Source organism: Natrinema gelatinilyticum (assembly GCF_024266705.1).
Lineage (GTDB): Archaea > Halobacteriota > Halobacteria > Halobacteriales > Natrialbaceae > Natrinema > Natrinema gelatinilyticum.
Map to the genome: position 1 here is coordinate 57,672 of NZ_CP100758.1, position 107,248 is coordinate 164,919.

General features: G+C 56.9%; 91 protein-coding genes and 18 pseudogenes (1 of these 109 running past the window's edge). 53 read left to right on the forward strand and 56 right to left on the reverse strand.

Translation table 11 applies throughout. The annotated features are described in order from the left end of the window. Together NJU76_RS25945 and NJU76_RS25950 are read right to left on the reverse strand one after the other, a co-directional pair. Positions 1-36, reverse strand: partial view of a HalOD1 output domain-containing protein gene (locus NJU76_RS25945; protein WP_254534054.1) — the 5' portion only. 183 nt of this gene lie to the left of the window's left edge; the window shows 36 of its 219 coding nt (coding positions 1-36); its start codon is at positions 34-36; its stop codon lies off the left edge, out of view. Beyond that, positions 29-970, reverse strand: a complete 942-nt coding sequence (locus tag NJU76_RS25950) for an ImmA/IrrE family metallo-endopeptidase (RefSeq protein WP_254534055.1) — start codon at positions 968-970, stop codon at positions 29-31. The genes NJU76_RS25945 and NJU76_RS25950 overlap by 8 nt, the downstream gene beginning before the upstream one ends. Before the next feature lie 99 nt (positions 971-1,069). Between NJU76_RS25950 and NJU76_RS25955 the strand changes: the two genes are divergently transcribed. The 3 genes from NJU76_RS25955 (at position 1,070) to NJU76_RS25965 (ending at position 4,412) form a co-directional block, all read left to right on the forward strand. Beyond that, positions 1,070-1,276 (forward strand): hypothetical protein, encoded by a 207-nt coding sequence (locus NJU76_RS25955; protein WP_254534056.1) that lies wholly within the window; start codon positions 1,070-1,072, stop codon positions 1,274-1,276. Between the two features lie 492 nt (positions 1,277-1,768). Then, positions 1,769-2,464, forward strand: coding sequence for a hypothetical protein (locus tag NJU76_RS25960; protein WP_254534057.1), 696 nt, complete (start codon positions 1,769-1,771; stop codon positions 2,462-2,464). A gap of 964 nt (positions 2,465-3,428) precedes the next feature. After that, the gene (locus NJU76_RS25965) at positions 3,429-4,412 is read left to right on the forward strand and encodes a DUF7983 family protein (protein ID WP_254534058.1); all 984 of its coding nucleotides are present in this window, start codon (positions 3,429-3,431) and stop codon (positions 4,410-4,412) included. Between the two features lie 123 nt (positions 4,413-4,535). Here the strand turns inward: NJU76_RS25965 and NJU76_RS25970 are convergent, their stop codons facing one another. The 3 genes from NJU76_RS25970 to NJU76_RS25975 form a co-directional block, all read right to left on the reverse strand. Continuing rightward, positions 4,536-4,778: a HalOD1 output domain-containing protein gene (locus NJU76_RS25970; RefSeq protein ID WP_254534059.1), complete on the reverse strand. Its 243-nt coding sequence runs from the start codon at positions 4,776-4,778 to the stop codon at positions 4,536-4,538. A 53-nt stretch (positions 4,779-4,831) separates the two neighbouring features. Further along, on the reverse strand, positions 4,832-4,990 hold the full coding sequence (locus tag NJU76_RS27295) for a hypothetical protein (protein ID WP_425604348.1): 159 nt from the start codon (positions 4,988-4,990) through the stop codon (positions 4,832-4,834). A gap of 477 nt (positions 4,991-5,467) precedes the next feature. Then, on the reverse strand, positions 5,468-5,860 hold the full coding sequence (locus NJU76_RS25975) for a DoxX family protein (protein ID WP_254534060.1): 393 nt from the start codon (positions 5,858-5,860) through the stop codon (positions 5,468-5,470). Between the two features lie 70 nt (positions 5,861-5,930). Here NJU76_RS25975 and NJU76_RS25980 point away from each other — a divergent pair. The 4 genes and pseudogenes from NJU76_RS25980 to NJU76_RS25990 form a co-directional block, all read left to right on the forward strand. After that, positions 5,931-6,164, forward strand: a pseudogene (locus NJU76_RS25980) (DUF5518 domain-containing protein); the annotation flags it as partial. A 166-nt stretch (positions 6,165-6,330) separates the two neighbouring features. Continuing rightward, on the forward strand, positions 6,331-6,483 hold the full coding sequence (locus NJU76_RS27385) for a DUF7837 family putative zinc-binding protein (RefSeq protein WP_486642030.1): 153 nt from the start codon (positions 6,331-6,333) through the stop codon (positions 6,481-6,483). Between the two features lie 120 nt (positions 6,484-6,603). After that, on the forward strand, positions 6,604-6,864 hold the full coding sequence (locus tag NJU76_RS25985; protein ID WP_254534084.1) for a hypothetical protein: 261 nt from the start codon (positions 6,604-6,606) through the stop codon (positions 6,862-6,864). A 274-nt stretch (positions 6,865-7,138) separates the two neighbouring features. Further along, positions 7,139-7,591, forward strand: a complete 453-nt coding sequence (locus NJU76_RS25990) for a hypothetical protein (RefSeq protein WP_254534062.1) — start codon at positions 7,139-7,141, stop codon at positions 7,589-7,591. A gap of 21 nt (positions 7,592-7,612) precedes the next feature. Here NJU76_RS25990 and NJU76_RS25995 read toward each other — a convergent pair whose 3' ends face one another. The 10 genes and pseudogenes from NJU76_RS25995 to NJU76_RS26040 all read right to left on the reverse strand — a co-directional run bounded on the left by NJU76_RS25995 (position 7,613) and on the right by NJU76_RS26040 (position 14,110). After that, positions 7,613-8,029, reverse strand: coding sequence for a hypothetical protein (locus NJU76_RS25995; protein WP_254534063.1), 417 nt, complete (start codon positions 8,027-8,029; stop codon positions 7,613-7,615). Positions 8,030-8,040: 11 nt separating this feature from the next. Then, positions 8,041-8,982, reverse strand: coding sequence for a hypothetical protein (locus NJU76_RS26000; RefSeq protein WP_254534064.1), 942 nt, complete (start codon positions 8,980-8,982; stop codon positions 8,041-8,043). Positions 8,983-9,246: 264 nt separating this feature from the next. Next, complete coding sequence (locus tag NJU76_RS26005) at positions 9,247-10,146, reverse strand: DNA-binding protein (protein WP_254534065.1); 900 nt, start codon at positions 10,144-10,146, stop codon at positions 9,247-9,249. An 835-nt stretch (positions 10,147-10,981) separates the two neighbouring features. Next, positions 10,982-11,203, reverse strand: a complete 222-nt coding sequence (locus NJU76_RS26010; RefSeq protein ID WP_254534066.1) for a hypothetical protein — start codon at positions 11,201-11,203, stop codon at positions 10,982-10,984. 114 nt (positions 11,204-11,317) lie between these two features. Continuing rightward, positions 11,318-11,590 (reverse strand): PadR family transcriptional regulator, encoded by a 273-nt coding sequence (locus NJU76_RS26015; protein WP_254534067.1) that lies wholly within the window; start codon positions 11,588-11,590, stop codon positions 11,318-11,320. Between the two features lie 101 nt (positions 11,591-11,691). Then, a pseudogene (locus NJU76_RS26020) lies at positions 11,692-12,035 on the reverse strand (helix-turn-helix transcriptional regulator). 63 nt (positions 12,036-12,098) lie between these two features. Continuing rightward, entirely contained in the window at positions 12,099-12,533 is a 435-nt protein-coding gene (locus NJU76_RS26025) for a toxin-antitoxin system TumE family protein (RefSeq protein ID WP_254534068.1), read from the reverse strand. Between the two features lie 8 nt (positions 12,534-12,541). Next, on the reverse strand, positions 12,542-13,075 hold the full coding sequence (locus NJU76_RS26030; protein ID WP_254534069.1) for a DUF7342 family protein: 534 nt from the start codon (positions 13,073-13,075) through the stop codon (positions 12,542-12,544). 177 nt (positions 13,076-13,252) lie between these two features. Continuing rightward, the gene (locus NJU76_RS27390; protein WP_254534070.1) at positions 13,253-13,717 is read right to left on the reverse strand and encodes a DUF8030 family protein; all 465 of its coding nucleotides are present in this window, start codon (positions 13,715-13,717) and stop codon (positions 13,253-13,255) included. A gap of 210 nt (positions 13,718-13,927) precedes the next feature. Beyond that, positions 13,928-14,110, reverse strand: coding sequence for a phage Gp19/Gp15/Gp42 family protein (locus tag NJU76_RS26040; RefSeq protein WP_254534071.1), 183 nt, complete (start codon positions 14,108-14,110; stop codon positions 13,928-13,930). 199 nt (positions 14,111-14,309) lie between these two features. Between NJU76_RS26040 and NJU76_RS26050 the strand changes: the two genes are divergently transcribed. The 3 genes from NJU76_RS26050 (at position 14,310) to NJU76_RS26060 (ending at position 18,280) form a co-directional block, all read left to right on the forward strand. Then, the gene (locus tag NJU76_RS26050; protein WP_425604350.1) at positions 14,310-15,764 is read left to right on the forward strand and encodes a lamin tail domain-containing protein; all 1,455 of its coding nucleotides are present in this window, start codon (positions 14,310-14,312) and stop codon (positions 15,762-15,764) included. A 5-nt stretch (positions 15,765-15,769) separates the two neighbouring features. Further along, a complete protein-coding gene (locus NJU76_RS26055; protein WP_254534072.1) occupies positions 15,770-16,048 on the forward strand; it encodes a DUF3006 domain-containing protein in 279 nt (92 codons plus the stop codon). Positions 16,049-17,281: 1,233 nt separating this feature from the next. Continuing rightward, on the forward strand, positions 17,282-18,280 hold the full coding sequence (locus NJU76_RS26060) for an IS110 family RNA-guided transposase (protein WP_254529463.1): 999 nt from the start codon (positions 17,282-17,284) through the stop codon (positions 18,278-18,280). A 227-nt stretch (positions 18,281-18,507) separates the two neighbouring features. On the opposite strand, the gene NJU76_RS26065 is transcribed toward NJU76_RS26060, so the two are convergent. The 11 genes from NJU76_RS26065 to NJU76_RS26115 form a co-directional block, all read right to left on the reverse strand. Further along, positions 18,508-19,332, reverse strand: a complete 825-nt coding sequence (locus NJU76_RS26065) for an IS5 family transposase (RefSeq protein ID WP_254534073.1) — start codon at positions 19,330-19,332, stop codon at positions 18,508-18,510. A 157-nt stretch (positions 19,333-19,489) separates the two neighbouring features. Further along, positions 19,490-20,758 (reverse strand): phage NrS-1 polymerase family protein, encoded by a 1,269-nt coding sequence (locus NJU76_RS26070; RefSeq protein WP_254534074.1) that lies wholly within the window; start codon positions 20,756-20,758, stop codon positions 19,490-19,492. A gap of 367 nt (positions 20,759-21,125) precedes the next feature. Further along, positions 21,126-24,191: a type IV secretory system conjugative DNA transfer family protein gene (locus tag NJU76_RS26075; protein ID WP_254534075.1), complete on the reverse strand. Its 3,066-nt coding sequence runs from the start codon at positions 24,189-24,191 to the stop codon at positions 21,126-21,128. Continuing rightward, positions 24,181-25,329: a DUF8128 domain-containing protein gene (locus tag NJU76_RS26080; RefSeq protein WP_254534076.1), complete on the reverse strand. Its 1,149-nt coding sequence runs from the start codon at positions 25,327-25,329 to the stop codon at positions 24,181-24,183. The genes NJU76_RS26075 and NJU76_RS26080 overlap by 11 nt, the downstream gene beginning before the upstream one ends. Positions 25,330-25,333: 4 nt before the next feature. Further along, complete coding sequence (locus tag NJU76_RS26085; RefSeq protein WP_254533959.1) at positions 25,334-28,651, reverse strand: VirB4 family type IV secretion system protein; 3,318 nt, start codon at positions 28,649-28,651, stop codon at positions 25,334-25,336. A 5-nt stretch (positions 28,652-28,656) separates the two neighbouring features. After that, positions 28,657-29,868 carry a TrbL/VirB6 family protein gene (locus tag NJU76_RS26090; protein ID WP_254533960.1) on the reverse strand — a complete coding sequence of 404 codons (1,212 nt, stop codon included), beginning with the start codon at positions 29,866-29,868 and terminating at the stop codon, positions 28,657-28,659. Beyond that, positions 29,869-30,633, reverse strand: coding sequence for a hypothetical protein (locus NJU76_RS26095; RefSeq protein WP_254533961.1), 765 nt, complete (start codon positions 30,631-30,633; stop codon positions 29,869-29,871). A gap of 89 nt (positions 30,634-30,722) precedes the next feature. Further along, positions 30,723-32,339 (reverse strand): DUF8186 domain-containing protein, encoded by a 1,617-nt coding sequence (locus NJU76_RS26100; RefSeq protein WP_254533962.1) that lies wholly within the window; start codon positions 32,337-32,339, stop codon positions 30,723-30,725. Positions 32,340-32,513: 174 nt separating this feature from the next. Then, positions 32,514-32,855, reverse strand: a complete 342-nt coding sequence (locus tag NJU76_RS26105) for a pilin (protein WP_254534079.1) — start codon at positions 32,853-32,855, stop codon at positions 32,514-32,516. Between the two features lie 812 nt (positions 32,856-33,667). Next, complete coding sequence (locus NJU76_RS26110; RefSeq protein ID WP_254533963.1) at positions 33,668-34,300, reverse strand: dihydrofolate reductase family protein; 633 nt, start codon at positions 34,298-34,300, stop codon at positions 33,668-33,670. A gap of 91 nt (positions 34,301-34,391) precedes the next feature. Then, positions 34,392-35,327, reverse strand: coding sequence for a WD40/YVTN/BNR-like repeat-containing protein (locus tag NJU76_RS26115; RefSeq protein ID WP_254533964.1), 936 nt, complete (start codon positions 35,325-35,327; stop codon positions 34,392-34,394). 203 nt (positions 35,328-35,530) lie between these two features. Here NJU76_RS26115 and NJU76_RS26120 point away from each other — a divergent pair. Together NJU76_RS26120 and NJU76_RS26125 are read left to right on the forward strand one after the other, a co-directional pair. Next, positions 35,531-36,504 (forward strand): annotated as a pseudogene (locus NJU76_RS26120) (IS1595 family transposase). Between the two features lie 99 nt (positions 36,505-36,603). Then, positions 36,604-36,801 (forward strand): hypothetical protein, encoded by a 198-nt coding sequence (locus NJU76_RS26125; protein ID WP_254533965.1) that lies wholly within the window; start codon positions 36,604-36,606, stop codon positions 36,799-36,801. A gap of 141 nt (positions 36,802-36,942) precedes the next feature. On the opposite strand, the pseudogene NJU76_RS26130 reads toward NJU76_RS26125, so the two are convergent. Then, a pseudogene (locus NJU76_RS26130) lies at positions 36,943-37,699 on the reverse strand (transposase). A gap of 589 nt (positions 37,700-38,288) precedes the next feature. Here NJU76_RS26130 and NJU76_RS26135 point away from each other — a divergent pair. Next, positions 38,289-39,542: an orc1/cdc6 family replication initiation protein gene (locus tag NJU76_RS26135; protein WP_254533966.1), complete on the forward strand. Its 1,254-nt coding sequence runs from the start codon at positions 38,289-38,291 to the stop codon at positions 39,540-39,542. Positions 39,543-39,911: 369 nt separating this feature from the next. Here the strand turns inward: NJU76_RS26135 and NJU76_RS26140 are convergent. Next, a pseudogene (locus tag NJU76_RS26140) lies at positions 39,912-40,130 on the reverse strand (transposase); the annotation flags it as partial. Positions 40,131-40,234: 104 nt separating this feature from the next. Between NJU76_RS26140 and NJU76_RS26145 the strand changes: the two are divergent. Together NJU76_RS26145 and NJU76_RS26150 are read left to right on the forward strand one after the other, a co-directional pair. After that, positions 40,235-40,657, forward strand: coding sequence for a helix-turn-helix domain-containing protein (locus NJU76_RS26145; protein WP_254533967.1), 423 nt, complete (start codon positions 40,235-40,237; stop codon positions 40,655-40,657). Further along, the gene (locus tag NJU76_RS26150) at positions 40,567-41,364 is read left to right on the forward strand and encodes an IS630 family transposase (RefSeq protein WP_254533968.1); all 798 of its coding nucleotides are present in this window, start codon (positions 40,567-40,569) and stop codon (positions 41,362-41,364) included. The genes NJU76_RS26145 and NJU76_RS26150 overlap by 91 nt, the downstream gene beginning before the upstream one ends. 289 nt (positions 41,365-41,653) lie before the next feature. On the opposite strand, the gene cuyB is transcribed toward NJU76_RS26150, so the two are convergent. The 5 genes and pseudogenes from cuyB to NJU76_RS26170 all read right to left on the reverse strand — a co-directional run bounded on the left by cuyB (position 41,654) and on the right by NJU76_RS26170 (position 44,969). Then, entirely contained in the window at positions 41,654-42,463 is an 810-nt protein-coding gene (gene cuyB / locus NJU76_RS26155) for a cysteate racemase (protein ID WP_254533969.1), read from the reverse strand. A gap of 455 nt (positions 42,464-42,918) precedes the next feature. Further along, entirely contained in the window at positions 42,919-43,119 is a 201-nt protein-coding gene (locus NJU76_RS26160; protein WP_254533970.1) for a rhodanese-like domain-containing protein, read from the reverse strand. 57 nt (positions 43,120-43,176) lie between these two features. Beyond that, on the reverse strand, positions 43,177-43,434 hold the full coding sequence (locus NJU76_RS26820; protein WP_425604352.1) for a helix-turn-helix domain-containing protein: 258 nt from the start codon (positions 43,432-43,434) through the stop codon (positions 43,177-43,179). Beyond that, positions 43,417-43,914: pseudogene (locus tag NJU76_RS26825) on the reverse strand (helix-turn-helix domain-containing protein); the annotation flags it as partial. The pseudogene NJU76_RS26825 and the gene NJU76_RS26820, both read right to left, overlap by 18 nt. A 56-nt stretch (positions 43,915-43,970) precedes the next feature. Beyond that, the gene (locus NJU76_RS26170) at positions 43,971-44,969 is read right to left on the reverse strand and encodes a YeiH family protein (RefSeq protein WP_254533971.1); all 999 of its coding nucleotides are present in this window, start codon (positions 44,967-44,969) and stop codon (positions 43,971-43,973) included. Positions 44,970-45,371: 402 nt separating this feature from the next. Here NJU76_RS26170 and NJU76_RS26175 point away from each other — a divergent pair, with 402 nt between their 5' ends. Both NJU76_RS26175 and NJU76_RS26180 read left to right on the forward strand, forming a co-directional pair. Beyond that, positions 45,372-45,851 (forward strand): glycosyltransferase family protein, encoded by a 480-nt coding sequence (locus NJU76_RS26175; protein ID WP_254534080.1) that lies wholly within the window; start codon positions 45,372-45,374, stop codon positions 45,849-45,851. Positions 45,852-45,905: 54 nt separating this feature from the next. Further along, a complete protein-coding gene (locus NJU76_RS26180) occupies positions 45,906-46,286 on the forward strand; it encodes a Rid family detoxifying hydrolase (protein WP_254533972.1) in 381 nt (126 codons plus the stop codon). Between the two features lie 62 nt (positions 46,287-46,348). Here the strand turns inward: NJU76_RS26180 and NJU76_RS26185 are convergent. The 3 genes and pseudogenes from NJU76_RS26185 to NJU76_RS26195 form a co-directional block, all read right to left on the reverse strand. Next, positions 46,349-47,187, reverse strand: a pseudogene (locus NJU76_RS26185) (transposase). Between the two features lie 206 nt (positions 47,188-47,393). Continuing rightward, positions 47,394-48,329, reverse strand: coding sequence for a pyridoxal 5'-phosphate synthase lyase subunit PdxS (gene pdxS, locus NJU76_RS26190; protein WP_256567230.1), 936 nt, complete (start codon positions 48,327-48,329; stop codon positions 47,394-47,396). A 769-nt stretch (positions 48,330-49,098) separates the two neighbouring features. Then, complete coding sequence (locus NJU76_RS26195) at positions 49,099-49,860, reverse strand: IclR family transcriptional regulator (protein ID WP_254533973.1); 762 nt, start codon at positions 49,858-49,860, stop codon at positions 49,099-49,101. A 524-nt stretch (positions 49,861-50,384) separates the two neighbouring features. Here NJU76_RS26195 and NJU76_RS26200 point away from each other — a divergent pair. Next, positions 50,385-51,572: a threonine synthase gene (locus tag NJU76_RS26200; protein WP_254533974.1), complete on the forward strand. Its 1,188-nt coding sequence runs from the start codon at positions 50,385-50,387 to the stop codon at positions 51,570-51,572. A gap of 92 nt (positions 51,573-51,664) precedes the next feature. Here NJU76_RS26200 and NJU76_RS26205 read toward each other — a convergent pair whose 3' ends face one another. The 6 genes and pseudogenes from NJU76_RS26205 to NJU76_RS26230 form a co-directional block, all read right to left on the reverse strand. After that, positions 51,665-52,201, reverse strand: a complete 537-nt coding sequence (locus tag NJU76_RS26205) for an IS630 family transposase (protein ID WP_340681236.1) — start codon at positions 52,199-52,201, stop codon at positions 51,665-51,667. After that, positions 52,165-52,683, reverse strand: a complete 519-nt coding sequence (locus NJU76_RS26210; RefSeq protein ID WP_254530780.1) for an IS630 family transposase — start codon at positions 52,681-52,683, stop codon at positions 52,165-52,167. The genes NJU76_RS26205 and NJU76_RS26210 overlap by 37 nt, the downstream gene beginning before the upstream one ends. An 8-nt stretch (positions 52,684-52,691) precedes the next feature. After that, a pseudogene (locus NJU76_RS26215) lies at positions 52,692-52,916 on the reverse strand (hypothetical protein); the annotation flags it as partial. A gap of 320 nt (positions 52,917-53,236) precedes the next feature. Next, positions 53,237-53,452 carry a hypothetical protein gene (locus tag NJU76_RS26220; protein WP_254533975.1) on the reverse strand — a complete coding sequence of 72 codons (216 nt, stop codon included), beginning with the start codon at positions 53,450-53,452 and terminating at the stop codon, positions 53,237-53,239. A gap of 128 nt (positions 53,453-53,580) precedes the next feature. After that, positions 53,581-53,825: pseudogene (locus NJU76_RS26225) on the reverse strand (IS66 family transposase); the annotation flags it as partial. A 131-nt stretch (positions 53,826-53,956) separates the two neighbouring features. Then, positions 53,957-54,779: pseudogene (locus tag NJU76_RS26230) on the reverse strand (IS5 family transposase). 233 nt (positions 54,780-55,012) lie between these two features. Here NJU76_RS26230 and NJU76_RS26235 point away from each other — a divergent pair. The 5 genes and pseudogenes from NJU76_RS26235 to NJU76_RS26255 all read left to right on the forward strand — a co-directional run bounded on the left by NJU76_RS26235 (position 55,013) and on the right by NJU76_RS26255 (position 60,811). After that, positions 55,013-56,317 (forward strand): annotated as a pseudogene (locus NJU76_RS26235) (IS4 family transposase). Between the two features lie 55 nt (positions 56,318-56,372). Beyond that, positions 56,373-57,569, forward strand: coding sequence for a TRAP transporter substrate-binding protein (locus NJU76_RS26240; RefSeq protein ID WP_254533976.1), 1,197 nt, complete (start codon positions 56,373-56,375; stop codon positions 57,567-57,569). Between the two features lie 92 nt (positions 57,570-57,661). Continuing rightward, positions 57,662-58,222, forward strand: coding sequence for a TRAP transporter small permease (locus NJU76_RS26245; RefSeq protein WP_254533977.1), 561 nt, complete (start codon positions 57,662-57,664; stop codon positions 58,220-58,222). Next, the gene (locus NJU76_RS26250) at positions 58,219-59,556 is read left to right on the forward strand and encodes a TRAP transporter large permease (RefSeq protein WP_254533978.1); all 1,338 of its coding nucleotides are present in this window, start codon (positions 58,219-58,221) and stop codon (positions 59,554-59,556) included. The genes NJU76_RS26245 and NJU76_RS26250 overlap by 4 nt, the downstream gene beginning before the upstream one ends. Before the next feature lie 370 nt (positions 59,557-59,926). Beyond that, positions 59,927-60,811 carry an IS1595 family transposase gene (locus NJU76_RS26255; RefSeq protein WP_254533979.1) on the forward strand — a complete coding sequence of 295 codons (885 nt, stop codon included), beginning with the start codon at positions 59,927-59,929 and terminating at the stop codon, positions 60,809-60,811. Positions 60,812-61,152: 341 nt separating this feature from the next. Here the strand turns inward: NJU76_RS26255 and NJU76_RS26260 are convergent, their stop codons facing one another. Further along, on the reverse strand, positions 61,153-62,625 hold the full coding sequence (locus NJU76_RS26260; RefSeq protein WP_254533980.1) for an amidase: 1,473 nt from the start codon (positions 62,623-62,625) through the stop codon (positions 61,153-61,155). A 637-nt stretch (positions 62,626-63,262) separates the two neighbouring features. Here NJU76_RS26260 and NJU76_RS26265 point away from each other — a divergent pair. After that, positions 63,263-63,424 (forward strand): annotated as a pseudogene (locus NJU76_RS26265) (IS630 family transposase); the annotation flags it as partial. Between the two features lie 221 nt (positions 63,425-63,645). Here NJU76_RS26265 and NJU76_RS26270 read toward each other — a convergent pair. Continuing rightward, positions 63,646-64,965 (reverse strand): annotated as a pseudogene (locus NJU76_RS26270) (IS4 family transposase). A 740-nt stretch (positions 64,966-65,705) separates the two neighbouring features. Here NJU76_RS26270 and NJU76_RS26280 point away from each other — a divergent pair. The 4 genes from NJU76_RS26280 to NJU76_RS26295 all read left to right on the forward strand — a co-directional run bounded on the left by NJU76_RS26280 (position 65,706) and on the right by NJU76_RS26295 (position 69,169). Then, positions 65,706-66,896: an MFS transporter gene (locus NJU76_RS26280; protein ID WP_254533981.1), complete on the forward strand. Its 1,191-nt coding sequence runs from the start codon at positions 65,706-65,708 to the stop codon at positions 66,894-66,896. Positions 66,897-67,120: 224 nt separating this feature from the next. Beyond that, the gene (locus NJU76_RS26285) at positions 67,121-67,453 is read left to right on the forward strand and encodes a helix-turn-helix domain-containing protein (protein WP_254533982.1); all 333 of its coding nucleotides are present in this window, start codon (positions 67,121-67,123) and stop codon (positions 67,451-67,453) included. Beyond that, a complete protein-coding gene (locus NJU76_RS26290; RefSeq protein ID WP_254533983.1) occupies positions 67,425-67,862 on the forward strand; it encodes a hypothetical protein in 438 nt (145 codons plus the stop codon). The genes NJU76_RS26285 and NJU76_RS26290 overlap by 29 nt, the downstream gene beginning before the upstream one ends. 167 nt (positions 67,863-68,029) lie before the next feature. Next, entirely contained in the window at positions 68,030-69,169 is a 1,140-nt protein-coding gene (locus NJU76_RS26295; RefSeq protein WP_254533984.1) for a tyrosine-type recombinase/integrase, read from the forward strand. Between the two features lie 345 nt (positions 69,170-69,514). On the opposite strand, the pseudogene NJU76_RS27305 reads toward NJU76_RS26295, so the two are convergent. Beyond that, a pseudogene (locus NJU76_RS27305) lies at positions 69,515-69,846 on the reverse strand (transposase); the annotation flags it as partial. 931 nt (positions 69,847-70,777) lie between these two features. Between NJU76_RS27305 and NJU76_RS26305 the strand changes: the two are divergent. From NJU76_RS26305 to NJU76_RS26335, 7 genes are all read left to right on the forward strand, one after another. Continuing rightward, positions 70,778-71,266, forward strand: coding sequence for a thiamine pyrophosphate-binding protein (locus NJU76_RS26305; RefSeq protein ID WP_254533985.1), 489 nt, complete (start codon positions 70,778-70,780; stop codon positions 71,264-71,266). A gap of 202 nt (positions 71,267-71,468) precedes the next feature. Continuing rightward, positions 71,469-72,230 (forward strand): IclR family transcriptional regulator, encoded by a 762-nt coding sequence (locus NJU76_RS26310; protein ID WP_254533986.1) that lies wholly within the window; start codon positions 71,469-71,471, stop codon positions 72,228-72,230. Between the two features lie 230 nt (positions 72,231-72,460). After that, complete coding sequence (locus NJU76_RS26315) at positions 72,461-73,672, forward strand: aminotransferase class V-fold PLP-dependent enzyme (RefSeq protein ID WP_254533987.1); 1,212 nt, start codon at positions 72,461-72,463, stop codon at positions 73,670-73,672. A gap of 92 nt (positions 73,673-73,764) precedes the next feature. Then, positions 73,765-74,913 carry a mandelate racemase/muconate lactonizing enzyme family protein gene (locus NJU76_RS26320; protein ID WP_254533988.1) on the forward strand — a complete coding sequence of 383 codons (1,149 nt, stop codon included), beginning with the start codon at positions 73,765-73,767 and terminating at the stop codon, positions 74,911-74,913. 126 nt (positions 74,914-75,039) lie between these two features. Beyond that, on the forward strand, positions 75,040-76,215 hold the full coding sequence (locus tag NJU76_RS26325; RefSeq protein ID WP_254533989.1) for a mandelate racemase/muconate lactonizing enzyme family protein: 1,176 nt from the start codon (positions 75,040-75,042) through the stop codon (positions 76,213-76,215). A gap of 125 nt (positions 76,216-76,340) precedes the next feature. After that, positions 76,341-77,282, forward strand: a complete 942-nt coding sequence (locus NJU76_RS26330; RefSeq protein ID WP_254533990.1) for a dihydrodipicolinate synthase family protein — start codon at positions 76,341-76,343, stop codon at positions 77,280-77,282. Between the two features lie 115 nt (positions 77,283-77,397). After that, the gene (locus tag NJU76_RS26335) at positions 77,398-77,781 is read left to right on the forward strand and encodes a Rid family detoxifying hydrolase (protein ID WP_254533991.1); all 384 of its coding nucleotides are present in this window, start codon (positions 77,398-77,400) and stop codon (positions 77,779-77,781) included. Positions 77,782-77,805: 24 nt separating this feature from the next. On the opposite strand, the gene NJU76_RS26340 is transcribed toward NJU76_RS26335, so the two are convergent. Further along, on the reverse strand, positions 77,806-78,609 hold the full coding sequence (locus tag NJU76_RS26340) for a creatininase family protein (RefSeq protein WP_254533992.1): 804 nt from the start codon (positions 78,607-78,609) through the stop codon (positions 77,806-77,808). Between the two features lie 93 nt (positions 78,610-78,702). On the opposite strand from NJU76_RS26340, the gene NJU76_RS26345 reads away from it, so the two are divergent. From NJU76_RS26345 to NJU76_RS26370, 6 genes are all read left to right on the forward strand, one after another. Next, entirely contained in the window at positions 78,703-79,536 is an 834-nt protein-coding gene (locus tag NJU76_RS26345) for an NAD-dependent epimerase/dehydratase family protein (protein WP_254533993.1), read from the forward strand. Positions 79,537-79,600: 64 nt separating this feature from the next. Continuing rightward, a complete protein-coding gene (locus tag NJU76_RS26350) occupies positions 79,601-80,767 on the forward strand; it encodes a hypothetical protein (protein ID WP_254533994.1) in 1,167 nt (388 codons plus the stop codon). A gap of 246 nt (positions 80,768-81,013) precedes the next feature. Then, the gene (locus tag NJU76_RS26355) at positions 81,014-82,282 is read left to right on the forward strand and encodes an extracellular solute-binding protein (RefSeq protein WP_254533995.1); all 1,269 of its coding nucleotides are present in this window, start codon (positions 81,014-81,016) and stop codon (positions 82,280-82,282) included. Between the two features lie 88 nt (positions 82,283-82,370). Next, a complete protein-coding gene (locus tag NJU76_RS26360) occupies positions 82,371-83,294 on the forward strand; it encodes a carbohydrate ABC transporter permease (protein WP_254533996.1) in 924 nt (307 codons plus the stop codon). Continuing rightward, complete coding sequence (locus tag NJU76_RS26365; protein ID WP_254533997.1) at positions 83,295-84,197, forward strand: carbohydrate ABC transporter permease; 903 nt, start codon at positions 83,295-83,297, stop codon at positions 84,195-84,197. Between the two features lie 4 nt (positions 84,198-84,201). Beyond that, positions 84,202-84,627, forward strand: a complete 426-nt coding sequence (locus NJU76_RS26370) for a carboxypeptidase-like regulatory domain-containing protein (RefSeq protein ID WP_254533998.1) — start codon at positions 84,202-84,204, stop codon at positions 84,625-84,627. 275 nt (positions 84,628-84,902) lie between these two features. Here NJU76_RS26370 and NJU76_RS26375 read toward each other — a convergent pair whose 3' ends face one another. Beyond that, complete coding sequence (locus NJU76_RS26375) at positions 84,903-86,054, reverse strand: M14 family metallopeptidase (RefSeq protein ID WP_254533999.1); 1,152 nt, start codon at positions 86,052-86,054, stop codon at positions 84,903-84,905. A gap of 193 nt (positions 86,055-86,247) precedes the next feature. Here NJU76_RS26375 and NJU76_RS26380 point away from each other — a divergent pair, with 193 nt between their 5' ends. Further along, positions 86,248-87,846, forward strand: a complete 1,599-nt coding sequence (locus NJU76_RS26380) for an N-acyl-D-amino-acid deacylase family protein (RefSeq protein WP_254534000.1) — start codon at positions 86,248-86,250, stop codon at positions 87,844-87,846. Positions 87,847-87,869: 23 nt separating this feature from the next. On the opposite strand, the gene NJU76_RS26385 is transcribed toward NJU76_RS26380, so the two are convergent. Further along, positions 87,870-89,000: an alanine racemase gene (locus NJU76_RS26385; RefSeq protein WP_254534001.1), complete on the reverse strand. Its 1,131-nt coding sequence runs from the start codon at positions 88,998-89,000 to the stop codon at positions 87,870-87,872. Positions 89,001-89,133: 133 nt separating this feature from the next. Between NJU76_RS26385 and NJU76_RS26390 the strand changes: the two genes are divergently transcribed. From NJU76_RS26390 to NJU76_RS26405, 4 genes are all read left to right on the forward strand, one after another. Further along, the gene (locus tag NJU76_RS26390) at positions 89,134-90,300 is read left to right on the forward strand and encodes an ABC transporter ATP-binding protein (RefSeq protein WP_254534002.1); all 1,167 of its coding nucleotides are present in this window, start codon (positions 89,134-89,136) and stop codon (positions 90,298-90,300) included. Positions 90,301-90,393: 93 nt separating this feature from the next. Continuing rightward, positions 90,394-91,224, forward strand: coding sequence for a fumarylacetoacetate hydrolase family protein (locus tag NJU76_RS26395; RefSeq protein WP_254534003.1), 831 nt, complete (start codon positions 90,394-90,396; stop codon positions 91,222-91,224). A 79-nt stretch (positions 91,225-91,303) separates the two neighbouring features. Next, positions 91,304-92,377 (forward strand): Gfo/Idh/MocA family protein, encoded by a 1,074-nt coding sequence (locus NJU76_RS26400; RefSeq protein ID WP_254534004.1) that lies wholly within the window; start codon positions 91,304-91,306, stop codon positions 92,375-92,377. Positions 92,378-92,735: 358 nt separating this feature from the next. Then, entirely contained in the window at positions 92,736-94,217 is a 1,482-nt protein-coding gene (locus tag NJU76_RS26405; protein WP_254534005.1) for an aldehyde dehydrogenase family protein, read from the forward strand. Between the two features lie 42 nt (positions 94,218-94,259). On the opposite strand, the gene NJU76_RS26410 is transcribed toward NJU76_RS26405, so the two are convergent. Next, entirely contained in the window at positions 94,260-95,303 is a 1,044-nt protein-coding gene (locus NJU76_RS26410; RefSeq protein WP_254534006.1) for a zinc-dependent alcohol dehydrogenase, read from the reverse strand. 490 nt (positions 95,304-95,793) lie between these two features. On the opposite strand from NJU76_RS26410, the gene NJU76_RS26415 reads away from it, so the two are divergent. From NJU76_RS26415 to NJU76_RS26425, 3 genes are read left to right on the forward strand one after another with little or no spacing between them, the layout of a single operon-like run. Further along, positions 95,794-96,936, forward strand: a complete 1,143-nt coding sequence (locus tag NJU76_RS26415; RefSeq protein WP_254534082.1) for an acyl-CoA dehydrogenase family protein — start codon at positions 95,794-95,796, stop codon at positions 96,934-96,936. Between the two features lie 31 nt (positions 96,937-96,967). Then, on the forward strand, positions 96,968-97,957 hold the full coding sequence (locus tag NJU76_RS26420) for a D-2-hydroxyacid dehydrogenase (RefSeq protein ID WP_254534007.1): 990 nt from the start codon (positions 96,968-96,970) through the stop codon (positions 97,955-97,957). Next, positions 97,954-98,706 (forward strand): enoyl-CoA hydratase/isomerase family protein, encoded by a 753-nt coding sequence (locus NJU76_RS26425; RefSeq protein WP_254534008.1) that lies wholly within the window; start codon positions 97,954-97,956, stop codon positions 98,704-98,706. The genes NJU76_RS26420 and NJU76_RS26425 overlap by 4 nt, the downstream gene beginning before the upstream one ends. A 43-nt stretch (positions 98,707-98,749) precedes the next feature. Here the strand turns inward: NJU76_RS26425 and NJU76_RS26430 are convergent, their stop codons facing one another. Further along, a complete protein-coding gene (locus NJU76_RS26430; protein ID WP_254534009.1) occupies positions 98,750-99,832 on the reverse strand; it encodes a Gfo/Idh/MocA family protein in 1,083 nt (360 codons plus the stop codon). Between the two features lie 176 nt (positions 99,833-100,008). Here NJU76_RS26430 and NJU76_RS26435 point away from each other — a divergent pair, with 176 nt between their 5' ends. From NJU76_RS26435 to NJU76_RS26445, 3 genes are all read left to right on the forward strand, one after another. Then, positions 100,009-101,676: an acetate--CoA ligase gene (locus NJU76_RS26435; RefSeq protein WP_254534010.1), complete on the forward strand. Its 1,668-nt coding sequence runs from the start codon at positions 100,009-100,011 to the stop codon at positions 101,674-101,676. 116 nt (positions 101,677-101,792) lie between these two features. Next, entirely contained in the window at positions 101,793-102,536 is a 744-nt protein-coding gene (locus NJU76_RS26440; protein ID WP_254534011.1) for an SDR family NAD(P)-dependent oxidoreductase, read from the forward strand. 87 nt (positions 102,537-102,623) lie between these two features. Then, positions 102,624-103,814, forward strand: a complete 1,191-nt coding sequence (locus NJU76_RS26445) for a CaiB/BaiF CoA transferase family protein (RefSeq protein WP_254534012.1) — start codon at positions 102,624-102,626, stop codon at positions 103,812-103,814. 214 nt (positions 103,815-104,028) lie between these two features. On the opposite strand, the pseudogene NJU76_RS26450 reads toward NJU76_RS26445, so the two are convergent. Continuing rightward, positions 104,029-104,292 (reverse strand): annotated as a pseudogene (locus NJU76_RS26450) (transposase domain-containing protein); the annotation flags it as partial. A gap of 74 nt (positions 104,293-104,366) precedes the next feature. Continuing rightward, a pseudogene (locus tag NJU76_RS26455) lies at positions 104,367-104,508 on the reverse strand (IS1595 family transposase); the annotation flags it as partial. On the opposite strand from NJU76_RS26455, the pseudogene NJU76_RS26460 reads away from it, so the two are divergent. Beyond that, positions 104,506-104,769 (forward strand): annotated as a pseudogene (locus NJU76_RS26460) (tyrosine-type recombinase/integrase); the annotation flags it as partial. The pseudogenes NJU76_RS26455 and NJU76_RS26460 sit on opposite strands and share 3 nt — an antisense overlap. A gap of 75 nt (positions 104,770-104,844) precedes the next feature. Here NJU76_RS26460 and NJU76_RS26465 read toward each other — a convergent pair. The 4 genes and pseudogenes from NJU76_RS26465 to NJU76_RS26480 form a co-directional block, all read right to left on the reverse strand. Then, a pseudogene (locus NJU76_RS26465) lies at positions 104,845-105,015 on the reverse strand (site-specific integrase); the annotation flags it as partial. A 31-nt stretch (positions 105,016-105,046) separates the two neighbouring features. Continuing rightward, entirely contained in the window at positions 105,047-105,556 is a 510-nt protein-coding gene (locus tag NJU76_RS26470; RefSeq protein WP_254534013.1) for a DUF8154 family protein, read from the reverse strand. Then, a complete protein-coding gene (locus NJU76_RS26475; RefSeq protein ID WP_425604347.1) occupies positions 105,549-106,046 on the reverse strand; it encodes a nucleotidyltransferase domain-containing protein in 498 nt (165 codons plus the stop codon). Before NJU76_RS26475 ends, NJU76_RS26470 begins: the two co-directional genes overlap by 8 nt. 307 nt (positions 106,047-106,353) lie before the next feature. After that, complete coding sequence (locus tag NJU76_RS26480; protein ID WP_254534015.1) at positions 106,354-106,896, reverse strand: DUF7342 family protein; 543 nt, start codon at positions 106,894-106,896, stop codon at positions 106,354-106,356. Positions 106,897-107,248: the final 352 nt, after the last annotated feature.

The following is a 107,248-nucleotide window of genomic DNA, read 5'->3' on the forward strand; positions in this document are numbered from 1 at the left end:
CTTGATGATCTCGAGCAGAAGGTCTCGATCATTCATCGTCGGGCACCTCGCTGACAACGTCGATGATCTCCTGGACGGTCGAACTGATCCGTCCGAGTCGATCCTGGATCACCTCGGGATCGTCGTCCTGCCACGAGGCGAGATAGAACGCTGACCCGCTCGTATCCAGGCCGAAATACCGACCGACAATGTACGCGACGGCCTCCGCCTCGACCTCGCGCTTCGATCGTTCGGCCTCGTCGTCGACGCCGAAATGGAGCAATGCGTGAGCGTACTCGTGCAGCAGCGTGACCGCAAGGTCGGCCTGGTTCGGCCGGGCTTTCGCCTCGACGACCGGCGTAAGATCGTGGACACTCCGCTGTGTACAGACACCTTTCGCGTCGCCGTGTGCCCACTCGTCAGCGTCGACGATGCGAACCGTCACGCCGAGCCCTTTCGCTGCTTCTGTGAGTGTGGGTACGAGGTCCTCCGCGTCACCAGTCGCTTCCATTTCTAACTCGGGAAGTGGTTCGCCCTCGGTCTGGGAGATGTCGAAGACGGCGGTCGGTTTGAACCCGACGAGTCCCTTCGACCATTCCTCTGGCGGTGTCTCGTCGTACTCACAACCACTGTCCTCGTGGTAGCTCGGCGAGTTCTCGCATTTCGGGCATTGCTTCGTAATGATCGGTGCCCAGATCCAGATCGCCTGCTCGCCCTCCTGGACGTGCCGCTCGAACTCGTTCTGCCAGGTGTTGTAGCCCGCGACCTTCGTCGCCTCGGGACACTGGAGTTTGATGAGCAGCGTGTTGCGATGGGAGTAGTCGTGAAAGTGGCTCTGGATGTCGAGCCACTCCCGGAACTCCTCGCTGGCCTGTGCCTCATCAACGTCGTCAACGAGTTCGTCGATCCAGTCTTCGATCGTACTGTGCATCTCGTCTTTTCGCGTGCCGGTCTCCTCGAAGGAGGCCGACGGCTCACTGGTTGTAGCCATGATTTTCGAGAATTCGCATTACTGCGATCGCTTCGATTCAGACCGCGCCGCACCCCTCACGGCGCACAAAACAACTGGCGGCGGCTGTTACCGGAGATCGTGGCTCTCGTCAGCGAAACCAATCGTTACGAGATACTCGAGGAACGAGTCGAACTGATCGACGTCATCGGCCTCGGTAGTGGTAGCATGGACGAACGCAAAATGGAGGAGACTTTAGGGGGACGAAATTACCGACTCATCGCGATTGATAACCTCGCGTCAGACATCCTCGAGCTGTACAAGCAGCAGCTTCACACGGTCCGATAGGCCGGAGACTCAATAGTCGTGCTCGATAAACTCAAACGGCTTCTCTTCAGCGCCGCTGCACCGAACAAACAGAGCACTGAACGGAACGGCTTTTATTCGGGGGTTCACCGATTTCAAGCCGGATGGATTGGAGCGAAAAGTGCGTGAGAATCCTGATGTTCAGACGGAATTGGCGTATGCCCACGCTGGCTATGCGTTTGGCGCAGTCGTTCGAAATCTAATCGTTGTTTGTGCATCAGGAGTTGGTACGTATGCGCTGATGTGAGTTGATCCGACCCGACGTGAGCCGCGCGAAGTCCACATGGAGTATCATATCTTAATTGGTCATTCTCGTCCTCGCGATTTTCAGGGTATTTTATATATCTTTACTCTCAAACCCACGACATGGATCAAGTGATGATGTGTTAACCACTACTACCATCTCATCTACTCGAACCCATCCGCCATCATCGCTTGGTCCACGTGATCGGCGGTGCTCATCACTCAGGGCAGGTGAGTATCGATCAAATGGCAGTAGTCCTGATGCGAAGGAAATCAACATTAATCATGGTTAACAAGAAAGACGTTACTCGACGCAGTTTGATAGGCGGTATCGGAGGAGGGGCGATCGTTGCGCTGGCGGGTTGTTCCTCGAAGGCGACTGATGCGGTTCCGCTCATGGGTCCACGTTTCGATGAGAAAGACTTGGAGGAGATTAGCCTCGATCCCGAGTTTTTCGGTCCGAAGTGGGTGTATGCGGAGGACGAGACCAAGAGTGACTCTGATGACATCGGGCTCAACGCCAACTCCACGAACGAGAGTGGAAACGAGTCGGACAGCTCGGTCATAGAGCAACTCAACTTCGATCCTAAGGATTACCCCGGTATTTCAAGCGTCTACAAGGCGAGTGAAGACGATTGGCCGACCGGATTTGCGTTCGCCTACGTGGGGATCCTCGAAGACGGTGATATGGCGAAGGATGCGGTCACGGCGTTCGGGGAGCGCGTATTCGTCAACTCAAAGGATTCTGACGTGGGTGATACGGCAGTTCGAGGCGAAGCGGAAAGCACGGGCTTAATGCTGGCCCACCTCGCGAACGCGTTCGTGATGACGGGAGCGATATCCATCGACGGTTTCAACATCTCGCCAGATAACCTGACAGCTCTCGAGGCGTGTGAGGAACTCGTCTCCCAGCTCAAAGAACTGTAGCGCTACCAGCAATGGGCGAGTTTCTGTTTGCGTTTTGCGTTCGCGATTATGACCCATGAAATGGGTCGAGTGGTGTGACCTCTCACTTCACCTTCCAAATTCACCCGACCATATCGCTCGATCCACGTGAATGGCGGCACTCATCTTTCAGGGCTACTCAGCTTTGCCCGTTGTCAGGGTGACATATTGATCACTCAAACAGCCACGAGAGGGCATCTACTGACCGATATTCCCGACGAGCGGAACGACGAGTTGATCGCTACAGGAGTGAACTGCCCTCGTCTTCGCATCGATCGGTGCGTTGTCAACGTGGTCGGTTGCGTGACCGGTGTCGGAATACTTGTTCAGTAGTAACTCTTCTGCTGATCTGACGACTAATGTTGTAGGATGTCCAACGTGCAAAGTCGAGTAGATAGGGAATGAGACACCCCACATCGGCTGTCAGCACTGGCAAATCCCGTCACCGTCACACTCGTGATCCGTTCTCATCGGTGGCCTGTCTCGACCCGTTCTAATCGGTGTATCCCCACGAGTCCGTCGCGGAGTCGTAGACGCGTCGAATCATTCCACTATCTGAGACGAGTCTGATCGCGGTCGTCGATCGACTCGCGATGCGGCGAATCACGGTCGCGGGTCGACGTGTTATGTCGTCAATTGTTGAACTGCCAACGTGGAATCGGATGGGGAGATTCACAGTAGTTCATGAGTTCAAACAGGATGGTTCGACATGAAGCCGCAAAGGGGAGTGGTGGGAACACTCCGGCCACACCAGGCTATTGGATCGGATGGGAATCCGGTGTAAGGTTAGGACAATTCCAACCTCACAATGATTGCGACACTCTCAGAGACCTTTAATGTTCCCACGGATAGCAGCGGTGACAGTGGCGATGGCGATAGTGGGTCGGCGAGTAACGGCACCTCCGACGAGGTAAGATACTTTCTCATTGGCACGGTATACACGGCCATGCCCTTTGGGACGAGCTGGCAGACATTACTCGAGGAATGCGACGCTCTTGGGGAGGACGCCACACTCACCACACCACTTACGGACAAGCAGTTTCGCATCACCAGTACCCAAGACCCCCGTATCGTGATTGAGTTTGTCGAGACGAGTGATTCACAGCCGCTACAACGCGAGCAGTTCGAAAGCTTAGCCGGTCGAATCAGCGAGTCCGGGGGAACATTCGAACTCCACCGGCTTCCCCCGGACGCAGAACCGTACGCGGCTGTCCTGAGTCTTCATCCTCGGTACGAGTGCAACGTCCGGGCGGGGACACTCACCGAAACCGATGAGCCGACGACGTCGCAACTTATCAAAGGCACGTCTCCCGCCACTGACGAGCAGGATCAAGACCGGACAGAGCCCGACCTTAACGTCTACGCCGACATGCTGCTGTTGATCGACATGCTCGAGCGACATGACCCGGCAACACTCGAGGAATGGGAGACGCCGGTGCTCATCAACCTCTATACGCTCCTTTCGGACGTTCAACGGAATGCTGGTGATCTTCGCACAGAGGTTCGTGAGGTATTGCTCGACCGACTGCACCACGACCGACCGGTCCACGGCCAATATGGGTCGGTCCAACGGACGACCCGGCGCAATCGCTCGCTCAAAGACGACGAGGAGGTCCTCCGCGTCCTCGGAGAGGCAGGAATCCCTCGCGACCGGCTCGTGAGCGTGGACCGTGAGAAAGTCGACGAGGCGCTCGAGGTGACCGAACTCTCAGAGTCAGCAGTCTATGAAATCGACGAGCGTGAGTACGTCCGCAAAGCCGAGGTCGACGAAGAGCGCAAAGAAACGCGGCTACAAGGGTTGAAAGACCAACTGGCGCTCAGTGACGATCCCGAAGCTGAGGAGTTGCGGCAGGAGGTCACCGAACTTGAACAGCGGATTGAGAATCTGACGGAGTTCAAGCCCGGGACGTCAGTATCCACACGCTCGTAATGGCCTCACCGTGAGGCAAGGTGGCTATAGATGTGGTCTGTCGTCTGTCAATTCTCGTGCCGTAACCGAAGTTGGACGTCACATTTACTTGATGGCCGTCGTGTTACGCTACTATCCGTTCGGTCACGCGTCGTCGCTGTCGTCGATTTCGAGACGCCTGTCACCGGACACCGTTATCCTGTACCCGTAATAGGGGAATACGAGGTGGCCCCGGCGAGCAGTGAATATCGAGTCGAGTGCCTCTGGGTCGATGACGTCGTAGAGGGGAGGAAGGTCGGTCGGAGCGACGCCTTCGCGTTCTGCAACGGTTTCGATAACGCGTATGCTAAGCAACTTCTCTACTGTGTGTGATTTCGCGCTCGTCATCTGTTACCGTCTCTACTGACTCGTTTTCAGAATAAAGTAGTAACGCATCTCGCTCATGGCCACTCGTCCGTGAATTCAGCCACATGGCTGTCAAGCACCTCCAAGAGTGGTCGAATGTGGTCGAACGCAGGCCCCTTCTCGACCTCGTGTGTGTTCTTGTCCCAGCGGATGAACCCATACACTTCTAATTTCGGGAGGTGCTCGTGGTGCATGGCAGTCTGAAGGTGGTCACGTTCCTCGCTCGTGTGGCTCTCCTTCGTTGCCCTTCCACGTGGACTCGATCGGATTGCGGATTGTGATCGAGGAGTGCAACGAGTACCCGCCGTCGGTGATGGCTCGCTAATGCGTCGAACGAGTCATCCAGCATCGGCGCGCTTCTCCTTCTCACATCAGTCATGGTATACATCCACATGCCGGGCATTTCGCCAAGAGTGTTGTGCATGACACAACTATGGGGTGCGAATTCCGCAGCTAAATTGGGATATTGCACGGAATATCACACCCGGGATCCGTAGAATCGCTATTCGGGTGGGGTCATCACAAAGTAGCCCCAGGATTGAGCGTAGTGGTTGGTGATAATTTCCGAACTGTGGATCGTGATGCCGTACTCGTTTAACGCCGCGCATTATCTTCCGTGAAGTGGTGGAGTGATGTCCGAGACAGGTCACTCCACGCAAAATCGTGTGCTGTTAGTTTTGCCCTGCTCGCTTGAAGAAGGCGATTGCAGCGCCGAGGAGCACGAGATTCTGGAGGAATGAGGTCAGTTCTTCGTCGCGCGAGTCTTCGCCGACAGCCCAGAAATCGTGCATCACTGGAGTCACGCCGACGAAGAACGTGGTAACACTGGCTGCAGACAGCTTGGGAAGTTTCCAGAAGCCGATGCCAAGACTACCACCAAGGAGGAGGCCACTCGAGGCTGGGACAAGTCTGTCTGCGAGGGGGACGCCTTTGGCTTCTGCATAGGCGATCCGTCCATCAAGGTTCGTCAGGTTGCGGAGTGCAAGTACTGCAAGCCCACTCGCAAAGAGGAGTCGGCCGAGCAGCGATGGTGGACTCTCATGAGTTGAGTCGGAATCAGACATCAACTAGAGCAGAGGGCGCTAGTGCGTTAACTGCCACGCTCTCTGAAGCTCCTGCCGCTACCTCGAGGGCGGAACGCCCAACGGTGGTGTCAGAGTCGGTGCTATCGCCGGTGTCATCATGCTCGTCCCGATGGTGTTCATGGGCATGTTCGTCATGATGTTCTTCCTCGGCTTCAGAGTTAGCGGCGCACCGCAGATGCTCACTTTCATGCTTGTACCAATGCTCGTGTTCGGTAGTCTGTATACCGTGGACTTGAGCGCTATCGGCGGCTACCTCGGTATCTATCTCAAGGACGAACTCTAACATAGCCGCCAAACGCACCGTGATACGCTCATTCCTCGTTCATTTTCAGTTTCACCGTGGTTGGATCGCCTATATGTGGATCCGGGTGCTTTCCTGCCTGTAGAGGGAGTAACCCTACCATCCCTGTCACAGTCACACGCTCCCTCCCTATCACCTTCATCAATCCATGTCCACGACAAACCCGCCGGATCTCGGTACGTGTCCGTTCTGCCAGGCCGAGATCAAGACTCTCAACGTGATCCTCGAGTATGAGACGGATATGGGACCGGCCGTATACGCTGAGTGTCCCGAGTGTCGTGACGTTGTGAATCCAGAGTAATCCACGTATGGTATTTGAAGGTGTGGACCGGTTGAAGGACTTGCTGGATCAGCCAGAAGTCGTGTACGAGTGCCGGCGCTGTGGAACCACTGTTGACAGCAGTACCGAGACCTGTTCTGAATGCCAGTCAGAAACGATCGTCCAGCACCGGATATCCTGACCGATGGACGAGGAGTACGATCAAATCCTGAAAATTGTAGCGGAGTACCCGAGGCATCCCGTGAGGAAATTACGGAGCTGGCAGCCGATCACGGCGTCATCGACACGGATATCCCGGTCGTCATCATCACCGCTATCGTCAATTTCGTCGTCCGCGGTACGGTCAGTGATGATGTCATATATAACCTGTTCTGCGTCGCTGAAGTCGGCTTTTTGACGTGAATAGACTGTTTCTGTGTCCGGGTCTTCTCGTACTTCCTCGAGTTGTTCAGTGGGGATGTCCCAGCTGTGGACGAACGGGTAGTCACCGATTGGCGCGGTGTCGTTATGTAGCCAGCTGACGAGGTCGCTATGGCAGAACCGGCAGAGGATGTAGAAGTCGGCTGTGGAAAAATCCCAGTGCGTAGCCCTGATTACGTAGTCCTTTCTAATGGTATTATCTCTCTATCCCATGCCAGAGGTATTTTCAGATCCCATGATAATACTACAGCAGAATATGGAAAAGATCTACCTGACGGCATTCAGTCTTTATCGTGGTGCGCTTGACGAATACGCTGAGAAGGTCGAATCGATTTTTGACAGCAAGGGCGCTGACTATACTGGCCCAGTCAAAGTTGAGACCTTCTCATTCTCCGGACCATTAAATAACGGTTTCTCTAGGCGGGAACTGGAGACTGCACCGAAATGGGTGCAATCACTCGACTTCCGTGACGATGACTACTCGCGTCTTCGTTCGTTCAACAAAGCGAAAGACACTGGGAACATAATGCTGTTTGGTCGGAGATTCTTGCTCACTGATAACAGAGCTACGCAAGAGGCAATGTCGGTACCGTTACCGGATACTGTTTGCTTGCACGTTGAAGTGGATACGATTGACCAATACAGCGGCGGAAAGCACACACCGTACACCTACGATCCGGACCGTGACCACGTAACCGATTCCAGTTGAGCGATACAGAAACCCTTGATTCTAGAACCGGCGGTCAACAGCTGTTGATACTCCGAGGACAACGTACAAGAGAAAAATACCGACAAGGATGATGTCCTGGCTGCAGACCCGGACTGCCAATTCAAGAAAGGAGATACCGAGAAGTAGAGAGTGTACTATCCAGGCGACCGCTACCGCCGCTCCCCCTTTGCTTTTGGCCGCTGCGAACGTTTTTTCTGGTATACTATACAGGACTGCGGCCAATGCAGCGCTGAACACAGCGAGCCCCATGAACACTGGTACTGGAGCGTCTAGTGTGCCGATATTGTCGGCGACCCACGGGCAGGGCGGCACTGCACTGTATTCGCTATAGATGTATCCGAAGATCGCGGCCGGGAGAAACAAGGTCACATCCCGCTCCTTCTCCGGATCAACGAATTTGGGAAGATTCTGAAGCATAAGACCTGCTGTTACTGATTCTCTCCATCCTCCGCTTTTTCTACCGATACGTCCTCATCCTGATAGAGGTCCACAGCGTCTGATCCGTAGTAAAACGTGATTATCATCCCGACCCACTGCCAGGCGAGCAGTTTGAGACATTCTATTCCCTTCTCTCCCAGTTCGGGGACCGCCTTTGAGAAGTACTCTTTCTGTTTCTCTGCTTCTTCGGTGTCGCGGATTTTCTCGAGGTACTTGGTGGCATCCTCCGGCAATTGCTCGGAGTATGACAGGAGATTGGTGGCAGTGTACTGTAGGAATGCCGAGCCTTGCACAGGGTCTTCCAGTGGTTCGGCTGCGAGCTCTGTTTCCGGCTTGTCCTGTTCTTGTATGCCTTGATCGTCGCCGGGGGCTGGTGCCGTGTCGGCTTCGTTTTCCTGTTCCTTAGTCGATGGCTGTTCAATCTGCTTCAGGGAAGCGGCCGTCTCGTATGCCTCTACGACGGCCGGATCATCCAGTTTTTGGAGTGTCTCAACGGTCTTCTTATCCGGGTATCCCTGTAAATCGACTGCGTTTGAGATGGCGAGAGTTGCTTTTTGTATATTAGCGATTTCATCGGGGTCGATAAGCGGTTTCGAAAGCTGTTTCTGTATTTCCGGGTCGTTGAGCACAGTCATTGTACTCAGCGGCAGAGAACTCTGTACCGCCTTTCTGAACTGCTCGGTCTCTAATTGACGGGCCAGCGGGAGATGTGCGGCTTTCACCGTCTTAGCCAGTTCTTGGCTTATCCGTCCGAATGGGTTGTATCCGCTGCGATCAGTGCTGTCATCACTGCCTTCGGGGTTTTCCTCATCGGTGTCTTCGTCGCTGGACGGAAAGTGCTGGTCCGTGTCTGATTGCTCTTTTTCGCGGGGTTTTGTTGTTTCGTTGTTGTCTTGTTCGGAGTCTTCAGAGGGCGCGTCCCCGGAGGGCATTCTTGTCCGATTGTTGGAATACAGAGGTGTTTAACCTGTCGGGACCGGACTATTTCTGTCGGTAGGACGGGGTGGAAAAATCATCGAAACATGTACCTTGGTCCGAACGCTCAGACACCGAGGACTACGGTGTATCCCCGCAGAACAGGAGGGTCTGGGACACCGATCCGGTGAAATTCCACGCCAAATCTCGTGTCCTGCAGTATCATCGTCCGGATCCTATTCCAGATGTTCGGCGATCTTCAACTCGGTGTCTTTGATGGGCTACGCTTCCCACCACCGACCACGCTCGGGGAACAGCACGGTGCTCCACCCGGTCAGGGCTACCGAGACGCGCCCGTTGTACCAGTTCTTCGCCGCTCCGTGAATCTGCACACGTTCATCCTCTTCGATCCAGGGTTGATTCGATTTCTTCCAGACAGTCACCTTCGTTCGCCCGCTCTCGTCCTCAATGAGCCCGACTTGCTGAATTGCCGGTGAGTCGCTCTCCCACAGCTGCGTCACCGTACCTTCGATGCTCACTTCTTTGCGATTGACGTTCTCGAGCTTCCCGATGGGGACCACCTGTCCCGGTGCCGTCTGCAACTCCTCGAATACCCCGACGACCGCACTCATCAGGTCTTTCCCACCGACCACGGCTTCGCCCAGTCGCCGGCCAATTGCCGCTCGCGACCAGCCATCCAGCTTTTCCGCCAGCCGCATCGACTGCTTGTTTACCGCCGCCAACTGCTCTTGCGCGAGTTCTGTACGAGGATCGTCTCGCTCTGGGTCCGCTCTCGGGTCCACGCTCGCCGCGCGCTTCTGGAACTCTGCACGTCGCTCAACGCTCCGCTTCGCCGCAATGTCTCGCGTCCGCTTCTCCCGACCTTCCTGCGTCCCCAGTTCGGCTTGGGCACTGATGCGCTCCAGTTCGGCCTCCCGCGCCCGAATGCGCTCTTCCTGTTCAAGCGTCGCACTGTAGATTCGCTCTTCACTGGTGTCGACCATCCCGTCCGGGTGGTTGGCATCGACTTTTGCCTGGACTTCCATCTGCACCGTCGCCTGGAACTTCGGCATCTCATCGACGACCTTGAAGCCGTTCTCGTCAACCTCCGCTTCGTCCGCTTTTTCGAATGCCTGTTCATCGACCGAAACTACATTACTGGTAGCGTTGTTACTTGACATTGGAGTTAATGCACTCCGAAGGCGCTCACGCGTCTGCCACCGCGATGCTGTGACATCGCGGTTTTCCGACGACAACGACCGATAGAACCATCTGCGCGCTCTCGCTCGCGCCTTCGCGAGCGCCCCTTGGGGCGCGAGCGAGAGCGCGCCTCAAGGAGACCACCCAACCAGCACCGCGCGCCGTCTCACCGAGCGCAGCGAGGTGTGGCTTGGAAGACGAACGGAGTGAGTCTTCCAGCGGCCTGCCCGGAGCGAGCGGCCAGCTTTAAGCCGTTTCTCGCGTCCGGCCCGGACTGCGGGTCCGTGCCCAGGGCGACGGTCGTGAACACGGCGAGTCGTGGTGTGACTCGTCGTGCGGAACGGCCCAAAGCGCTGGAACGCGAAAGCCCGCGAGGGGCGCAACCGAAAACGTGCTTAATGCTGGCGTCGAGGGCACATGCATTTTAGCCCGGAACGGGCGTGGGCGGTGCGGAGAGCGCCCGCACGCCCGGAATGGTCGGTCGCGAAACGGTGACCGAAGGGAGCCGTGAGCAAGCGGAGGGCGGCATGCGGCGAGCGGGGCGAGCCGGTACCCAAGAGCGAACAACCGACGCAACAGCAGCCCGATTGATCCATGTGGGTGGGACTGAAAGGGGTTGGCGCGCTCGAGGAACCCCGCCGACAAAAGCACCGCAACTGTGTGAGGAGCGCAGCAAGGCGCGGGACTCGAGCGTGCCAGGGGCTTTCACCTATTATCGAAAGCGGTGATTGCAAGCCGCTCATCGAGATCGACCCCATCACAGTTGTTTCAGTGAAACGTCCGCACCTATCGGTGCGAACCTACTGACACTGCCAGCTAGCAACAGCCGGTTTCGTCGGGGACCCACTTGCACACATCACCTGTAGTAAGGTCGTTTTCGTCGATGTACGCCGAGAGGCAGGCGTAGTTACAGAAGTACAGTGGAGACCCACAATCGTCGTCACAATCGCGGACACAAATGGGGTCGTGGTCGAAGATACGCGACTCACAGTACACACACGTCTCCTCTGCGTCGGGTGTTACAATAGCCGTAGGCATACCTGTGCTAAGAATTCTGTCACGGAAAACGTTTCGTGAGGAACCAGTGAATAAATCCCCTGTACTTACCGATTCGGAGACCGAAACAGCGATCCAAATCGCTTCCGATCTCGATTAGCCGATGTACCGTGATTCCCATTCATGACGATCCTCAACTGCTTGTTCTCCCTCGTCTGTAATCGCGTAATAGTTCGTTCGTCTGTCGAGTTGTCCTTTCTCGACAAGGTCCTTGTTCACAATCGTATCGAGATTCGGGTACAGCCGGCCATGATTGATCTCCGAACTGTAATACTGCTCGATCTCGTCTTTGATATCCTGTCCAGATGGCTGGTCAGCGCCCGCGATTACGTACAGCAGGTCTCGTTGGAATCCTGTAAGGTCGTCCATGACCCAACCATTCAGGCAAGATGATGTTTGTTATTCCACACGTACGTAGATGTAAGCCAATCCAACTAGTTGGTTCTTTATACTACTAGCTGGCTCCCTTATCATTCACGACATTCTGAGACTATGGTCGCGATGGAACGCTCGAGAAATCTGGTCCAGGCGCGCTCAGTGGACAGGACCGTCTCACTCCGAATCTGAGATAACTCATCGACGTACTGATCTTCCCACTCCCGGCGGTCCTCGAGTTCGCGTTGACCACGCGCTGTGATCGTGTAGTAGTTCGTTCGTTTGTCGGCCTCGCGTTTGTCGACGGGCCCTTTGTCGACGACCGTATCGAGATTCGGATACAGCCGCCCGTGGTGGATCTCGTTCTCGTAGTACCCTCGAGTTCGCCTTTGATCGCGAAGCCCTGAGGATCGTCTTGGCCAGTGATCACGTACAAGATGTCAACTTTAAAAGAGGGTGAGGGCGTCTACTTTGGCGCAGAAAAACTGCCATCACTGATGACTTACTCGTCCCATAAGCTGGTAATTCGTTCTTCGATGGTATCGAGTATGAGCCGCAGTACATCCCGATGATCGCTTGGCCACGAACTGTCCTCGCCGGGTGTCGGGGCTGTAGGTGGTGGATGAAAGTGGTTTCGTGTATTATGTGGGTTCGGATGCCGGTCCCACCGGCACTCCCAAGCGTGGTCTAGATGCACCTCTCGGTAATGAATTTTGAAGTCATCGTTCGTGTACCAGCGAACAGTGAGACTCGCTTCCTCTACGGTTTCGGGATAGTGCGATAGTGCGAGTGTCACACGGAGTTCGAGATGTCCACTCGCATCCGTGATAGTCGCTCGAGCGACCTGAGCGGTGGCTTGGAGGCGTGTCTGGAGAAACTCGAGAATTGGGCGGTCGATAGGCGCGGGGCTACGTCCATCTCCTGCAGGTGGCGTCATCGATGGGATTACCCGGATGCGTGGTCGGTCTCAGCACCAGCGCGTTGCTGACGGGCGCGTTCGTAGTGCTTGCGCTCATCTCGAGCGGTCGCCCAGTCGGCAAGGTCGCTATACACATCGTCGATTGTCCGTTCATCGCTCGTCTCTGCAGCATCGACAGCGTCGACGGCTGCCGGCGTTGTGGCATCGTATGTGTCTTCGTAATCGGTAATCCGTGTCGTGAGCTTGCGGACGTGCTCTTGGAGTTCGTCGACGGTGTGCTCGGCAGCGAGCTGATTGATGCGCCGCCACTGGAAGTATGCATCATTGCGCTCGTAGGTCGTTGGATGGCCGTCATAGCGCGTGACGATCCCGAGGTCGCTGAACCAGCCCAGATATTTTCGAGCTGTCTTCGGGTCACATTCGGCCTGCTCTGCGATAGCGCTCGCCGTTGCAGGCTCGCGGGTCTGAAGAATTGTCCCGTAGATGCGCTGTTCAACGTCATCGTCACGAAACGCATCCTCAAAGGACGGGGGTCCATCTGGAGACTCTGTGTTGGACATACTCGATCTTGCGTGGCTACCGATATAATTCTTACTTCGAGGAATAGTTTCCTGCTTAGATGAGGCCGGGTGTCCGTATCACTTCTTCTGTATTCTCCATGATTTCACGACTCATTCTGGCAAAGACTGTACTACGACGAAGAATGAACAACGGACTGGTATATTGATGGCTGATGGCTACCTCTCGCCAGTCTGTGAGCCTGTTCGCAGTTTCCACGTTTGCTTCACCTGGAACGTATCTGGTTCCTCAGCAGGATGGGAATGACTCTGATTCGTCGCTAGTGGCGCGGGCCATGCGAGGCGATTGAGCAGTTCCTCACGGACGTCCTGCCGAGACATTGTCTGTTCGTGCCAGCCGAGCCGTTCGTCGTAATGACACTTCCTGAATCGCTGGCCGGTCGGATCGGCGGCGATGTACTGGGTTCGTTTGACTCCCCAGACGTTCGACGATCGATACTCGGCACCGACATCTGCATGTGTGAGTTCGACGAGAACACACTCGACGAATGAGATGAGTGACTCTCGACTCCGATCGTTCGGAACGCGTAACTCGAGGACGGACCAAGGTGGTTTGGAGGGCTGTCGGTGGGCTGGGACTCGATTGATACCACGGTCTCGTGGGTGCTGTCGCTCAGAAGTCATACGCTATCTCGGGACGGTTCGACCGCCCCGCACCCGTTCCCAGGGATGAAAAACACGAGATTACAGTCGCGACGGTATCGGTAGCTCGTTGCTCTGTTTCTTTGGTCCGAAGAATTCGTGAAACCCGCACTCAGTATAGGGAAGGAGTAATCAGTATCTACCCGCCACAAGTTGCAGGAGGTAGAAACCACGATACTACGTTGTTCAGTATCAGTGGTTTCCAATATTGAGTGCTCTGACGGCCTCAGCTGGTGTGACATCACACGCGACGAGTTGGTCCGCAGCCAACTGCCACGCATGGTTGGCAAGGTCGGGATCGACATCTTCGGTCTCGTAGCTAAACTCCGCCAAAGCGACCGCAATCAGGAGGTCCTCCTGTCGATTGGAGAGCATCGCTGTCGTTGGCCGCGGCCTTGGATAAAAAGAGTGGGTTATTCTACAGACTGGACAGGACGAGTGCCTTGGGGCTTGCTCCCGAGGTACTTCACCAAAATCACGGGTGCTTCGTTCGGTAACGTGGCTTCCAGTCTGGTGTTGACAGTACTATCCTATTGGACGGAACACTCAAACGCCTCCTTTGACATGAACAGGTATGGGCCGAGCGATCCTCGTAGTCTTCGTGACGCTCCTCGTCGTTCTTGCGGGATGTGTGGGCGGCACCGAAGGTGCCGAGAACGTGATCGACGACTCTCAGTCGGTTGGGGATTCCCTCGATGTCGTCGAGCTGAACGTTGCGGACGTATCGCCCGATGAAGAGTACATCGTCCTCCAGAACACCGCCGATGAGCCCGTCGATTTGTCCGGGTTTGAACTCCGAGACCGAGAGGGTGGGCAAGTTGATGGCGGCCTCTCACCGTTTTCGTTTCCAAGTGAGTTCATCCTCGAGCCCGGGGAGACGGTGAAGATAACGACCGGTGAAGGCGACTCAACGGAGAGCGAACTGTACTGGGGGTACAACGTGAATATCTGGCGAGACGATGGCGATGTGGTTCGGCTCGTTGACGCCAATGGCCAAGTCGTACTCGAGCACGCTTACGGCGATATCGATCTCGATGAGCCGGATGGCGATATAGAAGGCGATAACGGTGACGAGAGCGATGGAGACGGTGCGAGTACTGTCGAAGGCGAACTCGAGATTCACCACATCGACGTTGGGCAAGGCGATTCGACCCTTCTCGTCACGCCAGCCAATGAGACAATTCTGATCGACAGTGGCGACTGGCGACAGGATGGCAGTGAGGTCATCGCGTATCTTGACGCCCAGGGGATCGATCGGATCGACCACCTCGTTGCGACGCATGCCGATGCCGATCACATCGGTGGCCACGCCGCTGTGATCGAGCACTTCGAGACGACTGGTGAGGGCGTTGGGGCCGCGTACGATTCGGGTGTTCCATCGGATTCAGCTACCTATGAGAACTACCTCGATACCGTCGACGAGTACGATGTCGATCTTCTCCTCGTCGAAAGCGGTGACGAACTGCCGCTTGAGGGCGGCGTCTCCGCCCAGGTGATGAACCCGCCTGCTGGGGACGCTGGGAGCGACGTTAACGACAACAGTGTAGTGTTGGCATTCGAGTTTGGCGACTTCCAGTATTTAGCGCCCGGCGATGTCGATACTGGTGTCGAGCAGCGGCTAGTTGACGAGTGGGGAAGTGATCTCGAGAGCGACGTCTACAAAGCTGGCCATCACGGCCCATCGACCTCCACGAGTGAGGTCTTCGTAGACGCCATTGGTCCTGAGACGGCCATCATCTCGAGTGCCTACGACTCACAGTACGGGCATCCGAGTGACGAGGTACTCGAACGGTTTGCCGATCGGGATATCGAAACGTACTGGACTGGGGTACACGGCAATATTGTGGTCAAAACCGATGGGACGTCGATCGCTGTCGAGACGAGTGAGTCGTTCTCAACGGATCCAGCGGATATCCTCGCGGAAACGCCCGACTCTGACGACGAAACGAATGCACTGGCACTACGACCGCTTGCCGCAGATGAGGCAGCCAGTGGGATTGATGCGACTGTCGCCCTTGCTATGGGGTGAGAAAAATGGATGGGACCTACACTGGCGTTGTTGATCGGATTGAAGACGGCGAGATTGCCATCATCTTGCTTGAAGAAGACGAGCAGGTGATCGAGCAAGTGGATGTCCTCGCTGATCGACTCCCAGAACCCGCTCGAACGGACGGTGGCGTGCTGTCGGTGACGCTCAAGGATAGTGAGGTCGTGTCGATGGAGTACCGACCGGAAGCAACGCGAGAGCGCCGTGAATCTGTTCAGGAGAAACTGGATCGGTTGTCCGAGCGGTTATCCGATCGCGAGGAATGAGTTGACTATTCGTTGACGAACAGAAAATCGAGCGTGCTCAACGCTTACCTGTACTTGCTGCGCTGTTATTCGAGGATGTCATAGAACGGTTCGCATACCCTCTCTGCGCCTACCCGACGAACGGTAAGTATAGGAGACTCACATACCAGTTCAGGTCGAAATCCACCTGGCACCTGTCAGGAACCGCCTGCAAGATATAGTGGATGAGTTCAGCACGACATTTTTATTTGTTTCACACCAAAATCGGTGAACCATCTGCTCAATGGTTCCTGCAAACTTATCAATTCAGCCGATTAAGTTTGGAATCCCTTCAATTCACTAAGTGCGTATCCAATAGCCAGACCTCCGGACAGAAGGCCTATTGTCCCCAGCAGTTGGTTTCGTGGAACAACAGTCGTTTGAGACACCACCAGCAAGGCCATCAGCATGACGTGCACGGCGAGTAGACGGTCGGTTCGATCGGACATATGATCACACACTATTTGTTTGATATAAGTCGTTCGGTTTTTCGCCTATATTGATCGATAGGTAGATCCTCTTCCCTAAATGATAACTGGACGTGTGAACTACTGTGAGTCCACAATTCGTTCGGTGATTTTGAGACCAATATAGACGATTCCTCCTACGAAAAGTCCGTTTAGCTGTAATTGAGGGCGCTAAGCCACCTTCTGCTCACGGCGACGCCGTTCGCATGGTCAGCGGGACCGACGGTCCACGAATGGGATGTGAATTAATAAAGCGACTGCTGCGCCAAGGGCCGCAAGAAAACCTGCAGCAAACGCGCGCCAGAGCTTGGTCATATTGAATTTCTAATAATTATCCACATAAAAATTCAGATTTATTGATAGGAGCAATCTATAGTGAACGATCTGTTCATCACCTGTACTGAGTAATCGCCCCTTCGCAAATTGACTCTTAACCCGTGCGACATTCGCGCCCTGTATTCATCACGTGATTTCGAATATCTCTTAGCTCTGATAGACAGTCCAACATTGAATAAACTGCCGTGTTGACTCGATGGAAATTCTGCTATCCCATAAGAGCGTGAAACAAGTATGGGACGCAAGAGACCGAGATCTATTCCGTGCCCCAAAGCACGTGGTGTTGACTGGTCCGAGTGCGTAGGAAGCCGAGTCCTGGGCAGTACAGCCCGACTGCCGCCAGGAGCGGCAGTCGGGAAAGCCCGCATAGGTGAATCTCTGTTTCACGCATCAGCGTTCCGAGGTGAATCCAATGTTCATTGGAATCGACGTGCACAAACGGTACTCACAAATCGCAGTATTGGACGAAAACGGTGAGATTGTCGAAGAGGTTCGCGTCGAAAACGCGAACCTCGACGACTTTGCCCAGCAGTACGTTGGGTCAAAAGCCGCGCTTGAAGCGACTAGCAATTACTACCACATCCATGATACTCTTTCAGAGTATCTGGATGTGATCGTTGCTAATCCAGGCGAACTAAAGTTAATCTCCGACTCGGACAAGAAAACTGATCGCGTCGACGCGAAACAACTTGCTCGGATGGTTCGGTTAGGCTCGATTCCTGAAAGCTATGTTCCTACCGACGAGGTTCGGCAAGCCCGCGCACTTGTGCGCGGGCGCCAGAAGCTCGTTGAGAACCGGACTGAGTATGCGAACAAGATCCATGGTTTGTTGAGTGACCACGGGATCGCTCAGGAGGTGAAACCGCTGAGTGTGAAGGGACGAGAGTTCCTCGCGGAACTCTCGCTCCCGGCGCCGTGGGATGCGCTGTTGGAGTCGTATCTAGAGCTTATTCAGACACTCACTGAGCAGATTGAGTCGTTGGAAGCGGAGATCGAGGAACGGGCTGGGTCTCTGAAGGAGACCCAGCTCCTGATGACGATTCCTGGCGTGAGTTATTTTACGGCGTTGACGATTTACGCGGAGTTGGGAGAGATCGCCCGGTTTGATCGGGCCAAGGAGGTCGTAAGCTACGTCGGGCTGAACCCGATAATCCGCGAGTCTGGCGACTCGCGGTTTGAGGGAAGTATCTCGAAACGAGGGTCAGGGCGAGTTCGGTGGCTGCTTGTTCAAGCGTCGTACACAGCGGTTCATACGTGCGAAGACGAGTACCTTAGCCGGTTTTACAACCGATTAGCCCGAAAGAAGAACTCGAAAACAGCGATTGTAGCAACCGCTCGGAAGCTGCTGGTTTCAATGTATCATATGCTGGACCGTGAGGAGGTGTACGATCCACCAGGGGTGAGTGCCTGAGCGCCGCCGGGGCGGCGCTCATTGGCCGGTTGGTGGTAACGTTAGCGACTGCTCTCACTACCAAGAAGTCTCCCGCCTGATGGCTGTTACAGTAGCCATCGGTTCGCCGGTTGTCGATTCTACGCTCGAAAATTACAGCAAGTCCTCGTCGCCCGAAGAATTATCTTAGCAAACGTGGTTTGTTTAACCAGCAGAATTTCCATAGGTGAATAGCTATTGAATCATAGTTAGAGTGGCTCACAGAGCGGTTCTATATTGGCGATGGCGAACATGAGGACGATCTCACGAAACTGTCGATACCAGCCCAGCGCTCGCACGGCGTCGCCGAGCGAGCGCTTCGTCGTTGAGTAGGAAGTTTCGGCCATCCAGCGCTGTGAGTAGCCTTTTGCCCGGATGAGCGCGTTATGTCCTACCGTGAGTGGTCTCGATCCACGTTGTAAGATGAGCGGTTCGACACCGAGCGCATAGAATTCGTACTTGGTGTGCCAGTTGTGGAAGGCTTTGTCAGCCGAGACGGACAGCAGGTCGTCCGCCGGAACGCGGACGACCTGCGGCCCAGTCTTCGTATCGTGTTTCCACCGTGCTGAGATATGCACGTCGAGAACAGCGAGTGAGTCTACATCGGTTAATGTCGTCACTTTCAGCGTCTGCACGTCACTTCCAGACCGCTGGCGGTAGTACGAGGAGGCTGAGCGGCGATCGAAGAACGTACTGTCGAGAGCTGCGTGACCAGACTGCGGGTGTTGCTGCGCTGAAACGCGCAGCAACGCCCGCCACACCCACATTTTGAGACGGTCGAACGATTTGTAGATCGTGGTGAACTCAGGAAGATCGTCTCGGTCTAAGCCGAGCACATCACGAATCTCGGTCATGTACTTCAGCCGATTCGGCGTTTCATGGTAGCTGTGGCCGTCTTCGAGCCGGAAACAGTGCAGAACGACGTGCACCCAGCGGGCGAACCCGCCGCTGGCGGGCTCGCCCGCGTGCTTCCCCAACGCTTGTTTGGCTAGGTGGCGACACTGCTCAACGAAGTCGAGGAGATCGACTTCCATAGGTCAGAATCGATTTCCTCGGCTTCGCCCTTCTAACCCGTGATATCAGCCGATTGGATCGCTATTCAACACGGCAGAATAAACAGACTTACTTATCGAATCGAGTTCTTCTACCATAACTCACTCTGAATTGAATAAACGATCCTCCCTACGATTGTTACTTAGAGCTATCGCCGAATAATCGTCCCCACAGAGAGGATGGCTCTGAAGCGCTGTCACAGTCAGACATCGTCTCGGCTTGTCCTTCTCGAGTCTGCTCTATCTCTCGGTTACGCTCTGCAAGTTCGCTTTTGAGATCCTCAACCGTTGCCTCAAGGTAATCGATACGCTCATTTTTCTGTTCGAGGGTAGCCTCGAGTTCGTCGACACGGTCGGTCAATAGCCGATTTTTCTCGACCAGATACGCACGATTCTGATTCCGTTCCGATTTATCACCGGTGTCAGCGGTCGACGACTCGCTCGTTCTGGGAACAGATTTGGTTGATGCCTCTCGAGTATCGGGATCGTAGAACTCAGAGGTACTCGCAACCGCTCGCTCGATGGTCTTCTCGCCGTACGTAGAGCTGTCAGCGTAGTGGACTTCATCCCACTTGTCTCGGAGCAACCCCGATTGGCGGAAGAGTCGGTCCATTTGCTGTTGATCATCGCCAGTCCAGAACGCCAGCAGACAACACAGTGCCATATCCGCTTCTGACTGACTCTCGTAGCCGGCAGTCGAGCCACGCCACAACCGCTCGAACTTCTCGCCGTTCGATGCATTCCGCGCTCGCTCGAGCAGATCCTTGTCCTCGAGGTCGACATCGGTATGGGCTGCACTGCCCGTCGTTTCCGTCTCGTCCCCAGTGCGACGGCTCACAGATTCATGCTCTGGATCTGGTTCGGGGTCTTGGACGTACTCACGGTGGATCGCTACCAGTGCGTCCTGTCGACGTCCGACACGAGATGGCGTGTCCTCAAGGCGGTCGCCGGTAACAGTAAAAAACCGAGCTGTGTCGTATAGTTCGATACTTCCTCGACGGTTCCGACCTAGAGGTAACTCTCCTTTGATGAGCACATGATACCCAGTGCCCGACGGAGAGATTTCCGTATAGGAATCGAGGCGCTCGATGATATCCAGCGCTGTTTCGTCGACGTCGCCGCTTTCGGGATCTCGACAGTCATCCAGATCCACGCCGACGATTGGATCGTCGTCGGTAAAGACGAAGCCGATGCCATCGGCGTTCCCTGTGTCAGCGTACTCGAGCGCTGTCTCGAACGACGCCCATGTTTCGGGATCCGTCGATGACGCGAACGCATCACTGCCTGGCGTCACTGGTATCTTCGTTGGCTTCCCATCCCGAAGTTCTTCTTTCCAGCACACCCACTGGTCACGATCTCGCAAATCTGCTGGGAGTACTGTTCTATCGAATGATGGTGTAGAACTCATTGGCAATACCCCCGAGGGGCACTTACTGAGTCCCTCGAACAAACTATATCAGAATATGGATAGAAGTGCCAATTCTGTGTATGGTGTCTAAGCTGCCTGTCCCCACATCGTTCTGCGGGATGAACCCAGTGTAGACTAGTTGGTTGTGGATCGAATTTGTGCGTGGACAGCGCTTCCGTCATGCGATTCTGGCTGGACACCCATGTCCATGCAGTTTGTGTGGCCGCCCAGTCTGCGTGGACAGATGATTGAGATGTGCAATTATGGCTATCCAAGGCCCTGTACTGGGCAGTACTGTAGATTGAGTACCACCGGCAGCGAACGACTGCTGAGATACGATTAACATGTGTCATATGGATGGTAGGTCTCATTGATCGAGCAGCGCGTTCCCCTCCTGTGTCAGGGTCAGACCGATGTAGAACTGGACACGCTCTCCGTCTACTCTAGACCGATCGGTCTCGAGATCAACGACGTTCCGTAATTTCCGGGTGAACCAGCCCTTGGTCGTTCCGTCAATGTTCTGCTGGTCAGTCCAGGTAGCATAGGCCTGAAACAGATTGTCCTGCGGCACCCTTGCACCCTCAACCTGCCTGACGTACATCGCGGTGAACGCTTCGACACCGTCCCCATCAGGATCGATGTCCACTGTCGCATTCGTAGCTGGTGGATCAGATTCTACCGATGGTGATGACGAACCCTCGCCAAAATCTGCCACCGTACCAACGGCTTGAGGCGACTCAACTGTAGATTCACTGGGCCACAGATTCTCGCGATCTGGATTCTCGGGTAGCGGATACGTTTCTCCATGCTGGAAAAGCAATGGATCACCGTCGGGTGGTAGAATCACCACGAGATAACTGTCTCGTGAATAGTCTGCGTTAGGGAGATCGGTGGCTGGGATGAACGGTCGTTTGATTGGCGTCCAATCCTGTTTGAAGTCGGCTTTTGAATCGTATACATGACTCTCACCAGTCTCATAGACGGTGTACTGTCCGGTTTCCCGGTCGTGACTGTAGTACGCCGGAACGCTATCCTTCGAAAGCGGTCTATCGTCTGGAACGCGGGCCAACTCTATTTCACCATCAGATAGAACACGGTCCTCGCCCTCACGAATCCAGACCGTCCGATTTGACTCGGATATGCGTGGCCGAACAGCGGTTACGCCACCGTGAGCTGTTGCGCCACCGCCAAACGTCACGATCTCATCGCAATTATAGAACTGCTCTGTCTCGTCCGCTCGTTCGCGCAGTGGCGGCAACAGGATGTTCTCGACCCGCTTAGCCCACTCAGTCTCAGGGTCACCGGGACGGACAACGAAGATCGGAATTCGCTTCTCCTCGTGAGCGCGTTTGAGATTCTGCAGGACCTTCGCGGGACGGTCAGGCGTCGTCGTCTCGGCCTCGATATTGAACACACCGTCGTGGACTGGGTGCGTCGCAGTGGCGTCAGGTTGTTCGCTCCCGTCTTGCTCAAGGATTTCGACACTGAACCCGCGTTCGGTAAGCGCTACCTCAGTATCCATGAGCAATGCATCGTGGCCGGCCCCGCCGGCCGATCTGACGGTTCCTGTCTCGGGTTGTACCTGTGTTTCTCCCTCGTCAGTGAGGCGAACAACGATCTCGTCATCCTGCAGGTCAACGTCGATCAATCGCGATGCGTCACGCACGTCGGGCAAGTCTTCGTGTGCATAGTCAACCTCGAACTCGAGTTCGCTATTCTCGAGTCGCACAGACAGTTCCTCATCGACAGCCGTGACATCGATCCAGCCGTTTTCCGTTCGCACGCCCTTCCGGATTTGGACCGTGCGAATTGCGTCGGCCATCGTCTCGTCGAGTATCTTCGTCGGATTGGCTGCCTCGTTCGCGTCGCTGTAGATGAGGTTCCGGAGGATCTCAGCATCTGTCAACGGTTCCGTCCCGTAGCGGTCCAGGCTCTGCTCGATGACGTCATCGACTGCATCAGCTGTCCGAAGCGGAGGATACGGCGGGAACGAGTTGAGGAGGACAGGTTCGGAGTACCGACCGCCGTCAAGAGGCAGTTTCGTCCAGGCCTGATACTGATCAGTCGAGATAAGGTCCTCCGCTGTATAGCCCTGGAACCGTTTCATCAGGAGCTGGGCGTCGTCGACATCGTTGACCGAGAACGCAAGGAGGTTATCACAGTTGTTCTGCATCGCTTTCAGTGTATCCTCATCAAACTGCGAGGGATACTGAGAAGCGAGCGTCACCGATAGTCGCATCGATCGAGCCCGGGCCAGCATCGACTCGATATCAAGATTGTCGCTCGCGATATCGTCGAACTCGTCACACACGACGAAATAGGGGTCTGGATCGGTATCCCGTTCGTACGACCGGTGCTGAATGGCACTCCAGAGGTTGCGCATCACGCCAAGCGTGACCATCTTCTTGATGTCTGTGTTCTCGACAGGCGTTCGAACGATGACGATCCGGTCGTTGTCGATGATGTCTCGGAAGTCGATCGTACTGTCTCGATGGGCGATGATCCGGCGGATCACCGAATTTTCGACCCACGACTTGATCCGTTTCAGGAGTGGCCGGACCGTCTCTTCTTCCATGTTCGCGATCTCGAGACAGAACTCCCGGATATAGGGATTCTCAACGTCGAGTGCGAAATCTTCGCGTCGTTCGGCGTTGAGCAACGTGAAGTACATATCGATGACCGAGAACGGTTTCTCCGATTTCATCATCGCACGAGCTATCGTCTCGGTAATCGCCTCCATATTGATGCCCCAGTAGTCAGACGTGTCGAAGACCGCTTTCAGATTCTCGACCCGACCTTCGATCTCGTTCTCGAGTTCCTCGATCGTCTCACACTCGGGCACCTCGAGGAAATTCATCCCGACCGTCTTCTCGTGCGTTGTCGATCCGGGCTCGATCCAGATCACGTCCTCGAGACGGTTTTCGGGAAGCTTCCTGAGGAGTTCGCGCGAGTCACGGCCTTTCGGGTCGAAGTAGACGAACCCATAGCCCGAATACGCCCACTGGACCATCATATTCAGTAACGCCGTGGTTTTCCCGTAGCCCGTGGTCCCCGTAATCCAGATATGGCGAAAAAGCGACTCGAAGCGAAGCGGTGCTTCACGGAACCCCCGTTGTGGATCTTCATCGTAGCCGATCCAGAGCGGGACAGCAGATGAATCTGGATCGGCACCTGCCTCGAACATCTCGCGGATGTACGATCCTGCGACGGTGCCTTCACTGTCTGTATCAGATATTACAGACTTCCCACCGACGAAGGTCGTGTCTCGTTCGACGATATCATACGGTTCACCGAATCGAGATTGGAGAGCAGATGGTGACTCGGACAGTGATTTCTCCTCTTCGATGGCTCGTGTTCCTGAATTTGTCTCTCTACCTTCTCCCGCTGACGACTCAGCGAATTCGGTGCGATCGAAGAAGCGGTCAAATACCATCCTGTCCTCTCGTGGCAACGTTCTGGTGGTTGGAACTGCTACGATCGGCGGCTTGATCGTATTGCCCGACGTCAGCAGGGACTCGATCACCACGTTGCGTATATCGCCAGTCGATGTTCGGTGTCTCGATCTCCGCATTTGGGATGTGGGCAACGCCCGCGAGTTCATCGACGGTCATGATCATGTGCCGATCAATCCAGTCCCGATTGCTCATTCGCTGGACGAACCGTCGAAGTCGGTTGGCCCGCTTTCGTTTCCTGCGATGCCAGACCGGGATATCGTCGAGCCCCTGCTCGGTGACCGCGTTGTAGTACTTCCTGAACATGCCTGCAACACCGCGCGCCCGAGCCTCGGCTTCGTCCTGCTCCGACGACGCTGTGAGGACCCGGATGTTGACGTGAAACGCCTGTTGGCCGCGTTGCTGTTCGATCGTCTTCGCTGCTTGCTTGTCCTTCGCGCTTGCCGGTCTCGTCCGTGGATTGAGCCAGCCGACGGATGTTCCCTGGCAGAGGGCGTATGCGAGTTCGTCGACGCTATTGTGTTTGAATCGATCGCCGTCGGTCCAGGACCGTTTTGCAGGTCGGAAGACGACCTGAGTGACGACCGTACTATCGTCAAGCGACAGCATCTCGCTCGTGATCTCGCCGTATGGATCCGTCTCAAAACCTTCGCTGTTATGATGGCGTATCGGGTAGTAGGGGATCTTCTCCATCTCGAGCCAGGCCCCAGCGACGTACTCGTCAGGCTCGATGATGGGGAACGCATGGCCATCCTCGACGCGGAAGACCTCGCTGTTGGCGTAGTTGTTCCCGACGCGGCGGCGGAACTTGTCGGCAGCTGCGTCGGTGGCTGCGTGCATATAGAAGCAGATCTTTCCCTCGTCGAACCAGACCTCGAACGAGTGGTGATCGCTCGTGTTCTTCCCGCGGAAATTGGTGGTCACGTCGTGGACTGACTGGAGCAATCCGGCTCCATCCACGACTCCCTCGTTCTCTTTGTAGGGACGGATCCGCAGCAACGTTCCGGGGGTGTCCCCTTGCCGTTGCACGAACGGTTCTCCGCCTTCGAAATCGAGTTGCGTTGCCTCGTACTGTGGCGAGGAATGGAACACCTCCGTGAGCCGCCCAAACGGAGACATAGCGTTAGTCGTCACCCCCTGTTTCGGTGGTCTTTCGCTCGGTCGATGATGGTGACTTACCACCATCTGCCTGGACACGCGCTTCGTCAGCATCGGTTCCATCAGACCCCGTCTCGTCCGAGGCGTCCTCGAGCGCCTGATCCACGACCGCTTCGAGGACCTCCTCTTTGGACAACTCTCCCTCGAGGACATCTTGTGCCTCGGCTGTAGTGAGATCGAACCGTGTCGCGAGCGCGTTCTTCCGGGCTTCCCTCTCGACAAACTCTTCGAAGGCGAGCAGTTCCGCTGGTTCGTCGCTAATCGATTGCTCGATGAATGTTCGATCGGCGGGTTCGTATTCGATAACACGCGTCTCGAACTCGTCGGCGATGACGTGCAGCGGATACGTTCCATGCTCCTCGACGCGGACGAGCGACTGGCTGTACCCGAGATCCTCTTTCCCGGCATCGGCACTTCTGACGTACCGGCGTTGTTCTTCCGTCAAGCCGATTTTGTCAGCTGTCCCATCGTCCAGATCGGGGAGCTTGTGGAAGACCTTGATCGGACACATGCCGATGATTTTCTCTGCTTGGTCGGTTTCGTAGAACTCCTGGGCTGTCTGGGAGAGCAACACCATTCGAAGGCCTGCGTGACGCTGGTGACGGAACGCCGTCTCGAGGAAATCGAGATTCGCCTGATCCTCGAAGAGATAATGTGCTTCGTCGATCGCCAACTCCACGTTCCGATCAGTGTTTTTCGCCTGCTGGTAGATCGTCGACAGCAGCAACTGCATCAGGAACGTCTGGCGGTCGATCCCCGATGCACTTCCCTCGATCTGGCCGAGATCGATATAGACGACTTTGTTATCGCCCTCGAGGATGTCGATCTCGGAGCGATGTGAGAGGTTTTCGTAGGCACCGCCTTCCCGGAACGGCTGGAACGCGATTGCAAGTTCATCTGCGTACCGAGCAGCGCGTTCGCGAGCCGAGGCGGAGTCTGCGATATTGTGTTCGTCGGGGTTCTCCGCGATACCACAGAGGATTCGGTGGACGTCTTGCATCGTCGGTGAGTTCGCCGGCGTATGCGTCGAGACGTCGTCCTCGACGATCCCTGCCTGGCGATAGACCTCATCGATTACATACGAGAGGACGCCCGTTTCGGCTCCGAGATCGATATCACGAGCGTCGAGAAAGTTCTCGAGCACAGCGGCAACCTCGTCTTTCTTCGCTGACAGTGGTGAGACCCCATCAGTTGATTCGAGGACGTGTTGTGGCGTCTCTCTGATCTCGAGTGGATTCAATTTGGTCTCGCCACCGACGGTAATCGTTTTTGCGTTCAGGGCATCTGCGATGCCACGGAAGCCACCGACGGGATCGACGAGGACGAGCATGGTATCGTTGCGGCGTTTCATCATCCGGAGATGGCGCATGATTCCGCCGAACGTCTTCCCGGCACCGGGCATGCCGACGACGAGTTCGCTGTGGCCGGTCTCGAGGTCCCACGGATCGATCCGAATCGGTGACCCGTTGTGGCCGTGATAGCCGTACTCGATACCCTCGTCCATCATCAGGTAATTCGACGAGAAGGGGAACATCGCGCCGATCGCCTGATTCGTCAGCGTCGACATCCGGTCGCGACCGAGTTCATTCGTCCCGAGTGGCGAGACCGTTGCAAGCCCGCGTTCCTGCCACCGACTCGCGACTTTGAGCGTACAGTTCGCCGGGGCATCCTTGATTATCGACCGCAGGCGCGTCGTCTGATTGTCGAGGGCGTGTTCACTGTCGGCCGCCAGTCGAATGAACACGCCACTGCGGTAGAACGAAGCTTTGTTCGCTCGGACGAGTGATCGCATGTACTTCGCCTGATCGATGTCCTCCTGGAGATCCTCGGCTTTGAGGCTGTGCGAGTCGTGTTGGTTGATCTTCAAATCTGAGATCCAGTCCGCCATCATATCTTGTGCCGACTGGCTGTCGAACGGATCGAGATGGATGCTGATGTCCGTCTGCAAGTCGGTTTCAAGCAACAGTCGCTCGAGAAGACCGTCCGACGGCTCTTCGGGGAACTGTTCGATCCAGAACGTTCGGACGTAGGTTTCGTCGTTGATCACGGCGTAGGTTGTCTCCCAATCGACTGTTGACGGAGCGATAACCGACTGGTGCATCGTCGATGGTTCAGGCAATTGATCCTCAGCAGGAATCGAGTGTCCATCGTCTGCGTCTCTGTCATCAGTATCTTCTGGAGATTTGCTCGAGTTCGTTTGTGAGCCGTCGTATCCAGTGGAATCGAGCGTCACTGCCCCATCATTACCCATTTCGCGGGAGACAACCGGCAGCGTACCGAGTGCCTTCGTGAAATCGTCGTATTCCTCCGGTTGGCACGTCCAATATTCCTTCGTGAGACGAGCAAGGTCCGAGGCGTCGACGGGACTAATCGAACACCGATATAGCGATGAGCCACCGCGGCGAAGCTGTGTGAGTCTGGACTCGAGTCGCTCTTCTTTGAGCTGCTCGCGCTCGGCTTCGGAGAGGCCATCCGACTGAAATCGCTCGAAAAGACGCCCAATGATGGGTACTCCAGCGAGATAGGCGAGAACACTATCACCCGTCTCGTCGAACTGTCCGATGTCATCGTCGGTGACTGCGGTGATGAGGTAGTACTCGCGGATCGTCGTCGTAGTCGAATCGAGATCACCGTTATCTGTCGTGTTCGCGCCAACGTATTCCTCGAGAAGCCGCTTCAAAACCGGTCGCGACCGAACGTCAGCATCTCCGAGTCGGTCACGATGTGCCCGGACGACATCGTCCGCATCCACTTCTCGACTGGTGATGTAGACCTTCACCGGAAAATCGAGCGTCGAGTTCGCGAATTCCGAGAGCGACTGGACGGCTTTCGCCCACGCATCATCGTTCTCGAGAGCCATGTTTGCTGGTTCGACTTTCATCGCACCGACGAGTGCGCCATCCGTACGTTCGACAGCGTGGGGATAGACACGCTGCAAACGAGTCAAATACCGGATCTCGTTGCTATCTTCATCGCCGTGGGTGTACTCCTTGTTCTTGATCGCCCAGTTGAGGCGAGCGACGAGCCACTCGGTGAGCCAGAGATAATTGGGTTTCACCTTGTGGAGCAAGAACAGCAGCGTCGTGAGTACGATTCCAAGTCCAAGTATGGGAATCGTCAGTGCTGCCGGAACGAACGTCGCTGCAATGACGGTGACGAACGCCACCGTGAGGAAGAGCATGAGCTCGCCGATCGTGTACCCCCTAAAGAACGCCGTTGTTCCACCCAGCGACTGGTGGATCTTTCGTGCGCTATACTCGCTGTCCGCTGTGTTTGTGCTCATTGGAATCACCACCGCGAGACCTTCTGTTTCGTGTTTTTGAATCCGCGCTTCGCTCGAGTCGATGCTTTCTGACCGGCATTCCGGGCGTCTTCGGCGGCTTTATCCCGCATTCGGCCATACTCCGATTTCCGAACTGTGTTGTACTGGCCGACGTGGGTTTTCGTCGCTTGAGCCGAAGAGCCGAGTTTGTATGCCTTCGAACCGCCGCTTCCGATGGTCGTTTGACCACTCTTCGTTACTGCGCCAAACTGGTTGTCCGCGTATCCTCGATGGACGTTTCGGGCACCTCTGACAGCTGACCCAGGAGCGCTTTTGGCTTTCCTCGCCCCGGCTGCAGCCGCTGCAGGGTTTGACGAATAGGCACCTCTCTGGGCGATGGTTCGCATCGCCGGACTGCTCCAGTAGACCGTCAGAAGCATCGCAATAACTGCTGCAGGGATTAGCGTCAACCCAATGAACAACGAGAAAAGTTCGCTTTGACCGAGAGTCTCAACTCCACCGATCTCCCATCCAATTCGGAAAAGTAGTGCGGCCGGGATTCCTGCAAGCACTAAGCCAGGATAAATCCCAGCTGCTCGGCGAGCCATGTTTGCAGCTGGTGTAAATGGCCAGATTTCAACAGCCCAAACGACACCAAGTAGCGGCATCGTAACCGTTAACACAAATATTCCGACCCAACGGAGAGCAACGATGAATCCTGCGATGACTAACAAGGCGTTCGATATACCAACCATCGCTAGAATCGAAAATGTCCCTCCAAGAGTGGCCTGAATTAGACCCCCAAGCCCCGCTGACATTTCTTCAATTGGAGCGATCGTCATTCCAATCGCGTTGATGAATTGTAGCGGAATGGACACTAATGGGAACCAGACAAACGTTCCCATAAACACTAGAATTAGACGTCTGAGAAGGTGTTTTCGTCGGTATTCGCTCATAGAACCAGATCGAAGTCCGATGAACGAGAGAGCAATAACCACCAACATAATTGTCAGTGGGAGAATGTATGCTAAATACACGTCCTGGTACAGACTTGTCCAGGGTTCTTCGCTTGGAGTACCAACGACAATATACTGCGAATCCGAAACGGGTGCTGGAACACCGACAATTGGGCGTAATAGGGCTTCATAGACGTTGTTTACGAGATTGAGAAGTGCAGAGGCGATATCATCCAAAACGTTAGTTATTGCGTTTTCGACTTCCTCTTGAAGCCATCCCATCTAATTCCCACCTCCGTTCGATTGTGATGCACCTGAACTCCCATTTACGATTGAGAGGTTACACGACTGCCCTCCGCTGTACTTGATCTGCTGTGTATAGGTTGGGTTATCACCAATCTGAACGACAGCCATCACCGTCATCGGCTCTGTTCCTAATTCGCTGCAATCGAGCGAACCAGTTGCACCGCCAGTCTGATAGATTTGGCTAACTGAATACACGGTAGTCTTGCCGGCCGGGAGTCGTGTTTCATGGTAGTATGAGATCGTGTCATCCGTCCCAAGCTTCGCAGCCGGCGCTCCCTTCCACCGGAGTTCTGTGAGCATTGAAGGAATCGTCCCTTCATTCTCGATAACGACTGCCGCATATTCGTCCCATACAGGCGAATTCTTGTCCCACTCCATGTCGGGATTTTCCGCCGCCCAGAGGACGTCTGTAATCGTACAGTCGGCCTCGAGCGTGATCGTCGTTTTTTCGATCGTCTCGTCTTCATCGAGGGCGACCAATTCGTACTCACCAGTGGAGAGATCATCGGTAAACCGGCCCAGAATTTCGAACGATGTCTTGGTTTCTCCGTTTGCGAGACGCTGTTGGTCAGCCAGTTCTCTGTTCGGATCGATGAGATTGATGGACTCGACGGAGGTACCGTCGGCAACTTCAACTTCGAGATGAGTCCCGTTCATCTCGATAGAGGCGAACACGTCACTGCCGTCAGCGCTGAGCCCATTTCCGCCGGACGTATCATCGGTATCGTCTGATCCAGACATACAGCCGGCAAGCACAGTTGTACCAATGCTGAGGCTGGCAAGGACTGATCGGCGAGCGATTCGACTAGTGTCTGTCTTTGGGTCTTCTGTCATGGTTTGTCTCGGAGTCCAAGGAGCGCACCGCCAGTCAGATAATCAAAGCCATAGACGGCCAGCGAGACTGGGATGAACAAGAAAATCGTTACAATGACTAACTGGACGAGCCGCTGAAAGTCGGGATAGTCTGGGGATGGCGCGACGCGATCCTCCGAAGCGGAGTACAAGCGGCCTCCATGCCACCATTCTTTTGGAACGTATGTCCCATCGACGAGTGACGTGTACTGGCCGTCGAGTTCGAGAACGGCCACGCCGCTTGCGTTCACAGGTACCGACTGATTTCCAATTTTGACTCGACCAGTCGGTATTGGATCACCAGTAGCGGGATCCGTGACCGTCGCTCGAACGCGGGTTCCGGATGCATCCGCTTCGAGGATGGTTAGCTCGAGGTTCGATTTGTGAACCGTGCCGCCGTCTTCGAGAGGAATCGTCTGTGACTGTCCACGAACGATTCCGTGGACAGTCACCTCGTCGACAGAATCTGCCGGGAGCGTATCTGATCGGACCGCGATTGATGTCAAGTGTACATACCGATCGACTGTTTCAATGCCGACCACGTCCGGGAGGGATGGTCCGCCCTGTTCAAGGCCCCATACTTCTTCGATGACCAGCGGTGGCTCAGCATCGTCCGTCGCCTTGCTCGGCATGTCCGGTCGCTTCTGCGTCGGGAGTGCGTGGATCTGGGCTGGACGGACAGATGAATTCCTGCGGGTAGTGTCCGTTTCCGTCCGAGAGACCATCGTATGCCAACCGTCAATTCCGGCGGAGTAGAATCGCCAGTTCCCACGGAGTCGAGCATCGTCGCTGACCTCAATTGCCGACCACGTCGTTCCTGGATGAATGGCGATTCCAGTTCGATTCTCGTTGTTTTCGAACGTAACCCGCCTTCCAACGCTATCGGTAAACCGGTTGACAACCGTGTGACGGGAATCGGCCGCTCTTAGCCGTTCATCCTGATACTCGGTTTCCGTCTCCCACGACCCGTCACAGCGATCCGCAGTGCTATCGTACTCATCGCACGTCCCGATGTCGTGGCGAAGCTTCGCAGATATTTCGACCGCGACAGAGAGGTTTTGCGTTCCTGAGAGACCACTGTACTCGAAGGTGGATCGGTGACTCGTGGTAGAGTCGATGACCCGACCGTTTGCTCGCAGTTCGACACGTTCAATCCCCGATTCCAGGACCGTCCATTGCTCTCGGGTCGATCCGTTAGTGTCGTCGTCTGGAGACTCGATTCGATAATCGGTTACCGCGAGCACGTCACCATCGGGGGCGATGTATTGGGTGGAGTGGTTCCTCGAGTGTACCACCGTCGAGGGCTGGATCGCAAAGATGCTGACGTACACATCCTGAATGGAGAGCCCATTCTCGAGTTGTGCCCCCTCGGGATGGACTGACGTTTCCGTATCACCTGGGTCGAAGTCCTGAAAATCGCCGTGATTCCAGGTTTCGACGTCTTTGGGTGGCTCGTCGAACGCGACATCAGTCGATCCTGCGAGCTTGGTGTTGAACTCTTTCCGTGAGGACGTGTTATTTGTGAGTAGCCCCCTCGAGCCGAGCCCCCGATCGAGGTCTTCCGACCATAATAGTGGGAATTGTGTCTCGTTCACGCCGTATGCAGGTCCGTCTGCAGGGATTACAGAACTCGAGTTCGAGTTCGCCTCGTTGGGAGTCGCCCCAGTTGGCAAGCTACCGATCCATCCACTGGTGGCGAGAACGGTAAGTGCAAGTACGAGTGCGCGTACCGTCGTCCGTTGGGGTCGGTCAAGCAACACGGCTGGTAATCAGAACGGTTTCACGCAGTCAGAGAAGCCAAAGCCCATCTGACTTCCGACTTTGTCGATGAGTTCGGGTGAGATGAGGGCGAGGACAATGATGCCGAATCCGATGCCCGACATCACCAGGCTCTCTTTGGCTTTGGTCTTCTTCTCTGGATTACCACCAGCGCGCATGTACGACAGGCCAGCCCGACCAACGTAGAACCCAGTTGCGGGGAGTCCAAGCCCAGCAACGGCACCGAAGACGATGCCAATCCCCGTCTCGACACCGGTTCCACAGTAGACGTCACCCACGCTCGACTGGGCAGCTACTGATCCAGAAACGAGACCGAGGAACGACACCCACATGGCAAGTGTGGTTGCCACCGGTACGACTCGTCTCCATGCTTGTCGGGCTCTAGTCAGCAAATCATGGTGTTCCGGCGATGATTCTGTCGACTTACGTGATGTATCTGTGTGCATTGGTGCAGATATCTGTCCACGATGATTCGAACAACTGCTCAAAGGCTACACTCACAGTAGTCGCTCCGATCCAGTCATTGAACTCCATTCCAAGACAACGAAAAGCAGTCTCGGCGGAGGGCGGCTGTTCGGCCAGTGCATCTTGTAATCTAACGGAGGACGCTATTGGACCGATTTGCGAGAGGCATGATACTGTGTTAATCAGAGGGGTGGTAGTGTCCATATTGAAGGTAACTTCCATTTATTGTTTTATACATTCATTATCATAGAATAGTTATTGCCAGCCCCATATAAAATTTCCTATGGGCCTTACTAATGGTGTTTATTTAAGCCCACAAGCGTTACTGGAAATTCTAGAACCAAAAACGTATGCCAGAAGTGATAGTTGAACCTTCTAAACGAAAAGCAGCGAGAGTTCCCCGTCCCACCGTGGGCGGGGGTGAAGCGCGTAAGCTTCTTGGTGGTTTGCTCCGCGTTTTCGTATGGAACCCACTGTTAACAACCTCGCAAAACCCGCGCACCCACCTCGGGGTAAGACGCGGTGCGCCGGGCCTGTGTCGCGCCCTCGTGAAGTGGCGGACGCCCACGGACACACCCGCCACGGCGGCAACAGACGCCCTCTGTTGCGGTGGCAGACGCGGTGTATTCGGGTATTACTGGTTCCACGCGAGTCCCCGTGGGGACGAGCGCGGGCGAAATTACAGTCGCTCCCGGTCGTTCCGCTGGCCTCGTGCCAGAGACCACGGCGAAGCCACGGGCCACCGCGCCCGTGGTACTTCACATACGAGATACGTAGCGTTCGAGTGGCCGGCCCAGTCGGTCTCGATTACCTGCACCTGCTTGACCTCGGGAAGGTCATCGCCAAGATTCTCGAACAGCCGGAGACCCTCTCCGAAAAAGATCGGAACGAGGGCGAGATGGAACTCGTCGAACAGTCCGGCCCGAAGGCATTGCTGGGTGACGTCCGCGCTGCCGACCACCATAACGTTCTGCTCACCTGCCGCCGATTTTGCCTCCTCCATGGCCCGCTCAAGCCCGTCGGTGACGAACTCGACCGTCAATCCGCCTTCCGACTGTCCTTTGGGCGTCTCCTCGAGCGGGTGATGGGTCAGAACGAAGATCGGCACCTGATACTCGTATCCGGTCAGATCACCCTCGGCCATTTCGTAGGCACTTCGTCCCATAACGACCGCACCGGTTGAGTCGATCGACTCCTGAAGGCCCTCGTTGTCTTCGAACGCGATGAGATCAGGATACAACGGGCTCGCATCGCCGTGCCGGTCGGCGACGAATCCGTCCAGCGACATCGTTATCCCAGTAATTACGGTCATCTGGATCACTCAGTGTACGACGCAAAATAGCATAGGGATTGCCGACAGGGTCTCGAATACCCGGCGATCACACGCAGGAAGCCGGAGCGGTTCAGCTGACGGTGAGCGACCGAATCCCCACTGGAACCTGTCCTGCATCGGTCCACGTCCCATCCGATTCGCGGCTGATGAGGCGGCCGTCGTTCGTGCCGGCCAGTACAGTCCCGTCGACGGACGTCCACGCGAGGACGACTTCCTGCGACTCTCCGGGATACGAGACCGCCTCGAACGTCTCGCCGGTGTCCGTCGACTCGACCAGTATCCCGTCCGCACCGTTCTCCCCACTCCACGTCCCCGGCGAGCTTCGGGCAGCTGCTGCATAGAGCCGGCCATCGAGCGCGAAAGCCTCTCGGAAGTACCGATGATCGAGTACCGTATCGAGGCGCGTCCAGGACTGTCCCACATCGCGTGTTCGGTAGAGCCCATCGCCGGTCGACACGACGTACTCGTCGGAACCGAGGATGAGCACGTGGTGAACGTCGTCGTCGACGTCCTCACGGCGCTCGGTCCAAGTTTCGCCTCGATCCTCGCTGACGTGGACGCCACCGACTTCGACGCCGGCGGTCACGCGGTCGGGCGTCTCCGGATGCACGCCGAGACTCCGGACGTGGGCCTCGTTGCGGTGGCGCGGCGTATGCCACTGGTCACGCGACGGAAGGTCCTGAAAACCCTCGAGTTCGTCCCACGTCTCGCCGTCGTCGGTCGACACGTAGAGATGCGCCGGATGGGTCCCCGTGTAGAGGCGCTCACCATCTGAACTCGCAACTACCGAGTAGACTTCTTCTCGGGGGACGCCGAGGTCTTCCCACGTTTGCCCCTCATCTACCGACCGGTACAGCCCCGACTTTGTCGCGGCGAAGACGCCGTCGACAGCGGGAAACGTGCGGACGCGAGGCGTATCACCGCTGTCGAGCACTTGCTTAGCGTCCTCGACGGGGACAGCGTCGGTGCGGTAAACGCCGTCTCGAGTGCCGATGAAAATGGCCATGGCGGGGATTCGTTCGCCTCCTGATTAACTTCCGGGTGCCCACCATGGATAGCTGTCGTCACTCGAACGCGAACCGACCACATCGAAGTCAATTAACCAACAAGGATCACTCATTCTGGCTAGTGTTGGTTAAGTTTAGCCGCTCTTATGTAGAGCTGGGGAATGCCCCACGGTTACACTGTGATGGCTGATCTCAAGAGAATATGTCTCAGCCAGCATTCGGGAAGATGCTGCAACAGCTCGTTGATCTTGGAGTGATTGAACTGCAGACGAAGCCGCTCGATGATCAAATCGAGCGGCGACTCAAGAAATTCTGGGAGCAGGCTCCGTGTCCAGAATGCGGTGATCCAAGCATCCAAACGTGGCCGTCATCGAATCGTGTTATCTGCCGAAGCTGCGGGTTCAAGCCGGTTTGCACCTACGGAACACCGTTTCACGAGAAGCACCTCTCCAGTGGTGAGGTGCTTCTCGCATTCATCCTCTATGCCGACACGCTGTTGAGTATCTCGAAAATTGCGACACTGCTCGATCGAGCGTACAAGACCGTCTACTACTCGCCATTCGAGAGGTCGAAGCCGCGGTTCAGCGAGGCTTCCCGGTCGTCTGGAACCAGTTCCAGCAGGAAATCGACGGACCGGTACAAATCGATGAATCCAGCAGCGTCTGTTCAGGATACAAAGGCCAAGACCCGCCGCGGGACAGCCGTCACCGCGGCGGGTCGTCTCGATCAGGACGCTCGCGCTGGCGTGGACGACACGGCGACCAGATAACGCTCGTCGCGGCGTGCCGCGACGTGCTACGGGTTGTTCACGGCCAGCTTGGCATCAGTTACGAAACAGACCTTGATCCAGTAATACAGGAGGCTGAAGACCTCTCCCAGCCGCTGGGAGAGGTCTGGACTGATGGTCTCCAAGCGTATCGGCGGATGGAGTACACTCACCAGATCGTTGTGCACGACGAGACGTACGTCTCGCCTGACGGTGTCCATATTAACCAGGTTGAGTGCCTCTTTTCACTCATCAAACCGTGGCTACGGAAGTTCCGCGGCCTGTCCAAGCACGGCTTGGAGCAGGCCGCTCACACATTTGGAATCATCCGTTCATTGAATCTCGCTGGCGCATCCCTCGTAAGCGTCATCGACTGCCTTGCTATGGGGGCATTCCCCAGCTCTACATAAGAGCGAGTTTAGCCAAGCCAGCAAACGGCTGTTCCTATAGCTGGTCTCAATCTCGGTGACCCAGACCCGCAAGAACCCATCTCTCGCTCGATCCTATCGTTGACTGCGATCCCAGATTCAGAGGAGCGCGCTTCCGACCACGAATACGTAGCCTATACCCACGGCGACAATCCCCTAGAAGAGAAGCTGATTGACCTGCATATAGGGTACTGGGAGATTGTAACCTACAGCGATCGTGAAGACCGGCACGAGGAGACTCCCGACCGTGGTGGCGGCGACCGCGACGACTCAATATAGGACATAGGTTCGGCCGAAGAATTCCGAAATCGTGAGTTCGTTCTTGACTGGCTCAACTTCGACATCTGGTGGAATCGGCCAACTGGATTCTTGGACAGGCTCTCTATTGCGGTTCTATAGAGATTAGAAGTAATTACTCACTTATGGTACAGTGATCTGATCAACAGCCGTATCACTCGCTGTCATGAAGTCGTCGAGTGACTCAAAGAAGAAGAAGGTGCTGAGTACCGCTTGGAGTTGTCTCCAGTTCTCTTCAACCGGATTTCGCTCTGACGAGTACGCCGGCAACGTCACGAAAGTAAGGTCGTTACGGGCCGCCAGGTCCATGACGGCCAACGCCTGGAAAGACAGTGTTCTATCCAGCACGATGGTCTGATCATATTCGAATTCTTTGAATAATGTGAGAAATAAATGTTTTGCGAAGGTGACGGAAACGTACTCTTCGAATCGAGAGAAAAAGCGATCGCCACCTTCGATGACCGCGCCTAATAGGACTGTCCAATCGCGTTGGCCGGATAATACGATAGACGGCCGCATGCCGCGGCATGCCAAGTGCTGGGCAAGCGCGGCGTGAACGCCAGCGCGTTAAACCCAACTTCTCCGGGTGATTCGTAGACAGCTTCTTCGAACTCGTATTGCTCTTTTTCTGAGAGCTTTCGCTTTCTTCTAGATCGATAAGCATCAGTAACAGCCTGCTCAAGCGACTCGGCACTGACGAGTCGCGTAACCCAGCTATAGATCGTGCGTCGCTGCACATCATACCACTCGTCGAGTTCAGTCGCGTGACGCTGTTCTTGACGCTAATGCTGCTAGTAGTCGTTGTGTCGGCTTCTTTCCCTCCATGTTGTCAAGGAGCATCTTGCAATTCCTTGGCAGAGATCTCGTCGAGATGATTCACTGTGATCAGCAACACTTTTCGAGTGGAAAATTCTAACTGATACTATACCAAGTCCGCATACTCTACCCTCCAGCATTTCCGAAGCAATCACCAGCGAGATCGGCTGAATCATGTGATTATCGAGAGTTCAGGAGCATCGGAAGGTGTGGATCCGCCATACGATCCAATCCTCCACCATTTCCGAAGCTTTTGTTGACAGCTGGTTTCGTGAACCCTCACTCCACTGTTTCCGGAGCTATCCGCGAGCAATGGAAGGGGATTACGAGAGACGGCATAGATTACCGAGAAAACACCTTTTTTACTCGTCTTCTTACCAGACACATCAAACACATTTTTTCTAGAACGTTGTTTCAGCTCCAGTACGGTTTTTGTTTTAATGTCATTGTCTTAGTTCTTTGGTTTAGAATAGGTCCTTCTCAGAGATGAGAGCTAGGCGTGTTATCCATAGCTTCGGAAACGATGGAGTGGGAGGGTCGTATAAAGAAACGGAGCTACGGAACCGGTGGTATGGGTGTTCTATATATGTATCCGAGCTTCGGACGCTAAGGAAGCGGTGGTTTTATTATATCGTGATATGTGGTGGCCTAACATGGGGATGTTCCAACGAGCTTGTCAAGTGTTCGCCGACGCCGAACCCCTTGACGACTCATATGAGCCAGAGGATATCCGTGAACGGGACAAGGAACTCAAGAAATACCAGCGAGCCCTCCAACCGATTATCGATAACCGCCCAACATCGAACATCTTTCTGTACGGGAAGACGGGTACGGGAAAAACTGTCGCGACGAAGTTTATGCTGTCACAATTGGCGAAGCACGCTGTTGAATACGACGACATCGATCTCTCGACCGCCTGGGTCAGCTGTGAGAATCTCTCTTCGTCTTACCAGGTCGCCGTCGCCCTCGTCAACGAATTCCGTGAAAGTCAGGATAAAGACCGCATCAGTACCACCGGCTACTCCCAGCAACGAGTGTTTGAACTCCTCTATGAAGAACTCGACACGCTCGGTGGCACCGTTGTAATCGTCCTCGACGAAATAGACAACATTGCCAACTCCGATGATATCCTGTACGGGCTTCCTCGAGCACGGTCGAACGGCTACATCGACGATGTCCGTCCAGTAATCGTTGGGATCAGCAACGACTTCCAGTTTCGCGACAATCTTTCGCCAAAGGTCAAGGATACGCTCGCCGAAAAAGAGATTCTTTTCCCGCCATACGACGCAAATCAGCTGCGTTCGATTCTCGAACCACGCGCCGAGAAAGCGTTTCACAACGGCGTCCTCAACGGAGACGTCGTCCCGCTTTGCGCGGCGTTTGCCGCCCAAGACACGGGATCTGCCCGACAAGCGATCAGGCTGCTCCGTGAAGCCGGCGAACTCGCGCAAGCAGACGATTCCGAAATTGTGACTGAGGATCATGTCCGGGACGCTCAGGACGAACTCGAAAAGAACCAGCTCTACGAAGGGATGCAGGAACTTACGACACAGGGCCATGCAGTGCTCTGTGCGCTGGCATATCACCAGGCGCTCGACGAAGTCCCTCTCCGCTCTCGTGACCTCTATGAACGGTACGTGAAGATCTGCGATCGACTTGACGCTGATAGTGTGAGCGAACGGCGTGTCCGTGATCACCTCTCCGACATGAATATGCTGGGGCTCATCACTGTCTATGAACGGAACGAAGGGCTATCAGCTGGCCGGTATCACGAGTACGAGCTTGACGTCCCGCTGAAAGTAGTTCTGGAAGTCCTTCTCTCGACGACCCGCTTCGAAGAGATCGCAGACATCATCCAGTCGACGGTCAATGACAACCTCTTTCAGTCGGATTCCTCGAATTATTGAATCTCAGTTCGAGTCTTAATGCGGCAACTCCATTACGAGTCCTATCCTCTTTAGGTGCAGTGTTGAACGCAAGACAACGACAGTATCGAAATTGTAACTTTCAATTTCCCACCAGTATATACGCTCTGTCGGCAGATTCTGAGATCAGGCGATTCGATTCAGCTTGCTCCGTTGCAAGGTCATCTAACTGTACTTCCGAGGTTTAACGCCACAGTTTGCGGCGAGCGCCCAGATTCTACAGGTTGAGCTGATTGAGCGAGAGAGAACTGGGAAATCAGCGGTAACTGAGAGTGCCAATCTGAGAACAGATCAGAGATTTGACCTCGCTCACGCGTGTATGTGGACGTGTACCGTCCCAGTCAGAGCACTCGATCCACGCTTCGAGATGCTCCCCTCAATCCGCGAGTCGCCCGACTCGCGGATCACCGGGTTCAACCCAACATAACTGACGACCTCCTTATCACCGTCAAATCGGTCAATCTCGCCCAACTCCGCGTAGATCCTCAACGCTGTATAATAACTTACGCCGGGAATGGTCATCAGCAGCTGGGTCTCCTTTAGAGACCCAGCGCACTCTTCGATCGCCGCCGAACCAGCAGCAGTCAGTGGCCGGTTCGCAGGCCGCATCAGCCTCAGTGTAACTTCAACCCTTGACCTGCTAGGTTAACCTCTCTGAGAGCCTATCTCCAAGAATGGGTGCGAAGAAGCACGTCGTTGATCTCTCTGATGAAGACCGCAAGACACTCGAGTGGTTCATCTCGACCGGTGAACGGAAGGCCGAGGACAATATGCGAGCACGGATTCTCCTGAAAGCAGATGACGGGCTCACTGATTCAAAAATCAGTGAGCACGTCGGTTGTCATTGGAAAACAGCGTATAATACGCGCAAAGCCTACTGTGAGCGAGGGCTCGCGGCGATTCATCGCCGCAAGCCCGACCGTGAGTACGAACGCAAACTCGACGGGAAAGCCGAAGCTCATCTTATCCGCCTGGCCTGTAGCGAACCACCGGAAGGACACTCCCGTTGGACACTGCATCTTCTAGCGGACGAACTCGTGACCTCGACGAGATCGACTTCGAGTCGATCTCTCACGAAACCGTTCGACAGCGTCTAAAAAAAACCCTGAAACCGCATCTCTCGGACTACTGGGCGATTCCGCCTGAACAAGACGCTGACTTCGTCTACTACATGGAGGACGTTCTCGACCTCTACCACGAACCGTACGATGAGAACCGTCCAGTCATTTGTTTCGACGAGTCCAGCAAAGCACTCCGTGGCCACAAGCGCGACCCGCTCCCGGCGAAACCGGGAGCGGTCGCTCGCGTCGATCATCGGTATGAACGCAATGGGAAACAGCGGATTCATCTCGCAACGGAACCGTTGACTGGGTGGGTCAACGTCGAGATTACCGAGCGGAGACGTACTACCGAATGGATTGATCGGATGGTTGAACTCGCGGATGACCACTACACGGATGCGGAGTGCATCCGGGTGGTGGTCGATCAACTCAATACGCACAATCCCGCTGGCTTCTACCAGTTTTTCCCGCCAGACCAAGCCCAAGCGTACCTCGCTCGGTTCAAGTTCCACTACGTCCCCAAAAAAGGAAGTTGGTTGAACATGGCCGAGATAGAGCTGGGCGTCCTCAAACGGCAGTGTCTCGATCGCCGGATCTACCACGCAGCGACCCTCCGCTCGGAGGTCGCTGCGTGGCAGGCTCATCGAAACGCGGTTGACCGACTGATCGACTGGCAGTTCACGACCGACGACGCACGAATCAAGCTACGCCAACTCTACCCGGTTGAAATCGAGGAGAACTAGCAAGAATACGGTTGAAGATACACTCAGCTATCGCAGAAGATGTCTCGCCCGTCTACTGTCAATCGAGAATAGCACTAGACTCTTATCTACCAAATTTTACTTTCTGGGTCACTCAGATTGGCAGTTCAAAATACTATATTGTCAACGGTCTTTTGTTTAGGTGACAAAATTCCTATAAGTAAAAACTACCGCTATGGGGCCTACTGGCCTTCGTCCCATTAATGCCTGCAAAGATTTTTATATAATTCCCCAATATAGTGTAAATATATACATATATGGATATTATTCACTAATCTTCACTCATCTTAGCTTCATGGACGATTTTTCTAGCAAATATGGAATTTGCATCAACTATTTTATCATTAGGCATGTTTTCAATTTTATTAAAGGCAAGTGGTAATTCTGTGCAAGCAAGTACTATTATATCAGAACCTTCTTTGGACAGTAATTTAGCAGCCTGTGCTAATGGCTCTCGATTATCTTTAATATTTCCACTCTTGATGCCATCTTTTCCGTAGATTGATTCATCGACTAAATCTTCGTTCTGGTCTGAGTCGAGACTAATCGGTTCTAAGCCCATTTGTCGGAATTCCTTCTGGTACAAGCTAGCTTGTAAAGTCGGAGTAGGAGCAAGTATGCCAACCTTGCTGACGCCTTCACGCTCTTTAGCATATTGACTAACTGATTCTATCATATTAATTACCGGGATGTCAACTGCACTTTGCGTTTCATTATAATACACATGAGTGAGATTGGAAGCTATTGCAAGAAAATCGGCTCCCATTGATTCCAATTTCTGTGCTGATTCAGCAACATAGGGGCCTGGACTTTCTCCATCCTTTTTGATGGCTTCGTAGCGGCTTGGGATCTTAGGATTATTAAAAATCAGAACTTGTATGTGATCCTGATCTATTTGAGCTGGTGTTTGATTAATAATTTTATCAAAAAGATCGACTGTTGCTTCTGGACCGATACCACCGACTATACCGGGTTTTCTTTCATTCATGATATTTTTCCCTTCCAATCGAAGGTTCACTTCGACTCTAATCATATTATAATCGCTGACAACTAAATAATTTCGGCCCCCTCCAGTTGTCACCTACCAAAATATTATAAATTGAATTATAATATTATATTCCAATAATATATATTTGATCTTTATTTGTTTGATATTTGTCCACTAAACGCGTTGGCATTGTAGTTCCGCTGACCCGGAGCACTGTGACTGCATTATTACCATAGAAATACACTATTAAAAATGGTAGAGAGTGGCAGAATTACTCCGTAATGAGTTGGTCGTATCGCAAAGTCCTCTAGAGTTCAGTAGCAACACAGCTTTGCGCGTTAGCCTCGGCTGTTGAGTGAACGAAGATCCTCTGTTGAATGGCCGAAGGCGTAGGGGTAGGCTCAAAATCAGTGTGTCTAGTTCAGCGAGTCTGAGAAGCGAAGAGGTCGTAGTGAGTGGTAATCATGACACTCGCAGACCTCCCCAGAGAGAGGTTGAACTTGGAGTATGATGAGGTTTGGGAGAATGAACATGGTTACAGAGTCGATTCACATCGAGAACGTCGTCGAATCCTGGAGTCCGCTCTTCCAGTCGATCTTGGTCGCACCGTGAAAGTGCTCGTGGTCGTAGTTACTTGGGTCGATATCGACTTCCAACAACCGGAGCGCAGGATCATCTCGCTGGCACTTGTCGAGCCGGTCGGCCACCCAGTTCACAGAAACAAGTGCATCGGTGGCGTCCTCTGTCATTGTCGGTGAGTTGTATCGAGAGGCGTATTAATTTCGTGTTGTCGGTCATCATTGAGTTCACTCCAGCCAGCGGGTGGCCTCGGTGTCCTCAATGTACTGGTGGAGAAGCGTCGATTCGGCCTGCCGAAGACGATAGGAGAGTGTTGACCGTGGGACGTCGAGGTCGGCAGCAATTTCGTCGAGGGTCGTTTCACGCGGTGGGTCGTAGTATCCCGCTTCGATAGCGGCACGGAGTGCGATTTCCTGTGTGTCAGGAAGCGCGATCGCCGCTGGTGACTCCTGGTGCCAGCTACTCGCGTCGCGAAGATGTCCCATCCGAAACCAGAGGCCGTCGCGGAGTTTCGCACGGAGATTGTCGTAAAAGATACCGATTCGCTCGTCGGATCGCATCAAGATCCGTCACCAGTGGCTCGATTCACGACGACGGGTCTCGGAGATCAACCCTGGCGGGAGATGCTTTCTGGCGAGCGTATGGACGGATTTACACTGCTGGATGTCTTCTAGATATGTGTCGAGGACGAGTTCGTTCGCCGAGCGGACGAGGACGTCGTGATATCGGGTTGCGTCGCATCGCTGTTCGGTCACTGCCTCGCCGCATTGCGTATCGTCAAATCGAATCGTTTCGATGCGATCGAGACCAGCCTCTGGGCCGGCGATTCGCTCGATTCGCCAGAATCGATCTGCAGTGGCGAACCCGTCGATCGAGTACGCGACGAGAGCAGGATAATCGATGAAAACGTCCATGATCAGGTCAGCTCCTTGATCATATTCGATGGCAAATGTAAACTCCCGCATCTACTGCAATCGAATTGTCGTGCGACAAAAAGACTGCTGATAAATTGCTTCTGGGATCAGAACAGTGTGGTGACGACCAGGAGCGTTGTCGTGGCGGTGACCAGCAGACCGATGAGAACGACGAGTACTGGTCTGTAGCCAGTCGAACGGAAATCGTCAAGCTGGATTTCGAGCCCGAGTCCCGCGAACGCAAGTAAAAACGCCCAATCGGAGGCATTCAAGAGTGATGCGATCTGCTGGCTACTGAGTAGGTTGAGGTTCGCGACTATCACCAGCCCCAGGAACCCGAGAATGAACTTTGGGAACGTGTCCCAGAGGAACCGGGTTCTGCTAGAGATACCTTCAGCGGTATCCGTGGTTGACTGGCTGGCATAGTGCAGTGCGTACGCGATGGCAGCGAATCCGATGAGCGAGTTCCGGATGAGCTTCACAACGAGTGCCCACTGGCCGGCCGTGTCCGAGAACGCGAAGCCAGCGGCAGTCACGGGGCCCGTACTGAGCATCGTCAAACCCGCCCAGATACCGAACACCGTACTGGAGAGGTCGAGTGCGTGGCCGATGAGCGGGTAGACGAAGAGCGTCACCGCATCGAACAGGAGCACTGTCGTCGCCGCGTACGCGATGTGGGTCTTGTCGGCGGAGATACTCTCGGCGATAGCGACGACGGCCGAGACGCCACAAATACTCGACCCCGCCGCAAGCAGTGACCCGGTCTCTTCGTGAATCGAGAAGACGAATCGGGCGAGCAGTTCCACCACGAGGACGGTCGTCGCGACGGTGACGACTGCGAGGAGCAGAATTGTCGGTCCGGCCGCGACGACGCGGTCGAGGGCAACGCTCGCACCCATGACGACGATGCCAACCTTGAGCCAAATCTTGTGAGTGCCGACCCCGGCCGTCGCCCAGTCCGGAATTCCGTAGGTGTTGCCGGTGATAAGACCAAGAATGATCGTGATGATGAGGACGTTCGCAGCCGGGATGGCCGATGCGAGAAGACGTGCTGTGACGCCAATCACGAGCAGCAAGAGGAGTCCGGGGAGGAGTGTTCGCTTCATTCTTACCAGGGAATAGGAACACCAAGAGAGACGAAGATAAGCAAAAGGAATCCGAGGCAGACGGCCTGCCAGCCGCTTTCGAGGTCTATCCACCACGTTCGTATCGTTTCAAATTTCAGAGTGGCGTCGAACACTGTGTCCGTCCGTCCGAGTTGGAGAAAGAAATAAATTCCGTTGTCGGACAACAATATTGTCATCAAAACCCTTCATTATCGACGAAGACCAGGGATTCCCAGTGCTTCGAAGCGACATGAAGAGGTCGTTTCGAACAACTCTTGGATAGCACGTTCCAAGAGGAAGATATGCAGCTACACTGAAGGTGTCATAGAAGAGTTCTCACACCGTGATCACGGTACTCCCCGGGTTGTCTCCGCGTTCGTAGTTGGTGATTGCGACGACGAGGTGCAGGCACGATGCGAGGATTGTACCGACGATCGCTTGCTGTCACGGGCCGTCAATGCTCAACTTCGATCCTCACCGGAGACGACTGACATCGTAATGGCTGATGTGCCGCTAATCACGGCTGAGACACTGACAAAACTGTTTGCCGGTAACGATGATGTGGTGTTAGCTCGTGGGATAGGAGGAGGGACGAACGCGCTCGTTTCGCGAACTACCGACTTCACTGTCGACTATCACGGCAACTCCTACCTCGATCATCGGACCGCAGCCGAAGAGACCGGGGCAACGGTGACGGAGATCGATTCGTACCGACTCGGTTTGGACGTCGACGGACCCAACGACCTGGCAGAGTCACTACTTCACGGTGACGGCAGCGCAACTCAATGGCTCCCTGAGAGGGGGTTTCAACTGATATCGAACAACGGTCGATCCAACGTACAGCGGGCCGATACAACAGTCACAGACGAGATACCCCAGTAGTTGTGGTTCTTGTCCGGGGAAACTGTTAAGTGGAGCTGCCGGAAGATAGTTCGTATGAAGCGAGTTATCAGCTCGTCGGATGCTCCAGAAGCAGTTGGTGCGTACAGTCAGGCGACGACCAACGGCGGTCTCGTGTTCACCGCCGGCCAGATTCCGATGACACCGGACGGAGAACTCCTCAGTGACGAACCGATCTCTACGCAGGCCGAACAGTCTCTCTCTAGCATCAAGGGAATTCTGTCCGAGGAAGGGATGGATATGAGCGATATCCTGAAGGTGACAGTGTTCCTGGACGACATCGACGACTTCGATGAGATGAACGAAACGTACAGCGAGTTTTTCGACGACGAACCCCCCGCTCGTAGCGCCGTCGAAGTAGCAAACCTGCCGAAAGGCGTCGGTGTCGAGATAGAGGCGATCGCGGTCAGTAACTAAGCGAGAGACTTCCGTCGGAAACTAATCAGCTTTCGAAAGTGTATTACCGAGGATCGTTAGTATTACTCTATTGAAAATGTAGTACGTGAGTCGGACCATAGCGTTTTGGCAAGCTTCTTGATGTTGTTGTGTGCGAACAGGAGAACGATTCCGCGGAACTGGCGGTACCAGAACCGCGAACGCAGGGCAGAGTCCCGCGTTCGCTTGACCGTCAAGTAGGATGTTTCTGACATCCAGCGCTGCGTGTAGCCCTTCGCTCGGATGAGTGCGTTATTCGTCGTTGCCATTGACGACGCTCCGCGGTAATGAACAAGGTACTCGACGTCCAGTGCAGCAATCTCGTATTTGGTGTGCCAGTCTTGGAAGCCTTTGTCGGCGGCCACGGTCTGCAGGTCGTCCGCGTTCCGGCGGACGACCTGCGGACCAGCCCTCCTATTGTGTTCGCGGTCGATACAGCAATGCACGTTCAGCACCGCCAACGGCTCTGTATCGATCAGCGTCGTCGCTTTGATCGTCTTGACGCTTCGCCCGCACCTCTGAAGATAGTGTTGTGAGGCCTGCTCGCGTTCGAAAAATGTACTGTCCAACGCAACGTGGCCAAATTGCGGGTGTTGCTGCGCCGAGATGCGCAGCAACGCCCGCCAGATGTGTATCGCGTATCGGCCGAAGGAGTGGTAGAACGTGGTTGGATCAGGTGGCGCGTCTGGGAGGAAGCCGAGCCGGTCACACACCGATGGCATGAGACTGATTCGATCAACGAGTTCGGCGTAGTTGTGGCTCTCTTCCTTGCGAATACAGCGTGCGACAATGTGGGCCTCGCGGGCTTGCACGCTCGCTTTCCAAACGCTTGTTTGCCTACACGGAGTGCTGTCTCAACGAGGTCGAGTAAAACGACGCGCATAATCGCCTTCTCGACCTCCATTCCTCAAACTTGCCCCGGAGTAATCTTGTCGCCGTCTTCCATTTTCAATAGTGATCTCCGGTATCCTCCACGGTACCATGCCGGAGAAATTGATTATCTAATACAGGACTGGTTCGAGACCACCCATGGCGCGACAGACTGTCAGTACTGAAGGTATAATCAGATCGATAAAAAACCGACTCTCCTCAGTTCCCGCGACCCTGCAGTTTCTCCTCTTCGGGCAGGTCCACATTGGCCTCGCCCTTCATGCCCGACCCGATGTCCTTGCTGATAACGGCGAGGCGCTCGCGGTCGTCCCAGTTGTTCGTCGCCTCTACGATGGCGTTAGCCATCGCATCGGGGTCCTCCGCGCCGAAGATGCCCGACCCGACGAAGATGCCGTCACAGCCATGGTGCATCATCAGCGCGGCGTCTGCGGGCGTGGCGATGCCCCCCGCCGCGAAATTGACGACCGGGAGCCGACCCGCCTCGGCCGTCTCGTGGACGAGGCCGGCCGAGGCTTCGATTTCGCGGGCAAACGCCTCGCGCTCCTCACAGGTCATGCCCTCGATCTTACGAATCGCGCCCTTAATGTTGCGCTGGTGGTGGACCGCCTGATTCACGTCGCCGGTCCCGGCCTCGCCCTTGGTTCGAATCATCGCCGCACCCTCCTCGATTCGGCGCAGGGTCTCGCCAAGGTTGCGCGCGCCGCAGACGAACGGCGAGGTGAACTCGTGCTTGTCGATGTGATAGCGGTCGTCGGTAGGCGTGAGGACCTCCGACTCGTCTATCATGTCCACGCCGATGGCTTCGAGAATCTGGGCTTCCGTGGTATGGCCGATGCGGGCCTTGCCCATCACCGGGATGGACACTTCGTCGATGATTTCCTCTACGTTCGCGGGGTCGGCCATCCGCGCGACGCCGCCGCGCTTGCGGATGTCGGCCGGGACAGCTTCGAGCGCCATCACCGCGACTGCACCCGCGTCCTCGGCGATGCGGGCCTGCTCGCGGTTCACCACATCCATGATGACCCCGCCCTTCTCCATCCGGGCGAACCCGCGCTTGACTCGCTCGCTCCCGCGCTTGAGTTTTTCCAAACCTGTCGATTCACCACTCCGTTCGGAACTAGAATTCAAAGACATTGTTATGGGATTACTTTGTGCTAAGCAAGACTGTCTCGATTAGCATGGATAAGTCGTACGGGGGCCAGTATTATAGCTGACGATTTCATACTCGCCACCGTCGGGAATTCCTTTATTGGCACTGCAGTAATTAGATACTCAATCTAACCACGCCGTATGGAATCAGACTACCATACAAAAAGGAACTATCGATATATTGTTTCGTTGATATTCAATCTGATATTTGTAGAGTGAACCTGCAAATGTTCAAGATGTCACCGCTTGTCGTCGTATCACTCTATCACGTCGCTCTGAGCGCCGTGGCATTGACATTAATGACGTTGTTGCTTCAGAATTCCCAACGGCTCTCCGGTTATCCACCGACTGTACCTCCAATAGTATTTTAAGAAGAAATATGGATTTTGGTGTTAATAATATATAAATAAAATTATTTATGGCAGATTGACGAAGAGATACATTCAGCGAGATTACTGATATAGAGGGATTCAAGCCTATTGAATCTCTTCAACATATGCTTATACGATGGTATGGCTGTAAATCATGCGTCCTTTACAGCCATATGATTGTAACGTGAAGTTCATTCTGCGGCATTGCAGACTATTATTGATAAGTGCGAATTTGAGTTTATAAGAAATATTACGGAAATAGAGCTGATACGGGGTGTATAAGATAACTGACAAAGTAGTAGACCAGAGTAACACGCAAGAATCTACAAGCAGAGCACGATCTTTAATATAGCGACACCCATTCAACAATGTTGAAACCAAGATTAAGAATAGTTCAAATTGAACTCGATAACATTTGCCGCATTCAATACGGTCATAGAGAGTTCTTCGGTTAAATAATCTCCTTGTAACCGGCTGAGCGGACCAGCAATGCTGATAGCACCCACTGAATAGCCATCGGCGTCAGTAACTGGTGCTGAAACACACCCGAGCCCCTTAATCCGCTCACCTCTATCGATAGCGTACCCTTGTTGTCTAATTTTATCAAGTTCATTTTTTAATTCTTGTTGGTCGGTGATCGTGTTTTCCGTAGCTGCAGGCAATCCGCGATCTTTAACGATCTGGTCACGGCGTTCTTCTAACATAAATGCCAGAATCGCCTTGCCTCGCCCAGTCTGATGAAGGTGTATCCGCTTTCCGACGTACGTATCTAACGGAACTGCGTTATCACCACTGACGCTGAAGACGTGGATACCTAATCCATGTTCTTCAATCATGAGGTGAGCAACTTCACCCGTATTGTCGGCAAGTTCTTGGAGTTCAGACTTTGCGGCTTCCAGTAATTGATTTTCTCGTTTCGCACTTTCTGCGAATTTAAGAAAGTGGAGGCCAATCGCGTACTCAGACCCATCCTTCGTAATATACTCTAGCTCTCTCAGTGTGTTCAAGTGGACGTGAATCGTACTGGCCGGTAGACCAGTATGTTCTGCAACCTCTGAAATAGTCCCCTGCCCGATTTGACGCAGCGCTTCAGTTATCTTGAAATTGGTTTCGATCGTTTGAAGTGGAATTTCTTTCTGGCCCATAGCCTAATCAAGTGGATAAGGAGTCATAAAGATTTCCAAGAGGATTGAATCTAGTCGATGGAACATTGGAGGTGTCTGTAGCGGGAGCATCGGTGTTCGGTTAAGCTGAGAAACTGATGGACGACACTCACCTAACGAAGTTATCATGAGGACGTCACAGAAAGTGCGATAGCTATCAAATGTACCATCAGAAAGAAGAATGTGAATTGGAAATACCAGTTGCTCGTTGAGCGGTGAACCCGCCCATGAGGGCCGCCTGGTGCCCGCATCCAGCGATAACCACCGGTGAGAGCGACTGCTCTGCACCAGGGTTTCAGAGTCAGCGCTCTCATTGACATGAGGCCGCCTTTCTTCACTGACCGCTTCTCTGGAGAGGTTGATCTTATCGCTTGCGCTGTTGAAAATCAAGTCAGCCCGTAGAACCGATGGAAACTACCGATAGTATTTCACTCCTATTTCAGGCACCGCCATCAAAATGAACCCCAACCTTTTTAATATACCACGGTAATCTGAAAACTGCAACCGTGACTAGAACCAACAGCCTTGTTAGCCACTTCGAGTGCTACTATTGTGGCACTGCCTATGACTTGGAGCACACAGAGTTCCCCTGTCCCGAATGCGGGGGTATTCTCGACCCGAAGTACGATTACGACGACCTTGACATCTCCCGTAACGAGATCGAATCCCGAAACGGGTCGATGTGGAAGTATCGCGAACTCCTCCCCATTCTCGACTCTGATAACATCGTGTCGATAGGAGAAGGGAACACCCCAATCGTCGACTGCCCCACGCTCGCCGAGGAGATGGGCGTCGCCCGCGTAGCGATCAAGGACGAGGGACAGAATCCGACAAACACGTTCAAGGACCGTGGGGCTTCAGCCTCAATCTCTGGAGCATCCCAGCAAGGTATTGAGATGGTTGCGATTCCATCAGCCGGGAACGCAGGTCAGGCAGCTTCAGCCTATGCCGCTCGAGCTGGAATCGATTGCCATGTCGTCCTTAATTATCAGTCGAGCGACATACAGAAGACGATGGTCGAAGCCCATGGCGCTAACCTCCATCTTGTCGATGGGAAGCTTAACAAGGCCGGCGGAAAGTTCGGGGATCTACGAGATGAACACGACTGGTACACCGTCGCAACGTTCCAGACTCCCTTTAGACACGAGGGTAAAAAGACGATGGGACTGGAAATCTTTGAGCAGTTCGATTGGGACAGCCCTGACCACATTTTCTATCCCACTGGCGGTGGTGTCGGTCTGATTGGCATTTGGAAGGCCTATCAAGAACTGTCTCGACTGGATTGGCTTGAGGACGACACACCACCTAGCTTGCATGTCGCCCAGTCGAGTGGCTGTGCCCCGGTTGTCGAAGCCATCGAAAACCATGACGAGGAACACGACGCGTGGGAGTGCCCCGAGTCCATTGGTCGTGGGATCGAAGTCCCCGATCCCGGTGCCTCGCCCTGGATCCTTGAGGCAGTCTACGAGACCGGTGGCACTGGCGTTGCCGTTTCCGACAGCGAGGCACTCGAGAAAGCACTGACTGGGGCGCGTCACGCTGGTATTGAGATGTGTGTCGAACCTGCTGCTGCCCTAGCTGGGGCTATGCAGATGGCAGAAGAGAATAAATTAGACGAAGATGACGAAGTCCTCATCATCAACACCGGAGCCGGCAACAAGGCGACCGACGCCCTGAGTTACGCGCTCGAGTAAACAGCTGAAACTGAGGGTGTCATAGAACAATTACCACACTAAAGAGCAGGTGAACGCTGAGTGCTCTCCCAAACGTCGAATGGCTATAGTGATTAGCAGAGATACTCATAGATTTGCGGTGAGTTGAGTGCTGGCAGAGCCATTGAGAGATATTCGTTGACGTCATCGAGTGTTCGAAAGAGGTGGTTGGCTCGGCCCTCACGGAGCTGTCGCCAACAGTTTTCGAGCGGGTTCATTTCCGGCGAATGCGCCGGCAAGAATTCCAGAAGCAGGCCGTCTGCGGCGGCCTGCTTCTTCAGCGTCTTCGCGATGAAGTAGCTCGCATTGTCCAAGACAATGGCGAGCTTCTTGCCGAATTCGTGCTGTATCGCCCGAAGAAAGTGCTTTGCGATTTCAGCGTTGAACCGATTCGACGTCAGAGCAACAAAGCGCTCACGGTCGTCGGTGACTGCTCCGAGCATGTTCACCTTCTCACGAGCGCCCGAGACCGGCAGTCTCGGGCGCGAATTCACCGGGAACCAATCGGGTTTTTGCTCGGTTGCGACTTTCTGCGTGTGTTGGTCGATGGCGACGATTCGATACCCTTCAGCCTTCAGCGTCGGCCACTTTTTTTGAACTCCGCACGCCAGCGTCGCTGTTCTTCTGGGTCAGCCTGGTAGTGAATCGGCCGGGCTGTCTGGACCGACAGCCCGGCCTTTTTCATCAGGCGGTACATGTGCGCGTGAGAATACTTAACGCCGAAGTTCTCGGCGATGTATTCACGGACGAGGGATGGTCTCCAGGCTGGTGCGTCGATGCCAGCTTCTGACGGCGGCGCCTGAAGCGTCGCCGTCAGTTCGTCCCACTGATCGTCGGTAAGGCGAGGACGGCTCCCGCCACGAGGGAGGTCGCCGAGCGCGACGCCCTCGCGCTCGGCGACAGTGTCGAGCCAGTCGTAAACGGTCTGTGCGGGGATCCCAAGGAGACGTTCGATCTCGTATGGAGAAGAGCCATCGGCGTAGAGCAGTGCAACGGTCAGACGTTTGACCGCCTTTGGATCAGTTTCCGTGCGCAGTTGCTGGCGCAACTGCTCCTCATCGACATCAGCCAGCTTCTTTCCCCATCCGGTCATACCCGTCTCTACGCACCGTGAAGATATGAACCAGAGTGCTGATCCCTATAGTTCTCAGCCTCCTCGATAATCGGATAGAGCCGGTGTAGTTTCGTTCGAGCGGCCTCGCTTGTGAATTGCCAGTTGACCGTGACATCTAACTCAGTGCGTTCAGCTTCCCACGCAGCGACCTCCGACTGGAGGGACGCTGCGTCCGGAATTCGGCGGTTGAGGCACTGGGTCTGTTCCGCGGATTGTACGTACGGATCGGAAGACACCGATCCACGAGAGAGCGCTCGTGGAACTCGAGCGTATCGTACGCCGAGTCATCAAGAATCTCGGTTGCCGTCTTATTAGCGGTGAGTCGGTCGTAACAGTTGAGTGTCGCTGTTTCTGGATGCTGTTTGCGCTAGGTAACGACTGTACCAGTGGGAAGACCGCTGGCGCAGTCGACCGCGACGAGTAATCCGTAGCCGTAGATCTATCCCTCATCAATGGGATTCCACGCCTACGCACCGTCAGGATCGGTGCATGGGCACTCAAGACTCGTCGAATCGATCGCGAACCTGGAGCCTTAGAACCCGAATTCGTCGAGGAGCTGAACAAGGTGGTCGAACAGCCGCTGAATAAACGGTTGGACACGGTTCCAGAACTCCCAGATCGTACTCAACACAGGCGTCTCATCTGCAAATCCGCAGACGAGACGCCCGAGCATCGAATCGAAATAGTCCTCGAGTTCTCTGAACGGGAACTTCGTCTCGGCGGTGCACAACAGCAGCCTACGCATCATCTGCGAGCGAGGATACCGTGGATTTCGCCCAGGCCCGTTGTCCATCCACTCCTCAAGAGCTATTAGGTCAAGCGCCGCGTCCTCGCGGCGCTTTGCCGACCGAAGGATGTTTGTGACAGGGTATGTCTTTACCCCGAGGGCTCAACAGCCGGCACGGTGTGAGTCCGTAAGATCATCTCATTGCTGCTGACGGCTCGGCGGAATTCCTCGTAGGGGTTCCGTCCCTGCTGGCGCCAGGTCGCCATCCGTTCTGGCACGATCGATGCATCTGTGCTCTTTCACGAGGACTCGGGTCGGTCTCCAGCCACGACTGGAGACCGACGAACATCTGTTCGAGATGCCGGTAAACCGGTTCTGCCTTCTCATGGTCACTATAGTGATTAGCAGAGATACTCATAGATTTGCGGTGAGTTGAGTGCTGGCAGAGCCATTGAGACAGATTCGTTGACGTCATCGAGTGTTTGAAAGAGGTGGCCGTGGTGAATCGACATACAGCGGCCGATTTCACTGTTTGACGGCGCGCTTGATGTTATAGACGACACACATCAGGACGATCTCACGGTACTCTCGATACCAGCTTCGCGCACGTACGGAACCGCCGAGCGTGCGCTTGATCACGGAGGAGACGGTCTCAGACAGCGCTCTTTGGCCGTAGAGAGCCTCATCGATCGCGCGTTATGCGCGTGATCGATGGGGCGGAACTCGCGATGTTTGATCAGCGGTCTTACGTCCGCTTCCCCCAGTTTCCCGCGTAATTGCTGCCAGTCGTAGCCCTTGTCGGCTGCGAGGCTGCGCAACTCGCCCGCGTTACGACGGGCGAGTTGCCAGCCGAGATGGGTGTCGTGACGTTTCTCGGTCGTACAGTGTACGTCTAGAATTGCTTGGCTTTCTGCATCGACGAGAACGGTTGTCTTGAACGTCTGAACACGGTAATTCGTGCGCCGGCAGTAGTGCTTGCTCGCGTTCTCGCGGTCGAAAAATGTCGTATCGCTGCATGAGCCGTCTGGTCATGCAGCTGCGTCGACAGGCGCAGCAACACTCGCCAGACTGCTATCTTGACCCTATCAAATGCCTTTACTAGCGTCGAGTGATCTGGGAGATCGGCCTTCTCAAGGCCGATCTTCCCGAGTATTTGTGGCATCTCGCTCAAGAGGTCGAGTGCTTCGCGGCAGGATTTGTCCAAGTAAATCCGGAGACGATAGAGCGAAACGACGGCGTAGTCGGCGAATCCGCCGCCCCGCAGGGTGGCGGCGGATTCACCTCGACCACCAACAGCACTTTTAGCTAACGTCACTATGTTCCCAGTGAAGCGGGAAATTTTGGACATGAATCATCCGCCGTTTCCCGCTTCAACTCCCTAGTTCTGACGGATCAAGTCGGCTCTGCCTAGCGATTCACCAGAGTCGATGAGTACGAAGCTCGCCACGAGGAGCAGGCTGGAGCGACGCTCCACCTGCTCCACAATACCACTGACCCATCCGTCTTTAGTTAGGCGCAAAACCGCACGATAGCGGCGGCTTATCGGGGATTCTTTTCGGAAGGAATGAGGAGGTGTTAGCTGTGCACACCAAAACCTCCTCACACGATGTTGAACGTCGTCTCACTAACTTCCTTCCATCTGATGCGCTCGAAGACCACGCTGATGCCGTCGGCGTGGTCGAGCGTGACCGGAAGCTGCAGATTCCACCGCTCGTCTGGTCGTTTGCGTTCGGCTTCGCCGGCGGCGCAAGCCGAACGCTCGCCGGCTTCAGGCGAAGCTACAACTCAACTGCAGACAAGACACTCTCTCCAGGAGGGTTCTATCAGCGGTTGACGCCGACGCTCGCAGCATATCTGCGCGACCCCGTCGAGACCGTACTCGACGAGGTCGCTATCCCTCACACTGTTTCAGAGGAGTTCAACCGGTTCAGAGACGTGATGATCGCAGATGGAACGGTTCTCCGGCTCCACGAGTTGCTTTCTGAGGAGTATGAGGCTCGCCATGAGGAGCAGGCTGGAGCACGGCTCCACCTGCTCCACAATGTCACGGATCAGACGATTGACCGATTCAGCGTCACAGACGAGAAAAGACACGACAGCACGCAGTTCGAGACAGGATCGTGGCTCGACGGCCGTCTAGCGATCCTCGATCTTGCCTATTTCAAGTACCGGCGGTTCGCGTTGATCGACGAGAACGACGGCTACTTCGTGAACCGGCTGAAGCAAAACGCGAATCCGGTGATAACGGAGGAGTTACGGGCCTGGCGCGGCCGCGCCAGGCCCTTGGTAGGCGAACAGATCTAGGATGTCGTCGGCGATCTACACCGACAGTACATCGACGTGGAGGTCGAAGCCCAGTTCAAGCGAGGCCAGTACGAGGGAACGCGCTCGCTGGACACGAAGCGGTTCCGCGTCGTCGGCGTCCGCGACGAAGACGCCGACGACTACCATCTGTACATCACGAATCTGCCGAGAGAGGAGTTTCTCCCGTCGGATCTCGCAACGCTGTATCGGTGCCGATGGGAGGTAGAAACGCTGTTTCGTGAGCTGAAGACACAGTATGAACTGCACGAGTTCGACACGAGCAACTCGGATGTCGTAAAGATTCTGCTGTACGCGGCGTTGCTGTCGCTGTTAGTGAGTTGATATCTGTCGGATCTGGTCACCGAGCAGGCTGATGATGACATCGTGTTTCCGCCGGAGCGCTGGGCGGCGACCTTCTGGTCGCACGCCCAGCTCATCCACCACGAACTCGGTGAGTACCTCGGCTACTCGCCACCGCCGCTGTTGGAGCGGCTGATCGAAGACGCGCAGAAGACCCATCAGCAACGACTGATCTTACAAGAGACGCTCGTTACTGATACACAACCGAGATGTGTGGCCTGACTAAAGACAAATGGCCAAAAGAATTATTATCCCCCTATCTGTACAATGACACGCAATGTCACGGGAAATCTCTCGAAGGAGTCATCTTCAGCTCATCGGTGGGGCAGCATTTACTACCGGTGTTGCAGGATGTGTCAGTACTGAAAGCGGAGGAAACGGAGTAACCGAGTACACCGTTAGCACATACTACAGCGAATCCTTTGGATGTAGGGATTGTATAAACCCAACGCCTCTGTTCGATATGCCCGAGCGAATTGAGAAAGAATCTAACGGACAGGTGAAAATGGACTTAGTTGCAGACGGACAGCTTACCGGTTCAGCCGATGGCGGTTCCAAGGCACAATCGAATATTGTCCAGGCTGCGGACGGATCCGTCGGCAACTCGGCAGCATTCTGGCCGGAGAATCAAATATTCCTCATTCCTTATACGTTCCCGTCGCGAAGAGCATATTCACACGCGATCTTCCATCCCAAGGTCTGGGAAAATTACTGGGTTCCATTCGCCAAAAAGTATAATATCTTTCCGCTCCTTAGTTATGTGCCAACCTTCCGTCAAGTATATCTCTCCGAAGAAGGAACGAAAAAAATGGGCGGAGGCCGTCTTAGAGATCCCAGCCAACTTGAGGGGCTATCCATTCGCCGAACAGAATCGCGTGTTGCACAAGAGGTTCTAGATACGTGGGGTGCGAACCCCGTAGAGGTATCTTGGGGAGACACGATCCAGGGGATGGAGACAGGAGTCGTTGACGGACTCGAAACGTGGTCGAGCACCGCTATCGGTTTCGGGATGGGTGAAGTGATCGATCAGGTCGTTCATCTTGACTTTAAATCCGGCTATCAGATGCAGTGGGTGAACACCGATTGGCTACAAAGTATACCTGAAGAACATATGCAGGCCATCGCAGATGTCACTCGGAAATCAACTGAAGAGATGGTTCACATAGCCGAAGATGTGGTTTTTGAAAGAGTTGGTGAAACACAACCGCCCAAAGAAGGCTCGGCTTGGGACGAACTGGGAGTAACAGTTAATGTACTTGATGATGACGAACTAAAGAAATGGAAAGATCCTGTCGATCCAATTAAAAATTCCGACATGTGGAAACCAGAGAAAGACCTGATATCTAACCTTAACACACCACGTGACGATATTTGGCAGTTACTATACGATGTCTCTCGAGAAGACAGTGTTCCAGATAGTGATGGAGAGTTTACAATCGATGCTTGGTGGGACGACTATCTGGATGACCTATAATCATAAGAAGAGCCACGTAACAGGTAATAATCAAATTCAAATTAGAAAATAGTACATTCACTATCAAAGCTGGAAAATTAAAAAGTCAATATATGAGTAAACTAACATTCAACCAGACAATGAAGGCGGAATTACCCTCATGGGCCCTATATATAGAACGTTACTTCGAGGCCTTGCTATCGATAATAGCATTAACCGCTATTTTCACCATCATCTTGTCCGATATCATTCGTCGCACTATCTTTGGTACCCAACTTCTTGGAGGGTTCGAAATTGCTATTGGATTGTTTATTTGGGTTGCTTGGCTAACCACTTCACTGGCTGTTAGACATGAATCACATTTCCGATTCACGTTGTTAAGAAAGAAAATGTCTCCAAGAATGGACATGATGATGTATATCGTTGAGTGGGCACTTTGGCTTCTCGTCATTGGTATGATATTTTGGCAATCGATCCCTCAGTACCAGCGATACGTCACGTCTGGTCGCCATCTTGTCGGCACACCGATAGCGGAACAGTGGGTGTACTTTGCTATCCCATTCTCAATGGCATTGATATTGACGCGGGTGGTACAGAATATGTATATCAAGCTTAATCAGTACCGTCATGGTGAGAACATCTGTCCCGATGCCGATATCGGAGTAAAAGAATGATGAACGAATTTATTCACATGACATCCGCAGTGATGCCCCCTCAGATTACGCTTTCACTTGAGATGTGGATAGCGATCCTCACCATTATTAGTCTTTTATTATTCGCGGCTGGCGTCCAGCTGATGCTCGTCTTTGGGATCTGGGTTGTCGGGTTCCATATGGTTGTCCCGGCGTTCCCATTCGAGAACATGGCAGTTACCGCCTACACAGAGGTAGAATCGTTCGCATACATCGCAATCCCGTTTTTCATCCTCGTTGGCGATATCTTCAACCGGACAAACGTGTCCGAGGAGATCATCGCCTTCTCCCGCTCAGTCGCGGGTTGGTTACCGGGGAGTACGGGCAATACCGCTATAGCGACCTCCGGGGTGTTCTCAGCCATTACGGGGTCGAACGCGGCGACGACAGCTTCAGTCGGTCAGGCGCTATACCCATCCATGGAAGAAGAGGGATACAAAGACTCACACGCTGCAGCGACGATAGCGGCTGGTGGGACTATCGGGAGCGTCCTTCCACCGAGCATCCTGCTTATTATTTATGGAGTCCTGTTCGGGCTCTCCGTACCCTCGTTGTTCATCGCTGGGATTCTTCCAGGCCTAGCAATGATCTGTATTCTTATCGGTGTAAATACAGTAATCTCTCATCGTCGGGGATATGGGCAAAAGGCCGCAGCCTACGAATTCAGTCTGAAAGACATCGGTAAAACAGCTTGGATGGCGAGGATCGGTCTTGGAACCGTCATTGTCCTGTTAGGTGGTATATTCGCCGGAATCTTCACACCATCGGAAGCCGCTGTGGTCGCGGTAGCCTACATCCTAATTACCGCGTATGCAGACGGAAGAATCGAAAGTCTCAAAGAAATTGTCGATGCTGGCATCACATCACTGATATTAGTTGGCGTGTTGATGCCCGTTATCGTGCTAGCAGTACTCCTTCAACAGAATCTCTCCTACATCGGCTTTCAAAAAGTTGTCTCTGAGGCAATTCTTACACTTGAGGCACGATGGGCCATCATTATCGCTATACTTGCCATCCTCATGATGACGGGATCAGCGCTAGCGTCAACCCCAAACATCGTGCTGACAGCACCGCTGTTGGCGCCCGTTGCATACGAATTAGGTATCGACCCAATCACTTGGGGAGTCATCTTTATTTTCAGCGATGCGATGGGCTTTATTACGCCACCCTATGGACTGAATCTGTACATCATGAGCGGATTGACTGACATCGACTACATGGTACTGGCCTATAACGCCCTCCCATATCTAATTGGGCTGTTTGTAGTGTTGACAACACTGCTGGTGTTCCCGGAGGTGAACTTCCTCGCTAACTAACCTTTTCTGCTCCTCTTTGGCATTCGAAAGTTATCATCAGTAAATACACCCTTCAACTAAATTCTTCAGTATATGCAAAATTGTGCCTCAACAATTCAATCGTGGTTATTTTGATACCGTTAGTGTTTAAGTTATAGTGATTGTTATATATTTTATTTTATATTAATTTAATAATTAGTAGATTTTTTGACGATATCTACGGTGAAGAGTTACAATATGACCTCGACATTGTGGAGGAAAGAAGCCGATACAACGGCTCTTAGCGGTAATGAAGTACAAACGTTCTTCCGTAGGTGATTGTAGATACTGCTGAGTTGTCGCTGCAAAGTCAAAGAGGACAAGGACACCGCGTTAGCGGTGCCCGACACGGATGATTCCGCTAGATGTGTTTAGGTCGGAATCGGTCGCAGCGGACCTGCTCCAACAGGTTCGCTGGCGTGACGGTGTTACCTGTCCTCGCTGCCGTTCTGACCTCACGGTCAGAAACGGCAGCTATGGGCACTTTCAGCGGTATCTCTGTAAGGATTGCGACCGCACATTCAACGATAAGACGGGCACGATTTTTGCTCACTCGAAGATTGCGCTCCGCCGGTGGTTGTTCTCGATCTACGCGTTTCTCCCGTTTAACACGAGACTCCGGCAGCTACAGTGCGAAATCGAAGTGACATACAAGACGTTCCACCGGCGCATCGAACGCTTCGCCAGAGCGCTCGATGCGCCTTCCCTCGATCTCGTCGGCCCGGTCGAAATCGACGAAGTGTACGTCTCTGCTGGGAAGAAAGGCCGCGAGCGCGACCAAGAGTCGCGCTCGCGTGGCCTCTCCACGCGTGGGCGCGGAACGTATGATGGCGACAAGCCACCCGTGTTCATCCTCGCTGATCGCGGGACGGGCCAGCGGTACGTGATCCCAGCGAAAGCCGCTGACGAATCGACGATTCGGCTCCTCTTGGCCGACCGCCAAGAGGAGTCGCTGACCATCTTTACTGACGGCTTTCGAGCGTACGAGCCACTCGAAGAGGACGACGCATTCACTCGTGAATACGTCGTCCACGGTGACGGTGAATACGCCGACGACGAGATCCACGTCAATACCTGCGAGAGCCACGCGTCGCTGACACGACGGTGGCTCTCGCCACATCGATGTATCTCGAAAGATAAGCTAACACAATATCTCAGAGCGTTCCAACTCCGCCGAGAATTATATCGAAAACCGGGACGAGACGCACTCAAACACGCTATTCAAGCGACTCTATGAAATCAACAATGTGCTACGCAAGAGCGTACTCCTATTTGAGGAAATCAAGCTGCCATCGTCACGGGTTACGGGGACCCTGTCAGCGGGCGACTGCGGTACCGTATCAATACGTCTTTGAAAAATAACAGTGTAGTAACGTTCAATCGACTTGGTAAACCCTCTAAAGCAATAATTTCACGCTTATCACGCTCAGACGTAGACATTATGCTCGATGGTTCCAATATTCTCATCGATGGCTACTGTTTGTCAGCTCTATGAGACCTGCAAGGAGTTCTTTCGCTTCCGACGGTTGAGCTACTTTGTTGACACTTATTAACAAACAGAGAACTGACGTGAGTGTTTCAATCGCATCCTGTCCTATCAACCATCCGTTCTATCAGTTGCGCCATCTGTACTGCGCGGATGTCTTCGAATTTTGGTGCGACGACCTGTACCGAAACTGGAATCCCTTCATCGGAAGCTACCGGCACAGCGACGGCGGGGACATCAGCGAGATTGAATGGAACGTTGTTACCATTCATCTGTCTCACATTCTTTGGCGAGTTGCTCTCGCCGAATTGGGGCGGAAGCTGACGCAGCGTCGGGACCAACAGTAAGTCGACATTGGTGAACGTCTCCTCGAGCAACGCTCGAAACCGTTTTCGCTCCCGTTGGGCCGCCACGTAGGGCTGACCAAATTCTTCGGCGTCCAGTACCGCTGCCGGAAGCACGCGTTCTCTGATTCTTTCATTCTCGAGTCCTGCCTCCAACATTCGCTCGAACGCCCCTCGACAGGCATCGGAAACTGAATCGTCCAATCCACGAACTACCCCACACTGTCGGAGGACTCCTGCGAATTCTATCATCGAAATAAGCGAGTAGCAGTCGTCGAGACGCTCGTGATCGACGTCTCCTGGGAGGTCGATTGGCTCGACCGATACATCTTCTCGAGCGTCGAGTGTTGCTGCGAGCGATTGAATCGCGTCATGAATTGGTGGCGTTACTGGCTCAAGAAACGTGTTTGGGAGTCCGACTGTAAAGCCATCCCACGCGGTAAGCGAATCGACGATTGAAGTGGTTGATTGGTGGGTTGCCATGGAAACACAGGGATCCGGCCCAGCAATTGTCTTGAGGATTCGGACAGCCGTTTTGACGTCACGCGCAATCGTCCCGACTGCGTCGAGCGACGGTGCCATGGGAACGACGCCGTGTGTTGGAACCATGCTACTTGTCGGTTTGATGCCGACGACGCCACAGCAAGCAGGAGGCATTCGGACGCTGCCACCGGTGTCCGTTCCGATTGCACCGTCGACAAGTCCGGCCGCGACGGCAACGGCGCTCCCGCTTGAGGACCCGCCTGGAACACGGGTAGGAGCAGTCGGATTCTGGACCTGCCCGAAGTCGCTGAATTCGCCACTGGGCCCGAATGCAAACGCGTCCATGTTTGTTTTTCCTTTTATCGCCGCCCCTGCATCGAGGAGACGCTCGACGAGCAAGGCGTCGACTGCGGGCCAACACTCGAATTCGCGCGATCCACAGGTCATCGGCAATCCGTCGACTTCGACGTTGTCTTTGACTGCAATCACGAGGTCTGACAACGGTCCATCACCGCTCTGGCGAGGAGTCGAATACCCGGCGAGAAACGCGTTGTATTCGTCGTTGACTACCTCATCGTGGGGATGTGACGGCTCGGGCTCGTGTGGAAAGGTGTCGGTAATCGCTTCGAGCGTAGTCAGATCGTCGAGAATCTCATCAACCCTGTCGTCGATCTGAAGCGAGAGCGCCGACGCAACTGTACGTATCGTTTCCTTGCGGTCGTCATAATCGTGAGACATTTTGTTATCCCTCGTCCAGAACGACGGTCTCTGAAATGGTTGCAGACAGTAATACTGTCTGGACAATGTTTCCGAGCAATGCTTTTACAGATGCTTTTTTTCGACCGCTCATGACAATTTGGTCAACGGTCTTTCTCCTGTCCATAGATATATCCACTCTGTGGTATTTTAACATATGCCGATTGAGAGAGAATGGTTATAAGCCTTTTTACAACTATCTGATAGTAATAAATTTGAGTAAGATAAATAGTTATTTAAAAATAATTTTATTAATATATAAATAATACTATAAACTATAGCCGCGAACTAGTAACTTGTCTTCGAAATACGTGTGATTCTATCGGGCTACTCCGGTCGGGGTTTACGTCTCCTATAGAATGATGGAAATTGAATGGACAGGAGAACGAGGATTTTACTATTTAGCTTTTGCGTATTCAACCGCCCGATCAGCTAACACTATCATTGAGTCGAACAGCTGAGGTTTGATATTATCTGGAGATAGTGCCAAGGAGATTTCTGTACAGCCGACCACAATCGCATCAACTTCATCAAACTGAGTGACTGCGTCGATCAAAAGAGGCGAACGAGAGATGGTACGTCAGAGAAGTTTTGGCCGGAGTGAGATGGTTGATGAATAGTGAGCAGCGATCGTCGAAAGGACGTTGTTCGCCATCTTTCTGATGAGGACCTTGATCGACTCCTGGCCGAGGCGGACGATCCGAAGGTCGTCCACCGTCTTACCTTCGTGAAGAATCTCTATGAAGGAGATACGCTTGAAGAAGCAGCTAACCGGGTTGGCCATCCGTTCTAGTTTAGTGACTGGCTGAGACGGGGATCGCACCGAAATTACGTCGAGTCTGACCGCAATCATACCGAGGTAGCTGCTGTTCCAGCAAACCAGCTGATGTCCGGTCAACTCTCTCGTCGAAGGCGGCGCACTCACGACCGCGAGTGCGCCGCTGTTCCAGAGCCATCGCTGATAAGACCGGGCGATTCAGCCCGTTTCGTCAGGCGAGTTCGTTACCAGAACTCGCCTGACTCCACCCGTTCACGTAACCTCGGGCGGTGTGGATTTGGATCTCGTGACGACCACAGCAACAGCGAATCAAGATCCGGCAGCTCATAGCCCAGATCAAGCATTAGGTACAATTGGATCAGGTGCGCGTGCCGTTCAACACCGTGTGAACAGCGTCGACGAGGGAGGCGTGACGACGACGACGCGGCGTCGTCGCCGCGTTCTCGCTGTTTTGCGTCGAGTTTTCGGAGTTCGTCAACGATAACCCGGCTCATCAGCAACGAAATTGCCGCCATGATGATCAGCGTCTCAATGATGTAGGCGTCGGTCGTGTTAATCTCGTCCAGCCCGAACCGTGATTTCAGTTCTTTGAACAGTAGCTCGATCCCCCAGCACGCCCGATAGAGCTGTGCGATATCGGGCGCGCTGTAGTCGTTTTTGTCAAGATTCGTCAGGTACAGATGGTACTCGCCGCTGTCATCGTTGCGGACGCCGACCAGTCGAAAGGTTCGGGTCGTGCTGGCGCCCGACCCTCGTTTGCGATCGAACGAGAGGGTGATCCGTACATCGATTTCCTGTCGCTGCAGGTTGTCGAGGACGGCCTACAGCGACCGGCCCTCCAGCGGGATGCTGTTTCCTCGCCATGTACGGAGTTCTTCGACGATCTCGAAGTTCGCGTTTTCTTTGACGCGAGAGACGAACCAGCCGCCATTGGCCTCAATGCGGTCGAACAACCAGAAATCGTAGTAGCCAAGATCGAACAGGATGAGGGCGCCAGCTACCCACTCACCGGTGGGTAGCTGGCTCCGTTCGTGAGTGCTCGCTTCGGTTGTCTGGAATCGCGTCGGATGCCCAGTCGAGAGCGATTCGGTGAGATGGAGTTTCGCCCCGGCTCGGTCGTCATCGAGTGTGTAGACGTCTTTGGCGTCTTGATAGAGCGAGATGATTGTGGCGTCGACGATCAGGACGTCTCGAAATCGTTCGAGACGTCCGGTAAGCTCGGTTTGGCCCGTGTCGAGATTCTCGATGGCGTCATCGAGAATCTCTCTGAGGAGTGCAACGAACCCTGGTTTGAACCAGCCGTGAAAGGTCGCATAGGTGAGTTCATCACAGTCAGCCATCTCGACGTACCGTTCGAGAAACGCCTGAATGGATCGATCCGATCCGGCAGCAAAGCCGAGAGAAAGCGTGTAAAACAACGCGACGACGTCGAATTTTCGCTCTCGCTGAATGAGATTTGTTGCGCGAGCGGGCTCGCGCAACTCATCAGATGGAAACGCTCTTTGAATTCGGTTCACAACTACTGAATCCGGTAGGGTGTACACATTCTCTACCGGATTCTTACATTCCTAGTTACTGCCGATTCTAGTCCGACGTCTCTGGATGCCTTGATGCGCTAAACTAGAACGGATGACTTGTTGTGCCAGTCGTGGAAGGGTTTTTCAACCGCTACTGACAAGCAGGTCATCCGCGTCTCAGCGGACGACCTACGCCCCGATCTTCGTGTCATGCTTCCACTGGACTGAGATATCAACATCAAGAACGGCCAGAGTCTCTCTGTCGGTTAATGTCGTCACTTTCAGCGTTTGAACGGTGCCTCCAGACCACTGGCGTGCTCGCCCGTATGCTTCCCTACCGCTTGTTTGGTTAGAGGTCGACACTGCTCAACGAAGTCAAGGAGATTGACCTCCATGGACAAGAGCCGATTTCCTCAGCTTCATCCTTCTACTCCATGATATCAGACGATTAGATCGAATTCAACACGGCAATTTAAGTAGTATCTTAGTGACTCCTTTTAGGATATAGCAGAAACATATATATTTATACTGGTTGAGCAAGTAGTCGGACTATACCAACGGGAAATCAGTGTAGTCTAGCAGGCTTGATAGTGACTGGTATAAATAATGAATCGCGAATCCGTGGTTAGAAGGAAATAACCTCGCCGAAAAATAGCTATGAACTTAGTTGAAATCCAGGTATTAAGTATGGCTTTTACCTATGAACAGGTGCCATGTTATAGATAATAACCACAATAGTGGATGATTAGGTAATATATCAAATAGATATGCAGAAAACAGAAAAAATTCTTGGTGGGTACGAAGGAAAACTTCTTTGGACAGTATCGGTGGTGACAATGTGTAGTATGGGTGCTAGATTCCTTCTACCTCCACTATTGCCGGTAATTATTTCAGATTTGGCTATTAGCCCATCTACTGCCGGCTTTGGATTAACAATACTCTGGGGTTGTGCAGCTCTGTCCCATTTCCCAGGTGGAAGTATATCTGATGAATTATCGAGAAAAACACTCCTAGTCCCAAGTATCATTATCATGGTATTTGGTGTCGTTATGTTATTACTTGTTAACGATATCTCAACATTCTTTATCGGTGTAATAGCTTTAGGTATCGGATCAGGCCTCTATACCCCCGTTGCGATGGCCCAAATGTCTGATTTATATAAACATCGACGGGGTTTAGCTATGGGCATCAATTCAGCATTTCTGAACCTGGGCGGGCTAGTTGGAAGTATACTAGCATTCGTAGCTCTTAGTTATTTCAAATGGCAAGTCGCCTTCTTTCCGATTGTTGTACTATTGGTAGTGACAAGCATTCTACTTCACGTGTTGAACAATCAGCCATACGTCATTTCAAAGCCGGAGAGAATACACATTAAACCTACTCTATATCGTCTGACTCGGTCTCGGCAACTCCGGTGGACACTTGCGACAGCCATGGTATTTGGCTTTTCCTGGCAGGGCATCCTTAGTTTTTTACCGGCGTACCTGAATGCATCAAAGGAGGTCACTCCGATGTTCAGTAGTGTAACATTTGGGGGGGTCTTTTTACTTGGCATGTTTACCACACCACTGGCAGGCCGATTAGGAGATAGGTGGACATGTCCACACGTTGCTCTAATTTCGACAGTCCTCACTACTATTGGATTAGCAACATTACTTGTGGGCGATTCAATTGCGCTTGTGGTAGTTGGACTTTTAGTTCTTTCAGTTGGTCTTATGACTTTTTGGCCAGTACTAAACTCACACATAATGAATCTCGTTCCCACCGACCAACTCGGGGGGGATTATGGAGCCATAAGAACGGTATTCATCGCAGCAGAGAGCATTGGACCAGCGTTTGTCGGATATACTGTAGACCATTTCGGATACACGGTAAGTTTTTCGGGGATAACTATAGCTTTAACAATTTCTATCTTCTTTGCATATATATTAGTGAATATAAATGGGAGGTACAAATAGGTATAAATACTTGCTTTATAGGTCACAAGATTACGCTTGATTTGGACGGGTTTACGGAGTTAGCCGCCACGGAGAACCCCGAGGCAGTGCGCTGGATTCTACGGGTATCTGACTGGTCGCCGAAGATTGTAGACGGCGCACTTGATAGGGATCCACAGATGGGTTCATAGTCTCAGGAAGCGTCCTCCGGTAGTGTGACGAAAGCTGGAGGAAAGCTGGCGGAGGTGACTGAACTTCACCTCCGGCAGCGGTTGGCTGAAGAAACTGATCCGAAGGCGATCAAGCGCTTGGTTGCGGCGCTCGAATACAAGCAAGGGCTCTCGCCGGCCAAGATCGAGAAGAAATACGGCTGGTCCGAGCAGACGGTCTACAACTGGCTCAACCGGTTCGAGGAGCGCGGCCGTCCAGCCGCGCTCCGAGACAAGCCACGTCTGGGACGAAAACCTTGGCTAGATCCAACACAACGGCGGCAGCTCTTTGCCGCTCTGAACGAACCACCGAGTGAGGCTGGTTACGACGCGCCGGCGATTGACCGAGGCGTTCGTCATCGTACTTGACATCAGGAACGATATCCGTGATGGAGCAACGCTTTGCGAGGCGCTACGTCGTTTCGACGACCCGGTTGATTCACTGGAAGACGGCTATCCCGATTGGCATCCGGCCCCCTACTCGTTCCACGGCATGCTCACCCTCTTTCTCTACCGCGAGACCACTGGCGACAGTTATCGATCACTAACCCGTCATCCCGAACTCGCAGGCGTCTTCGGCTTAGAGCACATTCCCGATGAGTCCGTCTTATCGCGGACGTGGCGCAAGCGCTTCGATCATGGAGACCGGGAGTTCATCACTGCCAGTGCACATTGCCTGGTCAAGGATATTTCGCGCACAGATATGGGGGCATTCGCAACGCACAGCGCTCAGATCCATATATCGTTATATGATTTATCACTAGCCAAGTACCGCTGATTCTGAGCGTAGAAAGCCCGAAACGGCTGAAAATAGCGACTAATCACTTTCAAGTACATACACTTGATTAGTCCAGTAATCAAGTGTGGTTTTATGAGAGTCCGTCCCCTCTATGAATCACGAACAATGAAATGTAGCAGGAAACAACCTCTCGAGGGTGAGCGAGCATGAATTCTGCATCGACGTCAGTCGCTGACCCGCTCAAGGAGTTCCTTCGATCGAAATCGAAGGGCGGCGAAGAGAGCGGGAACTACCGACGCAATCTCGAGCGCTGCGTCGAGGACTTTCTCGAGTGGTTCGAGGAATATCCGCGCTCGGATGGGGCGTTCGACGATCTAGACGAACGGACGTTCCGCCAGTACGCTCGGGAACTCACGAATCGTGACCTTGCGGCAGGGACGGTTCTGACGTACTACGCGAACGTCAGCGCCTACGTTGGTTGGTGTGTTCGCGAAGGCCTCCTCGAAGCGAACTACGCCCAGCGAAACGTCGCGAAGGAACCGCTCCCCGACAACGACGGGCGTCGATCGGGTGATCAGCAGGCCTGGGCCAACGAGCATCGATTGCAGATTACACGGTATGTCGATAAGCGAGCTCACGACGCTGCCGACGAGAAGGGGTTCGACGCCGTTCAGGAGTTTCGCGATCGGGCACTCGTCTACGTCCTCTGCTATTCCGGCGTCCGGGGTGGTGAGATCTTCGCAGATCCGAAGGACGATCGCCGGAATGGCCTCCGATGGGGCGATGTTTCACTCGAAGATCGGAGGATGACTGTCCTTGCGAAAAAGCAGGACTGGTCCGATCGATCACTGACGAAGCAGGCGATAAATCCCATGTCACGATACAGAAAAATTCTCGATCCTGCGGGGGACGACTGGCCTGTTTTCCCGACGTTTCACCTCCCGACACTTTACGAGACACTTCGAACCGGCTTACGGGAGAGCCACGGCTGGTCAGAAACGGAGGTCGAGGAGTACCTCAGCGACCTCACCGGCCAGATGGATGTGTTCGGAGCGCTTCGGGAGTATGAGCTGACGCCACCCTCGATCAATACCGACGGCGCTCGACGGATCATGCGACGCCTCTGTGAGGACGCTGACATCGGGCTCGACGATAAACACGGCTATCTCGCCCCCCACGGTGGCCGTCGCGGTGCCGGCGAAGTACTGGTCCGCCAACGCGGGTTCACTGCGGCTGCTCGCCTTCTCGATAACAGCGAAGAGGTCGTCCGGAAATCGTACTCCCATATCGAAGCAAAAGAGATGGCCAAAGACGCTGGCGATGCGTTCGCAGAGCACGATGCATGATTCACCCTCGCAGAGGATATTTGGCGCTTCGAGAGAGTACAATTATATATTAAAGAAGAGGTCTCAGAAATGATCCTGAGAAAGTAACCTAAGATCTACCTCTTAGCTCTCAAGCGTTGACTGTCCAGAAATTGTGATTATTTTACCTAAGTGATCAGTATTATATTCTTATCTAAATTACTTAGTAAAAATTATAACTAAGATGTATAGTTAACATGCTTCCGACGGTAGAAAATATTCGCGAGTTCTCTCGACCGTACCGAAGTTCGATACTTCTCGAGTATCCTAACCACAACCTGAAGACAGTGACGATCAGAAGTAATCACTCACTGTTAGTCCAGCGAATTAATCAGTAGCCGTATCAATCGCTATTGTAAGGTCGGCAAGTGACTCAACGAAGCGGGTATTGAGTGTCGCTTGGAGTTGTCTCCAGCACTCGTCAACCGAATTTCGCTCTGGCGAGTACGCCGGCAACGTCACGAAGGCGTGAGATCGTCACGGGCCGCCAGATTCGTGATGGCCGACGCCTGGAAAGATGGCGTTCCATCCAGCACGATGATCAGACCATCTTCGAATTTGTTATATAATGCGAAAATGAAATGTTCTGCGTTGATAGCAGCCACGTACTCTTCGAATCGAGAGAAGAGGCAATCACTGTTCTCAGTAATGAGATTTAAGCCATATATAATTTTTTCGAAATAACTATCGTTCGCCCGTCGCTGAACAAGGAACCACTTTGGCTAGTTTAGTCTGTGTGACGCCGTTTTTGTACGCTATTGTCTCTAAGAGCCGTTGTGTCGGCTTCTTTCCGTCCACGTTGTCGAGAGCATCTTGCAGCTCTTCGACTGAAACCTCGTCGATGTGATTCACTGTCTGTTGCAAGACTCTACGAGAAAATAGTTCTAATGGGCACAATAGGACTGTTCAGAAATTAAATCTAGATTGGTGCAAAATATAAATTGGTTTTTATATTATACATTATTAATATGAACTTAAGAACTATAATTTACATATGGTCGTGGTCAGCCGTGGACCGATTATTACCGTCCGACCAGCGCTGATCGTTCTCGAGAGTTAACTACGTAAATTCTGTCGCCCGCTTCTCCTCCGTCGTCAGCCGAGACCGAATGTCAGGAATCGGCGATCCGATTTCCAAACCGAATGGAGGCATCGACGTTCATTTACAACCATACCACTGTAATGCCTCGATTCTGCCCTCGTGTCGACCGGTCGCTCCCCTTCACCTACGGGGAAGTTACAATCGCACAGTTGCAATCCAGGCCGGTGCCCGGATCAAATCTCGGCGCCATGAGTGGGGCGACGCCCGCCGAATCGACCAATGTTGTCTCGGCCGAGCCGTTCGCAAGATACGAACAGAGACTGGTGTATGGGCGAGCCTGACTGGTACGTTCGCCGGCCGGGTCATTTGTATTCGCGTCAGAAACGCACTGTGTCAGTACAGACTCATTTCTACGTTACCACGACGCGTTCCCGAGATACGAACACGGCTGGTTCCAACTGTGCGACCGTCCTCAACCGGAAAGTAGCACTGAGAGCAAGGGAGTCAGATCGACCAAACGTTTACAACGGCCCACAGTTTTCAGGCGTATGGAACACGGGACAGGAACAAGCACGCGAGGAAGGGAACACGTCTACAACGCGCTCGTCAAGGCTGGGATCACGGTACGCGTCGTATTTCCGGGCATCCAAACGCTCCCGGTCGATCGAACGATCGCAGACCGCGACGAGACCGAGTACGTGATGGCGCGACACGAAACCGCAATCCCGCACGCTGCGTGGGGGAACTACGAGTCTGGGGGCGGCATCACCGCCAGGCTGACGGTTCCCGGCCCGGGCGATACCAACGCAGCTCACGGCTTGAAGAGCGCCTTAAACGACGGCGTTCCGATCGTTTACATCTCGGCGACGTCATCAGCAAATCATCGAAACTCGAGGAAGACGTTGGCTTTCGGTGGGGCTCGCCGGACTGGGTCGGGCTCGCGCAAAGTTACGGCTGCCAGGGCCGGCGGGCTCGAACGCGGCCGACCTTCCGGGAGGCTCTCGAGTGGGCGCTCGAGGCGGACATCCCGACCCTGATCGATGCGGCCATCGATCCGGCGTAACCGACGGCGGTCGATATCGACGATTACGAGACCGACGTCGATCCGACCGCATTCTGACGTCCTACGACGCGCGCCGAACCGCTGCTTCGCCGTTCGCGTCGTCGTGTCCGCATACCTGCTGGCAGACCGTTCGTGAGAGCCAAACACTTTTGAGGTGTGGGAGACAATCTCTTTCCATGAGCAAACAGGAGAATCGGATGGTGGACGCGGTCGTTATCTCAAGCAACATCATCTGGACGCTCCAGGAGCAGAACGGTGCCGGCGTCACCGAACTCGCAAACCGTCTCGGGCACTCGAAAAGCACCGTCCACAATCACCTCCAGACGCTCGAGAAGCAGCGTCTCGTGGTGAAAGACGACGGGCAGTATCGCCTGAGCCTGCGATTCCTTGACGTGGCGTCCCACGTCAAGAATCAGTTTCCTAACTACGACATCATCAGAAACGAGGTAGACAGCCTCGCGGAGGAAACCGGCGAGGTCGCCCAGTTCGGGATCGAAGAGCACGGTCGCGTGAGCTATCTGTACAAATCGAGCGGCAGCCGCGGCGTCGAAACCGCCTCAAGCGTCGGCACGCAGCAGGCGATCCACTCAACGTCGCTCGGGAAGTCCATCATGGCCCACATGCCACAAGAGCGGGTCCATGAAATTCTGGATCGACGCGGAATGGCCGCGCGGACCGAGAACACGATCACCGATCGCGAGGAACTGTTCGCGGAACTGGAGGAGATCAAAGAGCGGGGCCACGCGATCGACGACCAGGAGAACGTGGAGGGGCTGTGCTGTATTGCGGCCCCCGTTACCAGCGATCACGGCGATCTCGGCGCGGTCAGCGTCTCCTGGCCCACGAGCCGCATCGGGACCGATGCGTTCATGGAGGAAATGCCCGCCAGGATCATGCGCGCGGCGAACGTGATCGAACTCAACTCCAAGTTCGGCTGACCGTTCCTCCTCAGACGATCTCCCGCCGCTCTTTCTTGGTCCGCCCGCCCCGATACTGCCCCTGCTGTCTCCGATACCGTCTCCGCTCTGACCCCACTCGTGGCATTCCAACGTTCGTAAGATGCGAACAGCATGTGCCAGCGGGATGGGGCGTCACCCGGCCGCCAGCACATGAACGACGCGAACATTTTTGCCCCGGCCGGGCCATCGTTCGGGCATCCCCGACGACCATGATAGACAATCGTTCATCCGTCTACGACGAACTCGGCGTCTCCGAGGCGATCAACGCCGCCGGAACGAAGACGCGCATTGGCGGAACCCGCATCCGTCCGGAGGCCGTGGACGCGATGACCCGGGCGGCGGAGTCGTTCGCACGCATTTCCGACCTGCAGGCTCGTGCGTCCGAAACCATCGCCGACGCGACTGGCGCCGAGGCGGGCTACGTGACGACGGGCGCGTCGGCAGGGTTGACCCTCGCGGCGGCAGCGTGCCTAGCTGGCCACGATTTCTCGGCGATGGCCCGTCTCCCCGACACGGACGAGATCGCCGACGAAATCGTCATCCCGAAGGTCCACCGCAACTCCTACGACCACGCGCTCCGGGCCGCCGGAGCGACCATCGTCGACGTCGGAACGAACGATGGGACGCTGGGGGCGGTGACGACCGACCTCGAGACGTGGGAACTCAAGGAGGCGATCACCGAAGACACAGCCGCGATCGGCTACGTCGCCCGGAACGATCTGCCCCTGGAACCGGTCGTCGAGGTCGCTCACGACCACGGGGTGCCCGTCATCGTCGATGCCGCCGGTCGGCTCCCGCCGAAGTCGAACCTCACCGCGTTCGTCGACGCCGGCGCCGACCTCGTCGCGTTCAGCGGCGGCAAAGCCGTTCGCGGCCCCCAGAGTACTGGCTTCGTCGCCGGTCGGAGCGATCTCGTTTCGTCGATGGCGCTCCAGCACCTCGACATGGACGCCGTCGAGGGGACGTGGGACCCGCCGGCCTCGCTCGTCGACGTCGACAGCCTGCCCGGCGTCCCGCGCCACGGGATTGGCCGGGGGTTCAAGGTCGGGAAAGAGGAACTCGTCGGGTTCGTCCGCGCCCTCGAGTCGTACGTGGACGAGGACGAGGCGGCCTGCCTCAAGGGCTGGGACGACCGCGCACGCTGGATCGGCCGCGCACTGGACGAGGAGACGGCGCTCGAGATCGCGTATCGTAACGAGGGCGATCCGACGGCGGTGACGCGGGTGGCCGTGACGGTCGACGAGGCGACGGTCGGCGGCTCCACGGTCGATCTGGTCGGACGGCTCCGCCGGGAGTCACCGCGCATCTTCGTCGGCGACCACGACGTGACCGCCGGCGTCTTCACCGTCGATCCGCGCGGGCTTACTGACGACGAGGCCGAGTACCTCGTCGAGCGCATCGTCGCGGTAGCTGCCGGCTGAGTCCGAACCCAGAACGGAACGAAACCGACGGAGACGCGCGAATCTCGACCGGGAAAAAGTATAACCCCTCTTCGACGGACGCTACCGTACGGATGAAGATTACTGACATCGACGCCAACGTCGTCCGTATCGGTCGCGAGTTCGGAACGACGTCCGCTATCAAGGAGATCGAGGAGAGCGTCTTCGTGTTGCTTCGACTGACCGCCGACGACGGCTCGACCGGCATCGGCGAGATCTCGGACGTCGAACATCCGGAAACGATGCCTACGACCGACGAGATCGAAGCGGAGGTCGGCGACTTCCTCCTCGGCGAGGACCCCTGCGAGATCAACCGGCTCGCCGACGAGATGTACGAGGCGATCGACTTCGGGGCGTTCGACTTCCACTCCTTCCAGCAACTCGCGCTGGCGGCCGTCGACATGGCGCTGTACGATCTCGTGGGCGATCGGTACGACGTCCCCGCCTACCAGCTGCTCGGCGGACGCACGCGGGACGTCCCGCTGTGCTGGGTCGTCTTCACGCGCCAGGAACCCGACGCGGCGGAGGCGCTCCGCGAGGAAATCCGGACCCGCGTCGGCCAGGGATTCTCGGCGTTCAAACTGAAGGTTGGCGAGGTCGATCCGGCCGTCGACGCCGAGCGGATCCGGACCGTCCGCGAGATCGCTGGCGAGGACGCGCAGGTGTTCGTCGACGCGCAGGGCGTCTGGGAACTCGAGGAGGCGATCGAGACCATCGAACGGTTCGAGGAGGTGGGAATCGATGGCGTCGAAACGCCCGTCGGTCACCCGGACTCCGACGTTGAAACGCGGGGCTACTACTACGATATCCCGCTCGTCCCGTCGGAACTGGCGACAGTGCAGGAGACCGTCGACACGCCGGTCTTCGAACACGTGCTCGATCCGCAGTTCGGCATCGACCTCGCGGCAGCAGACGCCGTCGACGTGTTCACTGTCGAGGTCTGTTCGGGCGGGATCACCCGCGCCGATCGGATCCTGGACGTCGCCGAGGCCGCCGGCATCGACGCGCGCCTGGGGAGCACGGTCGAACTCGGGCCGGGGACGATCGCGGCCGGCTCACTCGGCGCCGCCTCGACCGCTGTCACCTACCCGTGCGACCTCATCGGGCCGCAAGTGTATGACGAGTCGATCCTCGAGTCGGGCCTGGAGTACCGGGACGGGACCCTGCGCCCCTCCGAGGCGCCCGGCTTCGGCCTCGCGCTCGAGGACGGTCTGTTCGAGTAAGTCGCATCGATTCGCGGTCGAATCGAGGTTCGTAACCCGCGTCGCCGGGCCGACGGAATCGAGGTGCCGGTCCGAGGGGGCGGGCAAGCGAGACTTTTTGTAGCACCTGGTCGTCTGCTACCGCGTATGCAGATCACCGGACTAGAGACGGTTCCAGTCGAGGTACCCGTCAAGCGGCACGGCGAACCGTACGGCATCGCTCCCTACGTCGGCGGCAACCGGATCCGGAGTTTGCCGGATTCGCTCACGTTCGAGGAGGCCCTCAAGGCGAACGACGAGGCGACCGAGGCCGGGAAGAAGCTGCTCGTGAAGCTTGAAACCGACGAGGGGATCGACGGCTGGGGCGAGGTCAAGGTACCGACAATGCGGGCCGGCCAGGTACTGATCGAGGAACTCGTCGAACCGGCGGTCGTCGGACGGGACGTGACGGAGGTCGAGGCGCTCGTCGATGAGTTCGGCTCGTTCTCGACGATGTACTACACCGACGTGACGTCCTACATCGGCGCGGTCGAGATGGCCATGTGGGACGCCCACGGCAAGCACCTCGGCAAGCCGGTCCACGAACTCGTTGGGGGGAAGTGCCGCGACAGCGTCGAGATTGCGTACTGTCTCGGCTTGCTCACGCCCGAGGAGTCCCGCGAGTACGCGCGGTTCGCCCGCGACGAGGGGTTCTCGGTCCTCAAGACGAAGGCCAGTCGCTACTGGCGGGCCGACGTCGACCGGATCCAAGCCATGCACGACGAGGTCGACGGCGAACTCGAGTTCCGGGTCGACCCGAACCAGCTCTGGAGCTTCGAGGACGCCGTCCGCTTCGGCGCGGCCCTCGAAGACCGGGGCATCTACCTCCAGTACATGGAACAGCCCATCCGCGTTGACAGCTTCGGGAGCATGAAGAACCTCCGGAACCGGCTCCGGACGCCGATCGCGATCAACGAGGACGCGTACTTCCAGCGCAACCTCACCCAGGCGACCTCGATGGACGCGATCGACGCGGCCGTCGTCGACCTTGTGCCCGCCCGGGGGATCCTCGGGATGAAACGGCTTGCGGGCATCGCCTCCGAGTTCGGCATCTCGCTGGCCCACCACACGAACTTCGACCTCGGGATCAAGAATGCCGCGAAGCTCCACACCGTCGCGACGACGCCGGCGTTCAACATGGCCATTGACTCCGTCTACTACGCCTACGAGGACCACATCCTGGAGAACCCACTCGAGATCGAGGACGGACGCATGACGGTTCCGGACGAACCTGGCCTAGCCGCGGTCGACGAGGCGAAAATCGAGGAATATCGCATCGATTAAGCCGAATCCCATCAACCGCCGCGTTCGGCGACCGCGACTAGCCGGGTTGCCGGATCCAGTCGGTCCGACGACATCTTTTCCGTGGGAAAACTATTATATAACCGTCTCATTATACCTATCCGAGCATGAGTCACAAGAGGCTAAAGCAGCATCTCCGAGACGTGTCGTTCACTACCACTGCACCGTTCAGCGAGGACGGAAGCGACGTTCTCTACGAGGAGGCCGCCCGCAATACGGAAGCCGTCCTCGATGCCGGCGGGCGATCGTTCATCCCCTGCGGAAACACCGGCGAGTACTACTCGCTGACCGACGAGGAACGGCTTCGCCTCGTTGAGACGACCGTCGACGTCGTCGGGGACGACGGCGCGGTCATCGCAGGCATTGGCGGGAGCACCAAGGAGGCGATCGAACAGACGCAGACCTACGAGGAAGTCGGTGTGGACGGCGTGATGGTTCACGATCCCGATCACACCTATGTCCACAGTCAGGGGATCGTCGAGTACTACGAGCGACTCGCCGACGCGACCGAGATCGGGATCGTGATGTACAAGCGCGGGCCGGCGCTCTCGCTGCCGGCCGTCTCGGAGCTCTCGACAAACGACAACGTCGTCGGGCTGAAGTTCGCCGTCAACGACGTCGCGGCCTTCTCGAAAATGGTCCGCGAGGTCCCCGGCGACATCGTCTTCTCGACGGGGATCGCCGAACGGTTCGCGCCGGCGTTCGCGCTGGAAGGCGCCGAGGGGTTCACCACCGGTATCGGTTCATTCGCTCCGGATGTCAGTCTCGCGCTGCAGGAGGCTCTCGAGGCCGAAGATTGGGAGCGCGCGCTCGAAATCCGCGATCTAACGCGGCCGTACGAGGACCTCCGGGAGGAACCCGGCGCGAACAACGAGTTCGAGGCGGCGAACAACGTGCCGGCGATCAAACACGGCCTTGAACTCGCGGGACTGTACGGGGGCCCGGTGCGCGAACCGCTCGTCGAACTCTCCGAGGAGGACAAACGGCGCGCTGAGACCTACTACGAGCAACTGGCCGAGGCCGAGTTCGCGGCACCGACGCAGACGTAACCGATCGAACGCGACGCGCGACGAGAGACGGGTTCGGGTAGCGCGAGCGCCGATCGCCGAGGTATGGTACCTGATCACGTACGTTTATTACCCCGGTCGCGAAATCTCGAAACACATGCGAGAGATAGCAACCGATAACGCACCGACGAGTATCGGCCCATATTCGCAGGCGATCGAGGCCAACGGATTCCTGTTCGTCTCCGGCCAAGGCGCCGCCGAGCCCGAGACCCGCGAGATCGTCAGCGACGACATCACGGAACAGGCCGAACAGGTCTTCGAGAACATCACGGCCATCCTTAACGCAGCCGGGGCCTCAACCGACGACGTCGTCAAGGCCACGGTCTTTCTGACGGACATAGACAACTACGAGGCGGTCAACGAGGTCTACGCCGAGTACATGAACGAGCCCTTCCCCGCGCGAAGCGCCGTGCAGGTCAGCGACTTGCCGATCGACATCGGCGTCGAGATCGAAGTGATTGCGGTCGCACCCGAGGAATAGTCGTTACCCACTCCACCGGGCGGTTCACCGGTTGTGTTCGTACATCGCCAAGAGCAGCGACTCAAGTTCGTCGCCGAGACGCTCGTAGATCTCCTCGCCCTTCTCGGCCGTGGCGAGGCCCGGATCGCCGATCGCCCCCGTTTCCGAGTACTCGGCGAACGACCGGTAGACCGAGAGTGGGCCCCCCTCGAAGAGGTCCTTGCGGCGGAGGTCGTAGGGGTCGTCTAGGTACCGCGCCTCGGCCCGGTCCAGGTCGACGAGGTCTGGTCGAAGGTACAACATCATCGACGTCTCGAACTCGCCGCCGTGGGCCATCCCCCCGAGGTCGCTCTCGCGGATTTCGTCGATAAAGGACCCGGCGAGCTGGAAGTAGGTCAGACCGAGCACCTGGGCGTCCGGGAACCGCTGTCCGATTTCGGTGACGGCGGTCCCGATGACGGACATGTTGCCGCCGTGTCCGTTGAGGAATAGGACAGCGTCGAATCCGTTATCGCGGATGGAGTCGGCGATGTCGCCCAGCATCGACAGCAGCGTCTCAACCGAGAGCGTGATGGTGCCGCCGAAGTCCATGTGGTGGGGCGAGAGGCCGGTCCAGATGGGCGGCGTCACCAGGATCGGGACCTCCTCGGCGACGCACTCGGCCCCCAAGTGGGCCGCCGCGTCGGCGAGGATCGTATCCGTGGACACCGGGAGATGGTTGCCGTGCTGTTCGATACTGCCCACGGGGACGACGGCGACGGAGCCGTCTTCCTCGCCGATAGATCGGATCTCGGGTGCGGTCCGTGCGGCCCACGCGGGGGAGTCACCGGTCGCTTCGTCGAAAGCCATGCCGAGAGGATTTGCAACGACGGATAAAAACGTTCTGAACGGCAGATGATAGGTTGCCGAGCTATTATAACGGATCGAAGCGAGGATGGTGTCATGAAGGTGTTAGTCACCGGTGGCAACGGAATGGTCGGGACCGCGATCATCGACAATCTGGGAGATCAGGAAGAGTACAAGTTTCGCCCCCTGGACATTGAGTCTCATCCAGACGGCGACCGGGACACGGTCGTCGCCAGCGTAGAGAACTACGACGAAATTCGACCCGCATTCGACGGCGTCGACGCCGTGATCCACCTCGCCGTCTACGCACCGGGGATCATCGACGAGAACTGGGAACGAATCCGGTCCGTCAACATCGAGGGGACACGAAACGTCCTGCGCGCGGCCCAGGACGCCGAAGTTGAACGAGTAATCTTCGCCTCAACCAACCATGTGGTCGGGATGTACGAGGAGGAGTACGCGCCGGACCTGTACGAACTGGACCACGACCTGTTGCTCGATCACACATCGTCGGACCGGCCCGACTCATCCTATGGGGTTTCGAAACTCTTCGGCGAAAACGACGGTCGATTCTTTGTCGAGAACATGGAGTACCCCCGGAGGTTCTACGCAATCCGCATCTGTAGTCTGCGGGAGCCGGCGTTCGATCACCCGTACGGCGACGCCGAGAAGGCCGTCGAGAACGGCGAGTTCGAGCGCGGCAGCGACGAGTACGAGGAGACCGTTCGGCGCATGAAGGCGATGTGGTTATCGCGGCGCGACTGTGCGCACCTAGTCAACTGCATCCTCCAAGACGAGGATACCGAGTACGCGATCTTCTCGGGAGTCAGTGACAACGATCGCCGCTGGTTTGACATTGAACACGCGCGCAACCTCGTCGGGTACGCTCCCCGGGACAACGGCGAGTCGTGGAACGCGCCGCCCGAGTGATTGACGGGCGATCCCGACCGCCGGCGGGACAATCCTTTTGTCACCCTCCGCCGTCTACCCGCGCATGGCCGCACTGTGGAGCTATCCGTGGACCCTGTCCGAAGAGGGACTCGAGGCGGCGTGGTCGACGCTTTCTGATGTCGGCGTCGATGCGATCAATCTCGCCAGTCATTATCACTCCGTCCGATCGATGCAACCGCGGTTTCCCGATCGACTATTCGAGTCCTACCCCGGTGGCTGTTACTTCGATCCCGCTGCGGACGATCGATTTGACGGGACACTGATCGATCCGCTCCCCAACGCGGTCCCACCGTTCGACGATCCGCTCGCGGAGATCGTCGAGAGCGCCGACGCGGCCGATATCGACGTGAACGGCTGGGTCGTCCTCTTTCACAACTCCCGTCTCGGTGCGACCTATCCCGAGTACAGGGCCGAGAGCGCCTTCGGCGATCCGCAGGATCATGCGTTCTGTCCGTCGCATCCGGAAGTCCGCGAGTATTTCGCCGCGGTTGTCGGCGCTGTCGCCGACCGGGGCGTCGCCGAGATACAGCTCGAGAAGGCGGGCTATCCAACGGTATTTCACGGACACGGTTGGGAGTTCGGGCACGACAAACGGCAGGTGCTCACGAGTCGGACGGAGGAATTACTTCTCTCGCAATGTTTCTGCGACGGATGTCGGGCGGCGGCTCAATCGAGGGGCGTTGACCTCGACGGCGCGCGGAGGACGGTTCGCGAACTCTTGGAGACGTCGTTCGACCGCCCGCACCTCGATGCGCCGGGACTGGACGCTCTCGTGACCGAGTATCCGGCGGTCCAGGAACTGATCGACTTCCGGGCAAGCGTCGTTGCGGACCTTTTCGAACGGCTGTCGGCGGCGGCAGGCACGACGCCGCTCAACTACTACGTGATGGACGGGGGCGGCCTCAACGGCGACGATGTCTGGCCGGCGGGGATTCGCCTCAGCGGCCTCGTCGACCACGTCGATCGCGTGACCGCGCTCTGTTACGTTCGCAGTCCCGACGCCGCCCGCGATCGAATCGACGGGATCGACCGGCTGTTCGAAGGGCCGGTCGACGCTGGCATCACGCTCGATCACGAGATTAACCGGAACGAGGCCGAACTTCAACGCCTGATCAAGGCCGTCGGGAGGGCAACCGACGGCCAAATCCACGTCTATCACTACTCTCTTGCGACCGATGTCCAACTTGCCTGGCTCCGGTCGGTACTGTAGGTCGGGGGCGTGCCTCGGACGGATGCAACAACTTCGCCATTTTAGCTCCGACGGAAATAACGAATTCCGATGCCTTTCGGATGGCACTCAGGCCTGACTGGGGGAAAGAATTAAGTGATACAACGATAGTTCCTCTACAGGGTAGATATGGGGTACCCAGTCACACAGTAACATACGTGCCCCAGCATCAAATCACTCGACGGAAACCCGAGAAAAATCATGGCTGATGATCTTCACGAACGATTGATGAGTCGACGAACGCAACTGAAAGCACTCGGCGGCGGCCTCACGGCCGGGCTCGCCGGCTGTCTCGGCGGCAGCGGCGACGGTGGTGGCGTCGACGAACCCATCGAAGTCCTGACCTGGAACCTCGGCTTCCTGGAGGAGTCTATTAACGGATGGATCTCGGACTACGAGGACGAGTACGGCTACACGGGCGAGTGGGTCGACCGGCCCGCCGACGATTTCGCGACGTACTTCCAGACCCAGGTCCAGTCCGGCGACCCGCCAGCCACGCTGGACTCGCAAGGTGCCGTCTACGTCCGGTGGGCGAATGACGAGATCCTCCAACCGATGGATGATTTGGTAGACGACGAGCTTATGAATCGGTTCGACGAATCCCAGATCGAACAGGACAAGGTCGACGATACGATCTATCGGCTCCCGTTTTACCACGTGAGTACCGGTACCGTCTACCGGAAGCAGTGGTTCGAGGATGCGGGACTCGCGGATGATCTCCCGACAACGACAGAGGAGTACTTCTCCGCGGCCGAGACGATCGCGAACGACACCGACGCCGAGTGGGGGATGACGCTCGTTCGTTTCGACTACGCCCTGTGGCCTTTCTTCTGGGCGGAGGACATCAATATCCTCAACGAGGACAACACGGAGGCCGTTTTCAACACGGATCGGACCGTCGAAATTCTGTCGCGGTTCCGCGAACTCACGGACGACGGAGTCATTCCCGAGCTCACCTGGACGCAGCGCAAACAGCCCCAGGCCCAAGAGTTCGGTAGCGGAAACACGGGTATGTACCACATGTGGCTCTCGTCGGTTCGACTGGTCGAGAACGCGGGAGACTGGGTCGACGGCGACACCATGGGCTTCATGCCGGCGCCGGGTGGCATGCCCGCCTACAACGGGCACGGCTGGAGCATTACGTCGGTCAAGAACGAAGCTACAACGCAAGCAAGCCTGGACATGATCCGGGTTATCCTTAACCAGAAGTGGCAAGAGGACTTCCTGCGGAAAACGACGGTGCTCGTCGGGAACAACGACGCCATGGAGAACCTAGCGAACAGCGATGAGTTCCGCGAGGAGAACCCGCTGCTGGCCGGCGTCTACGACACCTGGTTCGAATCGGCCGATGGTGCCGTCGCACAACCGCGAATAAACGAGACGGCAGAGATCTGGGATACGATCAACAGCCAGTTTGCGGCGGCCGCGGTCGGCGAGACCGATCCCGAACAGGCGGTCTCGGACGCCGAGCAGGAAGTGAACTCGATCCTCAGCTGAGGCGTCGACAGTGGAAATTGGTTCGATTATAATCATTTAATGAGAAGATTTAAGCGAACGGCAAAAACAATATTCTTGTAACCGATCTATGTCGATCAAGAGCCTCCCGGATGAACTATGGGAACGGTCCCCCATCACTCTCTCGCGGAAGGGACGCCGGTCATTGATCGCGTGGGCGGGGCTCATCCCCGCACTAGCGATCCTCATCATCTACCGGCTCATTCCCCTCCTTTGGAACGTCGCACTGTCGTTCGAGAACATGCGGTACACGGGTGAAACGACTTGGGTTGGAGCCGAGAACTACCAACGGATGCTTGAGGATCCCGTGTTTATGGATGCGCTGTTCAATACGATCCTCTTTCTGTTGTCGGTGCCGATCGCGGTAACGATCGCGCTCGGGCTCGCTCTGTTACTCAATAAGAATTTTCCGGGAAGCAACGCGTTCAGATCCATGTTCTTCCTGCCGTACATCACGATGATGGTCGCTATCGCCGTCATCTGGTCGTACATGTTCAAGACCCAGGGCGGGGTGATCAACTATATGTTACTGGAGGCAGGCCTCATCGAGGAGAACATTGGGTGGCTCAGCGACTCTTGGTGGGCGCGCGCCTCGATCATTATAGTGCACGTCTGGAAGACGACTGGGTTCTATCTCATCATCATCCTCGCGGGATTGCAGAACATCTCCCCGCAAATCTACGAGGTTTCCCGTATCGACGGCGCATCGAAACGCCAGCGATTCATGTACATCACGTTACCCCTGCTCAAACCGACGCTTGGCGTCTGTGCCCTCGTCGGACTCGTCACTTCGTTCGAACTGTTCGACCTTGTGCAGGTGCTGACCGGCGGCGGTCCCGCCAGGAGCACCGAAATCCTGATTACTTGGATTTACAAGCAAGCGTTCGAATTCGGCAACTTCGGCTACTCGGCCGCACTCACCATCGTCCTGTTCGTGATCATGGCCGGGTTTTCACTGCTCGGTGCCTACCTGCAGGGAGGGGATTACATATAAATGAGTAAAATAAACGAATCCGTCAACCGGAGCGACATCAGAACCGTGTTCAAAAAGGCCGCGATCCACCGGGCGGGAGATCGATCAGAGTTCGTTCGGCGACTGCCGTACTTCGTTACCGGACTCGTGTTGAGCCTCGCCTTCTTCTTTCCGTTCTACTGGCTGCTGAAGGTGGCCGTCATGTGGCCGGCCGGCTCGCTGTACTCGGGCGATCCGTCGCTCGCGCTCGACCGGTTCGAACTGTACAACTTCGTTCGGGTCTACTACGAGATTCCCTTCCCGCGGTACCTGTTCAACAGCGTCATCATCACGACGCTGGCTGTCGTGGGCAGTCTCGTGACGAATTCCCTCGCGGCGTATTCACTCACAAAGGACTTCTACGGGAAGAAGCTAGTGCTCGCTTTCCTGATCTCGGCACTCATGATCCCGTACTACGTGACGGTGATACCTGCATTCCTGGTGACGAACCGGCTCGGCTTGCTGAACACTCACTTGGGTGTCGCCCTCCCGTTCATGACGTTCATCATCGGTACGTTCATCTTGAAGAACAGTTTCGAGGCGGTCCCCGACTCGATGATTGAGGCGGCCCGGCTGGATGGGGCCTCGGAACTGTACATCCTATTTGGCGTGCTATGGCCCCTCGCCAAACCGGCGCTGGCGACGAACGTCATCCTGTCGTTCATCTACGCTTGGAACGCGTACCTGTGGCCGCTCGTCGTTATCAATGACAGGATGATGCAACCCCTGCCGCTCGCGCTCGCATCGTTCTCCACCAGGTTCGACGGGAACTTCACGCTCCAGTACGCCTTCGCCATCATGGTACTCATCCCCCTCGTGATCATGTTCCTCCTGCTGCAGCGCCAGTTCATCAGGAGCGTCGTGCAAAGCAGCGTCAAGGAGTGATACCATGAAGGAGGCACTCTACAACACACTCCGACAGATCGCATTGCTATTCGAAGCAGTGACCGTCCGCCGATTGCTCTTCAACCGGTTTGTCCTGGTGATCGTCCTGACTCTGGCTCTCACGGGGGCGGTCCAGGGATACGCAGCGATGAACAGCGACGGGACCATCCAAGGGCAGGTCGTCAACGAGAACGGAGAACCCATCGCCGGAGCGGAGGTATCGATCCAGCAGTTGGGCATTCGAAACCAGTACGAGGGGAACAGCACGACGACAGACGAGAACGGACGCTTCGAATTCACCGGACAGGAGAATCTCCTGGAGTTCCGCATCCGGGTCACGACTGAGGACGCCGCGACCGTCGAGCGACACCACCTATACTTCCGCGGTCAGAACAGGGAGATCAACTTCGTTCTGCAGACCGAGGAGTAACCCTCTACCGGGGTATCGGGCACCGTCCGAACGGTTCGCCGGTCGACCAGGTCCGTCCGGGACGGTCTCACATGCGTCGCGGATACTCGGGCGGGTCGTCCTTCGATCGGCGTCCCGGACAGTCGGCAGTCGACAGTCGTCGCGAAGCACCTAACGGGACGGGAAATCGCGTCGTCATCGCGAACCGCGGAACGTGAGGACACCGGTCGGGGGGACGCGAGGTACTGGTTGGTCGAGACGCAGTATCGACCGTCGGAGCGCAGTTCTCGGACCGCTCAGTGCGGTTCTTCGAATGCGTCGATCGCCGCCTTGACGCTGACGACTGCCGCCTCGACCCGCTGTTCGAAGGGACCGTGCATTCCGGTCTCGGTCGTAAACGCGAAGCCGTACTTCTCGGCTGCCAGATCGACGGCGTTGAGCCCTTCACCGGATCGCGGCGGCGACGTCACGTTCGGGTCGACGCAATATGCGCCGGTCCCGGATCGACTGTAGAACCGATCGCTCGAGTCACGCGACCGGTCCTCGTCCGCCGTTCGCCCGACGACATCCAACTTGTCGCCGAATATGTCCTCGTCCGTCGTGAGCGGGACGCCGATATCGCGGACCGCGTCGACGATGCGCGCGCCGATCCGTTCTTCCTCGTCGAAGTCGACCCCGGAGCGCGTCGGCCGTAACGAAACGTGATACCGTTTGCCCTGTTCCGAATTCTCGTGGAGGTCGATCACAAGCCCCGGCTCAACACGCTCCAGAAGCGATCGAACGGACCGGGTTTCGACGGGTGCCCAGTCGCGATCAAAAAACCGGTTGAGGTGAAGGAGTTCGCCGTCGGGGCTTACGACGAGCGTGTACGCGCGACCAAACTCCCCCGTTTCCTCGACGGCGGCGTGACCGGCCGGCGTAATGATTCGCCGACCGCGAAACAGCTCTAGAACAGATGGGCGCTCATGCTGGAATTCCTTCAACCGCGTCAATAGCCTGAGACAGGATGGCAACTCCTCGGTCGGCCGCGTTGTGGCGAATCCGGTATCACCGATCAGCGCCAGAATCAACTCGTCGTCGTCGTAAACGATCTCGCCCCGATCCTCGAGGATCTCGTCGACAGCGGCGAACGATTCGATCGAAACGGACGCATCGAGGGCCGTTTCCAGCGCGGACGCGTATCCGTTCAGGCCGATCGGATCCCGTGAAGGGACGACGTACACCGCGTGGTCTGTCTCGAGTCGATCGACGCACTCGACGGCGGCGCGAACGCCCGCGTGTTCCGTCGCGTGGGAACCCGCTGTGATGACGATCGTGGGTGTTTCGTCGCCGCCGGTTCTCGCAGCGACGATCGGGTCGCCGTTCGGCGCGATTCCGAGGTCCTGGTACTCGACCTGTAACTGGTCGAGGTGATTGAGAAGGTCTGAGTAAGTACTGTAGCTGTGCATTGCGAGTCGTCTAGCTCTACCGAGACTCGTAATAAAAGGATTGTCGAACCTGTCAGCGAGTTATGATTTTTCTTCGGTTCGCGTCGATCACCGCCGAAACAGCGGTCGGCTTCGAACGGAGAGGGCGTTGGCTGAGATTCGATCGGCTGCGTCGGTAACAAGACCTTTTACGCCGCGTGCTATCCGGTCACTTATGTCATCGAGTCTCCTGCTGGAGAACGCGAGGGTTATTGACGGGACCGGGGCACCCTGGTTCCGTGGCCACGTCCTGATCGCAGACGGACGGATCGAGTCTGTGCGCCGCGAGCGCGAGCCTACCATTGACGCTGACGAACGGATCGACATAGACGGGGAGGCGGTGTGCCCCGGATTCGTCGACCTCCACTCGCACTCGGATCTGCGGATCCTCGACGAACCGACGCTCGAGCCGAAAGTCAAGCAGGGAATCACCACCGAGATCCTCGGCCAGGACGGGTTCTCGATGGCGCCAATGTACCGCGACGGCGGTTCGGCGGAGTGGGGCGACCACCTCGAGGGACTCGCTGGCGAGTCAGAGACGGAGTGGACCTGGGGGAACGTCGCCGACTACCTCGACGCCATCGACGAGCGCGGCGCGGCCGTGAACGCTGCGACCCTCGTGGGCCACGGCACTGTCCGGTACGACGCGCTCGGAATGGCGGACCGCGACCCGACTGACGAGGAACTAGCGAGGATGGCAGACCTCGTCACCGAAGCGCTCGAAGACGGGGCGATCGGCTTCTCAACCGGGCTGGTATATCCACCGCAGGTCAACGCAACGACCCGCGAGGTGGCGGCCCTCGCCAAGTGCCTCGTGCCGCATGGCCGCCCGTTCGTCGCCCATATCCGGAGCGAAGGCCGGTGGATCTGGGACGCATTCGATGAGTTCGTCGATATAGGCGATGATGCCAGAATCCCGATTCACGTGTCCCACTTCAAGGTCTCGGGCCGAAGCGTTCGCGGAACGGCCGGCCGTCTCCTCAAACTCTTCGAGGCGGCGCGTGACCGAGGGGTCGACGTTACCGCCGATAAGTACCCCTACGCGGCAGGGAACACGATGCTAACGTCGGTGCTTCCACCGTGGGTCCACGCCGACGGACTGGATCGCCTCCAGGAGTACCTCTCCGACGAGGCGGCGAGAAACCGCATGCACCGCGAGATCGAGGGCTGGGAGATCGAGGGCTGGGAGAACAACGCGGGCAAAACGGGCTGGGAGAACCTCGTCGTGAGCAACGTTGAGGCTGACGACCTCGCGCACCTGAACGGCCGGAGCATTGCAGAAATCGCCGCAGAGAGGGACGTTCGCCCTATCGACGCCGTCTGCGACGTACTCCTGGAAGCGGGGACCGGCGTCTCGATGATCACGCACTCGCAATCGGAGGCGGACGTTCGCGAGATGCTGGCTCACGAGTATGTCGCCGTCGGCACGGACGCCCTGTTCGGCGGCTCTCCTCACCCCCGGACCTACGGGGCGTATCCGCGAATCCTCGGCCACTACGTGCGCGACGAGAACCTCCTGACGCTCGAGGAGGCCATCCGGAAGATGACCTCGCTCCCGGCGCGGGCGATGGGGCTCAATCGAAAGGGGGTCATCCGTCCGGTGATGGACGCCGATCTCGTAGTGTTTCGTCCGCACGTGGTCGACGAGCGCGCGACGTTCGCCGATCCGCGGCAGTTACCGAGCGGGATCTTGCACGTTCTCGTCGACGGAGAGTTCGTTGTGCGCGACGGCGAATTGACGGGCGCACTGCCGGGCGGGGCGATCCGTGCGTGAGTGGCGTGCCATTTCGCGATTCGTCAACGAACCTTCCCGCGGGCTTGGACCTCCCACACCTCTCGAACCTCGCCATCCCGGACGCCGATAACGGTGTCGTGGAGGTTGATCGTAGTACAAACGTGCGGGACGATGAACTCGACGCGGTCGCCAACCTCGACATCGTCGGCCGCCGAGGCGTCAATCAAGCCGTGTTCTTCGGATGCGCGGACATACTCGAGATCGTCGCGGTGCTTCGGAATCGGTATGCGGCTCGTGTCCATGGAAATAGACTTGCTACCGGCGTCGACGACAACGCGGTCGGACGCGGGTTTCGAGATCACTGTCGAGATCACAGTCGCCGCGCAATCGGATTCGTCGAGTTCGTACGACCGAATCCCTAGCTCGCCGGTGTCGTTGAACGGGTACATGCCAGGGTTGATCTCGGTCACCACCGGGTGCGTGCCGCTGAATTTCGACGTCGCCGTGCTACCGACCTTGACGTCGGGGACCGCGACGCCAGCGTCCTTGATCGCCTCGACGACGTCGGCCAGGCCATCCATCGCCTCCAGACACCGCCGTTCGAGGTCCGCCCTCGACTCGGCATCAGCCTTTACGTGCGCCTCGAAGGCCATCACGCCCCCGAACTCAAGGTTCGACGCGTCGGCGACGTACTCGGCCAATTCGACCGCGCTTTCCGGGGCGACGCCGGTCCGGCCGTACCCGAGATCAATTTCGAGGATCGCGGTCACGGTCGTGTCGTGGCGCGCCGCGGCCGACTGCAGGGGATCGATGTTCCCCCGGCAGTCGACGGTCGTCGCGAAGGACTCGAGTTTCTCGGAGAGCCAGACGAGGCGCTCGAGTTTCGACCGCTGGACGACGCTGTAGGACAGATATACGTCGTCAATCCCGTTCTGGGCCATCACCTCTACCTCGCCGAGTGTCTGGCAGACGACCCCGTCGCCGGTGCTACGGTGTTGCATGTGGGCCAGGTCGGGAATCTTGTGCGTCTTGACGTGGGATCGGAGGGCGACGTCGTGCTCGCGAGCGAACGAAACGTAGTCGGTCATGTTGCGATCCATCGCGTCGAGATCGACGACGACCACGGGGGTCTCGACCTCGTCAATCGGGCGGTACAACTGCGTTGGGGCGTCGGCCGGCGTCCTGAGAGGCATCACGAAATCGTTTAGCGCCGTGGTATTTAGTTGTGAGTGCGACGCCGCCGCCAACCGGATACCTGTTTCCCGTCCCATTGAGTCGTGGTCCCCCACCACAATGTATAATACCGTGGTCCAACATCACACAGGTATGAGTTCGATACGTCTGGAGAACCTCAGTAAGGTCTACTCCGGACCGGGCGGCGACATCGTCGCGGTGAATGACGTAAACATCGACATCGAGGACGGCGAGTTCATCGTCCTCGTCGGCCCGTCCGGCAGCGGGAAGTCAACCATTCTCCGGATGATCGCCGGTCTCGAGACGGTAACCGACGGGCGGATCCTCATCGACGACGAGGACATCACCGATCGAAAGCCCAAGAACCGTGACATCGCCATGGTCTTCCAAAACTACTCGCTGTATCCGCACCTCACGGCCCGCAAGAACATGAGCTTCGGGCTGAAGATGCGAGGCGAACTCTCCTCCGAAGAGATCGACGAGCGCGTTGAGAACGCGGCGTCGATCATGAGCATCACTGACCTGCTGGACAAGATGCCCGACGAACTCTCAGGTGGGCAGAAACAGCGCATCGCACTCGGCCGCGCGATCGTTCGCGATCCGCAGGCGTTCCTGATGGACGAACCCCTCTCGAACCTCGACGCGAAACTCCGGACGCAGATGCGAACCGAGATCCAGTTGCTCCAGAACGATCTGGACGTGACGACCATCTACGTCACCCACGACCAAACCGAGGCGATGACGATGGGTGATCGCATCGCCATCCTCGATGGGGGGGAACTCCAGCAGATGGCAACGCCGCTGGAAGCGTACTACAAGCCGAACAACCGCTTCGTCGCTGGCTTCATCGGGTCGCCCAGCATGAACTTCATCGACGTGAATGTCGACCAGTCGGGTGAGCTGTCCCTTGAGCACGAGGCGTTCTCCTACGAGACGTCGCCGCGCATTCGTGATGCTGTCGATTCGGCCATCGACCGGATGATCCTCGGCATTCGTCCGGAAGACATCGAAGTTGCCGACGAGTCGACCGAGAACACAATCGAGGTGACCGTCGACGTTATCGAACCGCTCGGAAAAGAACAGATGATCTACTTCTCGCTTGACGGTGAGACCTACACCGGAAGCGTCTCCGGCCACCGCAACATCCCCGAGGGCGGCACGGTCCACCTGCGCTTCCCGACCGAGCGCGTCCACCTGTTCGACCACGACACCAGTGAGTCCATCCTCAACTGCGTGCTGCCCGAGGAGGACGAAGCGCAGCAGTTCAACGCGGCCGCGGGCGAGGGCGCGACGAGTTGAGGAGACTGAACCGACGAGTACGCCGGGAACGGAACCTGGCGGTTCACTGCTCAGAAAAACAAGCTATATCCGGTCGGTCCCCATTCCGTTTGTATGCACTGCTGCCGGTTTACCACGGAGTCATCCGACCGTAGCGTACTGGGTCGCGTCGATCATGAGAACGAGACCATTGCCGCCCTCGACATCGACGAACCCAGCCTCGACGCGGCGCTTCGCCGCGGGACGAGCGTCGACGACGCACCGGCGACCGACGAGACCTACGACCTCGCGGACGTGACGCTTCGCACGCCGGTCGAACGGCCAACGAATCTGCTCGGGATCGGGCTGAACTACGCCGGACACGCCGCCGAAGGCGGGTTCGACGTCCCTGAGGAGCCTGTGTTCTTCGCGAAGTCGCCCTCGAGCATCGCGGATCCCGGCGGCGAGATCGTTCGCCACGACCTCGTCACGGACCTCCACTACGAAGGCGAGTTCGCTGTCGTCATCGGCGACCGATTGCGTGCGGCCGATCCCGACTCGGTCTGCGAGGGAGTCTTCGGCTACACGGCGGCGAACGACGTGACCGCGCGCGACCTGCAGGCACGCGATCTCGACGACGCGCTTCCTTGGTTCCGCTCGAAGAGCATGGAAACGTTCACGCCGCTCGGACCGTGGGTCGCCACCGCGGACGAGGCAGACGCTGGCGACATCGGCATCGAGACGCGGCTGAACGGCGAGACGGTCCAAGACGCCCGGACGGACGACCTCATCTTCGACGTAGCTGAGGCGCTCTCAGCGGTCTCGCAGTACGTCACCCTCCAACCCGGCGACGTCGTGCTCACCGGGACACCCGCCGGGATCGGATCGATGGAACCAGGCGACGAAATCGAGGTCGAGATCGAGGAGATCGGGACCCTCCGGAACGCCGTCGTCGCGCCCGAGTGACACCGTCGACTCGAAACGCGACGTCGGCCTGATCGGCACCCGAACGTATTTGAAAAACGACCGAGAGGATACCACAGAGATGTCTGAGTTACCAGCCGTCGGGTACGTCGGACTGCACAACCACCACGCCAGTCCGTACCTCAAGACGCTCGCGACCCTCCCGGTGGAGGTGATCTGTGCCTGCGCGCCCACCGCCGAGGGCGCTCCCGACCTCGAAGCGCTGCCGGACGTTCCCGTCTACGATGATCCCGAGTCCCTGCTCGAGGCGGTGGACGTGGACATCCTCTGGCTCACGTTGCCGAACCGCGACGCGCCCGCAGTCATCGACGCGGCGACGGAGCGCGGCGTCGATGTCTTCACGGAGAAGCCGGCGGCTCGCACAGCCGACGATCTCAGTCCCGTCGCAGAGCGCGTTTGCGACCGGGAGGCGACGGTCTGTCCAGCCTACGTCTGGCGCGGGCACCCGATCGCTCGCGACGTGCGGAAACGCGCTCGCGAGGGATTCTTCGGGACGCCGCGAGCCGTCGAAGCGCGCTACATCGCCTCGGCGCTGCGCCACCGGGATGCATCTCACTACCTGTTCGACGCGGAAGCGAGCCGTGGCGGCATCCTCCAGTGGCTGGGCATCCATTGGCTCGACCTCGTCCCTTGGCTCCTCAACGATCCGATCGTCGCGGTGAACGCTCAGGTCGCCGAACCGACGGATCCGACGCTCGAACCGGCCCCCGACGTCGAGGACGGCACGACTGTCCAGTTCCGGTCGGAAAGCGGTGCGCTGGGCACGCTCCAGTGCGGTTACTACCTCCGTGAAGGGCGGTATGACGCCGACCTTCGCATCTACGGCGACGAGGGACGATGTTCTTGGGACCCGCTCGGTCGGACGTTCGGGTTCGACGGTGAGACCCGTCTCGAACTGGAGGACGGTGGTGACGAGTGGCCAAGTACACCCACGCGTACGATCGTTCACGAGTACGATCCCGTCCCGGGCTACGGCGGGTCATGGGGTCGGGAGTACGTCCGGCGGTTCCTCGCGGCCCGCGAGGGCAACGGAGCGCCGCCAGCAGACTTGTCCGACGCGTTGACCGTCCTCCAAATTCTCGACGCCGCCTACGAATCGGCGGAGGCCGGTGAGTGGGTTCGCGTTGAGGAGTAGTGCCGGCGCGAGTTGCATACCCTCAGTGTTCAGCACGGTCAGCCAGAGCCCGACGACCGCGTTCGTGTCCACGATCGGGATGCCGTCGTCAGTTCGCTCCCCAAGGTGGTATGCGGCGGCCAAACCGACGATTCCCCGCCGATGATGACGTAGGTCATGTCCGGCGACCGTTCTGCGCACTGGCACATAGTGGTTGCGTCGGCGCCGTACCGGCGAGTTGGGGAGTGTCGACCCGGCCAGTTCCACGGTTGGGCCCCAAGGATCGGACAGCCGACGAACCGTCGCAAATCGTGTACCACGCCGTCTCTCGGGCGCTGTTTCCTGTAGATTTATGCTATGTTATACCAAACCGAAGCACATGGGATACAGTCATCCAGCAACGAGCCGTGACCGCGAGCTGCAGCTCTACATCGGCGGCAAGTGGCGCGAGAGCGAGAGTGGGGCGGTTCGAACGGCGACGGATCCAGCGACGGACGAACCGATCGCGACGTACCCGGACGGAACTCGCGAGGACACACACGCGGCGGTCGACGCAGCGCGGAGCGCCCAGCCGGTGCTCGAGCGTATGTCGGCGTTCAAGCGGGCCGAACTCTGCCACGAGATCGCCGACGCCATCGACGACCAATTTGAGACCCTCGTCGAGTGGCTGATAGCTGACCAGGGGAAACCGATCGCGAGCGCCGAGTACGAGGTGAACGGGACGAGCCAGCTGTTCCGCATCGCAGCCGAAGACGTCAAGCGCGACGAGCCGCCGACGATCCAGTCGTCGAACCGCAACAAGCGCGTGTACACGATGCGAAAACCCCACGGCGTCGTCGGCATCGTGACGCCGTGGAATTTCCCGCTGTCGATTCCAGCAGAGTACATCGGACCGGGGCTCGCGGCTGGCAACGCCCTCGTCTGGGTTCCTGCCCCAACGACGTCGGTAGTGGCAGTCACCCTCGCGGAGGTTCTGGCCGAGACGTCGCTCCCCGACGGCGCCCTCAATCTCGTTACGGGCGAGGGACCGGTCGTTGGCGACGAGGTCGTTTCCTACGACGATGTCGACGCCGTCGGATTCACCGGCAGTCCTGAGACAGGCGAGGCCATCGCCCGCGCGGCCGGGGCGAAACCCACGCTGCTCGAGATGGGCGGTAACGGCCCGGTCATTGTGCTCGAGGACGCGGACGTCAAGGCAGCCGCCGAGGCAGCGACAGGCGGCTGTTACACCAACGCAGGCCAGGTCTGCGGCGCAACAGGCCGCATCCTCGTCCACGAGTCTATCCACGACGAGTTCGTCGAGCGGGTTGTAGCGCAGACCGACGAAATGGTCGTCGGCGATCCGTGGGACGAGGCGACCGACATGGGGCCGCTGAACAACGACGGCGTGGCCGAGAAGATGGATCGCCACGTTCGCGACGCCGAGGAGCGGGGCGCGACGGTCCTCCAGGGCGGCGGTCGGGTCGCCGACGCGCCGACGGATCGCTACTACGAGCCGACCGTCATCGACGACGTGACGCCGGCGATGGCGCTCAACCGCGAGGAGTCGTTCGGCCCGGTCGCGCCCGTCTTGACCTTTTCCGACGACGACGAGGCGATCGAACTGGCAAACGACATCGACCTTGGGTTGATCTCGGGCGTGTTCACCGCGTCGCTCGCCCGGGCCGACCGATTCGTCGACGAGGTGCAGACTGGGATCGTCAACGTCAACGGCGGAAGCACGTACTGGGAGAAACACATCCCCTTCGGCGGTCACTCGGGCAAGAAAAGCGGCATCGGACGGCTCGGCGGCCGACACACGCTCGAGGAGCTCTCGCAGCTCAAGACAGCCATCGTGGACCCAGGCGCGGATCCCTCGTAATCGGAATCGCGTTGCTGCGACCGGCCAACCGTCCGAACCGGGTCAGGGCGTCAGGACGATCCGTCCGACCGGTTCCTCGCTCTCGCCATCGGTGAGAAGGGAGACGGCGTCGAAGACGTCCTCGAGCGCGAAGCGGTGTGTGATTGATTTCGAGAGGTCGATCTCCTCCTCCCGGAGCAGGTCGAGGATCAGGCGGAGTTCGGCCCGCGTGTGGTCGCCCGAGACCGCCAGCTTCCCCTCGCGGAGGTCCCAGTACTCGGCCGACATCGGTTCGGTCTGCAGGCCGACGCTGACGACAGAGCCCGAGGCGTAGCGGTTGTCCCCGTTGACCGCATCGACGGCGTCCGCGAGGGCGGCGCTCGTGCCGGAACATTCGATGGCCGCGTCGGTTCCCATCCCTTCCGTTTCCGCCCTGACGAGCGCCGCGAGCTCCTCGCTGGCCGGATCGATCGTCCTGTCGGCGCCGAACTCGCGGGCGAGGGGCAGTTTCTCGTCGGCAACGTCCGCCGCGATGACCGTGCTCGCGCCGGCGTAGTCGGCCCAGCGGACGGCGTGGAGGCCCACGCCACCCGCGCCGAAGACGATCACCGAATCGCCGTGTGACACCTCCGCGACGCGGACGGCGTGGTAGGCCGTCGAGACGGCGCAGCTCGCGATCGAGCCCCATTCGTCGGGGACCCCGTTCAGCTCGAGGGCGTTGCGCGCCGGCACGCTGACGTACTCGGCGAAAGTCCCATCCCTGTGGGTGCCAATCGATTCGCGATTGGGACAGCGGTTGTCCCGGCCGGCCAGACAGTGCTCGCATCGGTCGCAGGTGGTCGGGTAGTGGATCGCGACCCGGTCGCCCTCCTCGAGCCTGGTGACGCCGTCGCCGGTTTCGACGACCACGCCTGCTCCTTCGTGACCGACGATCAGGGGGTACTCGAAGCGCGGCGATCCCTCGCCGGTCAGCACCTCGAGGTCGCTTCCGCAGAGGCTCGCCGCACGTATCTCGACCAGTACCTCGCCGGTTCCGACGTCCGGCACGTTGACGGCCTCGACGACCCGCGCCGGCTCATCGTGAGACGGCTTTTGGACTGCTAACATGACGCAAGACCATTTCGCGGCTGCGATCTTAAAAGTGCGGACGCCGAGTCGGGTCTTGTTCAGATACTACTCCGAGTTATGTGTGGTCGCCGTGATCACCACGAAAGCCACTCTCCTTCCAGTTCCGCCCGTGTCGGCTGGCCCAGCAAGACACCGGGGGCGGGACTGAAAGAGACTGAATCAGCCGATCCCTTCAGGGGGCGACGGAAGGACCGCAACTAAGCGAGTACCGCATCGAGCCCCGGAGTGTGGAGCGAGTCAGGGCTTTCGTGGGAGTTACAGTCGTTCCGCCCCCGAACACGCGTGATCTGAACGCTACCGCTACGCCGGAGTCACCGGAGTCGAGGTCGAGAATTTGCGAGTAAACGGTTCGTTCGTGCACAGCAGATTCGTGCGCGCGATCGCCCCGGGCTACGTCTAGGGTTCGCGATCACTTTCGCCGCGGTCTATACCCTTAACCCGACGCCGAATGTACGATGAGGGCGAAGCGATGCCATTCACCCTCACGGACGAGCAGCACGCGATCCGCCGGGCCGCCCGCGACTTCGCCGAGAACGAGATTGCACCGGTCGCACGCGAATACGACGAGAATTTCACGTATCCGCGCGACGTCATCGAGACGGCCGCCCAGCACGATTTCGCGGCCCGAACCGTCCCCGCCGAGTATGGGGGCGCTGGCATGGACGTGACCTCAAGCGTCGTCGTCACCGAGGAACTCTGGCGGGCCGACCCAGGCATCGCCAATGCCATCGACGGCGTCGCGTTCGCGACGAACGTCTCACTGCTCGAACGCTACGGCGACGAGTGGATGCGCGAGGAGTGGTTCCCGAAGTTCGTCTCGGCCGACGCCCTGGCGGCGATCGCCATTAGCGAACCCGGGCACGGCTCCGACATCGGCGGGATCGAAACGCGGGCAGAGCAGGACGGCGACGAGTGGGTGCTGAACGGGGCGAAGACGTGGATCTCAAATGGAACCAAGGCGGACGTCGTCATCGTCGTTGCCAAGACGGATTCGGGCGAAGGTCACCGCGGGCTGAGTTGCTTTCTCGTCCCGACCGAGACCGACGGCTACGAGGCCGAGCGCATCGAGAATAAACTCGGCCTGCACGCCTCGGACCTCGCGGACGTCCACCTAGACGACATGACCGTGCCGGCGGCCAACCTTGTCGGTGAGGAAAACCGGGGCTTCTACCACCTCATGGACGTGCTCGCGCCGGGACGAGTCGAGGTCGCCGCGCAAGCGGTCGGCACCGCACAGGCGGCCCTCGACGCTGCGATCTCATACGCCACCCAGCGCGAACAGTTCAACCGGCCGATCTCGGAGTTCCAGGCGATCCGGCACTCGATCGCGGAGATGGAGACGGCGGTCGAGGCGGCGCGGTCGCTCACCTACCGGGCGGCGGCCCGCTGCGACGAGGGGGCCAACGACGCGACCCGGATAGCGAGCGCGGCGAAACTGTTCGCCAGCGAGCGTGCCGTCGAGGTGGCCGACGACGCCGTCCAGATCCACGGCGGCGCTGGCTACGTCACGGACTTCCCCGCCGAGCGGTACTATCGGGATGCACGCGCGCTGCCGATCTTCGAAGGAACGTCCGAGATCCAGAAGAACGTCATCGCGAAGGGCCTACTATGAGCGACGGGCGTACGACGATCCGGGATCCACCATGACCGACACAACCCACGCAACGACTGACGCCGACGACAGCTACGTCCTCGTCCTTCGGGAAGGAGCACCGGGGGTCCCAGCGCCAGACTTCCGGGCGGCACTGGAGCGCCACCTCCCCGAGTGGACGATTCGAATCGCACGAACGCCCAACGAGGAACGGGAACTGCTCCCCGGGGCGACGATCGTCGCGGGCAACGACCTCTCGGTGGAGCGCCTCGAAATGGCCGAGAACCTCCGGTTATATGCCCACGCCTCAAGCGGTGTCGGGACGCTTCCGCTCGACGAACTCGATCGATGCAGCGTCGCCGTCACGAACGGCGCGGGTTTGATGCCGTGTATCTCCGAGCAGGTGCTGGGCTACCTGCTCACCTTCGCCCGCGATCTGCGGGAGGGGATGCGCCGCCAGGAACGCAGCGAATGGCGCCACTACCAGCCCGGCGAACTGACGGGAAGCACCGTCACCGTGGTCGGACTCGGCTCAATCGGTACGCAACTGCTGGAGCGCCTCGAACCGTTCGGCGTCGACCGACTGGGGGTGAGACACACCCCCGAGAAGGGTGGTCCCGCCGAGGACGTGTTCGGGTACGACGAGATTCACGACGCCTTCTCGCGGTCGGACTACGTCGTCCTGTCGTGTCCCCTGACGGACAAGACGCGCGGACTCGTCGGCCGCCCGGAGCTACGGACGCTCCCGAACGACACCATCCTCATCAACGTCGCTCGCGGGCCGGTCGTCGATACAGACGAACTGGTGAGCGCGCTGCGCCGGAACGTGATCAGCGGCGCGGCGCTGGACGTGACCGACCCGGAACCGTTGCCCGCCGAACACCCTCTCTGGGAGTTCGACAATGTCCTTCTAACGCCGCACAATGCGGGGAGTTCGCCGGGGCTGTGGGACCGCGTCGCCGCTCTCCTCGCCGAGAACGTAGCTCGGGCGGACGAGCGCGGCGAATTCACCGGGCTGAAGAATCAGGTGGTCAAACCGTGATCCGATACGATCTCGACGGGAAGACGGCTCGGATCGCCATTGACCGCCCGGAGAAGAAGAACGCCCTCTCACCCGAAACCCACCGAGAACTCACGAACGCGCTGGACCGGGCCGACGACGATGCGCGCGTTGCGGTCCTCACGGGCACCGGCGACGCCTTCTGCGCCGGAAGTGACATCGAGGCGCTCCGGGGAGCCAACACCGCGGCCGACGCCGAGTCGCTCATCGATCCCGAGTATCGGCTCCACCGGCGCATCGAATCGCTTTCAATTCCGGTGATCGCGGCGGTCAACGGGACGGCCTACGGCGGCGGGTTTGAACTCGTCACCGCCTGCGATCTCGCGGTGGCGACGGCGGACGCGACGTTCGCGCTTCCGGAGACGCGCCTCGGATTGACGCCGGGCTACGCGCTCGACCGCGGGATCGAACTCGTCGGGCGAAAACGAATCCTCGAACTCGCGCTGACCGGCGACGAGATCGACGCAGTCACCGCCCGCGAATGGGGCCTGGTCAACCGCGTCGTCGACCCCGACGGACTGGAGGCGGCGGTCGACGACCTCGCGTCGGATATCGCGGCCGCACCGGCCCGCACCGTCGCGGCCGTCAAACGCACCGTCACCGAGGACATCACGGAGCGCGTCTCTTACCAGCGATCCACGGACCGTCTGGCGGCGCTGCTCGCGTCGGCGGAGACGCGGGCGCGCATCGACGCGTTCTTCGAGGGAAGAGCGGATGACTCCGACGACTGAGTCGGCGTCGGTTTCCTGTCGACGGCGATCGAGGTCGCCCGTCTCACCAGGATCGGATTTCGACATCTTCGAACGGCCGCTGGAGCGGTAGCGAGACGCGCGACCCGGTGTAGTGAGAGATGAAGATCGCGACCAGCGCCTCGAGCGATCGCTTTGCGTTGAGGGCCGTTGAGACGGTTCGGTCGCTCCCGTCGAGTCGGTCGCGAGCGTGGGCGACGGCGTTGGCGAACCCTTTCTCGTAGTCGTCGTCCCACGTCCACGCGCCGTCGATCCCGGGCATGTCAGCGGGGACATGCTCGTCGCCCTCGAGTCGCCAGTAGCGCCACTCGCCGTCGTCGAGGTTGATGTGCAGTTTTCCCGCCGAGCCGAGGAACTGATAGGAGATCGAGGATGCCCGGCGAGGAGTTGTGCAGTCGACGGTCGCCTGGACGTCGCCGATCGAGAGCATCGCTCTGCCGGCGGCGTCGTCGACGTCGTTCGCGGCCGAGAGGTTCTCGACCGACTCGTTCTCGCCGGTCACGTGGCCCCAGACGTCGTCGATTTCGTCCTCGAAGAGGAAGACGAAGAGGTCAAGCACGTGCGTGGCGTTGCGCCCGAGTTCCATGCGCGACTGAACGACGACCGATCGAACGTCGCCGAGGGCCTCGCCCGAGCGGATGAGGTCGCGCAGGTGCTGGAACTTCTCCGTGAATCGGAGGGTGTGGTTCACGACGAGATCTGTGTCCGTCTCCTCGCACACCTCGATCATCTTGGCCGCCTCGTCCAGGCTCGATGCGATCGGCTTCTCGCAGAGGATCGCGTCCACTCCGGCCTCGGCGACGTCGACCACGTGCTCGCGGTGGAAGAGCGCCGGTGTGCAGACGGAGACGATATCCAGGTCCTCAGCCGCCAGCATCGCCTCGTGGTCCGCGTACCTGCGGTCGGGCGCCACGTCCCAGGCGTCGCAAAACGCCGCGAGAGTCTCCTCGTTCACGTCGACGGCCGCGACGAGTTCGACGCCGTCGGTTGCATCGTACCCGCCGGCGTGGCTCGCCGTAGCGCGGGAGCCGTTACGATCGTGGACACCAATGGTGCCCAGACCGGCGACACCGCCAGTCCCGATAATACCCGCTCGATAACCTGCCATACTCGGTGCCTCGCTCGCCGAGGTTATCAAAGTACGCTCGCTTTCGAACGCTGATCGCACTCTCGAGACAGTAAACCGCCTGCACTCACGACGGTCGATCCCTGCACTTGCAACGGGCGTCGACAGTCCCTCGTCCCGACGCGTACCTTTATGCGATCCGACGGCTGGTACCAACTATGGCATGGTTCCTCGAATTCGAGGACGAGTCTTACGAAGCGGCCTGCGAGGCGTTCGAGTGGGATCTTCCGGCGGAGTACAACATCGCTCGCGACTGCGTTCGGAAACACGATCGCGACGCCGTGGCGCTCTACCAGGGATATCCGGACGGCCGGCGGGAGACGTATACGTTCGGCGACGTGGACGACTGGAGCAACCGGGTGGCGGGCGGACTCCGCGAGTGCGGCATCGACCGCGGCGACTGCGTCGCGATCACGCTCGGCCAGCGCCCGGAGACGCTCGTCTCCCACCTCGCGTGCTGGAAACTCGGCGTGGTGTCGGTCCCCCTCTCGCCGCTGTTCGGCGACGAGGCGCTCCATCACCGCCTCGCTGACAGCGGCGCCAGCGTCGCGATCATCGACCGCGGGATCGCCGAATCAGTCGCCGTCGTCCGCGAGTCGTGTCCCGACCTGGCCTACGTCATAACGGTCGATCCGATCGACGAGGAGGGAGAACGCGCCGGCGAAGACCGTACGCTGGCCGGCGATCGCTCCTTCGACGAACTCGAGGCGGACACAGCGTCGATCGAGATCGCGTCGACGACGCCGGACGAACCCGCCGTCGTCATCTACACCAGCGGGACGACGGGCAAGGCCAAGGGCGTAGTCCACGGGCAGGCGATCTGGCGCAGCTACTGCCCGGCGTTCCGGCTGTACTTCGAGTGCCCTCACGCGCGACCGACGGAGGGCATCTACTGGACGCCCTCGGACTGGGCGTGGATCGGCGGCCTCGGTACTGTCGTCTTCCCCGCGTGGCACTACGGCAGGCCGGTCGTCGGCCGCCCGATTCGGTCGTTCGACGCTGATACGGCTTACGGCGTGCTCGAGTCGTTCGGCGTGACCCACGCGTCGCTGCCGCCGACAGCACTTCGGATGCTCCGAGAGGAGGACGTCTCGCCGTCGGAGTACGACCTCTCGCTCGAGGCGATTGTCTCGGGGAGCGAACCGCTAACACCGGAGGCGATCGAGTGGGTTGACGAGGCGTTCGACGGCGTCGTCGTCAACGAAGGCTACGGCCAGACCGAGATCGGGAACGCTATCGTGAACTGCCAATCGTGGTTCGAATTACAGCCTGGCAGCATGGGCAAACCAGTTCCCGGGTACGACGTGGCGATCCTCGATCGAGACGCAACCGAGCCGGTTCCGGCGGGAACGATTGGAGAGATCGCGATTCGTGCGGACGGGAATCCCGGCGTCTTCCAGCGGTACTGGGGCGAGGGCGCGGCGCCGGATCGGACCGACGACGGGTGGCACCGCACCGGCGACTTGGCGCGTCGCGACGAGGACGGATACGTCTGGTTCGTCGCGCGCGACGACGACCTCATCGTCTCGAGCGGCTATCGGATCGCACCGAGCGACGTGGAGCGAGCCCTACTCTCCCACGAGGCGGTGACAGGCGCGGGCGTCGTCGGGATCCCCGACGATCGGCGGGGCGAGCGCGTCGCGGCTTTCGTCACCCTGGCGGAAGAGGCGAACCCGTCGGAGGCGCTTCACGAAGGCCTCCGGAACGCCGTGCGCGAGGACGTCGCGAAATACGCCTACCCGCGTGAGATCACATTCGTGGATCGGTTGCCAACGACGCGGACGGGAAAGACCGATCGACGGGCACTCGTAGAGCGCGAAGAGTAGCGTGAGCGAACCGACGAGGAGGCGTAGGGCATTCGTCAGGTATCGATCCGTCCTGCCCATACCTCACGGCGATATCGCCGGCCAACAGTTATGATTCCGGGCAGACGACAGAACGTATGCGACTCGCGGATAGAACGATACTGATTACCGGCGCAGGGTCCGGAATCGGTCAGGCGACGGCGCTGCGCTGTGCTGAGGAGGGCGCGAGGGTCGTCGTCACCGACGTGGACGAGGCGGCCGGCCGTGAAACGGTCGCCAACGTCGCTGACGAGGGCGGCGATGCCTCCTTCCGTCAGCTGGACATCACCGAGTACAACGACTTCGAGGTAGTCGTTGCGGATGTCGACGAGGAATACGGGCTCGACTGTCTCGTCAATAACGCCAGCATCACCCAGGAGACGTCGTTCCGGCGGACGACGCCGACCGAGCGCGATCAATTGCTGGCAGTGAACCTGCTCGGCGCGTGGAACGGGTGTCACGTCGCGGTGCCTCGCCTGCCGGCGGGCGGCGCGATCGTGAACGTCTCCTCCGTCGGTGCGATCCACGGGTTCCCCAACGCGGCGACGTACGCGCTCTGCAAGGCGGCGGTGTCGAATCTCACCAAGTCGCTCGCCGCGGCGCTGGGCGGCGACGGGATCCGCGTCAACGCGGTCCTCCCGGGACGGGTTGAGACGCCGCTGCTGGCGGCGAGCCTCGGCGAGGACTCGAACATCGACCGACTCAAGGCGGAACACGCGCTACGGCGGTTCGGCCGACCGGACGAGGTCGCCGCCTGCATTACCTTCCTCCTCGGCGACGACGCGTCGTTCGTGACGGGCCACGACTTGGTCGTCGACGGCGGATCGACGTTGCGGACCTAACAGCGACCGGACCCTATGCTGCGAACTCGGACACCGCAAACCCAGATGATACGTACGCTTATTTAGTGAACCGTCCATGTAGCGTCCATGACTAGTGCGTTGAGCGACGTCCGGGTGGTGAGTTTCGCACAGCTGGCACAGGGACCGTTCGCGGCCCAGATTATGGGCGATCTCGGTGCCGACGTCGTGAAGGTCGAACCACCCGGCGGCGAGTGGATGCGCAGCGCCCGCGAGCGCGACGAGAACGCTCGAATCGGTCTGAACACGATCTGGGGGGACGAGAACCTGTCCTTTCTCTCCGTTAACCGGAACAAACGGAGCATAGAGCTGAATCTCAAGGACGACCGCCACATGGAGGTAGCGTACGAACTCGTCGCGTCAGCCGACGTGTTGATCGAGAACTTTCGGCCGGACGTGATGGACAGGCTCGGCTTCGGCTACGACGACCTCACGGATCGGAACCCGGAACTCGTCTACTGCTCGTCTTCGGGGTACGGTACGTCCGGCCCCTACACCGACCGTCCGGCCCAGGACATCCTCCTACAAGCGCTGTCCGGTATGATGAGCATCACCGGGCACGCCGACGATCCGCCGACGCCGGTGGGGACAACGGTGGTCGACACGTACGCCGCGATGCAGATCGTTGTGAGCGTCCTCACCGCGCTCCACGAGCGCGAGAGAACCGGCGAGGGGAAACGAATCGAGGTCGACATGCTGAGTTCGGCCGTCCACCTGCTCTCCCAGGAGGTGGCCGTCGCGGCAAACGACGGTGAACTGGCGACGCGCAGCGAGGTTCCGGGGATGGGACACGTGTACCTCCAGGCGCCCTACGGGGTCTATGAAACGAGCGACGGCCACCTCGCGCTCTCTCTGTCTCCCGTCGCCGAGGTTGCCGAAGCCCTCGAGATCGGGGGATTAGAATCGATCACGACGCTCGAGGAAGCCTACAAGCGAAAGAACGAACTCAAACGTCGGATCGAGACGGTCCTATCTGCGGAGCCGACCGACCACTGGCTCGAACGACTGCTCGAACGCGATGTCTGGTGCGCGCCGGTACGCGACTTGTCCGCGGTCCCCGACGATCCGCAGGTGCGGGCCAACGGGATGATTCAGTCCCTTGAACGGTCCGACCTGCCGGACCTTGATGTCGTGAGCCTCCCGTTCAGAATGGATGGCGAGACGCCCCTGGCGCGGTCGCGGCCGCCCTACGCGGGTGAACACACGGATGACGTCCTGGTCGAACTAGGGTACCCGGCCGGGTTCCTTGATGATAGCTGAAGGTTGGTCCGTGACGAGACCGCTCTCATCCCGACGCCCTTCGAACGGTCGCGCGGTTTGCAGTCTCACCAGAGAACGACGCGGTTCGCGCACCGGCGGCCGGCGATTTATATGCACCTCTGGTGCTGAATCATTCGCGAAACTACCAAATCCGAAGCATGAGCACTGTTTAGCACTCACCTGGCATATATCTATTAAGTGATTGGTTCGGTTGTTACGTGTTACAGTAGTGCACAAACTGTTCAAACCACTCTTTGACGCTTGCCTGACTGCCCACCCACGAGTTGCGGAAGCGGTCAATACACATTTTGAGGGTATAGACCTGCTTTTCGATCAAGTTTCGTTCGGTAAGTCAAGACGATCGCTCAACCTCAATCGCGAGATGGCAAACAGATAACCGTAGCCATTGACAAAAAACGGTTTCAGAAAGATTATGTTTCTTGGTCAATCCGTGAAGAAACGCAATGGCTGGATCAGTTCTTCGTCAGTCAGTGACTGTGACATCAAGAATCATTTTGAGCCTACGTTCTTGTGAAGCACATTGTTGGTGACTCAAAGAACTGCTCGAACGATTTGTTTGAGAGCTTCTTGACCTGTTTTGAGAGGATTTGTCGCCGGAGCTGGAACGATCTGAGTACGTGGTCAGTTTGTCCTTTGAGACGCCTCGATGTGGCGAGAGCCACTGTCGTGCCAGAATCTTGCATCAAAAGCAGGTCTCCCCGAGCGAATCGAGAGTAAGCGGCCGAGTCCGCAACTTTGTCGTCGCTTCTGGTACAATACCTATACGGCAGTCCTGGAAGGCGTTCTCGAAGGTGTCGACGAAATCGCTGCAGAGCAGGGTAGTAACGATCCTCGGGTGGTGATGCAAAATTACCTGTCTGACTCGCGTTCTCGTCGAGTCCGACGAGAGTTCATGCGAGACCAGCTGAACGCAGCCTTCGGAGAGAAAGCATAACATCAACCGCCATCTCCCAAGCCGATCCAGTTGTCTTTCCACAGTTGATTCCTGAATCAGTGAATCAATGAGTTACCCGCGATCGCCGGCGGCCCACTCGGCAAACCGCTTGAGTTCGTGCGCTGCGTTCCGTCGGTAGTTCCCGCCGTCTCCACCGCGGCCTTTCCCTTTGTCCTGAAGATAGCGCTCGAACGATTCGGTGAAGGGAGTCGATCGGACTCGGTCTGTCGATGTATTTCGGTCCATTATCGGTCTTCCGAATAGCCTCTGTACTCAGTCAGTCACACAAACAGACCCCACCTTCTCGGATTTGACTAACCGAGAACTGGTGGACGGCGGTTGCGAGTTCAGTCATTGCGTCAGCTTGCTCTGCTGTTGGACGGCCACCACCGTAATAACTCTCAGTTCGATTTTCGCTATAGAGGGCTTTCATTTCCTCAGTAGTGTTTCTCTCGAATAGTCCGATCTGATGGGCACGGTCGTAACTGAAGTGATGATCCTGGAAATCCTGGAGTGTATCGTTCGTCATCGAGAGAGCATACGCCTCGATCGACCGTTCGATCGCCCCGAAACAGACCTCAATGACGGCTGTGTAGTACCCGTCCTGTGCTTGGAGTGTGTCGACGACTTCGAGTAGTCTACATGCTTTTGTTAGCTGTATTTCCCAGTCCGAATCGGCACTAATCCCGTCCTCGAACTCGGTTCGGCCTCGTCCAACCATCTCAAAGGCGTCTTGTGCACGCTCAAGTGCTGTGAGAACAGCATCCGGGTCAGAGCTGCTACTCATCGTCGCCTCCATCCTCCAGCAGGAGGTTCTCGACAGTTTCGAAATCACTCGTCTTGTAGATCGGAATACCCGAGACGACGATTTCTCGGATATCCTCAGTGTAGGTTGGGATCGCTTGGACTGCCTCGACGTCGATATCGTATGCGTACCGGTCGCCGCCAAACTCGGTCTCTTCGAGATCACGAGCGACGGCGTTCGCTTCACGCTGACTTTCGGCTCGTCCAGATCGGGTGAGTACCCAGAGATCAATATCGCTCCGTCGGTCAGCTTCTCCCCGAGCAACACTCCCGTACAGGACGATGCCGACTACGTCACTAATATTCTCACGGAGCTCTTGGACAACAGTTTTAACGGGTTTATGGTACTCTGGTTGAGGAATCCGGAGAATCGGATCGTCTGGGACAGAGAGGCGACGCCGGTTGATTTGTATGAGCCGCTGATTACTCTCCGGTGATTCAACGACCAACCCATTTGAACTGAGAACGTTCACGGCTCGTCGCACAGACTGATGCGAATGGCCGATCTGATTCGCGATTTCTCGAAGAGAAAAGTCACTGAATCTATGATTGGTTAAAAATAGGAGGGTGTCGCTTGTTGCTTTGTGTTTGAATAAATCTGGATCTTGAATAGGTATCGAGAGCGAAACCGAGGATCCAGGAACGATCTCTGTCTCCGTTTCGTGGTTCATATGCCGGGATACGGACCACTACTATAAAAACTTTATATACTATCGTGGTACCACTTAAGAACCCACGATACACCGAGACTAACCTAGCTAGAGTTAGAACAGACAATGGTTAGCTGTTCGCCTTAGCGGGCTCTGTCGTTGGGGCCAGAAAATCCCATTCGCGGATGGCGAACCCAACGATTCGGATGCGGCGCTGGAGGTGCTCCCACTCGCGTGCGATCTCACGGCGACGGTTTTCCTCGTCAGCGTCAAGGATATCGTCGGCGAGCGTCCCGCGAAGTTGATTCGGTGATTCGACATCGAACTCATCCACCCATTCCCGGATTTGTGCCTTCATTTCGGCCAGGCGATCCGTGAGCTCCTCAACGGTATGCTCGCTGTCCCGAAGGCGCATCGCTTCCTGCATCGCTTGTCGGCGGTGATCAGGGTAGTACGTCGTGTGGGTGCCGCTCTCGTCACGATGGAGGATACCATCGTCGACGAGCCGTTCAAGAACACGCGTAGTGGGTTCGTGTGACCAGTCCGCTTCGGAAGCGATCCAGTTTGCCGTCCGCGGTTCCGACAGCTGTCGAGTAACCATCCGCACACGGTCTTCGCCCGTAGTCTGGCGATTCATGAGTCCACTCTCGGAATTTGATTCGTCTTCGATCATACGTGCTGTTCGCACTCTATCTTGATATAGATTGAAGTAGTTCGTTCTATATCGAAATGTTATTTCAGCCATCCCGTCGACGCGAACGAGCCAGTCCACAACGGTCTCGAAGCCTGGGCTCAGTAGCTCTACCGGGGGAAGCGGTGTTGTGAAACGAATTGAAAATAACACCAGTCGCCATCGGTCAAGCCTATCCAGTTGTCTTTCCTGGCTGATATTTAAATCATGGAATCATGGAATCAGTGATTCTAGAAAGTATTGGATAATGGAAGCTACGACTCTGTGATTCCGTGAGCTTTGAACCATGTAGTGGTCAGTAGGAAAGATCATTGATTCTATGATTCAATGAGTC

Excerpts from the sequence above, each read along its gene's own strand:
- NJU76_RS25950 (WP_254534055.1), bottom strand. The coding sequence starts at position 970 with ATGGCTACAACCAGTGAGCCGTCGGCCTCCTTCGAGGAGACCGGCACG.
- NJU76_RS25965 (WP_254534058.1), top strand. The coding sequence starts at position 3,429 with ATGCCCTTTGGGACGAGCTGGCAGACATTACTCGAGGAATGCGACGCT.
- NJU76_RS25970 (WP_254534059.1), bottom strand. The coding sequence starts at position 4,778 with ATGACGAGCGCGAAATCACACACAGTAGAGAAGTTGCTTAGCATACGC.
- NJU76_RS27295 (WP_425604348.1), bottom strand. The coding sequence starts at position 4,990 with ATGCACCACGAGCACCTCCCGAAATTAGAAGTGTATGGGTTCATCCGC.
- NJU76_RS25975 (WP_254534060.1), bottom strand. The coding sequence starts at position 5,860 with ATGTCTGATTCCGACTCAACTCATGAGAGTCCACCATCGCTGCTCGGC.
- NJU76_RS27385 (WP_486642030.1), top strand. The coding sequence starts at position 6,331 with ATGTCCACGACAAACCCGCCGGATCTCGGTACGTGTCCGTTCTGCCAG.
- NJU76_RS25985 (WP_254534084.1), top strand. The coding sequence starts at position 6,604 with ATGCCAGTCAGAAACGATCGTCCAGCACCGGATATCCTGACCGATGGA.
- NJU76_RS25990 (WP_254534062.1), top strand. The coding sequence starts at position 7,139 with ATGGAAAAGATCTACCTGACGGCATTCAGTCTTTATCGTGGTGCGCTT.
- NJU76_RS25995 (WP_254534063.1), bottom strand. The coding sequence starts at position 8,029 with ATGCTTCAGAATCTTCCCAAATTCGTTGATCCGGAGAAGGAGCGGGAT.
- NJU76_RS26000 (WP_254534064.1), bottom strand. The coding sequence starts at position 8,982 with ATGCCCTCCGGGGACGCGCCCTCTGAAGACTCCGAACAAGACAACAAC.
- NJU76_RS26005 (WP_254534065.1), bottom strand. The coding sequence starts at position 10,146 with ATGTCAAGTAACAACGCTACCAGTAATGTAGTTTCGGTCGATGAACAG.
- NJU76_RS26010 (WP_254534066.1), bottom strand. The coding sequence starts at position 11,203 with ATGCCTACGGCTATTGTAACACCCGACGCAGAGGAGACGTGTGTGTAC.
- NJU76_RS26015 (WP_254534067.1), bottom strand. The coding sequence starts at position 11,590 with ATGGACGACCTTACAGGATTCCAACGAGACCTGCTGTACGTAATCGCG.
- NJU76_RS26025 (WP_254534068.1), bottom strand. The coding sequence starts at position 12,533 with ATGACGCCACCTGCAGGAGATGGACGTAGCCCCGCGCCTATCGACCGC.
- NJU76_RS26030 (WP_254534069.1), bottom strand. The coding sequence starts at position 13,075 with ATGTCCAACACAGAGTCTCCAGATGGACCCCCGTCCTTTGAGGATGCG.
- NJU76_RS27390 (WP_254534070.1), bottom strand. The coding sequence starts at position 13,717 with ATGACTTCTGAGCGACAGCACCCACGAGACCGTGGTATCAATCGAGTC.
- NJU76_RS26040 (WP_254534071.1), bottom strand. The coding sequence starts at position 14,110 with ATGCTCTCCAATCGACAGGAGGACCTCCTGATTGCGGTCGCTTTGGCG.
- NJU76_RS26050 (WP_425604350.1), top strand. The coding sequence starts at position 14,310 with ATGGGCCGAGCGATCCTCGTAGTCTTCGTGACGCTCCTCGTCGTTCTT.
- NJU76_RS26055 (WP_254534072.1), top strand. The coding sequence starts at position 15,770 with ATGGATGGGACCTACACTGGCGTTGTTGATCGGATTGAAGACGGCGAG.
- NJU76_RS26060 (WP_254529463.1), top strand. The coding sequence starts at position 17,282 with ATGTTCATTGGAATCGACGTGCACAAACGGTACTCACAAATCGCAGTA.
- NJU76_RS26065 (WP_254534073.1), bottom strand. The coding sequence starts at position 19,332 with ATGGAAGTCGATCTCCTCGACTTCGTTGAGCAGTGTCGCCACCTAGCC.
- NJU76_RS26070 (WP_254534074.1), bottom strand. The coding sequence starts at position 20,758 with ATGAGTTCTACACCATCATTCGATAGAACAGTACTCCCAGCAGATTTG.
- NJU76_RS26075 (WP_254534075.1), bottom strand. The coding sequence starts at position 24,191 with ATGGTATTTGACCGCTTCTTCGATCGCACCGAATTCGCTGAGTCGTCA.
- NJU76_RS26080 (WP_254534076.1), bottom strand. The coding sequence starts at position 25,329 with ATGTCTCCGTTTGGGCGGCTCACGGAGGTGTTCCATTCCTCGCCACAG.
- NJU76_RS26085 (WP_254533959.1), bottom strand. The coding sequence starts at position 28,651 with ATGAGCACAAACACAGCGGACAGCGAGTATAGCGCACGAAAGATCCAC.
- NJU76_RS26090 (WP_254533960.1), bottom strand. The coding sequence starts at position 29,868 with ATGGGATGGCTTCAAGAGGAAGTCGAAAACGCAATAACTAACGTTTTG.
- NJU76_RS26095 (WP_254533961.1), bottom strand. The coding sequence starts at position 30,633 with ATGTCTGGATCAGACGATACCGATGATACGTCCGGCGGAAATGGGCTC.
- NJU76_RS26105 (WP_254534079.1), bottom strand. The coding sequence starts at position 32,855 with ATGTGGGTGTCGTTCCTCGGTCTCGTTTCTGGATCAGTAGCTGCCCAG.
- NJU76_RS26110 (WP_254533963.1), bottom strand. The coding sequence starts at position 34,300 with ATGACCGTAATTACTGGGATAACGATGTCGCTGGACGGATTCGTCGCC.
- NJU76_RS26115 (WP_254533964.1), bottom strand. The coding sequence starts at position 35,327 with ATGGCCATTTTCATCGGCACTCGAGACGGCGTTTACCGCACCGACGCT.
- NJU76_RS26135 (WP_254533966.1), top strand. The coding sequence starts at position 38,289 with ATGGGGATGTTCCAACGAGCTTGTCAAGTGTTCGCCGACGCCGAACCC.
- NJU76_RS26145 (WP_254533967.1), top strand. The coding sequence starts at position 40,235 with ATGGGTGCGAAGAAGCACGTCGTTGATCTCTCTGATGAAGACCGCAAG.
- NJU76_RS26160 (WP_254533970.1), bottom strand. The coding sequence starts at position 43,119 with ATGACAGAGGACGCCACCGATGCACTTGTTTCTGTGAACTGGGTGGCC.
- NJU76_RS26820 (WP_425604352.1), bottom strand. The coding sequence starts at position 43,434 with ATGGGACATCTTCGCGACGCGAGTAGCTGGCACCAGGAGTCACCAGCG.
- NJU76_RS26170 (WP_254533971.1), bottom strand. The coding sequence starts at position 44,969 with ATGAAGCGAACACTCCTCCCCGGACTCCTCTTGCTGCTCGTGATTGGC.
- NJU76_RS26180 (WP_254533972.1), top strand. The coding sequence starts at position 45,906 with ATGAAGCGAGTTATCAGCTCGTCGGATGCTCCAGAAGCAGTTGGTGCG.
- pdxS (WP_256567230.1), bottom strand. The coding sequence starts at position 48,329 with ATGTCTTTGAATTCTAGTTCCGAACGGAGTGGTGAATCGACAGGTTTG.
- NJU76_RS26195 (WP_254533973.1), bottom strand. The coding sequence starts at position 49,860 with ATGGGCCAGAAAGAAATTCCACTTCAAACGATCGAAACCAATTTCAAG.
- NJU76_RS26210 (WP_254530780.1), bottom strand. The coding sequence starts at position 52,683 with ATGACCGGATGGGGAAAGAAGCTGGCTGATGTCGATGAGGAGCAGTTG.
- NJU76_RS26220 (WP_254533975.1), bottom strand. The coding sequence starts at position 53,452 with ATGATGCGTAGGCTGCTGTTGTGCACCGCCGAGACGAAGTTCCCGTTC.
- NJU76_RS26240 (WP_254533976.1), top strand. The coding sequence starts at position 56,373 with ATGTCACGGGAAATCTCTCGAAGGAGTCATCTTCAGCTCATCGGTGGG.
- NJU76_RS26245 (WP_254533977.1), top strand. The coding sequence starts at position 57,662 with ATGAGTAAACTAACATTCAACCAGACAATGAAGGCGGAATTACCCTCA.
- NJU76_RS26250 (WP_254533978.1), top strand. The coding sequence starts at position 58,219 with ATGATGAACGAATTTATTCACATGACATCCGCAGTGATGCCCCCTCAG.
- NJU76_RS26255 (WP_254533979.1), top strand. The coding sequence starts at position 59,927 with ATGATTCCGCTAGATGTGTTTAGGTCGGAATCGGTCGCAGCGGACCTG.
- NJU76_RS26260 (WP_254533980.1), bottom strand. The coding sequence starts at position 62,625 with ATGTCTCACGATTATGACGACCGCAAGGAAACGATACGTACAGTTGCG.
- NJU76_RS26280 (WP_254533981.1), top strand. The coding sequence starts at position 65,706 with ATGCAGAAAACAGAAAAAATTCTTGGTGGGTACGAAGGAAAACTTCTT.
- NJU76_RS26295 (WP_254533984.1), top strand. The coding sequence starts at position 68,030 with ATGAATTCTGCATCGACGTCAGTCGCTGACCCGCTCAAGGAGTTCCTT.
- NJU76_RS26305 (WP_254533985.1), top strand. The coding sequence starts at position 70,778 with ATGGAACACGGGACAGGAACAAGCACGCGAGGAAGGGAACACGTCTAC.
- NJU76_RS26310 (WP_254533986.1), top strand. The coding sequence starts at position 71,469 with ATGAGCAAACAGGAGAATCGGATGGTGGACGCGGTCGTTATCTCAAGC.
- NJU76_RS26315 (WP_254533987.1), top strand. The coding sequence starts at position 72,461 with ATGATAGACAATCGTTCATCCGTCTACGACGAACTCGGCGTCTCCGAG.
- NJU76_RS26320 (WP_254533988.1), top strand. The coding sequence starts at position 73,765 with ATGAAGATTACTGACATCGACGCCAACGTCGTCCGTATCGGTCGCGAG.
- NJU76_RS26325 (WP_254533989.1), top strand. The coding sequence starts at position 75,040 with ATGCAGATCACCGGACTAGAGACGGTTCCAGTCGAGGTACCCGTCAAG.
- NJU76_RS26330 (WP_254533990.1), top strand. The coding sequence starts at position 76,341 with ATGAGTCACAAGAGGCTAAAGCAGCATCTCCGAGACGTGTCGTTCACT.
- NJU76_RS26335 (WP_254533991.1), top strand. The coding sequence starts at position 77,398 with ATGCGAGAGATAGCAACCGATAACGCACCGACGAGTATCGGCCCATAT.
- NJU76_RS26340 (WP_254533992.1), bottom strand. The coding sequence starts at position 78,609 with ATGGCTTTCGACGAAGCGACCGGTGACTCCCCCGCGTGGGCCGCACGG.
- NJU76_RS26345 (WP_254533993.1), top strand. The coding sequence starts at position 78,703 with ATGAAGGTGTTAGTCACCGGTGGCAACGGAATGGTCGGGACCGCGATC.
- NJU76_RS26350 (WP_254533994.1), top strand. The coding sequence starts at position 79,601 with ATGGCCGCACTGTGGAGCTATCCGTGGACCCTGTCCGAAGAGGGACTC.
- NJU76_RS26355 (WP_254533995.1), top strand. The coding sequence starts at position 81,014 with ATGAGTCGACGAACGCAACTGAAAGCACTCGGCGGCGGCCTCACGGCC.
- NJU76_RS26360 (WP_254533996.1), top strand. The coding sequence starts at position 82,371 with ATGTCGATCAAGAGCCTCCCGGATGAACTATGGGAACGGTCCCCCATC.
- NJU76_RS26365 (WP_254533997.1), top strand. The coding sequence starts at position 83,295 with ATGAGTAAAATAAACGAATCCGTCAACCGGAGCGACATCAGAACCGTG.
- NJU76_RS26370 (WP_254533998.1), top strand. The coding sequence starts at position 84,202 with ATGAAGGAGGCACTCTACAACACACTCCGACAGATCGCATTGCTATTC.
- NJU76_RS26375 (WP_254533999.1), bottom strand. The coding sequence starts at position 86,054 with ATGCACAGCTACAGTACTTACTCAGACCTTCTCAATCACCTCGACCAG.
- NJU76_RS26380 (WP_254534000.1), top strand. The coding sequence starts at position 86,248 with ATGTCATCGAGTCTCCTGCTGGAGAACGCGAGGGTTATTGACGGGACC.
- NJU76_RS26385 (WP_254534001.1), bottom strand. The coding sequence starts at position 89,000 with ATGCCTCTCAGGACGCCGGCCGACGCCCCAACGCAGTTGTACCGCCCG.
- NJU76_RS26390 (WP_254534002.1), top strand. The coding sequence starts at position 89,134 with ATGAGTTCGATACGTCTGGAGAACCTCAGTAAGGTCTACTCCGGACCG.
- NJU76_RS26395 (WP_254534003.1), top strand. The coding sequence starts at position 90,394 with ATGCACTGCTGCCGGTTTACCACGGAGTCATCCGACCGTAGCGTACTG.
- NJU76_RS26400 (WP_254534004.1), top strand. The coding sequence starts at position 91,304 with ATGTCTGAGTTACCAGCCGTCGGGTACGTCGGACTGCACAACCACCAC.
- NJU76_RS26405 (WP_254534005.1), top strand. The coding sequence starts at position 92,736 with ATGGGATACAGTCATCCAGCAACGAGCCGTGACCGCGAGCTGCAGCTC.
- NJU76_RS26410 (WP_254534006.1), bottom strand. The coding sequence starts at position 95,303 with ATGTTAGCAGTCCAAAAGCCGTCTCACGATGAGCCGGCGCGGGTCGTC.
- NJU76_RS26415 (WP_254534082.1), top strand. The coding sequence starts at position 95,794 with ATGCCATTCACCCTCACGGACGAGCAGCACGCGATCCGCCGGGCCGCC.
- NJU76_RS26420 (WP_254534007.1), top strand. The coding sequence starts at position 96,968 with ATGACCGACACAACCCACGCAACGACTGACGCCGACGACAGCTACGTC.
- NJU76_RS26430 (WP_254534009.1), bottom strand. The coding sequence starts at position 99,832 with ATGGCAGGTTATCGAGCGGGTATTATCGGGACTGGCGGTGTCGCCGGT.
- NJU76_RS26435 (WP_254534010.1), top strand. The coding sequence starts at position 100,009 with ATGGCATGGTTCCTCGAATTCGAGGACGAGTCTTACGAAGCGGCCTGC.
- NJU76_RS26440 (WP_254534011.1), top strand. The coding sequence starts at position 101,793 with ATGCGACTCGCGGATAGAACGATACTGATTACCGGCGCAGGGTCCGGA.
- NJU76_RS26445 (WP_254534012.1), top strand. The coding sequence starts at position 102,624 with ATGACTAGTGCGTTGAGCGACGTCCGGGTGGTGAGTTTCGCACAGCTG.
- NJU76_RS26470 (WP_254534013.1), bottom strand. The coding sequence starts at position 105,556 with ATGAGTAGCAGCTCTGACCCGGATGCTGTTCTCACAGCACTTGAGCGT.
- NJU76_RS26480 (WP_254534015.1), bottom strand. The coding sequence starts at position 106,896 with ATGATCGAAGACGAATCAAATTCCGAGAGTGGACTCATGAATCGCCAG.